At 67.6% G+C, this 115,343-nt stretch carries 94 protein-coding genes and 4 tRNA genes (1 of these 98 running past the window's edge); 69 read left to right on the forward strand and 29 right to left on the reverse strand.

What is annotated here, in order from left to right; genetic code table 11:
- Positions 1–346: 346 nt before the first annotated feature.
- Entirely contained in the window at positions 347–3,013 is a 2,667-nt protein-coding gene (locus AC1ECW_RS11840; protein WP_481201904.1) for a M16 family metallopeptidase, read from the forward strand.
- On the opposite strand, the gene AC1ECW_RS11845 is transcribed toward AC1ECW_RS11840, so the two are convergent.
- The gene (locus AC1ECW_RS11845) at positions 3,003–4,202 is read right to left on the reverse strand and encodes a GNAT family N-acetyltransferase (protein WP_409706176.1); all 1,200 of its coding nucleotides are present in this window, start codon (positions 4,200–4,202) and stop codon (positions 3,003–3,005) included. The genes AC1ECW_RS11840 and AC1ECW_RS11845 overlap by 11 nt on opposite strands.
- Between AC1ECW_RS11845 and AC1ECW_RS11850 the strand changes: the two genes are divergently transcribed.
- Positions 4,203–5,900 carry an NAD+ synthase gene (locus AC1ECW_RS11850; protein ID WP_481201905.1) on the forward strand — a complete coding sequence of 566 codons (1,698 nt, stop codon included), beginning with the start codon at positions 4,203–4,205 and terminating at the stop codon, positions 5,898–5,900.
- A gap of 36 nt (positions 5,901–5,936) precedes the next feature.
- The gene (gene glnK, locus AC1ECW_RS11855) at positions 5,937–6,275 is read left to right on the forward strand and encodes a P-II family nitrogen regulator (protein WP_409706170.1); all 339 of its coding nucleotides are present in this window, start codon (positions 5,937–5,939) and stop codon (positions 6,273–6,275) included.
- A 47-nt stretch (positions 6,276–6,322) separates the two neighbouring features.
- Here glnK and AC1ECW_RS11860 read toward each other — a convergent pair whose 3' ends face one another.
- The 6 genes from AC1ECW_RS11860 to AC1ECW_RS11885 are packed head-to-tail and all read right to left on the reverse strand — an operon-like array spanning position 6,323 to position 9,665.
- Positions 6,323–6,913 carry an LOG family protein gene (locus AC1ECW_RS11860; RefSeq protein WP_481201906.1) on the reverse strand — a complete coding sequence of 197 codons (591 nt, stop codon included), beginning with the start codon at positions 6,911–6,913 and terminating at the stop codon, positions 6,323–6,325.
- Positions 6,914–6,925: 12 nt separating this feature from the next.
- Entirely contained in the window at positions 6,926–7,312 is a 387-nt protein-coding gene (locus AC1ECW_RS11865) for a diacylglycerol kinase (protein ID WP_481201907.1), read from the reverse strand.
- A gap of 37 nt (positions 7,313–7,349) precedes the next feature.
- Positions 7,350–7,898 carry an RDD family protein gene (locus AC1ECW_RS11870; protein ID WP_481201908.1) on the reverse strand — a complete coding sequence of 183 codons (549 nt, stop codon included), beginning with the start codon at positions 7,896–7,898 and terminating at the stop codon, positions 7,350–7,352.
- Entirely contained in the window at positions 7,895–8,665 is a 771-nt protein-coding gene (locus AC1ECW_RS11875) for a DUF3106 domain-containing protein (protein ID WP_409706158.1), read from the reverse strand. The genes AC1ECW_RS11870 and AC1ECW_RS11875 overlap by 4 nt, the downstream gene beginning before the upstream one ends.
- A complete protein-coding gene (locus AC1ECW_RS11880; RefSeq protein ID WP_481201909.1) occupies positions 8,662–9,102 on the reverse strand; it encodes a DUF3619 family protein in 441 nt (146 codons plus the stop codon). Before AC1ECW_RS11880 ends, AC1ECW_RS11875 begins: the two co-directional genes overlap by 4 nt.
- Positions 9,099–9,665: an RNA polymerase sigma factor gene (locus AC1ECW_RS11885; protein ID WP_409706152.1), complete on the reverse strand. Its 567-nt coding sequence runs from the start codon at positions 9,663–9,665 to the stop codon at positions 9,099–9,101. The genes AC1ECW_RS11880 and AC1ECW_RS11885 overlap by 4 nt, the downstream gene beginning before the upstream one ends.
- Before the next feature lie 232 nt (positions 9,666–9,897).
- Between AC1ECW_RS11885 and AC1ECW_RS11890 the strand changes: the two genes are divergently transcribed.
- The 7 genes from AC1ECW_RS11890 (at position 9,898) to pbpG (ending at position 17,910) form a co-directional block, all read left to right on the forward strand.
- Positions 9,898–11,682, forward strand: coding sequence for an acetolactate synthase 3 catalytic subunit (locus AC1ECW_RS11890; RefSeq protein ID WP_409706149.1), 1,785 nt, complete (start codon positions 9,898–9,900; stop codon positions 11,680–11,682).
- A 156-nt stretch (positions 11,683–11,838) separates the two neighbouring features.
- The gene (gene ilvN / locus AC1ECW_RS11895; protein WP_019560315.1) at positions 11,839–12,330 is read left to right on the forward strand and encodes an acetolactate synthase small subunit; all 492 of its coding nucleotides are present in this window, start codon (positions 11,839–11,841) and stop codon (positions 12,328–12,330) included.
- Positions 12,331–12,368: 38 nt separating this feature from the next.
- Positions 12,369–13,385 carry a ketol-acid reductoisomerase gene (ilvC, locus tag AC1ECW_RS11900; RefSeq protein WP_409706146.1) on the forward strand — a complete coding sequence of 339 codons (1,017 nt, stop codon included), beginning with the start codon at positions 12,369–12,371 and terminating at the stop codon, positions 13,383–13,385.
- An 83-nt stretch (positions 13,386–13,468) separates the two neighbouring features.
- Entirely contained in the window at positions 13,469–14,110 is a 642-nt protein-coding gene (locus tag AC1ECW_RS11905) for a phosphatidylserine decarboxylase (protein ID WP_481201910.1), read from the forward strand.
- Complete coding sequence (pssA, locus tag AC1ECW_RS11910) at positions 14,110–14,934, forward strand: CDP-diacylglycerol--serine O-phosphatidyltransferase (RefSeq protein WP_409706140.1); 825 nt, start codon at positions 14,110–14,112, stop codon at positions 14,932–14,934. The genes AC1ECW_RS11905 and pssA overlap by 1 nt, the downstream gene beginning before the upstream one ends.
- A 175-nt stretch (positions 14,935–15,109) precedes the next feature.
- The gene (locus tag AC1ECW_RS11915) at positions 15,110–16,651 is read left to right on the forward strand and encodes a 2-isopropylmalate synthase (RefSeq protein WP_481201911.1); all 1,542 of its coding nucleotides are present in this window, start codon (positions 15,110–15,112) and stop codon (positions 16,649–16,651) included.
- 176 nt (positions 16,652–16,827) lie between these two features.
- Positions 16,828–17,910 (forward strand): D-alanyl-D-alanine endopeptidase, encoded by a 1,083-nt coding sequence (gene pbpG, locus AC1ECW_RS11920; RefSeq protein WP_481201957.1) that lies wholly within the window; start codon positions 16,828–16,830, stop codon positions 17,908–17,910.
- 34 nt (positions 17,911–17,944) lie between these two features.
- Here the strand turns inward: pbpG and AC1ECW_RS11925 are convergent, their stop codons facing one another.
- The 4 genes from AC1ECW_RS11925 to hpnC are packed head-to-tail and all read right to left on the reverse strand — an operon-like array spanning position 17,945 to position 21,711.
- Positions 17,945–18,712: an IclR family transcriptional regulator gene (locus tag AC1ECW_RS11925; RefSeq protein ID WP_409708917.1), complete on the reverse strand. Its 768-nt coding sequence runs from the start codon at positions 18,710–18,712 to the stop codon at positions 17,945–17,947.
- Positions 18,713–18,755: 43 nt separating this feature from the next.
- Positions 18,756–20,039 carry a hydroxysqualene dehydroxylase HpnE gene (gene hpnE, locus AC1ECW_RS11930; RefSeq protein WP_481201912.1) on the reverse strand — a complete coding sequence of 428 codons (1,284 nt, stop codon included), beginning with the start codon at positions 20,037–20,039 and terminating at the stop codon, positions 18,756–18,758.
- Between the two features lie 2 nt (positions 20,040–20,041).
- Positions 20,042–20,878: a presqualene diphosphate synthase HpnD gene (hpnD, locus tag AC1ECW_RS11935; protein ID WP_409708911.1), complete on the reverse strand. Its 837-nt coding sequence runs from the start codon at positions 20,876–20,878 to the stop codon at positions 20,042–20,044.
- Positions 20,875–21,711, reverse strand: a complete 837-nt coding sequence (hpnC, locus tag AC1ECW_RS11940; protein WP_481201913.1) for a squalene synthase HpnC — start codon at positions 21,709–21,711, stop codon at positions 20,875–20,877. Before hpnC ends, hpnD begins: the two co-directional genes overlap by 4 nt.
- A 185-nt stretch (positions 21,712–21,896) precedes the next feature.
- Here hpnC and AC1ECW_RS11945 point away from each other — a divergent pair, with 185 nt between their 5' ends.
- The 10 genes from AC1ECW_RS11945 to tssA all read left to right on the forward strand — a co-directional run bounded on the left by AC1ECW_RS11945 (position 21,897) and on the right by tssA (position 33,957).
- Positions 21,897–23,048 (forward strand): efflux RND transporter periplasmic adaptor subunit, encoded by a 1,152-nt coding sequence (locus AC1ECW_RS11945; protein WP_481201914.1) that lies wholly within the window; start codon positions 21,897–21,899, stop codon positions 23,046–23,048.
- A gap of 21 nt (positions 23,049–23,069) precedes the next feature.
- Positions 23,070–26,192 (forward strand): efflux RND transporter permease subunit, encoded by a 3,123-nt coding sequence (locus AC1ECW_RS11950; protein WP_481201915.1) that lies wholly within the window; start codon positions 23,070–23,072, stop codon positions 26,190–26,192.
- Between the two features lie 67 nt (positions 26,193–26,259).
- Positions 26,260–26,346 (forward strand) — tRNA-Leu (locus AC1ECW_RS11955).
- 22 nt (positions 26,347–26,368) lie between these two features.
- Complete coding sequence (gene tig, locus AC1ECW_RS11960) at positions 26,369–27,676, forward strand: trigger factor (protein WP_481201916.1); 1,308 nt, start codon at positions 26,369–26,371, stop codon at positions 27,674–27,676.
- A 153-nt stretch (positions 27,677–27,829) separates the two neighbouring features.
- Positions 27,830–28,444, forward strand: coding sequence for an ATP-dependent Clp endopeptidase proteolytic subunit ClpP (gene clpP, locus AC1ECW_RS11965; RefSeq protein ID WP_409662423.1), 615 nt, complete (start codon positions 27,830–27,832; stop codon positions 28,442–28,444).
- 128 nt (positions 28,445–28,572) lie between these two features.
- A complete protein-coding gene (gene clpX, locus AC1ECW_RS11970) occupies positions 28,573–29,850 on the forward strand; it encodes an ATP-dependent Clp protease ATP-binding subunit ClpX (protein ID WP_409702559.1) in 1,278 nt (425 codons plus the stop codon).
- Between the two features lie 88 nt (positions 29,851–29,938).
- Entirely contained in the window at positions 29,939–32,356 is a 2,418-nt protein-coding gene (gene lon / locus AC1ECW_RS11975; RefSeq protein ID WP_409702557.1) for an endopeptidase La, read from the forward strand.
- A gap of 129 nt (positions 32,357–32,485) precedes the next feature.
- A tRNA-Gly gene (locus tag AC1ECW_RS11980) sits at positions 32,486–32,561 on the forward strand.
- A gap of 113 nt (positions 32,562–32,674) precedes the next feature.
- Positions 32,675–32,748, forward strand: a tRNA-Cys gene (locus AC1ECW_RS11985).
- Positions 32,749–32,910: 162 nt separating this feature from the next.
- Positions 32,911–33,957, forward strand: a complete 1,047-nt coding sequence (tssA, locus tag AC1ECW_RS11990; protein ID WP_409702555.1) for a type VI secretion system protein TssA — start codon at positions 32,911–32,913, stop codon at positions 33,955–33,957.
- Here tssA and arsB read toward each other — a convergent pair.
- The 3 genes from arsB to AC1ECW_RS12005 are packed head-to-tail and all read right to left on the reverse strand — an operon-like array spanning position 33,946 to position 35,977.
- Positions 33,946–35,034, reverse strand: coding sequence for an ACR3 family arsenite efflux transporter (arsB, locus tag AC1ECW_RS11995; RefSeq protein WP_481201917.1), 1,089 nt, complete (start codon positions 35,032–35,034; stop codon positions 33,946–33,948). The two genes, tssA and arsB, sit on opposite strands and share 12 nt — an antisense overlap.
- Positions 35,035–35,054: 20 nt before the next feature.
- Positions 35,055–35,549, reverse strand: a complete 495-nt coding sequence (locus tag AC1ECW_RS12000; RefSeq protein ID WP_481201918.1) for an arsenate reductase ArsC — start codon at positions 35,547–35,549, stop codon at positions 35,055–35,057.
- Positions 35,546–35,977: an ArsR/SmtB family transcription factor gene (locus AC1ECW_RS12005; RefSeq protein WP_481201919.1), complete on the reverse strand. Its 432-nt coding sequence runs from the start codon at positions 35,975–35,977 to the stop codon at positions 35,546–35,548. Before AC1ECW_RS12005 ends, AC1ECW_RS12000 begins: the two co-directional genes overlap by 4 nt.
- 247 nt (positions 35,978–36,224) lie before the next feature.
- On the opposite strand from AC1ECW_RS12005, the gene AC1ECW_RS12010 reads away from it, so the two are divergent.
- The 8 genes from AC1ECW_RS12010 (at position 36,225) to phoR (ending at position 45,650) form a co-directional block, all read left to right on the forward strand.
- Complete coding sequence (locus AC1ECW_RS12010; protein ID WP_409702551.1) at positions 36,225–37,205, forward strand: PstS family phosphate ABC transporter substrate-binding protein; 981 nt, start codon at positions 36,225–36,227, stop codon at positions 37,203–37,205.
- Positions 37,206–37,295: 90 nt separating this feature from the next.
- The gene (locus AC1ECW_RS12015) at positions 37,296–37,898 is read left to right on the forward strand and encodes a hypothetical protein (RefSeq protein WP_409702549.1); all 603 of its coding nucleotides are present in this window, start codon (positions 37,296–37,298) and stop codon (positions 37,896–37,898) included.
- Between the two features lie 76 nt (positions 37,899–37,974).
- A complete protein-coding gene (locus AC1ECW_RS12020) occupies positions 37,975–40,236 on the forward strand; it encodes an ABC transporter permease subunit (protein ID WP_481201920.1) in 2,262 nt (753 codons plus the stop codon).
- Between the two features lie 18 nt (positions 40,237–40,254).
- Complete coding sequence (gene pstA, locus AC1ECW_RS12025; protein ID WP_409702545.1) at positions 40,255–41,910, forward strand: phosphate ABC transporter permease PstA; 1,656 nt, start codon at positions 40,255–40,257, stop codon at positions 41,908–41,910.
- A 42-nt stretch (positions 41,911–41,952) separates the two neighbouring features.
- Complete coding sequence (gene pstB / locus AC1ECW_RS12030; RefSeq protein ID WP_409702543.1) at positions 41,953–42,798, forward strand: phosphate ABC transporter ATP-binding protein PstB; 846 nt, start codon at positions 41,953–41,955, stop codon at positions 42,796–42,798.
- 26 nt (positions 42,799–42,824) lie between these two features.
- The gene (phoU, locus tag AC1ECW_RS12035; protein WP_409702567.1) at positions 42,825–43,532 is read left to right on the forward strand and encodes a phosphate signaling complex protein PhoU; all 708 of its coding nucleotides are present in this window, start codon (positions 42,825–42,827) and stop codon (positions 43,530–43,532) included.
- Positions 43,533–43,564: 32 nt separating this feature from the next.
- Positions 43,565–44,272 carry a phosphate regulon transcriptional regulator PhoB gene (phoB, locus tag AC1ECW_RS12040; RefSeq protein ID WP_409702541.1) on the forward strand — a complete coding sequence of 236 codons (708 nt, stop codon included), beginning with the start codon at positions 43,565–43,567 and terminating at the stop codon, positions 44,270–44,272.
- A 13-nt stretch (positions 44,273–44,285) separates the two neighbouring features.
- The gene (gene phoR / locus AC1ECW_RS12045) at positions 44,286–45,650 is read left to right on the forward strand and encodes a phosphate regulon sensor histidine kinase PhoR (RefSeq protein WP_481201921.1); all 1,365 of its coding nucleotides are present in this window, start codon (positions 44,286–44,288) and stop codon (positions 45,648–45,650) included.
- On the opposite strand, the gene AC1ECW_RS12050 is transcribed toward phoR, so the two are convergent.
- The 5 genes from AC1ECW_RS12050 to trxA all read right to left on the reverse strand — a co-directional run bounded on the left by AC1ECW_RS12050 (position 45,638) and on the right by trxA (position 51,181).
- On the reverse strand, positions 45,638–46,978 hold the full coding sequence (locus tag AC1ECW_RS12050) for an MATE family efflux transporter (protein ID WP_409702537.1): 1,341 nt from the start codon (positions 46,976–46,978) through the stop codon (positions 45,638–45,640). The two genes, phoR and AC1ECW_RS12050, sit on opposite strands and share 13 nt — an antisense overlap.
- 6 nt (positions 46,979–46,984) lie before the next feature.
- A complete protein-coding gene (locus tag AC1ECW_RS12055) occupies positions 46,985–48,628 on the reverse strand; it encodes a hypothetical protein (RefSeq protein ID WP_409702535.1) in 1,644 nt (547 codons plus the stop codon).
- 165 nt (positions 48,629–48,793) lie between these two features.
- Complete coding sequence (locus AC1ECW_RS12060; protein ID WP_409702533.1) at positions 48,794–49,054, reverse strand: type B 50S ribosomal protein L31; 261 nt, start codon at positions 49,052–49,054, stop codon at positions 48,794–48,796.
- Between the two features lie 276 nt (positions 49,055–49,330).
- On the reverse strand, positions 49,331–50,593 hold the full coding sequence (rho, locus tag AC1ECW_RS12065) for a transcription termination factor Rho (RefSeq protein WP_409702531.1): 1,263 nt from the start codon (positions 50,591–50,593) through the stop codon (positions 49,331–49,333).
- Positions 50,594–50,851: 258 nt separating this feature from the next.
- A complete protein-coding gene (trxA, locus tag AC1ECW_RS12070) occupies positions 50,852–51,181 on the reverse strand; it encodes a thioredoxin TrxA (RefSeq protein WP_409702529.1) in 330 nt (109 codons plus the stop codon).
- A 131-nt stretch (positions 51,182–51,312) separates the two neighbouring features.
- Here trxA and AC1ECW_RS12075 point away from each other — a divergent pair, with 131 nt between their 5' ends.
- The 10 genes from AC1ECW_RS12075 to AC1ECW_RS12120 all read left to right on the forward strand — a co-directional run bounded on the left by AC1ECW_RS12075 (position 51,313) and on the right by AC1ECW_RS12120 (position 67,765).
- Entirely contained in the window at positions 51,313–53,979 is a 2,667-nt protein-coding gene (locus AC1ECW_RS12075; RefSeq protein ID WP_481201922.1) for a PD-(D/E)XK nuclease family protein, read from the forward strand.
- A complete protein-coding gene (locus AC1ECW_RS12080) occupies positions 53,976–57,290 on the forward strand; it encodes a UvrD-helicase domain-containing protein (RefSeq protein WP_481201923.1) in 3,315 nt (1,104 codons plus the stop codon). The genes AC1ECW_RS12075 and AC1ECW_RS12080 overlap by 4 nt, the downstream gene beginning before the upstream one ends.
- A gap of 85 nt (positions 57,291–57,375) precedes the next feature.
- Positions 57,376–59,778: a protein kinase domain-containing protein gene (locus AC1ECW_RS12085; RefSeq protein ID WP_481201924.1), complete on the forward strand. Its 2,403-nt coding sequence runs from the start codon at positions 57,376–57,378 to the stop codon at positions 59,776–59,778.
- Between the two features lie 113 nt (positions 59,779–59,891).
- Entirely contained in the window at positions 59,892–62,213 is a 2,322-nt protein-coding gene (locus tag AC1ECW_RS12090; RefSeq protein WP_481201925.1) for a serine/threonine-protein kinase, read from the forward strand.
- 43 nt (positions 62,214–62,256) lie between these two features.
- A tRNA-Leu gene (locus tag AC1ECW_RS12095) sits at positions 62,257–62,348 on the forward strand.
- An 84-nt stretch (positions 62,349–62,432) separates the two neighbouring features.
- Complete coding sequence (locus tag AC1ECW_RS12100; RefSeq protein ID WP_481201926.1) at positions 62,433–63,734, forward strand: MFS transporter; 1,302 nt, start codon at positions 62,433–62,435, stop codon at positions 63,732–63,734.
- A 30-nt stretch (positions 63,735–63,764) separates the two neighbouring features.
- Positions 63,765–65,603 (forward strand): DNA polymerase III subunit gamma/tau, encoded by a 1,839-nt coding sequence (gene dnaX, locus AC1ECW_RS12105; RefSeq protein ID WP_481201927.1) that lies wholly within the window; start codon positions 63,765–63,767, stop codon positions 65,601–65,603.
- Positions 65,604–65,661: 58 nt separating this feature from the next.
- Complete coding sequence (locus AC1ECW_RS12110) at positions 65,662–65,988, forward strand: YbaB/EbfC family nucleoid-associated protein (protein ID WP_409707333.1); 327 nt, start codon at positions 65,662–65,664, stop codon at positions 65,986–65,988.
- Between the two features lie 18 nt (positions 65,989–66,006).
- Entirely contained in the window at positions 66,007–66,594 is a 588-nt protein-coding gene (recR, locus tag AC1ECW_RS12115; protein ID WP_409707330.1) for a recombination mediator RecR, read from the forward strand.
- 88 nt (positions 66,595–66,682) lie between these two features.
- Complete coding sequence (locus AC1ECW_RS12120) at positions 66,683–67,765, forward strand: ABC transporter substrate-binding protein (RefSeq protein ID WP_481201928.1); 1,083 nt, start codon at positions 66,683–66,685, stop codon at positions 67,763–67,765.
- Here AC1ECW_RS12120 and AC1ECW_RS12125 read toward each other — a convergent pair.
- Positions 67,746–69,374 carry a transglycosylase SLT domain-containing protein gene (locus AC1ECW_RS12125; protein ID WP_481201929.1) on the reverse strand — a complete coding sequence of 543 codons (1,629 nt, stop codon included), beginning with the start codon at positions 69,372–69,374 and terminating at the stop codon, positions 67,746–67,748. The genes AC1ECW_RS12120 and AC1ECW_RS12125 overlap by 20 nt on opposite strands.
- Positions 69,371–70,141 carry a hydroxyacylglutathione hydrolase gene (gloB, locus tag AC1ECW_RS12130; protein WP_409707321.1) on the reverse strand — a complete coding sequence of 257 codons (771 nt, stop codon included), beginning with the start codon at positions 70,139–70,141 and terminating at the stop codon, positions 69,371–69,373. Before gloB ends, AC1ECW_RS12125 begins: the two co-directional genes overlap by 4 nt.
- Between gloB and AC1ECW_RS12135 the strand changes: the two genes are divergently transcribed.
- From AC1ECW_RS12135 to AC1ECW_RS12150, 4 genes are all read left to right on the forward strand, one after another.
- A complete protein-coding gene (locus AC1ECW_RS12135; RefSeq protein ID WP_409707318.1) occupies positions 70,140–71,006 on the forward strand; it encodes a class I SAM-dependent methyltransferase in 867 nt (288 codons plus the stop codon). The genes gloB and AC1ECW_RS12135 overlap by 2 nt on opposite strands.
- Before the next feature lie 28 nt (positions 71,007–71,034).
- A complete protein-coding gene (rnhA, locus tag AC1ECW_RS12140) occupies positions 71,035–71,487 on the forward strand; it encodes a ribonuclease HI (RefSeq protein WP_409707315.1) in 453 nt (150 codons plus the stop codon).
- Positions 71,488–71,598: 111 nt separating this feature from the next.
- Positions 71,599–72,828 (forward strand): efflux RND transporter periplasmic adaptor subunit, encoded by a 1,230-nt coding sequence (locus AC1ECW_RS12145; protein WP_409707312.1) that lies wholly within the window; start codon positions 71,599–71,601, stop codon positions 72,826–72,828.
- A gap of 24 nt (positions 72,829–72,852) precedes the next feature.
- Positions 72,853–75,921: an efflux RND transporter permease subunit gene (locus AC1ECW_RS12150; RefSeq protein WP_481201930.1), complete on the forward strand. Its 3,069-nt coding sequence runs from the start codon at positions 72,853–72,855 to the stop codon at positions 75,919–75,921.
- Between the two features lie 21 nt (positions 75,922–75,942).
- Here the strand turns inward: AC1ECW_RS12150 and moeA are convergent, their stop codons facing one another.
- The 6 genes from moeA to AC1ECW_RS12180 form a co-directional block, all read right to left on the reverse strand.
- Positions 75,943–77,217, reverse strand: coding sequence for a molybdopterin molybdotransferase MoeA (gene moeA / locus AC1ECW_RS12155; RefSeq protein WP_481201931.1), 1,275 nt, complete (start codon positions 77,215–77,217; stop codon positions 75,943–75,945).
- A 13-nt stretch (positions 77,218–77,230) separates the two neighbouring features.
- Entirely contained in the window at positions 77,231–77,815 is a 585-nt protein-coding gene (locus AC1ECW_RS12160; protein WP_409710070.1) for a GNAT family N-acetyltransferase, read from the reverse strand.
- Entirely contained in the window at positions 77,766–78,356 is a 591-nt protein-coding gene (gene mobA, locus AC1ECW_RS12165; RefSeq protein WP_409710066.1) for a molybdenum cofactor guanylyltransferase MobA, read from the reverse strand. The genes AC1ECW_RS12160 and mobA overlap by 50 nt, the downstream gene beginning before the upstream one ends.
- Positions 78,343–78,639, reverse strand: coding sequence for a hypothetical protein (locus AC1ECW_RS12170; RefSeq protein ID WP_409710063.1), 297 nt, complete (start codon positions 78,637–78,639; stop codon positions 78,343–78,345). The genes mobA and AC1ECW_RS12170 overlap by 14 nt, the downstream gene beginning before the upstream one ends.
- Before the next feature lie 2 nt (positions 78,640–78,641).
- The gene (gene moaA / locus AC1ECW_RS12175; protein ID WP_409710060.1) at positions 78,642–79,757 is read right to left on the reverse strand and encodes a GTP 3',8-cyclase MoaA; all 1,116 of its coding nucleotides are present in this window, start codon (positions 79,755–79,757) and stop codon (positions 78,642–78,644) included.
- Between the two features lie 112 nt (positions 79,758–79,869).
- The gene (locus AC1ECW_RS12180) at positions 79,870–80,562 is read right to left on the reverse strand and encodes a C40 family peptidase (protein WP_481201932.1); all 693 of its coding nucleotides are present in this window, start codon (positions 80,560–80,562) and stop codon (positions 79,870–79,872) included.
- A 217-nt stretch (positions 80,563–80,779) separates the two neighbouring features.
- Between AC1ECW_RS12180 and AC1ECW_RS12185 the strand changes: the two genes are divergently transcribed.
- From AC1ECW_RS12185 to zapE, 7 genes are all read left to right on the forward strand, one after another.
- Positions 80,780–82,723: a propionate--CoA ligase gene (locus AC1ECW_RS12185; protein WP_481201933.1), complete on the forward strand. Its 1,944-nt coding sequence runs from the start codon at positions 80,780–80,782 to the stop codon at positions 82,721–82,723.
- A gap of 155 nt (positions 82,724–82,878) precedes the next feature.
- Positions 82,879–84,171 (forward strand): cyclic di-GMP phosphodiesterase, encoded by a 1,293-nt coding sequence (locus tag AC1ECW_RS12190; protein WP_409707166.1) that lies wholly within the window; start codon positions 82,879–82,881, stop codon positions 84,169–84,171.
- On the forward strand, positions 84,168–86,609 hold the full coding sequence (locus AC1ECW_RS12195; protein ID WP_409707169.1) for a sensor domain-containing protein: 2,442 nt from the start codon (positions 84,168–84,170) through the stop codon (positions 86,607–86,609). Before AC1ECW_RS12190 ends, AC1ECW_RS12195 begins: the two co-directional genes overlap by 4 nt.
- A 224-nt stretch (positions 86,610–86,833) precedes the next feature.
- Positions 86,834–89,692, forward strand: a complete 2,859-nt coding sequence (locus tag AC1ECW_RS12200) for a 2-oxoglutarate dehydrogenase E1 component (RefSeq protein ID WP_481201934.1) — start codon at positions 86,834–86,836, stop codon at positions 89,690–89,692.
- 110 nt (positions 89,693–89,802) lie between these two features.
- Positions 89,803–91,062, forward strand: a complete 1,260-nt coding sequence (gene odhB, locus AC1ECW_RS12205; protein ID WP_481201935.1) for a 2-oxoglutarate dehydrogenase complex dihydrolipoyllysine-residue succinyltransferase — start codon at positions 89,803–89,805, stop codon at positions 91,060–91,062.
- A gap of 12 nt (positions 91,063–91,074) precedes the next feature.
- Positions 91,075–92,502 (forward strand): dihydrolipoyl dehydrogenase, encoded by a 1,428-nt coding sequence (lpdA, locus tag AC1ECW_RS12210; protein WP_481201936.1) that lies wholly within the window; start codon positions 91,075–91,077, stop codon positions 92,500–92,502.
- 69 nt (positions 92,503–92,571) lie between these two features.
- Positions 92,572–93,672, forward strand: coding sequence for a cell division protein ZapE (zapE, locus tag AC1ECW_RS12215; protein ID WP_409708045.1), 1,101 nt, complete (start codon positions 92,572–92,574; stop codon positions 93,670–93,672).
- A gap of 43 nt (positions 93,673–93,715) precedes the next feature.
- Here zapE and AC1ECW_RS12220 read toward each other — a convergent pair whose 3' ends face one another.
- Positions 93,716–94,483, reverse strand: coding sequence for a PP2C family protein-serine/threonine phosphatase (locus AC1ECW_RS12220; protein ID WP_481201937.1), 768 nt, complete (start codon positions 94,481–94,483; stop codon positions 93,716–93,718).
- A gap of 78 nt (positions 94,484–94,561) precedes the next feature.
- Between AC1ECW_RS12220 and AC1ECW_RS12225 the strand changes: the two genes are divergently transcribed.
- Entirely contained in the window at positions 94,562–94,765 is a 204-nt protein-coding gene (locus AC1ECW_RS12225; RefSeq protein WP_409657569.1) for a DUF465 domain-containing protein, read from the forward strand.
- A gap of 42 nt (positions 94,766–94,807) precedes the next feature.
- Positions 94,808–96,808, forward strand: coding sequence for a DNA repair helicase YoaA (gene yoaA / locus AC1ECW_RS12230; RefSeq protein ID WP_481201938.1), 2,001 nt, complete (start codon positions 94,808–94,810; stop codon positions 96,806–96,808).
- A 27-nt stretch (positions 96,809–96,835) separates the two neighbouring features.
- On the opposite strand, the gene AC1ECW_RS12235 is transcribed toward yoaA, so the two are convergent.
- Positions 96,836–97,627, reverse strand: coding sequence for an outer membrane protein assembly factor BamD (locus tag AC1ECW_RS12235; RefSeq protein WP_409708054.1), 792 nt, complete (start codon positions 97,625–97,627; stop codon positions 96,836–96,838).
- Between the two features lie 68 nt (positions 97,628–97,695).
- Here AC1ECW_RS12235 and AC1ECW_RS12240 point away from each other — a divergent pair, with 68 nt between their 5' ends.
- The 18 genes from AC1ECW_RS12240 to AC1ECW_RS12325 form a co-directional block, all read left to right on the forward strand.
- Positions 97,696–98,739, forward strand: coding sequence for an RluA family pseudouridine synthase (locus tag AC1ECW_RS12240; protein ID WP_481201939.1), 1,044 nt, complete (start codon positions 97,696–97,698; stop codon positions 98,737–98,739).
- A gap of 203 nt (positions 98,740–98,942) precedes the next feature.
- Positions 98,943–99,803 (forward strand): SMC-Scp complex subunit ScpB, encoded by an 861-nt coding sequence (scpB, locus tag AC1ECW_RS12245; protein ID WP_409708060.1) that lies wholly within the window; start codon positions 98,943–98,945, stop codon positions 99,801–99,803.
- Positions 99,793–101,454 carry a 23S rRNA pseudouridine(2605) synthase RluB gene (gene rluB / locus AC1ECW_RS12250; RefSeq protein WP_481201940.1) on the forward strand — a complete coding sequence of 554 codons (1,662 nt, stop codon included), beginning with the start codon at positions 99,793–99,795 and terminating at the stop codon, positions 101,452–101,454. Before scpB ends, rluB begins: the two co-directional genes overlap by 11 nt.
- Positions 101,455–101,553: 99 nt before the next feature.
- A complete protein-coding gene (gene ndk, locus AC1ECW_RS12255; RefSeq protein WP_409703520.1) occupies positions 101,554–101,979 on the forward strand; it encodes a nucleoside-diphosphate kinase in 426 nt (141 codons plus the stop codon).
- Between the two features lie 41 nt (positions 101,980–102,020).
- Entirely contained in the window at positions 102,021–103,151 is a 1,131-nt protein-coding gene (gene rlmN / locus AC1ECW_RS12260) for a dual-specificity RNA methyltransferase RlmN (protein WP_409703517.1), read from the forward strand.
- 13 nt (positions 103,152–103,164) lie between these two features.
- A complete protein-coding gene (gene pilW / locus AC1ECW_RS12265) occupies positions 103,165–103,977 on the forward strand; it encodes a type IV pilus biogenesis/stability protein PilW (RefSeq protein WP_409703514.1) in 813 nt (270 codons plus the stop codon).
- Positions 103,970–104,800: a helix-turn-helix domain-containing protein gene (locus tag AC1ECW_RS12270; protein WP_409703511.1), complete on the forward strand. Its 831-nt coding sequence runs from the start codon at positions 103,970–103,972 to the stop codon at positions 104,798–104,800. The genes pilW and AC1ECW_RS12270 overlap by 8 nt, the downstream gene beginning before the upstream one ends.
- Positions 104,801–104,805: 5 nt before the next feature.
- Positions 104,806–106,113 carry a flavodoxin-dependent (E)-4-hydroxy-3-methylbut-2-enyl-diphosphate synthase gene (gene ispG / locus AC1ECW_RS12275; protein ID WP_409703508.1) on the forward strand — a complete coding sequence of 436 codons (1,308 nt, stop codon included), beginning with the start codon at positions 104,806–104,808 and terminating at the stop codon, positions 106,111–106,113.
- Between the two features lie 54 nt (positions 106,114–106,167).
- Complete coding sequence (hisS, locus tag AC1ECW_RS12280) at positions 106,168–107,454, forward strand: histidine--tRNA ligase (RefSeq protein WP_409703505.1); 1,287 nt, start codon at positions 106,168–106,170, stop codon at positions 107,452–107,454.
- 46 nt (positions 107,455–107,500) lie between these two features.
- Positions 107,501–108,166, forward strand: coding sequence for a YfgM family protein (locus AC1ECW_RS12285; RefSeq protein ID WP_409703502.1), 666 nt, complete (start codon positions 107,501–107,503; stop codon positions 108,164–108,166).
- Complete coding sequence (bamB, locus tag AC1ECW_RS12290; RefSeq protein ID WP_409703499.1) at positions 108,166–109,281, forward strand: outer membrane protein assembly factor BamB; 1,116 nt, start codon at positions 108,166–108,168, stop codon at positions 109,279–109,281. The genes AC1ECW_RS12285 and bamB overlap by 1 nt, the downstream gene beginning before the upstream one ends.
- A 23-nt stretch (positions 109,282–109,304) precedes the next feature.
- Positions 109,305–110,654: a ribosome biogenesis GTPase Der gene (gene der / locus AC1ECW_RS12295; RefSeq protein WP_409703529.1), complete on the forward strand. Its 1,350-nt coding sequence runs from the start codon at positions 109,305–109,307 to the stop codon at positions 110,652–110,654.
- A 69-nt stretch (positions 110,655–110,723) separates the two neighbouring features.
- Positions 110,724–110,966, forward strand: a complete 243-nt coding sequence (gene hfq / locus AC1ECW_RS12300; RefSeq protein WP_409657616.1) for an RNA chaperone Hfq — start codon at positions 110,724–110,726, stop codon at positions 110,964–110,966.
- A 63-nt stretch (positions 110,967–111,029) separates the two neighbouring features.
- On the forward strand, positions 111,030–112,241 hold the full coding sequence (gene hflX, locus AC1ECW_RS12305) for a GTPase HflX (protein WP_409703497.1): 1,212 nt from the start codon (positions 111,030–111,032) through the stop codon (positions 112,239–112,241).
- 2 nt (positions 112,242–112,243) lie between these two features.
- Positions 112,244–113,629: an FtsH protease activity modulator HflK gene (gene hflK, locus AC1ECW_RS12310; RefSeq protein ID WP_409703494.1), complete on the forward strand. Its 1,386-nt coding sequence runs from the start codon at positions 112,244–112,246 to the stop codon at positions 113,627–113,629.
- Positions 113,630–113,656: 27 nt separating this feature from the next.
- Complete coding sequence (hflC, locus tag AC1ECW_RS12315) at positions 113,657–114,550, forward strand: protease modulator HflC (protein ID WP_409703491.1); 894 nt, start codon at positions 113,657–113,659, stop codon at positions 114,548–114,550.
- Between the two features lie 4 nt (positions 114,551–114,554).
- Positions 114,555–114,740 (forward strand): DUF2065 domain-containing protein, encoded by a 186-nt coding sequence (locus AC1ECW_RS12320; RefSeq protein ID WP_409703488.1) that lies wholly within the window; start codon positions 114,555–114,557, stop codon positions 114,738–114,740.
- A 74-nt stretch (positions 114,741–114,814) separates the two neighbouring features.
- A protein-coding gene (locus AC1ECW_RS12325; protein WP_409703485.1) for an ATP phosphoribosyltransferase regulatory subunit crosses the window boundary here: on the forward strand, positions 114,815–115,343 show its start. It continues 635 nt past the right edge of the window; 529 of the gene's 1,164 nt are visible here — the first part of the coding sequence; it begins with the start codon at positions 114,815–114,817; its stop codon lies off the right edge, out of view.

The raw sequence follows: 115,343 nt of genomic DNA on the forward strand, positions 1-115,343 counted from the left end.
CAGGACAGTGAAACGCCTCAGCGCCGATGATAGTGCGGTCTCCCGTGTGAAAGTAGGTCATCGTCAGGCTACATCCCTCCAACCCCCACCACCTACCAAGGCGGTGGGGGTTTGTTTTTGATCAGCCGGAATTCGATCAATGCTTCGGCAAGCGCGAAAGGTGGTGTGCAATCGTGACCCTCTTGGCACCGCCTCGAGCGGAACCATCGGGCACGAGGCGGTTCACAGCCCCGATGTGCCTTGTCAAACCGCCTCGTGAAACCCCCAGATGATTTCCCGCACTGTGCTTGATGTCTTGCGCTTTGGGCTGGCAGCGGTCTTGACATGCCTGACAGCCTGGGCGCCGATGGCCTGGGCCGAACCGATCGCGGGGCCAGTCAAGAGAATCACCCAGATCGAAGGCATTGCCGAGTACCGGCTTGCCAATGGACTGCAGATCTTGCTGGCGCCCGATGGAGGCAAGCCCACCACCACCGTTAATCTGACCGTGCGGGTGGGCTCGCGTCACGAAAACTACGGGGAGACAGGCATGGCCCATCTCCTGGAGCATCTGTTGTTCAAAGGCAGCGAGCGTTATCCGGAGGCCTGGGCCGAGTTCAGCCGCCGGGGTCTGAGGGCCAACGGCTCGACGTGGTACGACCGCACCAATTACTTCGCCAGTTTCGCCAGCAACGAGGACAACCTGCGTTGGTACCTGGGATGGCTGGCCGACGCGATGGTGAATGCGACGTTGGCGCGCAGCGCGCTGGAAGCCGAGATGACGGTGGTGCGCAATGAGATGGAGATGGGGGAGAACGACGCCGGGCGGGTGCTGCTCGAGCGCGGCCTGTCGACGATGTACCTCTGGCACAACTATGGCAAGAGCACGATCGGTGCGAGGAGCGACATCGAAAACGTCGACATCGCAGCCTTGCGACGCTTCTATCGGACACACTACCGCCCGGACAATGCAACCTTGATCGTCTCAGGCTTGTTCGACCCGGCGCAGGTCTTGGCCTGGATCCAGGAGTCTTTCGGACCGATCCCGAAACCGGAGCATCCGCTGCCGGCGGCGCCGACGCTCGACCCGGTGCAGGACGGTGAGCGCGAGGTCGTGCTGCGTCGCCCGGGTGGCGTGCCCCTGGTCTATGCGCTCTACCATGTGCCGCCGGGCCCTCATCCGGATCATGCGGCGATGCGTGCGCTGGCACTCATCCTGGGTGACAGCCCAGGGGGACGGCTGCATCGTGCGCTGGTGGAGACGTCGCAGGCGGCGGCCGCGTTTGCCTTCACGCAGGGACTGGCGGATCCCGGGTATGCGCTGTTCGGCTTGCAGTTGCAGTCCGAGGAAGACCTGATCGAGGCCGAGCGCATGATGCTGAAGGAGATCGAGGGTCTGGTCGTCCATCCGATCACGGCTTCGGAGCTGGAGCGTGCCAAGGCGCGCTGGCTCAAGCAATGGGAGCTGTCGTTTGCCAATGCGGAGACGGTGGGGGTCGCGTTGTCGGAGTCGATTGCCCAGGGGGATTGGCGACTGTTCTTCCTGACCCGTGACCGCATGCGCGACCTGCAGCTTGAGCAGGTGCAACGGGTGGCCGAACAGTATCTGCGGCGCGACAACCGGACGGTGGCGCGGTATGTGCCGACGCAGGAGCTGCGACGTGCCCCCGAACCCCGGCGCGTCGACGTGGCCGGGATGCTCCAAGACTACCGCGGGGATTCGCGCCTGGCCGCGGTGCCGACCTTCGAGGCCTCGCCGGCAAACATCGACGCACGCACCCGGGTGGTGGCCGTCACCGACGGATTGCAGGCGGCCTTGCTGTCCAAGGCCACGCGGGGACAGCTCGTGCATGCCCGTCTGGATCTGCGTTTCGGTACGGTGCAGGACCTGCGGGGGCAGGCCGAGGTGGCCGCCTTGGTGGCGGCATTGCTCGACAAGGGGACGAGGCACCGGCCCCGCCAGGCCTTGGCCGATGAACTGGACCGGTTGCGTGCGGACGTCTCGGTGCATGAAGTCGTTGGGGGCGTCAGTGTGGCCTTGCGCACGGTGCGCGAACACTTGCCGGCTCTGGTGGGGATCGTGGCCGAGATGCTGCGCGAACCCGCCCTGGACGCCACGGCGCTCGACGAGGTGAAGCGGCAATGGCTCGCGAGCCTGGAGGAGGCCCATCGCTCGCCGGAGGAGCTGGCGGACAACGCGGTGCTGCGACGGCTTCATCCTTATCCCGAAGACGATGTGCGGCACGTGCCCACGCTGGCGACCCAGATGGACCGGGTGCGTGCCGTGGAAATCGAACAGGTTCGGGCGTTCCACCGCCGCTTCTACGGGGCGTCGTTTGCCCAGTTCTCGGCCGTGGGGGACTTCGACGAGCAGGCGGTGACGCAGGCCCTGCGCACGCATCTGGGAGGATGGAAGAGCCCTGGACCCTATCTGCGGGTGCCGCGTCCGATGGTGACGGTCGAGCCGGGCTTCGAGCGCCTTCGCACGCCAGACCAGCGCAATGCCTACCTGCGGGCCAGTTTGCCGCTGCCCTTGAACGATAGCGATCCAGACTATCCGGCCTTGATGCTGGCGAACTACCTGCTTGGCCAAGGAGGCAGTTCGCGGTTGTGGACCCGGGTCCGCGAGACCGAGGGCCTGTCTTACGGGATCCAGACCTATGTGGAATGGAGCGCCTGGGAACCGCATTCGGTCTGGTCACTGTCGGTGATCTTCGCGCCGGAGAATCTTGGCCGTGTGCGACGGGCGATCGATGAGGAGTTCGCACGTGTGCTCACCGGGGGGTTCACGCCCGATGAGCTCGAGGCGGGTCGCAAGGGGCTGCTGGCGCTGCGGCATTTGTCCCGTGCACAGGATGGTCATCTGACCGCGGCACTGGCCGAGAACCTGCGGCTGGGGCGGCGTTTCGCCGTTTCCCAGGCTGTGGACGAGCGCATTGCGCAGCTGAGCCTGCAGGAGGTGAACGCGGTGGTGCGCAAGTACCTGAGGCCGGAGCGCTTCGTCTGGGCGGCTGCCGGCGACTTCAGGGAGTGAGGCGGGTTCCCTGGTGGGGGATCGCGCGAAAAGGGTCGCGCTCGCGCAATTCGTCCATATAGGCGGCCAGGCCCAGAGCCTCCCGGTCCAGAAAGCGGGCGACCGCCTCAGCAAAGGCGGGCTGGCTCAACCAATGGGCCGACTGCGTGGTCACCGGCCGCAGCCCGCGGGCCATCTTGTGTTCGCCCTGGGCCCCACCCTCGAAGCGGCGGTAGCCTCGCGCGATGCACCAGGCGAGCGGCTGGTAGTAGCAGGCCTCGAAGTGCAGGCAGGCCAGAGGTTCCAGACTGCCCCAGTAGCGGCCATAGGCCAGGCCCTGTGATGGATTCAGGGCGAGCAGTGAGGTGGCAATGGGACGCCCATCGCGTCGTGCGATGAACATCAGCCAGTGCTCGGGCAGCGTCGCAGCCACCTCGGAGAAGAAGGCCCTCGTCAGATAGGGCGTGGAGTGGTGGGCGCGGTAGGTGGCCAGGTAGCAGCGGTAGAAGAAGTCCCAGTCGGCCTCGGCGATCTCGCGACCGGCCCGTACCTCGAACGCCACGCCGGCATCGGCGACACGGCGCCGCTCCTGGAGGATCTTCTTGCGTTTGTCGCGGTGCAGATCGGCCAGGAACTCTTCAAAACTTCCGTAAGGCTGCGCTTGACGGTTGTGCCAATGAAACTGCACGCTGCTGCGCAGCAGCCAGCCCTCGGACCGTGCCGCGACCACGTCGTCTTCCGATAGGAAGAGCACATGGACCGACGACAAGCCGAGCTGTTCGGCCTTCAGGCGCAGGGCGCGCAGCAGGATGCGCCGTGTGTCGGTGTTGCGTGCCAGCAGGCGCGGACCGGGCACCGGTGTGAAAGGCACGGCTGCGGTCAGCTTGGGGTAGTAGGGCAGCCCATGGCGTTCATGCGCCTCGGCCCAGGCCCAGTCGAAGACGTACTCTCCATAGGAATGCGACTTCAGATAGGCCGGGCAGGCCCCTTGCAACTCACCGTAGCGCCACAGGGTGAGGTATTGGGGCAGCCAGCCGGTGTGCGCCGTGGCGCTGCCGGATCGGTGCAAGGCGGCCAGGTAGGCGTGGCGCAGGAAGGGCGTGCCGCCTGGCAGGCCGTCGATGAGCGCATCCCAGGCCGGGCCGTCGATCTCCGAAGGGTCTTCGACGACCCGGATGACATAATCGGATGGACTGAATTCTTCCTGCATATGTCAACACACGCCGTCGTGAAGGTTGCGGTAGCGCAGTTCAATCCGTGGGTGGGAGATCTCCCCGGGAACGTGGCCCGCATCGAGGCCCTCGCTCGCCAGGCATACGCACAAGGGGTGCGCCTGCTGGTGACGCCGGAGCTGTCGCTGTGCGGCTATCCGCCGGAGGATCTGCTGCTGCGGCCGGCCTTTCTGCAGGCCTGCGAGGAGGCCTTGCAGCAGTGCGCGGTGCGCCTGGCCGATCTGGAGGGCTTGCATGTGGTCGTCGGGCATCCACGGGCCGGGTCTGGTTCAGGGGATCTTAGGACCAAGTCCGTGATCGTGCCGCAGCGCGTGAACGCGGCCTCGGTGTTGGCGGGGGGAAAGGTGCAGGCCACCTACGCCAAGCGGGAGCTGCCCAACTACCAGGTCTTCGACGAGCGGCGCTATTTCGTTTCGGGGCGCGAGCTGGGGTTGGGGCCCGTGGTGTTCGAGGTGCAGGGGGTGCGCTTTGGCCTGAACATCTGCGAGGACGCTTGGTTTGCCGAGCCGGCACGCAGTGCACAACAGGCCGGAGCCCAGGTGCTGCTGGTGCTCAATGCGTCTCCCTACCATCTGGGCAAGGTCCATGAGCGCGAGCAGCGCATGGCCGAGCGCTCGCGTGCCTGCGGCCTGCCACTCATCTATGCCCACCAAGTGGGCGGTCAGGACGAGGTGGTGTTCGATGGGGCCTCCTTCGCGATCGATGCCGATGGCACGGTGAAGGCCCGTGCCCCGATGTTCGAGGAACATCTGCTGGTGCTGGAGGTCACGTCTTCGGGGATTCGCGGCGAGGTGCACCCGCTGCCTCCGCTGGAGGCTCAGGTCTGGGCTGCCTTGGTCACGGGCGTGCGAGACTACGTGGGCAAGAACGGTTTTCCCGGTGCCATCATCGGTTTGAGCGGCGGCGTCGATTCGGCGCTGGTGCTGGCGGTGGCCGTCGATGCGCTTGGAGCTGACAAGGTGCGCGCGGTGATGATGCCCTCGCCCTACACGGCGCCGATGTCGTGGCTCGATGCACGCGACATGGCGCAGCGCCTGGGGGTGCGCTACGACGAATTCTCGATCACGCCGATGTTCGAGGCCTTCAAGTCCGCGCTGGCCACCGAGTTTGCAGGGCTGGCCGAGGATGCGACCGAGGAGAACATCCAGGCCCGCGTGCGCGGAACACTGCTGATGGCCTTGTCGAACAAGCACGGCAGCATCGTGCTGACCACGGGCAACAAGAGCGAGATGGCCACCGGCTATTGCACGCTGTATGGCGACATGGCTGGCGGTTTTGCGGTGATCAAGGATGTGGCCAAAACCCTGGTCTACCGCCTGGCGCGCTGGAAGAATGAGCAGCCCACGCCTCGGGCCGACGGCAGCATCGGACCGGTGATTCCCGAGCGCATCATCACGCGGCCGCCATCGGCTGAGCTGCGGCCCGACCAGACCGACCAGGACAGCCTGCCGCCCTACGAGGTGCTGGATGCGATCATGCAGCGCTACATGGAGGATGACCAGGGCATCGAGGAGATCGTGGCGGCCGGCTATGCGCGAGAGGATGTCGAGCGGGTCACACGGCTGCTGAAGATCAACGAGTACAAGCGCCGCCAGGCGCCGGTGGGCATCCGCATCACCCACCGTGCCTTCGGCAGGGACTGGCGCTATCCGATCACCTCGAAGTTCCGCGCGTAAACTACTCGCATCGAACCTAGGAACCACGGAGCACCCATGAAGCAGATCACCGCCATCATCAAACCCTTCAAGCTCGAGGAGGTGCGTGAGGCCCTGGCCGATGTGGGCGTGACGGGCCTGACGGTCACCGAAGTCAAGGGCTTCGGGCGTCAGAAGGGTCACACCGAGCTCTACCGCGGCGCTGAGTATGTGGTGGACTTCCTGCCGAAGGTGAAGGTCGAGGTGGTGATCAAGGACGACGATGTCGATCGCTGCATCGAGGCCATCGTGAAGGCGGCCAAGACGGGCAAGATCGGCGACGGGAAGATTTTCGTGACACCGGTGGAGCAGGTGGTTCGCATCCGCACGGGCGAGACCGACGACGCGGCCATCTGAATGTTCGCGACGCCCCAGTGGGCCACCCCGGGGCGGGCCGGGGGCTTTCAGATGCGTCGATAGTCGTCCGGTGCGGTGGCGTGGCAGGCCTGGTGCATCAGGCGCCGCAGCAGTTCAGCGGGATCGGTCCCCACCTCGAGGACACCAAGCTGTGCCAGACTCAGGAAGCCCTGCTCTACCGTGTGGGCGAGGAAGGACGCCAGCTTGTCGTAGTAGCCGCCCACGTTGAGCAGGCCGATGGGCTTGTCGTGGTAGCCCAGTTGTCGCCAGGTCCAGACCTCGAAGAGCTCCTCGAAGGTGCCGATACCTCCCGGTAGCGCCAGGAACGCGTCGGCCTGCTCGGCCATGAGTCGTTTGCGCTCGTGCATGGTCTGCACCACGTGCAGTTCGGTCAGGCCGCGATGGCCGACCTCCCGGTCCATCAAGGTCTGCGGGATGACGCCGATCACGGTGCCTCCTTCGGCCAGCGAGGCATCGGCCACGATGCCCATCAGACCGACTCGCCCTCCGCCATAGACCAGACGAGCGCCGGCGCGAGCCAAGTGGCGACCCAGTGCATGGGCGGCGTCGGCGAACGCGGGGTCCACGCCAGGGCGTGAGCCACAGTACACGCACAGGGAGAAGGTGGGTGGGCTCATGGAGGTGGTGTTTCAGAGGAGGTCGGCGAAGCGGGCATGGAGGGCGCTCGCCCAGATGGCGGCGCACAGCAGCAGCGACAGCAGCACGGCGGCGCTGGCGACATCTTTTGCCCGCTTGGACAGCTCGTGCATCTCGTAGGAGACACGGTCGATGGCCGCCTCGATGCCAGAGTTGAGCAGTTCGACGATCAGCACCAGCACCACCGAACCGGCCAGCACGGCAGTCTCGACCCAGTCGCGGCCCAACCAGAACGCCGCGGGCACCATCACGACGGCCAGCCAGAACTCCTGGCGGAAGGCGCTTTCGCCCTGGTAGGCCATTCGCAGGCCGTCCAGGGAGTGGCGCAGGGCATGCAGGATGCGATCCAAGCCGGTTCGGCCTTTGTGCGGGTTGGTCATGGATCCGATTGTGCCGCCCCGTCGTGGCCGACCGATGTCAGGAGCCGGCACGCCTAGGGGGTGGCACGAGGACCAGCCGGGTGCCGCACAAGGCGTCATGCCAGAACTGGCGGTCGGCACGCAGCCCGCTCAGAAACGCGTAGATGAGCACCCAGCCTGCCAGGGCCGCGAAGACGGTCCAGCCGCTGCCGGTCCAGCCCAGGAGATGGGCCAGGCCCAAGCCGGGCAGAACCCAGACCCAGGCGCAGACGAAGCGGCCCAGGGCCCGGGCCAGGCCCGGGGGGCGGCTGTCGGGGCCTTCCAGGCGGATGCGCCAGGTCTGCATCGGCAGGGTCTGCCCGCTGCGCGTCCAGCACCAGATGAAGTACAGCGCCAGCACGGTCGTTACGAACAAGCCCAACCCGAGGCGGCCGTCAAGGGCGTGGCGTTGCCCCGTTGCCACGCCATAGACGAGCCCGGTGATCATCACGACGCCGAACAGCAGCACAGTCTCGTAGGTCAGGCAGGCCAGGCGACGGCGCAGCGTTGGCGCGGCGGCGGGCGCAAGGGCGCGAGTTCGTGGAGGGGCGAAAAGATTCGTGCTCAAGGGACGTTCGGACGGGTGGTGGGGGCTGCGCTGCGGCTCGGTGGCACGACGACAGCGGCGCCTTGGGGGCCTGCCAAGGGCAGCAGGGTCTTCGGATGGACGAAGCCCGGGGAGGTGGCGATCTTCGGCAGCCCGGCCTGCTGATGCCACGGTGGCATCGGCTGCTGGGTGATCGGGATGGTCGTGGCGCCCGGGCGGACCTGGGCCGTGGTGGGGGTCACGGGCTGTGGTGCTACCCGGCTGGCCGCCGGAGGGGGCACCAGGCCGGTTCGCTCGCGCCCAAGGCTCCTGCGCTCGGAAGAGGGGCGCGTGGCGGGCCCGGACGTACGCGCCTGCGCGGCCAGGGCCCGACGCTCCTCGGGCGACAGCGCCTGATAGGTTTCCCAGCGATTCAGTCGTTCAGCGGGCGGCAGTTCATGGATGGACTGGAAATTGATGCGTGCCTGGGTGCGCTGCTGTGGCGACAGCTGCACCCACTCAAGCATGCGCTGGTGGACACGCCGCCGATCGTCCTCGCTCATGCGGGGGAAGCGTTCGGCGATCTCGAGCCACTTACGTTTGCGAGCGCCATCCAGGCGGTTCCATTCGCTGCGCAAGGGGGCGAGAGCCTCCTGCTGAGCCGGGCTCAGGCGGCTCCAGCGCGGGCCGTCAGAGGCGGTGGCCTGCGCCAGTGCCGGCATGGGCAGGCCGGCGACCCACCCGCCCGCCGCGGCACACAGCAGGGCGGTCAGCACACCAGCCAGGGAAGAGGCCGTCCGTCGCATCATTCCCGCGGGGTCTTCAGGAACTCCAGAAAGCCTGGGTCGGCATAGGCGGCCGGGGGCAGGTCGTCGGTCAGCAGGGTCGCGTCGATCTCGGCGGCCAGGCGGATCTGCCGCTCGGCGTGCCAATCTTCGATCAGGGCCAACCCGGCGAGCAGGGCCAGCAACGGGAGCAGGCTGCCCAGCGCAGCCGCCCACCAGGACGGGCCATCGCGGTTCGTCCGGCTGCCGTGTCCCAGGACGGCGGTGCCGCCGGCGCCCATGGGCAGGAGGGTCCCGGCCGCGGCGGTGCGGCGGCGCGCCAGCGCCTGCGTGCGCGCAAACCGCAGGCGCTCACTGACGTCGGCCGGCACATCGACCTCGGACAGTCGGGCCGCGATGCGCAGGCCCAGGCGTGCTTCCAGGACCTCGATCTCGGCCGGGTGAAGGGTGTTTGGGTTCATGGCACGATCCCCTTGGCCTTGAGGGCGCGGGCCAGGGCATGCACCGCGCGCGAACAATGTGTCTTGACGCTGCCTTCGGAGCAGCCCATCACCGAAGCCGTCTCGGCGACGTCGAACTCTTCCCAGTAACGCATCAAAAATGCCTCCCGTTGACGCGGTGGCAGCTTCTGCACCTCGGCATCGATGGCCTGGAGCACCTGGCTGCGCGACAGCGCGTCCGCAGCACTTTCCGTGCCCTGCGTGGCCTGCAGCGCCTCGAGCGTGTCGAGCAGGTCGACCGCATCATCGCCATCATGCCCTTCGAGGTCGGAAAAGGACTGCATCACTGTCGTGCGCACCTTCTGCCGGCGGAACCAGTCCGTGGTGGCGTTGGACAGAATGCGCTGAAAGAGCAGCGGCAGTTCGGCCGCCGGGCGGTCGCCGTACTTCTCGGCCAGCCGGATCATGGCGTCTTGCACGATGTCCAGCGCGGCATCGGTATCGCGCACCGCGTAGACGACACGCTTGAAGGCGCGCTTGTCGGCCCCCTTGAGGAAGTCGCTGAGTTCTTGTTCGGTCGCCAAGGGACAGTGCCGGATCAGGCGCGCTCGGAAAACAATCAGAAATTATCGCATCGCCCTGCGCCGGTGCGTCGCGGCAATGTCATAATGCTGCCCTGCACAACATTGGGTCTCGACTCGGACGCCCGACCCGGGCGCCTCGTTCATGACCGCGCAGGCTCCACACCCGCCTCACGAGGGCGTGGAAAGGGGCACCGATCGTTTTTCGTCAGAGAAATTCAGAAAGGTTCGACATATGGACATGTCTGCCGCGGAACACAAGCGCGCTGCCGCCTCCGATGGCGCGCCATCCCCGCAATCCTCCCGTCAGGAACTCAACGGCTCCGACATCCTGGTGCGCTGTCTCCAGGCCGAGGGCGTGAAGTACATCTGGGGCTACCCCGGAGGGGCCGTCCTCTACATTTACGACGCGCTGTACAAGCAGGAGACCATCCAGCACGTGCTGGTGCGCCATGAGCAGGCGGCCGTGCACGCCGCCGACGGCTATGCCCGCGCCACCGGCGAAGTGGGGGTCGCGCTGGTTACCTCGGGGCCGGGCGTCACCAATGCCATCACCGGCATCGCCACGGCCTACATGGATTCCATCCCCATGGTGATCATCACGGGGCAGGTGCCTACGCCGGCCATCGGCCTGGATGCCTTCCAGGAATGCGACACGGTGGGCATCACGCGCCCGATCGTCAAGCACAACTTCCTCGTCAAGGACGTCAAGGACCTGGCCGCGACGATGAAGAAGGCCTTCCACATCGCGCGCACCGGCCGCCCCGGCCCGGTGGTGGTGGACGTGCCCAAGGACGTGTCGCTCAAGACGGCCGAGTTCCACTACCCCGAGCGCGTGGAGATGCGCTCGTACAACCCGGTGCGCAAAGGCCACGGCGGACAGATCCGCAAGGCCGTGCAACTGCTGATGCAGGCCAAGCGGCCATACATCTACACCGGCGGCGGTGTGATCCTGGGCGATGCCTCGGCCGAGCTGCGCGAGCTCGTCGACCTGCTGGGCTATCCCTGCACCAACACGCTGATGGGCCTGGGCGCCTTCCCGGCCACCGATCCGCGCTTCCTGGGCATGCTGGGCATGCACGGCACCTACGAGGCCAACATGACCATGCAGAACTGCGATGTGCTGCTGGCCGTGGGCGCGCGTTTCGACGACCGCGTGATCGGCAATCCCAAGCACTTTGCCTCTGTGGAACGCAAGATCATCCACGTCGACATCGACCCCTCGTCCATCTCGAAGCGGGTGAAGGTCGACATCCCCATCGTGGGCGACGTGAAGGACGTGCTGCAGGAACTGATCGCTCAGATCCGCGAGGCCCAGACCCGGCCCGACGCCCAGGCGCTGGCGGCCTGGTGGGGCCAGATCAACGAATGGCGCAAGCGCGAGTGCCTGAAGTACAAGCACTCCGACGAAGTCATCAAGCCCCAGTTCGTGGTCGAGAAGCTCTGGGAAATGACCCGCGGCCGCGAGACTTACATCACCTCCGACGTGGGCCAGCACCAGATGTGGGCGGCCCAGTTCTACCGCTTCGACGAGCCGCGCCGCTGGATCAACTCCGGGGGCCTGGGCACCATGGGCGTGGGCCTGCCCTATGCGATGGGCATCAAGTTGGCCAAGCCGGATGCCGACGTGTTCTGCATCACCGGCGAGGGCTCCATCCAGATGTGCATCCAGGAGCTCTCCACCTGTCAGCAGTACCAGACGCCGGTCAAGATCATCTCGCTGAACAACCGCTACCTGGGCATGGTGCGCCAGTGGCAGCAGCTCGATTACGGCGGCCGCTACTCGCACAGCTACATGGACGCGCTGCCCGACTTCGTCAAGCTCGCCGAGGCCTATGGCCATGTGGGGATGAAGATCGAGAAGCCCTCGGAGGTGGAGCCGGCGCTGCGCGAGATGATGCGCCTGAAGGACCGCACGGTCTTCCTGGACGTGCGCACCGATCCGACCGAGAACGTCTGGCCCATGGTCCAGGCGGGCAAGGGCATCACGGAGATGCTGCTGGGCTCCGAAGACCTGTGACCCACGGCAAGGCCGGCAAGGGCGCCACGTTGCCGCGTGGCGTCAGGCGCCGGCCGGACGTGGCGAACGGCTCCGCAACGACAATCACCCCTTCGAAGGACGTGGCCAAGGGCCGCCGGTTACCGCCGTCGGCCTGAAGAGCGCGAACAACGACCCATGAAACACATCATTGCAGTGCTGCTGGAGAACGAGGCCGGCGCCCTCTCCCGCGTGGTGGGCCTCTTTTCGGCCCGCGGCTACAACATCGAAAGCCTCACCGTGGCGCCGACGGAAGACCCGTCGCTGTCGCGCATGACCATCGTCACCACGGGATCGGATGACGTGATCGAGCAGATCACCAAGCATCTGAACCGCCTGATCGAAGTGGTGAAGGTGGTGGACTTGACCGAAGGCAGCTACACCGAGCGCGAGCTCATGCTCATCAAGGTGCGCGCGGTGGGCAAGGAGCGCGAGGAGATGAAGCGCATGGCCGACATCTTCCGAGGACGCATCATCGACGTCACCGAGAAGACCTACACCATCGAACTGACCGGCGACGCCGCCAAGCTCGACGCCTTCATCGAGGCCATCGAGCGCACCGCCATCCTCGAGACCGTGCGCACCGGCACCAGCGGCATCGGCCGCGGTGAGCGGATTTTGCGCGTCTGATCCACCGAACCACCCCCCCGGACAACCTGGAGAACACCATGAAGGTCTACTACGACAAGGACGCCGACCTGAGCCTGATCAAGGGCAAGAACGTCACCATCATCGGCTATGGCTCGCAAGGCCATGCCCATGCTCAGAACCTCAACGACAGCGGCGTGAAGGTGACCGTCGGCCTGCGCCGCGGCGGCGCTTCCTGGGCCAAGGCCGAAAAGGCCGGCCTGAAAGTGGCCGAGATCGCCGAGGCGGTGAAGACCGCCGACGTGGTGATGATCCTGCTGCCCGACGAGCAGATCGCCAGCGTGTACAAGAACGATGTCGAGCCTCACCTCAAGCAGGGGGCCTCGCTGGCCTTCGCGCATGGTTTCAACGTGCATTACGGGCAGGTGGTCCCCCGCGAGGATCTGGACGTGTGGATGGTCGCGCCCAAGGCGCCGGGCCACACCGTGCGCTCCACCTACACCCAAGGCGGTGGCGTGCCTCATCTCATCGCTGTGCATGCCGACAAGAGCGGCAAGGCCCGCGACCTGGCGCTGAGCTACGCGGCGGCCAATGGCGGCGGCAAGGCGGGCATCATCGAGACCAGCTTCCGCGAAGAGACCGAGACCGATTTGTTTGGTGAACAGGCGGTGCTGTGCGGTGGCACGGTGGAGCTGATCAAAGCCGGCTTCGAAACGCTGGTGGAAGCCGGCTATGCCCCCGAAATGGCCTACTTCGAATGCCTGCACGAGCTCAAGCTCATCGTGGACCTGATCTACGAAGGCGGTATCGCCAACATGAACTACTCGATTTCGAACAATGCCGAGTACGGCGAATACGTCACCGGTCCGCGCGTGATCACCGAGCAGACCAAGCAGGCCATGCGCCAGTGCCTGAAGGACATCCAGACCGGCGAGTACGCCAAGAGCTTCATCCTGGAGAACAAGGCGGGCGCGCCAACGCTGCTGTCGCGCCGCCGTCTGACCGCCGAGCACCCGATCGAGGTGGTGGGCGAGCAGTTGCGCGCGATGATGCCCTGGATCCGCAAGAACCGCCTGGTCGACCAGTCCAAGAACTGAGCGGCGTTGCCTCTGGCCGGATCGAGCCGCGAGGGGTTTCCTCGCGGCTTTTTTTCTCGTCGGGCTGTTGTATCCTCGCGCCCATGAACTATCCCCATCCCTTTCTCGCGAAGGAAGGCTGGCCTTTCATCGCCATCGCCTTTTTCTTGGCGGTCTTTGCCTCCTTCTTCGTGCCGGGCTTCCCGGCTTTTCTGTGCTGGCTGGCGCTGGCCTTCGTGGTGCAGTTCTTCCGCGATCCGCCCCGGCCGGTTCCGGACGATCCGGGCGCGGTGCTGTCGCCGGCTGATGGTCGCATCGTCAAGGTTGAAAAGGTGCGTGATCCCTATGCCGACCGTGATGCGCTGCTCATCAGCGTGTTCATGAATGTCTTCAATGTGCACTCCAATCGCATCAGCGTGGATGGCCGCGTTGCGAAAGTGCAATATTTCCCGGGGCTGTTCATCAACGCTGACCTGGACAAGGCCTCGACGGAAAACGAGCGCAATGCCGTGGTGATCGAGTCGGGCGCGCACACCGTGACGCTGGTGCAGGTGGCCGGACTGATCGCCCGACGCATCCTGTGCTACGTGAAGCCTGGCGATGTGGTGGAGAAGGGGCAGCGCTACGGCTTCATCCGCTTCGGCTCCCGAGTGGACGTTTACCTGCCGGTCGATGCCACGCCGCGCGTGGCCCCTGGCGACAAGGTGGCGGCCACTTCCACCATCCTGGCCGTGCTCCCGCAGTGATGAACGAGACGACGGAAACCGCCGATCCCCTGCACGAGGACGCACCCCGTCCGCGTCGCAAGGGCATCTACATTCTGCCCAATCTGTTCACGCTGGCCGCGCTGTTCGGGGGCTTCTACGCCATCGTGATGGCGATGAACAATCGTTTCGACTTGGCGGCCGTCGGCATCTTCTGTGCGATGGTGCTGGACAGCCTGGATGGGCGCGTGGCGCGCATGACCAACACCCAGAGCACCTTCGGCGAGCAGATGGACAGCCTGTCGGACATGGTGTCCTTCGGCGCTGCGCCGGCGCTCATCATGTACGAGTGGGCGCTCAAGGGCCTGGGCAAGCTGGGCTGGATCGCGGCCTTCGTCTACTGCTCCGGTGCGGCCTTGCGCCTGGCACGCTTCAACACGAACATCTCGGTGGTCGACAAGCGCTTCTTCCAGGGGCTGCCCAGCCCGGCGGCGGCGGCGCTGGTGGTGGGGTTCATCTGGGTGATGGACGACCTGGGCTACCGCGGGGCCTCGCGCATCGACTGGCTGACCTGGGGGGCGTTCGCGCTCACGCTGTACGCCGGGTTGACCATGGTCACCAACGTGCCCTTCTACAGCTTCAAGGACGTGAGCTTCCGGCACAGCGTGCCCTTCGTGGTGGTGGTCGCCATCGCCTTGGGTTTTGCGCTGATCGCTTATCACCCGCCGGCCGTGCTGTTCGCGTTGTTCGTGGTCTACGGCTTTTCGGGCTACGGGGTCTATGCCTACCGCAAGGCCAAGGGCAAGCCCGTCAGCGTGATCGCTGTGTCCACCGACGAGCCCGACGAGCAGGGGCTGCACCGCTGAACGGTGCTATATTGCTCATCATGGTTCCGTTCCTGACGATCCTGTCGCTACCTCTAGGAGTGCCGCGGGCACGCTGATCGTCTTCGTCAACGGTTTCCAGCACGTACGGCCCGCCAGCGCTCTCAGCCCGCGGGCCGTTTCGTTTCCACTGCATCGCATCCTCACGGAGCCCATCATGGCCGACAAGCTGATCATCTTCGACACCACGCTGCGCGACGGCGAGCAGTCCCCTGGCGCCTCGATGACCAAGGACGAGAAGCTGCGCATCGCACGCCAGCTCGAGCGCTTGCGCGTGGACGTGATCGAGGCCGGATTCGCCGCGTCGTCCAACGGCGACTTCGAGGCGGTCAAGACGATCGCCGACCACATCAAGGGCTCCACCGTGTGCTCGCTGGCGCGTGCAAACGACCGCGACATCAGCCGCGCGGCCGAAGCCCTGAAGGGCGCCGCCTCGGCGCGCATCCACACCTTCATCGCCACCAGCCCGCTGCACATGGAGAAGAAGCTGCGCATGACGCCGGAGCAGGTGTACGAGCAGGCCCGGCTGGCCGTGCGCTTTGCGCGCAATCTGTGCGGTGACGTGGAGTTCTCGCCGGAGGACGGCTATCGCTCGGAGATCGACTTCCTGTGTCGTGTGCTGGAGGCCGTGATCGACGAGGGGGCCACCACCATCAACATTCCCGACACGGTGGGCTATGCGGTGCCCGAGCTGTACGGCAACTTCATCAAGACCCTGCGCGAGCGCATCCCGAACTCCGACAAGGCCGTCTGGTCGGTGCATTGCCACAACGACCTGGGGATGGCGGTGGCCAATTCGCTGGCCGGCGTGCAGATCGGCGGGGCGCGTCAGGTGGAGTGCACCATCAACGGCCTGGGCGAGCGCGCCGGCAACTGCTCGCTCGAGGAAGTCGTGATGGCCGTGCGCACGCGCCGCGATTACTTCGGGCTGGAGGTGGGGATCGACACCACGCAGATCGTGCCGGCTTCGCGGCTGGTGTCGCAGACCACGGGCTTTGTCGTTCAGCCCAACAAGGCCGTGGTGGGGGCCAATGCTTTTGCGCATGCCTCGGGCATCCACCAAGACGGTGTGCTCAAGGCCCGCGACACCTACGAGATCATGCGCGCGGAGGACGTGGGCTGGACGGCCAACAAGATCGTGTTGGGCAAGCTCTCGGGGCGCAATGCCTTCAAGCAGCGCCTCCAGGAGCTGGGTATCGAGCTGGAATCCGAGGCCGAGATCAATGCGGCGTTTGCCAAGTTCAAGGAGCTGGCCGATCGCAAGAGCGAGATCTTCGACGAGGACATCATCGCGCTGGTGGGCGACGAGAGCGTGACCAACGAGCAGGAACACTACCGCCTGCTGGCTCTGTCCCAGCACTCGGAGACAGGTGAGCGCCCCCATGCCAAGGTGGTCTTCGCCGCCGGGGATCGGGAATTCCATGGCGAAAGCGACGGTAATGGCCCAGTGGATGCCAGCCTGAAGGCCATCGAGGCCCACGTGCAAAGCGGGGCCGAGATGCTGCTGTATTCGGTCAATGCCATCACGTCGGGCAGCACGGAATCGCAAGGGGAGGTGACGATCCGCCTGCAGCATGGCGGACGGGTGGTCAACGGCGTGGGGGCCGATCCGGACATCGTGGTGGCCTCGGCCAAGGCCTATCTCGCCGCGCTGAACAAGCTGCACAGCAAGAACGAGCGTGTGGCGGCTCAGGGTTGACCCTTAGACCTGGTGCTCCTGGGCGTCACGTTTTCAGTGGAACTTGAGAAATAGTACGTAAGTTTTTGATCTTGCGCGTCTTTTTCTGATCGCCTACACTCGCCGTCCATGACTGCGGGAGTTGGGCAGTGACGCGAGCGGTTTGGGCAAGGGTGTGGCAGGGGCTGGTGGCCGGGATGGCCCTGGTGGTGGGTCTGTGCGCGCCCGGGCCGCTGCTGGCGGCCCAGGACGGTGGCAAGCGTCCGACGGCTTCGGCCAGCAAGCGCGCCGTGGCGGAATCGCCGGGCAAGAAGTCTGTGGCCCGGTCGGCGCAGCGCAGCAGCCGTTCCGTGGCGCGCTCGCGCCCGCCGGTGTCGGCCGGCCGGTCCTCGGTGGCGGCCAAGCGTCCCGTGGTGCAGCGTGTCACGGCGGCTTCCGCGACCTCGCGCGTTTCCTACGGGCAGGCGTTCGGGCTGCATGCTGTGGACGATCCCCTGGATCTGAAGTCCAGCGTTGCTCTGGTGCTCGACCAGGACACCGAAGAAGTGCTGTTCAGCAAGAACCCCCAGGCCGTGCTGCCGATCGCATCGCTCACCAAGCTGATGACGGCCCTGGTGGTGATCGAGGCCGGGCAGCCGCTGGACGAGATGCTGACCATCACGCGCGAGGACATCGATACCGAAAAGGGCAGCCGTTCCCGGCTGGCCGTGGGGACCCGCCTGAGCCGCGAAGAGATGCTGCATCTGGCGCTGATGTCCTCGGAGAACCGCGCGGCCCATGCGCTGGGGCGTCACTATCCGGGCGGCCTGGGCCCCTTCGTCGCTGCGATGAACCGCAAGGCCCGGGAACTGGGCATGCATGACACCCGTTTCGTCGAACCGACGGGCCTGTCCAGCCGAAACCAGTCCAGCGCCCGCGACCTGGCCGTCCTGGTGAAGGCCACCTATGACGTGCCCTTGATCCGGGAGTTGTCGACCTCGCCCGAGTACCAGGTGGTGGTGGGCAAGCGGCAACTGCACTACCGCAACACCAATGGCCTGGTCTTCAATCCGAGCTGGGAGATCGGCCTGCAGAAGACGGGCTACATCGCCGAGGCCGGCCGTTGCCTGGTGATGCAGGCCGAGCTGGCCGGACGCAAGCTCATCATGGTCTTTCTCGATTCGGCGGGGCGCTTCTCCCGGCTCGGCGATGCCGAACGGGTGCGCCGCTGGCTGCTGGAGCAGGGGGTGGGCGCTTCCGAGGGCTTGGGGGCCGAAGGCACCCCGCGTGTGACGTCCTGAGTGCCCACTGGATCGGGCAAGGCGTGGTCCGACCTCAGCCGCGATAGCCCAGGGCTGCCGAGATCTGGGCGGCCGTGGACTGCAGGCGTTCGAGCCAAGTGTCCTCGAGGCGATCGGCCGGGGCGGAGATCGACAGGCCCGCGACCAGCTTGCCCTGATCGTCCCGGATGCCGGCGGCCATGCAACGCACTCCCAACTCGAGTTCCTCGTTGTCGCGCGCGTAGCCGAACTGGCGCACCCTGGCCAGTTCACGTTCAAGCGTGCCCAGATCGGTGATGCTGTTGCGGGTGTGGCCCGCCAGTCCGGTGCGGGTGGCATAGGCCCGCACGCGCTGGGCGTCGTCCTGGGCCAGGAAGAGCTTGCCGACGGAGGTCAGGTGCAGGGGAGCGCGGCCCCCGACGGCACGCACCACCTGCATGCCCGAACGCTCGCTGTAAGTGCGTTCGATGTAGACGATTTCATCGCCCTGGCGGACCGAGAGATTGACCGGCTGGTGTGTGAGCTTGTGCAGTTCACGCATCGGCCCGAGGGCGGCATCACGCACGTCCAGGCGAGCCTTCACGAGATTGCCCAGTTCCAGCAGGCGCATGCCCAGCCGGTAGCTGCCGGCCTCGGGCCGGTCGACGAAGCGTCCGGTCGCCAGGTCGTTCAGGATGCGGTGGGCCGTGGAGGGGTGCAGCCCGGTCTGGGCGCTGATTTCCTTCAGCGAAACCGGGTCCTGGTGGGCAGCCAGCACGTCCAGCAAAGCGAACATGCGCTCCAGGACCTGGATGGTGGGGGTGTGGCCGTCGGACTTTCTCATGCCGTGATTGTCTCCTGAAACGACAAGTTTTTGCATGGCGAAATCAAGAGGGGGAGCCGGCGGCCGACCGAGCGGCGGCGACCCCCGCACGCACGGCGCCTTCCAGGGTGGCGGGGTAGGGGCCGTCCACGTGGTCGCCAGCCGCCCAGAGCCCGGGCGCGATGGCCGACGGCGGGCGCTGCAGGCCCGGTTCACACAGGAAGGTGGCGCGCTTCTCGACGAGGGTGCGCATCAGCCGCAGGGGAGGCCGAAGGTAGCGAGACAGCTCGCGACTGGCTTGGTCGTGGACGGCCTGGGCGGTGGCGTCCAGGCCCCGGGCCACCCAGGGGCCGGCACCGCTGATCACGAAGGCGAGCAGGCCGGTGGGGCCACCCAACCGGCCGCGGTCGAACACATACTGGGCCGGGGCGGTGTCGCTGCTGCGCAATGCGAGCATGGGCAGCGGCAGCCGGGCGCCCGCCGCATGGGCATAGACCGTCACGATGGGTTCGAAACGCAGGCTGTCCGCCCGGTCTGCCCACGTCGCGGCGTGGGGGCGTGCCAGTCGGGCCGCCTCGCCGGGCGGGCATGCCAGGATCACTGCGTCATAAGGGTCGCCATCGACCTGCCAGGACGTGGCCCCGCGGCGGTCCAGCGCGACCACTCGATGACCGCGTCGCACGCGCGCGCCGGCGGCTTCGAGCCAGCGGGCGGCCGGCTCGGGAAAGAGGGCGCTGAGGTCGGTGCGCGGCAACAGCAGGTCGCTGCCGCCGGGCCCCGAGCCCAGCGCATCGCGCAGCACGCGCAGGAAGACAGCGGCACTGGCGCGTCCCGCCGGCGTGTTCAGAGCGGCCACGCACAACGGGTCGATCAGTTCTTCGCGCACCCGCGAGGGCAGGCCGGCGCACAACTGCGCCACGGTGAGGGCCGCGTCGCAACGGAAGCGGCGCAAGGCCCACAGGCCGGCCCAGCGCAGCAGGGCCAGGCGTTCGCCCAGGGGCCATCCGGTGTGGTGCATGATGGCGTTCAGCAGCGCCGGCACGGGGCGGCCGGGGGATAGCCGCAGGCCGCTGCCGTCGGCATGAACCAACTGCAACGGGGTGCGCAGCAGGTCCAGCGTCGTGCGCACGCCCACCTGGCGCATCAGCCGCAGGCATTCCGTGTAGGCGCCGATCAGGATGTGCTGGCCATTGTCCAGCGCTGCGCCCTCGATGTCCACCCGGCGGGCGCGGCCTCCCAGGCGGGAGGCCATCTCGTAGAGGGTGACATCGAAGCCTTCGTCCACGGCCTGCACGGCTGCCGCGCAGCCGGCCCAGCCGGCACCGATCACTGCCAGGCGGCGGGTCATGCTCAGCGTCCCCGCCAATGGGTGCGCCAGGCGATCCACAGCTTGCGCACCGGCGTGAGCGCAATGCGCTGGTGCAGCACCTGGAAGCCAGTGGATTCCACCTCGCGCAACAGGGTGCGGTAGATGTTGGCCATCATCAGGCCGGGTTTCTGTGAGGCCCGGTCGGCCGATGGCAGCAGGGCCAGGGCCTCGTCATAGCAGCGGTGGGCCCGCTCGGCCTGGAAGCGCATCAGGGCCGTGAAGCGATCGCTGTAGACGCGGTTCAGGATCTCGTGGGCCTTCACGTCGAACTGCTGGAGTTCACTGACCGGCAGGTAGATGCGGCCACGGCGTGCGTCGTCGCCCACGTCGCGGATGATGTTGGTCAGTTGCAGCGCCAGGCCCAGCCGGTGCGCGTAGTCGATGGTGCCCGCTTCAGTGCGCCCGAAGATGCCGCTGGCCACCTCGCCGACCACGCCAGCCACGAGGTGGCAGTAGCGCTGCAGACCAGCGTAGTCGAGGTAGCGGGTCTGGTCGAGGTCCATCTGACAGCCCTCGATGACGGCCAGCAGGTGCTCGGCGCGGATCCCGTAGGCCGCGGCGTGTGGCATCAGGGCCTGCATCACCGGGTGGCTCGGGCGTCCCGCGAAGGACTCGGCAATCTCCTGGCGCCACCAGCCGAGCTTGGCCCGCGCGACACCGGGATCGCTCACTTCGTCGACCACGTCGTCGACCTCCCGGCAGAAGGCGTAGAAGGCGGTGATGGCGGCGCGGCGCGCGGGCGGCAAGAAGAGGAAAGCGTAGTAGAAGCTCGACCCGCTGGCCGCGGCCTTGTCCTGGACGTATTGCTGGGGGGTCATGGGGCTGGCAAGCGAGGCATCCGGGCAGCACGCCACAGCAGGATCGGGGCATCGAGGCGGTGCAACACGGGGCGGGTGTGAAGGGTGGCGTAGTCGAGGCGGCGGATTTTCTCAAGGATGCGCAGCCCGCCTTGCACGACCAGGCGCAGCTCCCAGCCGAAACGTCCGTGCACGCGGTGCACCAAGGGGGCGCCCTCGTGCATCAGGCCACGGGCCCACTCGGCCATGTCGCGCACCAGGGCCTGGGTGGCCGGCGTCTCATGCCGGGCCAGCAGCGAGGCCGGGGGGACCCGGTGGCGGGCACAGTCCTCCAGCGGGATGTACAGCCTGCCGCGTGCGGTGTCCTCGCCCAGATCCTGCCAGAAGTTGATGAGCTGCAAGGCCGTGCACAGGGCGTCGGACTGGCGCAGCGAGGCCTCGTCATCGATGTTCAGCAGATGCAGCAGCAGCCGCCCGATGGGGTTGGCCGAACGCCGGCAGTAGTCCAGCAGTTCCTGCCGGTCCACATAGCGGTGCTTGACGACGTCCTGCTCGAAGGCGCAGAGCAGGTCCTCGAGCAGGCTCACCGGCCAGCGGTGGCGAGCCAGGGCTTCTCCCAGGGGGCCGAAGACCTGGGGCCAGCGCTCGGATGCCGCCTGCCCGGCCACCGTGGCGGCCAGGTCGCGGCGATAGGCGGCCAGGTCGGCCAGGCGTTGTGCGGTGCTGCGGCGGCCCTCATCGGCCAGGTCGTCGGCCGTGCGGGCATACCAGTACAGGGCAGAGACGGCCGGGCGCAGTGCGGGGGGGCACAGCCAGGACGCCACGGGAAAGTTTTCATAGTGGTCCACGCTCACGGGGGCGATTGTCCACGCCTTTGGGGTGGGGCTGATGCGTGGCGGCGTCTTGACATCGCGCCAGCCTGAACCTAGAGTACTGACCGGTCAGTCAGTAAATTGCCGGTGTCCGTTCCCAGTCCTTGCCGCGCCTCGCAGAGCTGCGCGGGACGGCCGGCGATCTCTTTGTGCACAAGGCCCCCCTGATGTCCACGCCCTCGTCCCCCCTTGCCATCGTCCTCGCTGCAGCCTTGGGGTTGCTGGCGGGCTGCTCTCCTTCGCCGCCGCCGCAGGAGCCGGTGCGGGCCGTGCGCACTTTGACGCTGGCCCCGCAGTCGGCGACCGGCAGGCAGGAATACGCAGCCGAGGTGCGGGCCCGCACCGAGTCGCGGCTGGGCTTCCGGGTGGCCGGCAAGATGGTGCAACGCCACGTGAATCTGGGTGACACGGTACGTGCCGGCCAGGTGCTGGCCCTGCTGGACGCCCAGGATCTGCGTTTGGGCGAGCAGGCCGCGCGTGCCGCTGTGTCGGCGGCCCAGGCCAACCTCGAGCAGGCCGAGGCTGACTTCAGGCGCTTCACCGAGTTGCGGGCCCAGGGCTTCATCAGTTCGGCCGAACTGGAGCGCCGCGAGACGGCCCTCAAGGCGGCACGGGCCCAATGGGCTCAGGCCCAGGCGCAGGCGAACGTGCAGGGCAACCAGGCGGCCTACGCCAAGCTGGTGGCCGATGTGCCGGGTGTCGTCACCGGTATCGAAGCCGAACCCGGCATGGTGCTGGGTGCCGGGACCCCGGTGCTTCGGCTGGCACACGACGGCCCGCGAGATGCCGTGTTCGCCGTGCCCGAGGACCGGCTCGAAGCCTTGCGTGCGCTGGCTGCGGCCAGCACGCCGGTGCAGGTGCACCTGTGGGGACAGGAGGGGCGCAGCATCGAGGCGCGCATCCGCGAGGTGGCGGCGGCGGCCGATCCGGTCACGCGCACCTACACGGTCAAGGCGGATCTGGGCAAGGCATTGGTACCGCTGGGGCGCACCGCCACCGTGGTGATCGAGGGCCCGGCCCAGGCCGGTGTGGCCAAGCTGCCGCTGTCGGCCCTGCGCGAGCACCAGGGTCGTACCCAGGTGTGGGTGCTCGACCCCGACACCATGACGGTGAACCTGCATCCCGTGGAACTGGCCGGGGCGGACGGCAACGAAGTGGTCATCCGCAGCGGACTGGCGCCGGGCCAGATGGTCGTGACCGCGGGCGTGCATGTCCTCAACCCGGGGCAGCGCGTCAGGATCTACCACGAGGCGACCATGCCGGCGGCATCGACGGCCCCATCTGGCGCTGTGGCCGCCACATCGCCCAACACCCCCTGAGCCTTGACGTCGAGGTCTTCCGTGAGTTCACTGCACTTGCCGGCCTCGGGTGAGCGCCGCTTCAACATTTCCCGCTGGGCGCTCGAGCATTCGGCGCTCACACGCTACCTGCTCGTGGTGCTGATGGTGCTGGGCTTTGCGGCCTATTTCCAGCTCGGGCAGGACGAGGATCCGCCGTTCGCCTTCCGCGCCATGGTGGTGCGCGCCTACTGGCCGGGTGCCACCGCACAGCAGATCGCCGACCAGGTCACTGACAAGATCGAGCGCACACTGCAGGAAGTTCCCTATGCGGACATCATCCGCAGCTACTCCAAGCCGGGGGAGACGCTGATCATCTTCCAGGTGGCCGACTCCTCGCCGCCGGAGCAGCTGCAGCAGATCTGGTACCAGACGCGCAAGAAGGTGAACGACATGCGCGGCACCTTGCCGCAGGGCGTGATCGGGCCCTTCTTCAATGACGAGTTCGGCGATGTGTACGGGGCGATCTATGCCCTGTCCTCCGATGGCTTCAGCCCGCGCGAACTGAAGGAGCACGCCGACCGGGTCCGGCAACAACTCCTGCGTGTGCCGGATGTGGCCAAGGTCGAGATCTTCGGCGCGCAAGACGAGAAGATCTACATCGAGGTCTCGCAGGCGCGTTTGGCGCAACTGGGGCTGGACTTCAATCAGGTGATCGCGCAGCTCGGCCAGCAAAACGCCGTCGAATCGGCCGGCGTCGTCACCCTGCCCACCGATCAGGTGCAGTTGCGCGTGGGCGGCCCCTTCAACTCCGAGGAGGAGTTGCGTGCCTTTCCCATCCGTGCAGCGGGCAACACCCTGCGGCTCGGCGACATCGCCGAGGTGCGCCGCGGCTACGTCGATCCGCCGCAGGTCAAGGTGCGCCACCAGGGGCAGGAGGTGTTGGCCCTGGGGGTCTCAATGGCCAAGGGCGGCGACATCATCCGACTGGGCCGCGAACTGGAGGCCGCTGTGGGGCGGATCCGCGCCGAGCTGCCCGTGGGCATCGAGATGACGCAGTTCCAGGATCAGTCCACGGTGGTCTCGCGGTCGGTCAATGAGTTCATCAAGGTGCTGATCGAGGCCGTGGTGATCGTGCTGGCAGTGAGCTTCATCAGCCTGGGCCTGCACATGCGGCCGCTGCGGCTGGACTGGCGTCCGGGCATGGTGGTGGCCATCACCATCCCGCTGGTGCTGGCCATCACCTTTGTCACGATGTTCTACTGGGGCGTGGGACTGCACAAGATCTCGCTGGGCTCGCTGATCATTGCGCTGGGCCTGCTGGTGGACGACGCCATCATCGCCGTCGAAATGATGGTGCGCAAGCTGGAGGAGGGCTACGACAAGCTGCGCGCTGCCACCGCCGCCTATGAGATCACCGCCATGCCCATGCTCACTGGCACCCTGATCACCGCCGTGGGCTTCCTGCCCATCGGCATGGCCAAGTCGGCCGTGGGTGAATACACCTTCGCGATCTTTGCCGTCACGGCCGCCGCGCTCGTGATCTCCTGGCTCGTGTCGGTCTACTTCGTGCCCTACCTGGGCACGGTGCTGCTCAAGACACGCGCCCAGGCCGGTGAGCAGCCTCACGAACTCTTCGACACGCCGTTCTACAACCGTTTCCGTCGCGTGGTGGGCTGGTGCGTCCGGCACCGCTGGATCACGATCGGCCTGACCGTGCTGTCGCTCGTGCTGGGCGTGGTGGGCATGGGCCGTGTGCAGCAGCAGTTCTTCCCGGATTCCAACCGGCTGGAGGTGCTGGTGGACCTCTGGCTGCCCGAAGGGTCCTCCTATCAGGCCACCGAGGACGTGGCGCGTCGCGTCGAGGCCCGGCTGATGAAGGAGGAGGGTGTGGCCAGCGTGAGCACCTGGGTGGGCAGCGGTGTGCCGCGCTTCGCGCTCGTGCTCGACCAGATCTTCCCGCAGTCCAACGTCAGCCAGATGATCGTGATGCCCAAGGACCTGTCGGCCCGCGAGGACCTGCGGCGCCGATTGCCGGCCGTGCTGGCCGAGGAGTTCCCGGAGGTGCGCGGCCGTGTGAAGCTGCTGCCCAACGGTCCGCCGGTGCCCTATCCGGTGCAGTTCCGCGTGATCGGCTCCGATACGGCGCAGGTGCGGCGCATCGCCGACGAGGTCAAGGCCGTGATGCTGGCCAACCCCCACCTGCGTGGGGTGAACGACAACTGGAACGAGTCGGTGAAGGTGCTGCGCCTGGACATCGACCAGACGCGCGCCCGCGCCCTGGGCGTGACCAGCCAGGCCATCGCCCAGGCGCTGCGCACGGCGCAGACGGGCAACACCATCGGGCAATACCGTGAGGGCGACAAGCTGATCGACATCGTGCTGCGCACGCCCGCGCAAGAGCGCGCCGCATTGACCGACCTGTACAACGCTTATGTGCCCACGGCCAGCGGCCGCAGCATCCCGCTCACCCAGGTGGCCCGTGCCGAGTTCGTCTGGGAGCCCGGTGTGCTCTGGCGCGAGGGCCGCGACTATGCCGTGACCGTGCAGGGCGACGTCGTGGAAGGGCTGCAGCCGGCCACCGTGAGCTTCCAGATCGACCCTCAGCTCGACGCAATCCGCGCCAGGCTGCCGGTGGGCTACCGCATCGACATGGCTGGCACGGTGCAGGAAAGCAACAAGGGCACCGGTTCGATTGCCGCGGGCGTGCCGGCGATGCTCTTCATCACCTTCACGCTGCTGATGCTGCAGCTGCACAGCTTCAGTCGCGCGTTGCTGGTCTTCCTGACGGCGCCGTTGGGCATCGCCGGCGTGGCTGCCGCCCTGCTCATCCTGGACCGGCCTTTCGGCTTCGTGGCCCTGCTGGGGGTGATTGCGCTCATGGGCATGATCATGCGCAACTCGGTCATCCTGATCGACCAGATCGAGCAGGACCGCGCCCGAGGGGTTCCTGACTGGCAGGCCGTGGTCGAGGCGGCCGTGCGCCGGCTGCGACCCATCCTGCTGACGGCCGCGGCCGCCGTGCTTGCGATGATCCCGCTGTCGCGCAGCATCTTCTGGGGCCCGATGGCGGTGGCCATCATGGGCGGCCTCATCGTGGCCACGGTGCTCACCCTGCTGGCGCTGCCGGCCATGTATGCCGCCTGGTTCAGGGTGAAAGAGCCCCGCGACCCGGTGCCGGGTTAAAATTCGCAGTTTCCTGGAACACCCATAGGAACACCTGAAGGGGAGCAGGCCGCTCCCCTTTCGATTTGCGCGGGTGGCGAAATTGGTAGACGCACCAGGTTTAGGTCCTGACGCCAGCGATGGTGTGGGGGTTCGAGTCCCCCCCCGCGCACCACATTCAAACGAGAGAGATCACCATGGCCGTGACTGTTGAAACCCTCGACAAACTGGAACGCAAGATCACGCTGACGCTGTCGGCCGAGGTCATCAAAAATGAGGTCGAATCCCGCCTCAAGCGCCTGGCCCGCACCGTCAAGGCCGACGGGTTCCGTCCCGGCAAGGTGCCGCTGAGCATCGTGGCCCAGCGCTACGGCTTTTCCGTCCAGTACGAGGTGATGAACGACAAAGTGGGCGAAGCCTTCGCCAAGGCCGCCAACGAGGCCCAGCTCCGGGTGGCCGGCGTCCCGCGCATCACCGAGAAGGAGGGCGCGCCCGAGGGTGAGCTGGCCTTCGATGCCACCTTCGAGGTCTATCCGGACGTCAAGATCGGTGACTTGTCGAGCACCGAAGTCGAGCGCGTGTCCACCGAGGTCACCGATGCGGCCATCGACAAGACCCTGGACATCCTGCGCAAGCAGCGCCGCACTTTCCATCAGCGCCCGGCGGCCGAGGCCGCAGCCGATGGCGACCGGGTCACGATCGACTTCGAAGGCAAGATCGACGGCGTGCCTTTCGAGGGCGGCAAGGCCGAGGGCTTCCAGTTCCTGCTGGGCGAGGGCCGCATGCTCGAGGCTTTCGAGAAGGCCGTGCGCGGCATGAAGGCCGGCGAGTCCAAGACCTTCCCGTTGAAGTTCCCCGACGACTACCATGGCAAGGACGTGGCTGGCAAGGAAGCCGACTTCCTCGTCACGCTGAAAAAGATCGAGGCGCAGCAGTTGCCCGAAGTCAATGAAGCCTTTGCCCGGTCGCTGGGCATCGCTGACGGCTCGGTCGAGGCCCTGCGGGCCGACATCCGCAAGAACCTCGAACGCGAGGTGAAGTTCCGCGTGCTGGCCCGCAACAAGGGGGCCGTGATGGACGCACTGCTCAAGGTGGCCGAGCTCGACGTGCCCAAGGCCCTGGTGCAAGGCGAGATCGAGCGCATGACCGAGGCGGCCCGGGCCGACCTGAAGGCCCGCGGCGTCAAGGATGCCGACAAGGCCCCGATCCCGGCCGAGATGTTCCAGCCCCAGGCCGAGCGTCGCGTGCGCCTGGGCCTGGTGGTGGCCGAGCTGGTGAAGACCCATGACCTCAAGGCCCAGCCCGACCAGATCAAGGCCCACATCGAGGAGCTGGCCCAGAGCTACGAGAAGCCCGAAGAGGTGGTGCGCTGGTACTACAGCGACATGCAGCGTCTGGCCGAGGTCGAAGCCGTGGTGCTCGAGAACAATGTCACGGAGTTCGTCCTGGCCCGCGCCAAGGTCGTCGACAAGACGGTGCCGTTCGACGAACTCATGGGGGCCTGATCCCGCGTGAGGCCCACCACGGGGCGCTGCGCTGGGACCGGCGCAGCGCCCCGTTCGCTTTGCAACCCCTTGCGGCCGGCGAGGGCGCAGGCGAACCGCCATAATCGGCGCTGCTTCCATCTTCCTCTCGTCCGCATCGCAAGGATCGCCTTCATGAGCTCCCTGGACCTCCAGAACCTGGGCATGGTGCCCATCGTCATCGAACAATCCGGCCGCGGCGAGCGTGCCTATGACATCTACAGTCGTCTGCTGCGCGAGCGTGTGGTCTTCCTGGTGGGCCCGGTGAATGACCAGACCGCCAACTTGGTGGTGGCCCAACTGCTGTTCCTGGAAAGTGAGAACCCCGACAAGGACATCTCGCTGTACATCAATTCCCCGGGCGGCAGCGTAAGCGCCGGCATGTCGATCTACGACACCATGCAGTTCATCAAGCCCGACGTGTCCACGTTGTGCATGGGCATGGCCGCCAGCATGGGGGCCTTCTTGCTGGCTGCCGGTGCCAAGGGCAAGCGCTTTGCGCTGCCCAACTCGAAGATCATGATCCACCAGCCGCTCGGGGGGGCCCAGGGGCAGGCCTCGGACATCGAGATCCATGCCCGAGAGATCCTCAAGACGCGCGACCAGCTCAACCGCATCCTGGCCGAGCGCACCGGCCAGCCACTGGAGAAAATCCAGGCCGACACCGAGCGGGACTATTTCATGGGCGCCCCGGAAGCCCAGGCCTACGGCCTGATCGACCGCGTGCTCGAACGCCGCGAACAGGGTTGAGGCCCGCCGGCTGCCGACCACCGGGCAGCCGGAAAAACAGGACAGCAAACGGGGCCTTTCCTTCGACCCGGGCCCCGTTTTCTTTTGACTTATCATCCTCCGAAAAGCACCCAGCCGAGTCCCGAACCATGCCCGAGAAAAAAGGCTCTTCCAGCGAGAAAGTCTTGTATTGCTCCTTTTGCGGCAAGAGCCAGCACGAGGTGAAGAAACTCATTGCCGGGCCGTCGGTGTTCATCTGCGACGAGTGCATCGACCTGTGCAACGACATCATCCGTGACGAAGTGCCGGCCGAGGCCCCGGAAGGCCGCGCTGCCCGCTCCGACCTGCCCACGCCCTCGGAGATCAAGGCCAGCCTCGACCAGTACGTGATCGGGCAGGAGGCGGCCAAGCGCATCTTGTCGGTGGCCGTCTACAACCACTACAAGCGCCTCAAGCACATGGGGGCGCAGGCGGGCAAGAAGGATGAGGTCGAACTGGCCAAGAGCAACATCTTGCTGATCGGGCCCACCGGTTCGGGCAAGACCTTGCTCGCCCAGACGCTGGCGCGGCTGCTCAACGTACCCTTCGTGATTGCCGATGCCACCACGCTCACCGAGGCCGGCTACGTGGGCGAGGACGTCGAGAACATCATCCAGAAGCTGCTGCAGAACTGCAACTACGAGGTCGAGCGCGCGCAGCGCGGCATCGTCTACATCGACGAGATCGACAAGATCTCGCGCAAGGCCGACAACCCCTCCATCACGCGCGATGTCTCCGGCGAAGGGGTGCAGCAGGCTCTGCTCAAGCTGATCGAAGGCACCATGGCCTCGGTGCCGCCCCAGGGCGGCCGCAAGCATCCCAACCAGGATTTCCTGCAGATCGACACGACCAACATCCTGTTCATCTGTGGAGGGGCTTTCGACGGGCTGGAGAAGATCATCCAGAACCGTTCGGAGAAATCGGGCATCGGCTTTGCCGCCTCGGTGAAGAGCAAGTCCGAACGCAAGCTCTCGGACGTGTTCCGCGACGTCGAACCCGAGGATCTGATCAAGTTCGGCCTGATCCCCGAGCTGGTCGGCCGGCTGCCGGTGGTGGCCACCCTGGGCGAGCTCACCGAGGACGCCCTGGTGCAGATCCTCACCGAGCCCAAGAACGCCCTGGTCAAGCAATACCAGAAGCTTTTTTCGATGGACGGCGTGGAGCTGGAGATCCGGCCGTCGGCGCTGGTGTCCATCGCCCGCAAGGCGCTGGCGCGCAAGACCGGCGCCCGCGGTCTGCGTTCGATCATGGAACAGGCCCTGATCGACACCATGTTCGACCTGCCCGCCCTGGACGGCGTGGCCAAGGTGGTGGTGGATGAACACACCATCGAGGAAAACACCAAGCCCCTGCTGGTCTACCGCGAGCAGGCCAAGGCCAGCGCCTGAGGGACCGGGGCGCACCCGTCACAGGGAACGCCCGTCTTGCAATTGAACTCTCGAGCCCCACATCCGGCTTGAGAAAGAGAGGTCTGTGATGTCTGGACATCCCGTTTTGCCCGCCGATCCCATCGAGCTGCCGCTGCTGCCGCTGCGCGACGTCGTGGTCTTCCCCCACATGGTCATCCCGCTGTTCGTGGGCCGGCCCAAGTCGATCAAGGCGCTGGAATCGGCCATGGAGGCCGGTCGCCAGATCATGCTCGTGGCCCAGAAGGCCGCCGGTAAGGACGAGCCCCGCGCCGACGACATGTTCTCGGTGGGGTGCGTCTCCAGCATCCTGCAGATGCTCAAGCTGCCCGACGGCACCGTGAAGGTGCTGGTCGAGGGCTTGCAGCGCGCCACCACCGACCGCATCGACGACAGCGGCGAGCATTTCGTGGCCGTGGTGCGCCCGGTGCCGCCCGAGACCGAGAGCTCGCCGGAGATCGAGGCCCTGCGCCGTGCGGTCACCCAGCAGTTCGACCAGTACGTCAAGCTCAACAAGAAGATTCCGCCGGAGATCCTCACCTCCATCGCGGGAATTGACGATGCCGGCCGCCTGGCCGACACGATTGCCGCCCATCTGCCGCTCAAGCTCGAGAACAAGCAGTCGGTGCTCGACCTGTTTTCGGTCGCCAAGCGGCTGGAGCGGCTGCTCGAGCAGCTCGAGCACGAGGTCGACATCCTGCAGGTGGAAAAGCGCATCCGCGGCCGTGTCAAGCGCCAGATGGAGAAGAGCCAGCGCGAGTACTACCTGAATGAACAGGTCAAGGCCATCCAGAAGGAGCTCGGCGAGGGTGAGGAAGGCGCCGACCTCGAGGAGCTCGAGAAGAAGATCGCCGCGGCCCGCATGAGCAAGGAAGCGCGCAAGAAGGCCGAGAGCGAGCTCAAGAAGCTCAAGCTGATGTCGCCGATGTCGGCCGAGGCCACAGTGGTGCGCAATTACATCGACACCCTGGTCAACCTGCCGTGGAGCAAGAAGACCAAGATCAAGCACGATCTGGTGCACGCCGAGGAAGTGCTCAACGAGGACCACTACGGCCTGGAGAAGGTCAAGGAACGCATCCTCGAATACCTCGCGGTGCAGCAGCGCGTGGACAAGGTCAAGGCCCCCATTCTGTGCCTGGTGGGGCCCCCGGGCGTGGGCAAGACCTCGCTGGGCCAGTCGGTGGCGCGTGCCACGGGCCGCAAGTTCGTGCGCATGGCCTTGGGCGGTGTGCGTGACGAGGCCGAGATCCGTGGCCATCGCCGCACCTACATCGGCTCGATGCCGGGCAAGGTGCTGCAGAGCCTGACCAAGGTGGGGGTGCGCAACCCGCTGTTCCTGCTCGACGAGATTGACAAGCTGGGCATGGACTTCCGCGGCGACCCGTCGTCGGCGCTGCTGGAGGTGCTCGACCCCGAGCAGAACCACACCTTCAGTGACCATTACGTCGAGGTCGACTTCGACCTGTCCGATGTGATGTTCGTGGCGACGTCCAACTCGCTGAACATCCCGCCGGCCCTGCTCGACCGCATGGAGGTGATTCGCCTGTCGGGCTACACCGAGGACGAGAAGGTCAACATCGCCCAGCGCTACCTGCTGCCCAAGCAGTGCAAGAACAACGGCGTGAAGGACGAGGAACTCGAGGTGACCGAGTCGGCCATTCGCGGGATCATCCGCTACTACACCCGTGAGGCCGGCGTGCGCTCGCTCGAGCGCGAGATTTCCAAGATCTGCCGCAAGGTCGTCAAGGGCCAGGCGCTGAAGAAGTACGAAGGCAAGGTCGTCGTCACCGAGGACAACCTCAACGAGTTCCTCGGTGTGCGCAAGTTCCAGTACGGCCGCGCCGAGCAGGAGAACCAGGTCGGGCAGGTCGTGGGCCTGGCCTGGACCGAGGTCGGTGGCGACTTGTTGACCATCGAGGCGGTGGTGATGCCGGGCAAGGGCAACACCATCCGCACCGGACAGCTCGGCGACGTGATGAAGGAGTCCGTCGAAGCGGCCCGTTCGGTGGTGCGCTCGCGCGCTCGTCGCCTGGGTATCAAGGACGAGATGTTCGAAAAGCGCGACATCCACATCCATGTGCCCGATGGCGCCACGCCCAAGGACGGCCCGAGCGCGGGCATCGCGATGACCACGGCGATGGTGTCGGCGCTGACGGGCATCCCCGTGCGGGCCGATGTTGCGATGACCGGCGAGATCACGCTGCGCGGTGAGGTCACGGCCATCGGCGGCCTGAAGGAGAAGCTGCTGGCCGCCCACCGTGGCGGCATCAAGACGGTGCTGATCCCTGAGGAGAACGTCAAGGACCTGCAGGAGATCCCCGAGAACGTGAAGGACCAGCTCGAGATCCTTCCGGTGAAGTGGATCGACAAGGTGCTGGAGACCGCGCTGGTGTCCAAGCCCGAGCCGTTGCCCGAGGAAGAGGTGGTCAAGGTCGAAGCGGCCAAGGACGCCCCGGCGGCAGGCAGTGCGGAGGTGCTGACGCATTGAACACCTCGCTCTTGCTCGTGTGAGCGGAAAAGGGCTTGCACGAGGAAGAAAATCTCATCTATAATGCGAGCTTCTGCGAAACGCTGAAGACTTCAAAGACGAAGCCAGCAGCGAATCAAAGAAAACAGTGCGGGAGTAGCTCAGTTGGTAGAGCGCAACCTTGCCAAGGTTGAGGTCGCGAGTTCGAGACTCGTCTCCCGCTCCAGATGCTGAAAGGGAAGCTTCTTCAGATCTCCTTGATCCAAGCAGCTTCCCTTTTTCATTGGTAGCATTCGTTGCCGATGACCGGCTCCGGCCCTGCGCAGGAGCCGCCCCCAGGGCGGGGTAGCAAAGTGGTTATGCAGCGGCCTGCAAAGCCGTCCACGCCGGTTCGATTCCGGCCTCCGCCTCCATCTCCCCTTCCATTGTCCCCGTCCTGAGCGGCCTCGTACGGCCCGCAGGTATCGCTGCGCTGGGGGCCCCCGTGCTTGCGGGTTTCGTCGCAATTTGTAGCGATTGCAATGCGGGGGTTTCAGTATCCTGCGCGTCTTGTGGCTGGAACCTGAACCTTGTGCATGGACGCCCGTCTGATCGAACCCCTGTCAGCTGACCGACCCTGCGGCGAAGATCTCTCGTTCTCTGGCGAGTTCGACGCCATCCGCGAGATGCGGCGCGAAGATGACCCGAGCCTCGACCAAGGGGCCTGGGTCACGGCCCTGAAGGTGGCCGACTGGCCGGGCGTGGAGGCCTTGTGTGCCAAGCTGCTGGCCGAACGCAGCAAGGATTTGCGCCTGGCGATGTGGTGGACGGAGGCTGCAGCCATGCAACGCGGCTACGCCGGCCTGGCCGAAGGCCTGGGGCTGTGCGTCTCGCTGTGCGAGCGCCACTGGGACCACCTGCATCCTTTGCCCGAGGAGGGGGATGCCGCGCAACGCATCGGCAACCTGGCCTGGCTGCTCCATCGCATCGTCGGTCTGGCCCAGGAGCTGCCGATCACGTCGGCACGCCACACCTTGCGAGATCTGGCGTCGGCGCGACAGCTCCAGCAGCAGATGGAACGCCATCCCGACGAGGCCGCTCAGCTCGCCGAAGGGCGGCTGACGATGGAGCAGTTGCAGCGTGCCGTGCGCGAGACGCCGGCGCCGCAGTTGCTGGCCGTCGAGGCCGCGGCACGGGCATGCCTGGACCGCCTGGCGGCCTTGCAGGCGCTGTGCGACGCCCGGCTGGGCGAGGAGGGCCCGAGCTTTGCCGCCGCGCGCGAGGCCCTGGACGCTGCCGCCCATGAGATGGGCCGGCTGTGCAAGGGCGCTGGGCTGCTGGCCGATCGCGCGCCGGAGGTCTCGGTCGATCCGACGGCACGGGGGGGCGAGCCGTCCGAGCCGCTGCCGATGCCGCCGACAGCGGGGCTGCACAGCCGCGAGCAGGCCCTGCGGCAGCTGCGCGAGGTGGCAGCCTTTTTTCGTCGCACCGAACCCCACAGTCCGGTGGCCTACCTGGCCGAAAAGGCGGCGCGCTGGGGTGAGATGCCCCTGCATCAATGGCTACAGGTGGTGCTCAAGGATCCAGGCGCGCTCGCTCATGTCGAAGAGCTGTTGGGCGTGGACCAGCCTTCACGCCCCTGAAGAAGGGCACTGATCGGAGCCCCGGTTCGCTGCGAGGGATCGACCGGCTGCGGCGTGATGCTGCGCGAACCAGTGACGGGTGCGGTTTGCGAATGCCACCAGGGAGAGCATGACCGGCACCTCGACCAACACGCCCACGACGGTGGCCAGGGCTGCGCCCGAATGCAGACCGAACAAGGAGATGGCCACGGCCACCGCGAGCTCAAAGAAGTTGGATGTGCCGATCAAACACGCCGGAGCGGCGATCTCGTACGGTAATCGCATCCAGCGTGCTGCTGCGTAGGACAAGGCGAAAATGCCGTAAGTCTGCAGCAGCAGCGGAACGGCGATCAGTGCGATGACGGCCGGTTGCCGGACGATCGTTTCGGCTTGCAGCGCAAAGAGCAAAACGACGGTGGCGATCAACCCGGTCACGGAGGCCGGTTTGAGTGTGGCCACACGACGAGCGAGATGGTCGGCTCCGCCTGTGGTCAGCCAGGTGCGGCGGGTCAGAATCCCCGCCACCAAGGGCAGCACGACGTAGAGCAGCACCGACAGCAGCAAGGTTTCCCAGGGGACGACCACATCCGTGACGCCGAGCAAGAACGCAGCGATCGGCGCGAAGGCGAAGACCATGATCAGGTCGTTGACCGACACTTGAACCAGGGTGTAGTTCGGATCACCTCGCGTGAGCTGGCTCCACACGAACACCATGGCAGTGCAAGGCGCCACACCCAGCAAGATCATGCCGGCAATGTATTCGTTGGCGCTTTGTGGGTCGACCCACGGCGCAAACAGGTGTTGAAAGAAGAGCACACCCAAGGCGGCCATCGTGAAAGGCTTGATGAGCCAGTTCACCGTCAAGGTGAGTAAAAGCCCTTTGGGGCGTGCGCCCACATCCCGCACGGCGGCAAAGTCGATCTGGATCATCATGGGATAGATCATGATCCAGATCAGCACGGCCACGACGAGGTTGACGTGCGCCACCTCCAGGCGGGCGATCCACACAAATACGCCTGGAGCGGCCAGCCCGAGGGACACCCCCAGGGCGATCGCCAAGGCGACCCAGATGCTCAGGTAGCGTTCGAACACGCCCATCGATGTCTTCCCCCAAGAGTTCAGGACTGGGCCAGCCGGCGGGCGAGAGCCGCGATCGCGCCGCGATCGGTCTCGGGTGAAGTTTGCGCAATCAAGGCCTCGATGCGCTGGCGTAGGGCGAGCATCGTGCCTTGGAAGGCCTCAAGGCGGGTGGCTTCGTCGCCTGCGACCGCCGACGGATCGGGATAGCCCCAGTGGACCGTGACTGGATGACCAGGCCAATAGGGGCAGGCTTCGCTGGCCGCGTGGTCGCATACCGTGATCACCAAATCCATGGTTGGCGATTCTGCTGTGGCAAATTCGTCCCAGGATTTGCTGCGCAAGCCCTCGATCGGGATGCCAGCTTGCTCGAGAACACGAAGCGCCAAGGGGTTGGGTGCGGTCTTGGGCTGGCTGCCGGCGGAATGGGCACGAAAACGCCCCTGGCCCAAATGATTCAGCAAGGCCTCGGCCAGAATGCTGCGGGCGGAGTTGTGTGTGCACAAAAAGAGCACGTGCAGTGGTGTGGGGGTCATGATCGGGGTGTTGTCGGTGGGGGACAGCAGTTTGCATCCTCGCCCGTGCGGTCAGGCAGGGCGTGGTCCATCGAAGCCGATAACGAAGTCAGCTCACAAGGAGTCCCCGCGCAGCAGTGCACGGTGAGAAATTCGATCAGCTCGCGCATTTGCACGTAGCCGGCGCGGTAGACGATGTGACGACCCTGAGGCTGGGCTTGCACCAAACCGCAGTGCAGCAATTCCTTGAGATGGAAGGACAAAGTACTGGGACGGATCTCCAGCGCTAGGGCCAAGGCTCCCGGCGTGAGGCCTTCAGGGCCCGCCTGGATGAGGTGGCGGACGATCGCAAGCCGGCTCGGCTGGGCCAGTGCAGCCAGACGTACGGCCGCTCGTTGCAGCGCGGGAGCTTCGGCTTTGGGGTCTGAGATGGGCAGAGCGCCTTCCATTATTCTATCTTTCTACAAATATCGAATTATTGTCAATACGCAGGAGGCGGCGGGCCCGCTGACCCGCGGGCGCGGTGCTTCGTCACCGAACGCTCATGGTTTTGTCACATGGGCGGGCGAATCGAGCCGGCGCCGGCGGTGCCTCTCGATGAGGCGAAAGCACGCTGTCACGGACCTGTCACGATCGCCGCCTACCATGCGCCTGCGTTCTCAACCGCATCCCCCAACGATTGATTGGAGTTGACAGATGATTCTCAAGAAGCTCGCCGTCGCGATGGGTTTTGTCGCCGCGGGCCTGGCCGCGCAAGCGGCGCTCGCCCAGGCCGTGCAGGTCGATCCCGCTTTGCCTGTTTACCAGAAGGCGCCGGGTGTGTCCGGCAACTTCACCAGCGTGGGGTCGGACACCTTGAACAACCTCATGACGCTGTGGGCCGAGGAGTTCAAGCGCATCTATCCGAATGTCAACATCCAGATCCAAGGCGCGGGCTCCTCGACGGCGCCGCCGGCGCTGACCGAAGGGGCCTCGAACTTCGGCCCGATGAGCCGCCTGATGACGGCGCGCGAGGTCGAGGCGTTCGAGAAGAAGCACGGCTACAAACCCACGGCCGTAGGCGTGGCCATCGACGCGCTGGCGGTCTACGTGAACAAGGACAACCCGATCCCCGGCCTGAGCATCCAGGAAGTGGATGCCATCATGTCGGTGGGGCGTCGTTGCGGGGGCGCCAGCGACATTACCAAGTGGGGACAGGTGGGCATGACCGGCGAGTGGGCCAACCGCGACATCGCGCTGTATGGCCGCAATTCGGTGTCTGGCACCTACGGGTTCTTCAAAGACGTGGCGCTTTGCAAGGGGGACTTCAAGCGTAACGTGGCCGAGCAGCCGGGGTCGGCTTCGGTGGTGCAAAGTGTGTCGACCCAGTTGAACGCTCTGGGCTACTCGGGCATCGGCTATCGCACCTCGGGCGTGCGGGCTTTGCCGCTGTCGAAGAAAAAGGGTGAGCCGTTCGTCGAGCCGACCGCTCAGAATTCTGTCTCGGGCGCCTATCCGCTGGCCCGTGTGCTCTATATCTACGTGAACAAGAAGCCCAACCAGCCGCTGGCGCCGCTGGAGCGTGAGTTCTTCAAGATGGTGTTGTCCAAGCAGGGTCAGGAAGTGGTCGTCAAAGACGGCTTCGTGCCCATGCCTGCGGCCATGGCCAATCGCTTTCTTGCCGAGTTGACCAAGTAAGGCGGTCCAGTGGCGCTGCTTCGGGGGGCACAGGGCCACCCAAGCAGCGGTCTGAGAGTCACATTCAGGAGATACTCGATGAATCGAATGATGGGTCTGGGCGCGCTGGGGGCCGCGGTGATGCTCTTGGCTGGGTGTGCAGGGCAACCGGCTGCGCCGGCAGCTGCCGCGCCCGCGTCGCCGGCACCGGCTGCCGCGCCCGCCGCTCCTTCGTCCACGGCCTCGGCGACCTCGGCCAAAGAGTTTTATGTGGTGTTGCCCGAATCGGGGCGCATTTATGCGTTCGGTGATACCCGCAACTACATGGACTTTCTGTCGCATGGCGAGGTGCAGTTGACGCGCACGCGCATCGGTGAAGGCCCTCAGGGCCGCACGCTTGTGTTTGGAATCACATCCGACGATGTGAAGAACAACAAGCCCAGCCTGGGTGAGTTGGTGATGTCCGGTCAGTTGGAGGCTGCCCCCGATTTCTATGGTGAAGTGTTCAAGAACGGCCGCTTCTACCTGTTCGGCGAGCTCAAGGACATGAAGGACTTCATCGCCTACGGCGAGGTGCCCTACAGTTACACCGACATCGGCGCGGGGCCCAAGGGCGAAACCATCGTCTACGTGATGAACAGCCAGAGCTACAAGCAAGGCAAACCCGCCAACCGGACCGAGCGCTTCAAGGCTTTGCGCGCATCGAACGGATAATTGCCGCTTGCACAGCGCAAGAGGGTGGCGACGTGAGTCGTCCACCCTCGTTTCGTGTCAGCACAGACCCCACTTCATGAATACAGCAACCCCCTCTCAGACCGTTCTGAGCGTCAACAAGGCCATGAGCCGGCGCTTGCTGTCGGATCGCATCTTTCAGAAGGTGATGACGGCCGGCGGCATCAGTGTGATCGTGGCGGTGTCGGCCATTTTCTTCTACCTGGCCAGTGTGGTCGTCCCTTTGTTCATGCCGCCCGGTGTGGAAAACCGCAGCCAATATGCGCTGCCTGGCCCGAAAGACCAGGCGACGCTGGCGTTCACCGGTGAGGAGCAACGGGAAATTGGGGTGCGCGTCAGTGCTGAAGGGGTGTTCACGTTTTTTCGCTTCGACTCCGGTGAGCTGGTGTCCGAAGCGCGGGTGCCGGTGCCTGCGGGAGTGCGTGTGACCAGCGCCGATTTGGGCGAGCGTCGCAGCTATGGACAAGGCTTCGGTTTGTCCGATGGACGTGTGATCCTGGTCAAACAGCGCTTCGACGTGAGTTTCCCGAACGATCAGCGCACGATCACGCCGGGTTTGGAGTTTCCGGTGGGCGAAGCGCCGGTGGTCGTCGATGCGCAAGGGCGCGCGATCGTCAACTTGGGCGTGCAGATCACGGACGATGGATCGACCATCGTGGCGCAGACCGAAGACGGCCGGCTGCTGTTGTCGGCGGTGAGTGTCACCACGAACATGATGACGGGCGAAAAACAAAGTGAGGTGCAGCAGTCTGAGATTGGGTCGCCGCCAGCGGGCATTCGCAAGCTCATCATCGAGTCCAAGCAGCGTGAGCTGTACGTCCTGTTCGGCGATCGTGGGTTGGCGCGTTACGACTTGAGCAATAAGGAGCAGCCGCGTTTGCTGGAGACGGTCGACTTGGTGCCGGCCGGAGAGAAGGTCACCGCGATCACCATGCTCAGTGGCGGCTTTTCCATCATTCTTGGCACGGATCAAGGTCGGCTCGCGCAATGGTTCCTCGTGCGCACCGAGGGAGCCAACTTCGCGCTGCGCAAGATCCGCGAGTTCAAGCCCATGCCTGCGGAGGTTACGGCCATTGCACCGGAGTTCTTCCGCAAAGGCTTCATCGTCGGCGACGCCAAGGGCCATCTGGGCAGCTATTACGCCACGTCGCAGCGCTTGCTCTTCACGGAGAAACTCAGCGATCAGCCGTTGGTGGTTTTGGGGGTGCCGCCTCGCGGGAATGGCTACTTGGCCCTCGATGCCGCGGGACGGGTGTATTCGGCCGCGGTGGACAACCACTACCCGGAGGTGTCCTTCCACAGTTTGTGGGAGAAGGTGTGGTACGAAAGCTATGAGGAGCCCGACTACGTTTGGCAGTCCTCAGCGGCCAATTCGGACTTCGAACCCAAGTTCAGCTTGGCGCCCTTGACCTATGGCACGATCAAAGCCGCCACGTATGCGATGCTGATTTCGGTGCCTCTGGCCATCCTCGGCGCCATTTTCACCGCTTACTTCATGACGCCGCGCATGCGCACCCTCGTCAAACCCACCATTGAGGTGATGGAGGCCTTGCCGACCGTTGTGCTGGGCTTTTTGGCGGGATTGTGGCTGGCGCCCTTGGTGGAGAACAACCTGGCCGGTGTGCTGTTGTGCATCGTGTTGCTGCCCGTCTCGATGGTGGCGGCCGCTTATGTCTGGCATCTGTTGCCTGCTTCGGTGACCGGCCGTATTCCAGCCGGTTGGGAGGCGGCCTTGTTGATGCCGGTGCTCGTTGGCGTGGTGTGGCTCATCTTCCAGATCGGCCACCCCATCGAGGCCGCGTTTTTCGGGGGGGACATGCCGCATTGGCTGAGCACCGAGCTGGGCATCACGTATGAGCAGCGCAACTCGCTCGTGGTGGGGATTGCCATGGGGTTCGCGGTGACGCCCACGATCTTCTCGATCGCGGAAGACGCGATCTTCAGTGTGCCCAAGGCCTTGACGTCCGGCTCCTTGGCGCTGGGGGCGACGCCTTGGCAAACGCTCACAGGGGTGGTGCTGCTGACGGCCAGCCCCGGCATTTTCTCTGCGGTGATGATCGGCTTGGGACGGGCCGTTGGTGAGACGATGATCGTGCTGATGGCCACCGGCAACACGGCCGTGATGGATTTCAGCATGTTCACGGGCTTTCGCACGCTGTCGGCCAACATCGGGGTGGAAATGCCGGAGGCGGGCGTGGGTGAAACGCACTACCGCTTGTTGTTCCTGTCGGCGCTGGTGCTGTTTGCCTTCACGTTCTTCGTCAACACAGTGGCCGAGCTGGTGCGTCAACGCCTGCGTGAGAAGTACAGCAGCATTTGACGGGGGAGGGCACACATCATGAAAGACTGGTTCAAGAGCGGTTCTCCCTGGATCTGGCTGACGGCTGGGGCTGTGGCGGCTTGTGTGTTGGCGGTTGCTGGCGTGCTGGCGCTGACGGCTTTGCGCGGTCTGAATCACTTCTGGCCCAAGCCGGTGATGGAAACCACCTTCGTCGAGCGTGACGGCTCACGGGTCGGTCTCATTGGTGAGATCCGTGAGCGGGAGGAAGTGGCCACCCGTCGTTTGCGCGAAGCGGGTTTCAACATTCCGGGGGAGGCGAATTTCTCCGAGCGGGTGCTCGTGAAGATGGGCAACCGCGATGTCACCGGGGTGGATTTCCGCTGGTTTCCCGTGCCCTTGTTGGGCGAACTGACGTACCCGAAAGACATTGTCACGATCGAGCGTCGCGAATGGGGCAACTTCTATGGGCATCTCGTGGCCGTAAAAGAAGCCGGCCAAGTCGTCGCCAGTGGCGAGGCAGCCTGGCCTGAGCTACAGCGGCGTGTCCAACGCGCCAGCGAATTGTTCGATCGGATTCACCAGATCGAAAAATACGATATCGGGCGCGTGAACTACGAGCTGGAGCAGTTGCGCCTGAAGCAGCGCCGCTTGGAGTTGCGTCATCAGCTCACCGAGGTAGCAAAGGCCGATATCGAACGTCAGCGTGAAGTGCTCAATGGCCGCTTTGCCAAGCTCCAGGACGAATTGCGCGTGCTGCGCGAGCAGATCGGCCGCGATTCCTTGGTCGGTCGGGTGATGAGCGGGCAAGAGGTCGAGGTGAAGCTGGCCAATGTGGCCGATGCCTACCGGCCCAATGCCATGGGTCTGTTCGAGAAGATCGCACACTACGTCCGCAAGTTGCATGAATTCATCTGGGATGATCCCCGAGAGGCCAACACCGAAGGGGGTATCTTCCCGGCGATCTTCGGCACCGTGCTGATGGTCTTGCTGATGTCGGTGATGGTCACGCCGTTGGGCATCATGGCTGCCGTGTACATGCGCGAGTACGCCAAGCAGGGCCCCCTGATCCGCATCATCCGCATCTCGGTGAACAATTTGGCCGGCGTGCCGTCCATCGTCTACGGGGTGTTCGGTCTGGGCTTCTTCGTGTACTTCCTGGGGGGCAACATCGACCGGCTGTTTTTCCCGGAGGCCTTGCCAGCTCCGACCTTCGGCAGCCCCGGCCTGCTGTGGGCGTCGTTGACCTTGGCCATTTTGACGTTGCCGGTGGTCATTGTGGCCACCGAGGAGGGGCTGTCGCGCGTGCCACGCTCCGTTCGCGAAGGCAGCTTGGCACTAGGCGCGACGAAGGCCGAGACGCTGTGGCGCACGGTGCTGCCGATGGCCAGCCCGGCGATGATGACCGGCTTGATCCTGGCGGTGGCCCGTGCTGCGGGGGAGGTGGCGCCGCTGATGCTGGTGGGCGTGGTCAAGCTCGCGCCGTCCCTGCCACTGGATGGCTATTTCCCTTACCTGCACCTGGAGCGCAAGTTCATGCATTTGGGCTTTCACATTTACGACGTGGGTTTCCAAAGCCCCAACGTGGAGGCGGCCCGTCCCTTGGTGTACGCGACGGCTTTGCTGTTGGTGGTCGTGATCATGGGCTTGAATCTCGCGGCGATCCGGCTGCGCAACCGGCTGCGTGAGAAGTTCCGCGGTCTCGACTCGGTTTGATGTGACAGTGCTAGATTCTTTTGGATGTCTGGAGAAAACCCGATGAACGCCTTCACCGAAGCCGCTGCGCCGCGGGTCACGATCGAAACGGCCGTGCCTGCTGCGGCTGCCCCCACGCGTCCCGTCTCTGATCACGAGGCGGCGCTGTCCGTCAAGGGGTTGAATCTCTTTTATGGGGCCAAACAGGCGCTGTTTGACGTGTCGATGGATATCCCGCGGGGGCAGGTTGTGGCCTTCATCGGGCCCAGTGGTTGCGGCAAATCCACGCTGCTGCGTTGTTTTAACCGGATGAACGATCTCGTCGACAACTGCCGCGTGGAAGGCCAGATCCTGCTCGACGGCAAGAACATCTACGACCGCAGCGTCAACGTGGCCCAATTGCGCCGCCGTGTGGGCATGGTGTTTCAAAAGCCCAATCCCTTTCCGAAATCGATCTACGAGAACGTGGCCTATGGTCTGCGGCTTCTGGGCGTGAAAAACCGCGCTCAGCTCGACGAAGTCGTGGAGCGTTCTTTGCGCCAGGCTGCACTATGGGACGAAGTCAAGGATCGGCTCGATGCCAGCGGGCTGAGTCTGTCTGGTGGTCAGCAGCAGCGTTTGGTGATTGCACGGGCTGTTGCGTTGGAGCCTGAAGTGCTGCTGTTGGACGAGCCTTGCTCGGCGCTAGACCCGATTTCGACCGCAAAGGTCGAGGAGCTGTTGCATGAACTGAAGTCGAAGTACACGATCGTGATCGTGACTCACAACATGCAGCAAGCTGCTCGGGTCTCGGACTACACCGCCTACATGTACTTGGGCAAGTTGATCGAGTACGGTGCGACCACCGAGCTTTTCATGAAGCCGCAGCGCCGCGAGACCGAGGACTACATCACCGGTCGTTTCGGTTGACCGCTACAGATCGAGGAGAGGATCCCATGAGCGACAAACATATCTCCAGCCAGTTCGATGCCGATCTGTCCAGCATTTCGACGCGAGTGCTCGAAATGGGTGGGCTGGTGGAATCGCAGGTGGCCCAGGCCGTTTACGCCCTCACGAATTTCAGCGGCGAGACCGCTTCCCAGGTGCTCACGCTCGAAGAGCGGGTCAACGGCATGGAAGTGGACATCGACCATGACCTGTCCATCATCATCGCACGCCGACAGCCCACCGCACGCGATCTACGCCTGTTGATCGCCATTTCCAAGGCGATCGGCAACCTTGAGCGCGTGGGTGACGAAGCCGCACGTATCGCACGCACGGTGCAACGCCTCATCAATGGTGGCGTCTCCAGCCGGATGCGCTTGCCTTTGTCCGATATCTCGTTCGAAGCCGGCTTGGCGACCCAGCAGTTGCGCAGCGCGTTGGACGCTTTCGCGCGGCTCGATGCGGTGAAAGCTGCCGAGATCATCAAAGCCGATCCGCGTATCGACGAGGAGTTCGATGGTCTGATGCGCAAGCTCATCACTTACATGATGGAAGATCCTCGCACGATCTCGGCGAGCATCGATCTGGTCTTTGTGGCCAAGGCGATTGAACGGGTGGGCGATCACGCCAAAAACTTGGCCGAGCAAATCATCTATGTCGTCAAAGGCACCGATGTGCGCCACAACCCCGTCGAGTCGCTCGACCAGGTGGTGCGCTGAGCGGGTAGAGCTTCGCACGAAAGGCAAGAACGATGACCTTGGCGTCCGTGTTGGTGGTGGAAGATGAATCCGCCATCGCCGAACTCATCTCTTTGAATCTGCGTCATGCCGGCTATGAGGTGACGCTGGCCTCCAGCGCCGACCAGGCCGAACTGGCGATTTCCAAGGTGTTGCCCGATCTCGTGCTGCTGGACTGGATGTTGCCAGGGGAGTCCGGCTTGTCGTTGGCCAAACGGCTGCGCAGTCAAGAACGCACCAAGTCCTTGCCGATCATCATGCTGACCGCGCGTGGCGAGGAAGTAGACCGTGTGGCGGGGTTGGATGCGGGTGCTGACGATTACATCGCCAAGCCTTTTTCCACCAACGAACTCATGGCCCGCATCCGGGCGGTGTTGCGGCGCAAGGCGCCCGAAGCGCTGGATACGGTGGTGGAAGTGGGGGGCTTGCGACTGGACCCGTCCACGCGCCGTGTCTCCCGTGCAGGCCAAGAGGTCAAGGTCGGACCCACCGAGTTCAGACTGCTGCATTTCTTGATGACGCATCCGGAACGGGTGCATAGCCGGGCTCAGTTGCTCGATCGGGTTTGGGGCGACCATGTCTTCATCGAGGAGCGCACGGTGGATGTGCACGTCAAGCGTTTGCGCGAGGCGCTATCCACGGTGCAATGCTCGTCGATGATCGAAACGGTGCGTGGGGCCGGCTACCGTTTGACTCAGCACACCCAGACCACGACTTCTTGACGCCTCACCGATCATGAATTGGTGGATTCCTCGCGCCTGTGCCGTGGTGGGCGCGGCCGTTGGCGGTGGAGTGTTGGGGTATGTGTTGGGCGACAGCCTGTACTGGCATTGGCTGGGCTTGCTTCTGGGGATGACCTCAGCCGTGGCCGCGGTGGTGTTTTTCGATACCATGCGCGGCTATCGTGTGCTGGGTTGGTTGAGGGATGATCAAGGCCGGCCGGCCCCCGTAGAAGTGGGTCTTTGGGGCGAATTGGCGTATCGCATCGAGCGTGCCATTCGTGCCCGAGAGGCTACGCTGTCTCAGGAACGTTTGCGCTTGACGCAATTTCTGGCCGCGATCGAAGCCTCGCCCAATGGGGTCATGCTGCTCGACAAGGACGAGCACATCCAATGGTGTAATCGCGTCAGTGCCGAACACTTGGGCATCGATCCGGGACGCGACATCGGTCAGCGAGTCACTAATCTGGTACGCACGCCAATGTTCGTCGACTACCTGCAAGCGGGCGATTTCTCCCATCCGGTGGTCTTCGTCAGCCCGAGAGATCAGGTGACCTTGTCGGTGCTGATTCGTCCCTATGGCGAGGGCATGAAGCTGTTGCTGTCGCAGGACATCACCGAGCGCGAGCGCGCCGACATGATGCGCCGCGACTTCGTGGCCAACGTATCGCATGAAATTCGCACACCGCTGACGGTGCTGTCGGGCTTCATCGAAACGATGACGAATCTGCCCCTCACTGAGGTCGAGCGCAAGCGTGTATTGGGCTTGATGGCGCAGCAAACCCAGCGCATGCAAAGCCTGGTGACGGATTTGCTCACCTTGGCTCAACTGGAAGGCAGTCCAAGGCCACCGACGGATTTGTGGATTTCGGTCGCCAAATTGATGGACTGCCTGCATGCGGATGCGACGAGCTTGTCTCAAGGCAAGCACGAGTTGCGTTTTGTCTTGCAAGACGCTGCCGAGGTGGCGGGTGCCGAGACCGAACTGCTCAGCGCAATGGGCAACCTGGTCAGCAATGCCATCCGCTACACGGCCCCGGGCGGACGCATCGAGGTCCGTTGGGAGGTGCTACCCAGCGGAGAAGGACGGTTTGCCGTGCGTGACACCGGTATCGGAGTGTCCAAGGAGCATCTGCCGCGTCTGACCGAGCGGTTCTATCGCGTCGATGGCAGTCGATCCCGCGAGACGGGAGGCACCGGGTTGGGCTTGTCCATCGTCAAGCACGTGGTCCTCCGGCATGCCGGCGAGCTGGATATTGAGAGTGAACCCGGGGTGGGGTCGCTGTTCTCGATCACTTTTCCGGTGCAGCGGGTCCGGCGCTTGGGCGGAAAGCTCGAAGACGAGCGATCCGGCGCACTCGTCGACGATCACCGTTGTTGATCGCGCAAGTGCCGATACATGAGGGCCAGCACCGTGGTGACGGTGCCCAGAGCCACGAAGTTGGCGGCCCAGAATCCTTGGGCTCCCTGCAACGACTCGGGGATGTGGCCCGTGACGTTGAAGCCCAGGACCCATCCACCTCCCAATCCCAGGCCCCATAGCGACACGACATAAGCCAGCGCAGGAGCCAGGGCGATGCGAAAGGAGCGCAGCGCGAATGCGATCGTGACTTGTGCGGCGTCGAAGATCTGGTACAGGGCAATGTAGACAAAGAGCTGCAAGGCCATGGCCTGCACGGCCGGATCCAGGCTGTAGGTCGCAGCGATGGGAGCGCGCAGGACGAAGAGCACCACCCCCAGACTCATCGACAGGCCCACAGCCATGCCAATGCCCTGGCAGCCGGCAAGCCAGGCTGCCTGAGGCTGCCCGCTGCCTCGCAGTTGAGCCACCTTGGCCCCCGTGGCTACCGCAATCGACAGGGGCAGCATGTAGGCCACGGATGCGAGGTTGGCCACGATCTGATGGCCGGCCAGGGCCGTCGTGCCGAAGTGTGAGATGAACACGGCCATCAGCGTGAAGGCCGTCACTTCGACGAAGTAGCTTGCGCCGGCGGGCAGGCCCAGCCGCAGCAGTTCCTTTTGGTCCCGCCAACGGGGCCGGTCCCAGTCGCGCCACAGCCCGAACGGGGCATACAACGGGTGCCGCGAGAGCATCGTCCAGCCGACGGCCGTCTGCAGCACCAGGACGATCAGGGTGGCCAGCGCGCAGCCCGTCACACCCAGCGCCGGCACAGCGCCGCCGCCGAACACCAGCCAGGCATTGAGCGGCAGCTTGAGCGCCAGGCCGCCCAGTTGCAGCACCGTCACCAGCAGCGGCCGGGAGATGCCCTGGTTGAGTGCGCTGTAGCACCGCAGCAGCAGCGCCAGCGGCAGGCCCCAGCCCAGCCAGAACAGGTAGTCGCGCGTGCGCTGGGCCACCTCGGGCGCGACATCGGTGAGCGCCAGCAGCACTCCGGGAAAGAACATCAGCCCCATCCCGGGCACGGCCAGCGCCAGGGCCAGCCACACGCCCTGCTGGAAGGCGCGCCCCACCTGGCGCGGCTCGCCGCTGCCGTGATGCTGGCCCACCACCGGGATCAGGGCCTGGACCACGCCGGTCAGCCCGATGAAGACGCTGATGTACAGGGCCGCACCGATCGACAGCGCGGCCAGGTCCTCACTGGAGGCGCGGCCGGCCATCAGCGTGTCGGCCACACCGAAGCCGATGGTGGCGAGCTGGCCGATCAGGATGGAACCCGCATCGCGGGCGATGGACCGCCAAGCAGACATTCGGTGTCAGTCCCGGCGGTAGAGATAGGTCTGTTCGTGGCGATCCGTGGGGCGCCGCTCGGCGGTGACCAGGGTCCAGCCTGGTGGGGCCGGGGGCGGGCTGCGCCGCGGCCCGATCAGCAGGAGGTGACGGCAGACCTGCGGGTCGCCCTCCATGCCGGCCTGCACACGCAGGCCGCCCAGGGCTTCCAGGGCCGCGAGCTGGTGGCGCGGCAGCCCACTGGTGAGCACGCAGGCGTTGGCGGGCAGGTGGCGTTGCAGGCGCTCGACCAGCGGCCGGTCGCTGCGGGCGTAGTTCAGCAGCGGCAGCCACAGCGTGAGCATCAGCAGCCAGATCAGGGCGACGCCGCCGGCTGGCAGCACGAGGCTGCGCCACAGGGCTTCGCGATGCCGTCCCGTGCGCCAGCGCACCAGCCAGGCCCAGGCCAGCGTGGCGACGATGCCCAGCGACAGCGCCGTCACGGAAAAACTCGGTTCGAAGCCCGGGGCGAGCTTGGCGATGTTGGCGGCCGGCTTGGCAGGGATGCCCGTGTGCATGGCGATGTACATCACCCACACGAACAGCGCGCCGGCGGTGAAGAAACACACGGAGAACCAGTCGATCGCCGAGGCCACGGGCCGGCGCAGCGTGGGCAAGGCGAAGGCCGAAAGCACGGCCAGGGCCGGCAGGCCGAGCAGCAGCGCACGATCCGAGCCGTTCATCGCCACGCAGGCGGTCACGGCGAGGGCAGCCATCGACGCAGGCCAGGCGATGTGCCGATGCCGCAGGTGGTGGCGCCAGCGCCACAAGGTCCAGCCGGCGAGCAACCAGGCCGGCCAGGTGAACCACACGAGCAACCGCGATACCTGGGCCACGGACGGCCATTCCTGCACGCGCCAGCCCCAGGTTCCAAAGGCCGTGGCCAGCAACCCGGCCAGCAGGGCCGAGGCCAGCACCCAGGGGGCGAATGCCCGGGTGGCTTCGTAATGAGACCACCAGCATACGAGCCCGGCAGCGGCGGCCAGGGCCAGAGCCAAGCTGGGCGCCCCGCTGCCAGCCATCAGCGGCAGGGCGGCCAGCATCGCCAGACGCGGCTGCCAGCCGCGGTAGGTGCTGGCCGAGACGGCGTACAGGCACAGACCGGCGCCGGCGAGCTGCACCAGCTCAGGAGTGATCTCGTGTCCGAGCTGCAGCAGGCCCAGGCTGGCCAGGAGAGCCAGCACGGCCCCGTCGGCCACGGCCCGCGCATAGTCCACCGGATGGGCCTCCCCGCCGAAGGCAAAGGCCACCGGCTGGGCGGCTTCGGTGCGGGCCAGGTGGTAGCAGCTATACCAGGTGAGTGCCAGGGTGGTGGCCAGCAAGAGCGCAAAAGGCACGCGCGCGGCCAGCTCCGGGCCGATCCAGCCGCCCAGTGCCTGGATGAACAGCGCCCCCAGCCAGTACGGCAACAGGCCGCCGTCCGAGGGGAGCCCGGCGATTGTCGGGTGCCACCAGTCGCCTCCCTGTGCCAGGGCGTGCATGTAGCCATATGCGGTGACGTCCGCATTGCGCCAGGGATCGCGGCCGAAATGGCCCGGTAGCACATACGCAGCACACAGCAGCAGCAGCGCCAGACGGGGCAGGCGCCGGGCGGCGCGCTGCGTGACGATGGCAGGGGTGGGTTGGTTCAAGGGGGGATGGGAGGCATGCAGCACGGGCGCCATCATGCAGGAATTCGGCGGCGCCGGGGCAGGGGGCGCGCCGACCGGGCCGGAAACGAACAAGGCAGCCCGGAAACCGGGCTGCCTTGTCGGAGGGGTCGGTGCGTGCCGCAGGCAGACACCGGGAGCAAGACTTTACTTCTTGAGACCGACGCGCGCAAATTTGTTGCGGAACTTCTCGACGCGGCCACCCAGCGAGTCCACGCTCTTTTGCGTGCCGGTATAGAAGGGGTGCGTCTCGCTGGTGGTTTCCAGCTTGAACAGCGGCAGTTCGCGGCCGTCGTCCAGCTTGATGGTTTCCTTGGTGGGCGCGCACGAGCGCGTCACGAACTGGAAGCCGTTGGACAGGTCCACGAAGCACACTTCGCGGTAGTTGGGGTGAATGCCTTCTTTCATGCCGGGTCCTTTGGTCGCAGGTGCGCCGGGAGCCACGCCGAACCCCTCGGCGCACTTTCCGGAATGCGGGAAACCACACATTATACAACGCGGATCGCATTGACAGGGAGAAGCGATGCCAGCGCTCTCAACGGTCTGGCTGAAGCTCGACCGGTTCGTCGGGCGCGAAACAGTCCGCAGGGACTGTTTCTGGTCCCGACTCAATCCACGGTCTCGCAGAGCTCGACCGGTTCGTCGGGCGCGAAACAGTCCACAGGGACTGTTTCTGGTCCCGACTCACCCCCCTCGGCGCATCATGTCGAAGAAGTCGTGGTTGTTCTTGGTGGACTTCATTTTGTCGAGAATGAACTCCATCGCCTCGATCTCGTCCATCGGGTAGAGGAGTTTGCGCAGGATCCAGGTCTTCTGCAGGATCTCGGGCTTGAGCAGCAGCTCCTCGCGGCGGGTGCCCGACTTGTTCAGCAGGATGGAGGGGTAGACGCGCTTTTCGGCCATGCGTCGATCGAGGTGGATCTCGCAGTTGCCGGTGCCCTTGAACTCTTCGTAGATCACCTCGTCCATGCGGCTGCCGGTGTCGATCAGTGCCGTGCCGATGATGGTGAGTGAGCCGCCTTCCTCGATGTTGCGGGCGGCACCGAAGAAGCGCTTGGGCCGCTGCAGGGCGTTGGCGTCGACGCCGCCGGTAAGCACCTTGCCCGACGAGGGCAGCACGTTGTTGTAGGCGCGCGCCAAGCGGGTGATGGAGTCCAGCAGGATGACCACGTCCTTCTTCAGTTCGACCAGGCGCTTGGCCCGCTCGATGACCATCTCGGCCACCTGCACGTGGCGGGCAGCGGGTTCGTCGAAGGTGGAGCTGATGACCTCGCCGCGCACGGTGCGCTGCATCTCGGTCACTTCCTCCGGGCGCTCGTCCACGAGCAGCACGATGAGGTAGACGTCGGGGTGGTTGGCCGTGATGGCATGGGCCAGGTGCTGCATCATCACCGTCTTGCCGCTTTTGGGCGGCGCCACCAGCAGGGCACGCTGGCCTTTGCCGATGGGGGCGATGAGGTCGATGATGCGGCTGGTGATGTTTTCGTCCGACCGGATGTCGCGTTCGAGCTTGAACTGCTCTTTCGGGAAGAGCGGTGTCAAGTTCTCGAACATGATCTTGTGCTTGTTCTCCTCGGGCGTGAGGCCGTTGACACGATCCACCTTCACCAGGGCGAAATAGCGCTCACCGTCCTTGGGCGTGCGCACCTCGCCCTCGATCATGTCGCCGGTGTGCAAGTTGAAGCGACGGATCTGGCTGGGCGAGAGGTAGATGTCGTCCGTGCTGGCCAGGAAGCTGGTCTCGGGCGAGCGCAGGAAGCCGAAGCCGTCCGGCAGCACTTCCAGCACGCCATCGCCAAAGACCTGCTCGCCCTGCTTGGCGCGCTTCTTCATGATCGCGAACATCAGCTCCTGCTTGCGCATGCGGCTGGTGTTCTCGATCTCCAGCGACTCGGCCATCTTGATGAGCTCCGAGACGTGCAGGACTTTGAGTTCTGAAAGGTGCATGGGTGGGAACCCTGGTCGGTGTGGTGTCGAAACTGGAAGAGCCCAGGCCTCGGCGAGGCGGCAGCGATGCCCTTGCGGCATGCAGCCCTGTCAGCCTGGACCGGCCGTCACCCGCGACGTCCGCGGATGCTGTATCTGGGAAGGGTGGTGAGCCGAAACTGGGCGCCGTCGATCGGGCGCAGCGGCGTGTTCAGCGACCTGTTGCCCGTTGAGCTGCGCCGGGCTTTTGGCTCCGGCGTCAGCCAACTTTGGCGCTGATTATAGATGCCCGTCGACGAAGGCCGTCAACTGGGCCTTGGACAATGCGCCGACCTTGGTGCCGGCGAGCTGGCCGCCCTTGAAGAGCATCAGCGTGGGAATGCCGCGGATGCCGAACTTGGCGGGCACTTCTCGGTTCTCGTCGACGTTCATCTTGGCGATCTGCAGACGGCCGTTGTAGTCCTTGGCCACCTCGTCCAGGATGGGGGCGATCATCTTGCACGGGCCACACCATTCGGCCCAGTAGTCCACCAGCACAGGCTTGTCGGCCTGCAGCACGTCGGCGTCGAAAGACGCATCCGAGACGTGTTTGATCAGCTCGCTGCTCATTGTTCAATCCTCGTGTGCGTCGGGCCGCCAGCCCGACAAGGCACAATGATTTTGACACAAAGCCTGTCGGCCCTAGGTTTGGCAGGGAGTCCGCGCGGCAAGGGGCCGCGTGGGTCGAATCGTTTCGATGCATGTCTTCCTCGATCCCATCCTTGCTCGAACGACGCAGCCTGCCGTGCCCGCCCGACGTGTGGGGGGCGGTGGCCATGGTGTTGCAGGACTTCGTCCGGCGGCACGGCCTGGTGGCGCGTGATCTCTGGGTGATCGTGCCCTTTGCGCAACACCTGCCCCTGGCACGCGAGGCCTGGGCCCGGCACGCCGGTGCCGGCTGGATGCCACGATTCGAGACCACCGAGACGCTGGCGGCCGCGCTGGGCCCGCGAGAGGAGGCGGCGCAGGACGTGCCCACCGGCGATGCGGTGATCGACCGCCTGGCCGCCGCGCCATTGCTGGCACGCCAGGCTTGGGCCCGGCAGACGGCCCAGGAGGACCCGGCGATGTTCCGGCACTGGGTGCGGCTGCTCGTGGACACGACCCACCAACTGATGGAAGGGGCGGCCTGCCAGCCGCCCGACCGGCGAGAGGCCTGGTGGGCCCGCGTGCAGGAGCGGCTCGAGGGCCGGCTGGCGGCCCAGGTGGCCGCCGGCGAGGTGGAGGGGGCCTTGGCACGGGTGGCCTGGGCCTGGGCGCGCCAGCGGGACACCGTCCCCACCGACGGGCTGTTCCAGGCGCAGCCCGCGGCCTGGGCGGTGGTGCAGGCCGGCGGCGCCGATGCCCTCATGGCATCGGTGGTGGCGCAGTTTTGCGGGCCGGCGCTGTGGCTGGACCTCGACCCCCCGGGGGCCGCCGGGAGCGCGCCGACGGGGCAGGCGCCGTCTCTGACGGTGTGTCAGGACGCCGAGGAGGAGGCGCAGGGGGCCGCCGCCCGGGTCTTGCGCCATGTGGCCGACGGGGAGGTGCCGGTCGCCCTGGTGGCCCAGGACCGGGGGTTGGTGCGCCGCATCCGGGCGCTGCTGGAGCGCGAACGGGTGCGCATCCATGACGAGACGGGCTGGAAGCTCTCCACCACCCGGGCGGGTGCCTGCGTGATGGGGCTGCTGCGGCTGTGCGGATCGCGTGCGTCCACCGAGGAGCTGCTGGACTGGCTCAAGAGCGGATTCGTGGACTTGCCGGGACAAGGCCCGGCGGTTCCGCTGCTGGAGGCGGCGCTGCGCCGGCAGCAAGTGGCCTGGGTGGCAGGGGTGCGGATGGAGCACCTGCCCGCCGCGGCCCAGGCGCTGTGGCAGGCCTGGGCCGAGGCCTGCGGGCCGCTGAAGCGCCTGACGCGGGCGAGCCTGGCGCAATGGCAGCAGGCGCTTGCGCAGGGGCTGCAGCGGTGCGGGGCCTGGGAGCGCCTGCAGCTCGATCCGGCCGGGGCCCAGTTGTTGCGGGCTTTGCGCCTGCAGGAGGGGGTTGCCACGGCAGGCCCGTACGGCCGGCAGGCGCGGCAGCTCGAATGGGAGCGGGCCGATCACCTGGCCTGGGTGGACGAGGTGCTGGAGGCCGTGTCGTTCCGACCGGCGCCGGCCGAGCCGGCCGAGGTGGTGATCGCCCCGCTGTCGCGTTGCCTGCTGCGGCCCTTTGCCGCGGTGGTCCTGCCCGGTTGCGACCACACCCACCTGGGCGCCCCGGCGGCCGTCGGGGGCTGCCTGAGCGAAGCCGAGCGGCGTGACCTGGCGCTGCCCACCCGCGAGCAGGCCTGGCAGCGCGAGCGGCTGGCACTGCGCCATGTGCTCACGCACCCGCGGTTGAGCCTGTCGTGGCGGCGCAGCCACCAGGGCGAGCCGCTGCAGGTGTCGCCGCTGCTGGAGCCCCTGCGCCTGGCGCTGCGCCGTGCCGGAGGCGATTGGCCGGCGGCGCCGCAGGTGCTGGTCCCGCAGACCCTGCCCGCCTGCCCGGTGGGGCCTACGCAGCCCTCGGCGCCGGCCTTGTTGCCGTCGCAGGTGAGCGCCACGGCCTATGAGGCCCTGCGGGCCTGCCCCTATCGGTTCTTTGCCCTGCGCATGCTGGGCCTGGAGGAGGTGGTGGTGCTCGATGACGAGCCCGACCGGCGCGACCAAGGCAACTGGCTGCATGCGGTGCTGCACGCCTTTCACACCACGCGGGCGGTGCCAAGTGATGACCCGCAGGCCGATGTCGAGCGTCTGCTGGCGATTGGGCGGGCGCAGCGGCAGGCGCAGGGGCTGGACGAGGCGGCCTTCCTGGCCGAGTGGCTGCAGTTCGAGCGGTTGGCGCCGGCTTATGTGGAATGGCTGCATGCCCAGGAGGCCCAGGGCTGGCGCTTCGAGCGTGGGGAGTGGGCCGTCTCGGCGCCCGGGGGCGGGCCGGCGGACCTGCGCGGGGTGCTGGACCGGGTGGACCGACTGTCGCAGGGGGAGCGACCACCCCGGGCCCGGCTGATCGACTACAAGATCTCCTCGGCGGAAAGCCTTCGCACGCGCGTGCGTCAGCCGCTGGAAGACACACAACTGGCGTTCTATGCGGCCTTGTGGGAAGGTGCTGCCGAGACGGCCGCGGGGGCCGAGGGCCTGGAGGCCGGCTACCTGGCGCTGGAGGTGCCGGTGAGGTGGATCGAGCATCCGCAGGTGGCCGACAGCGCAGCCGCCTTGCGGGCGGGGCTGGCCGAAGACCTTGCCCGGCTGGCGGCCGGCGCGCCGCTGCCGCCCTTGGGGGAGGGGCCGGCGTGCACGCACTGCGCAGCGGCGGGCCTGTGCCGCAAAGAGCACTGGACCGCAGTGAGGCAGGAGGGGCTGGCATGAAGGCGGCATCGGGGCACGCCCGTGTGGCGGCGTACCGCATCGACGGGCACCTGGTCAGCCGCGAGGCGTTTTACGCCCAGGCCTGCGATCCGAGGCGTAGCGTGGTCGTGGAGGCCTGTGCCGGCGCGGGCAAGACCTGGATGCTGGTGTCGCGCATCCTGCGGGCCTTGCTCGACGGGGTGCCCGCGCGCGAGATCCTGGCCATCACCTTCACGAAGAAGGCCGCCGGGGAGATGCGCGCGCGCCTGATGGAGTGGCTGGCGGACCTGGCGCTGGCGAGCCAGGAGACGCGGGTGCAGGCCCTGGTGGAGCGGGGCCTGAGCGAGCCCGAGGCCCGCCGGCAGGCCCCGGTGCTGGCTGACCTGTACGAGCGCTTGCTGGATGCGGGCGAACAGGTGGAGGTGCGCACCTTCCATGCCTGGTTCGCCCAGCTCCTGCGGTCCGCGCCGCTGCAGGTGATCGACCGGCTGGGCCTGGTGCCGCAAGCCCAGTTGCTGGAGGACAGCGCCGAGTTGTCCGGGCCGACCTGGCGCGAATGGCTGGGCCGGGTGCATCGCGATCCGGGCTTGCGCGAGGACCTGGCCGCGTTGATGCGGGAGCATTCCCGCAGCCGCGTGCGCGAATGGCTGCTGGGCTTGATCGACAAGCGCGTGGAGTTTGAATTGGCCGATGCCGCCGGCACCCTGGCCGCCAGCGTGCCGGCGGCCGCGCAGTGGCGGGCTGCGTTTGCGGGGCTGGCGCATCCGGCCCAGCGTCTGCGCCATCCCGCGGTGCGTGGTGCGCTGCAGGCGGTGGCCCGGGCCCTGGGGGCGCAAAAAAACGCCACACCGCGCAAGGCGGCCCAGGCGCTGGAGGAGGCGCTGGCGCTGCCCGACGACGAGGCGGCGCTTTCGGCCGTCCGTGCGGCCCTGTTCACCCAGTCGGGTACGCTGCGCAAGCATCTCGAAGCCCCCGGTCTGGACGAGGCCGTGGCCTGGCTGGACGAGATCCAGCAAGGCGTGGCCCAGGAAACCGCCCACCGTGAGCACCAGCGCCTGGTGCGCCTGGGCAGGGTGCTGCTGCAGGCCTACGAATCGGTCAAGCGGCAACGGGGCCTGGCCGACATGGCCGACCTGGAGCGTTGCGCGCTGGCACTGCTGGGCGATGGGGCGCTGGCCGCCTGGATGCAGGAACGGCTGGATGCACGGGTGAGCCAGGTCCTGATCGATGAATTCCAGGACACCAACCCGCTGCAGTGGCAGGCCTTGTCGCAATGGCTGTCGTCCTATGCCGGGGCGGGCGGCGGGGCGAGCGGGCAGCGGCCTTTGGGGGTGTTCATCGTCGGCGATCCCAAGCAGAGCATCTACCGCTTCCGCCGGGCCGAGCCCAGGGTGTTCGAGGCGGCCAAGGCCCTGGTGGTGCAGGGCCTGGGCGGCTCGGTGCTGGAATGCGACCACACCCGACGCAACGCGCCGGCCGTGATCGACGCCCTGAACGCGGTGTTCGGCACGGCTCAGGCCGAGGGGGCCTACGAGGGCTTCCGGCCTCACACCACCGAGCATGGCGACGATGCTCCGGCGGCGCGGGTGTGCGCGCTGCCGCGCATCGAGCGGCCTGAACGTGAGGCCCGGGCCCAGGCCGCACCGGCGTGGCGTGACAGCCTGACGCAGCCGCGCCACGAGGGGCAGGAGCCCTGGCGGGCCCAGGAGGCCCGTGCCGTGGCCCAGGCCATCGAGCACTTGGTGCGGGTGGAGGGGGTGGCGCCGGGCGACATTCAGGTGCTGGCGCGCAGGCGTGCGCCGCTGGGCTGGGTCGCCCAGGCCCTGCGCGAGCGGCACATCGCCTGTGCCAGCCCCGAGGACCATGCCCTGATGGACGCACTGGAGGTGCGTGACCTCGTGGCCCTGCTGGATGCCCTGGTGTCACCTGGACATGCTCTGTCGCTGGCCCAGGCGTTGCGTTCCCCGCTGTTCGACGCCGGCGATGACGAGCTCGTGTGGTTGGCACAGCGCGCCCGGGAGGCCGGGGGCTGGTGGGCGGCGCTGACCGGTGCGGCCGCGTCGGGCGAACCTGCCGGCCAGGCTCTGCGCCGGGCTCGCGCGCTCCTGCCCGGATGGGCCGAGGCGGCCCGCCATCTGCCGCCGCACGACCTGCTCGACCGCATCTACGCCGAAGGCGACGTGCCGGCCCGTTACGCGCAGCGGGTGCCGCCGGAGCTGCGCGAGTCGGTGAAAGCGCACCTGGAGGCCCTGTTGTCGTGCTCGCTCGAACTCGACGGCGGCCGCTATGCGACACCGCACCAATTCGTGCAGGCGCTGCGCAGGCGTTCGCCCGGGCTGTCCCTGAGCAGCACGCCCGAGGCGGTGCAACTGCTCACCATCCACGGTGCCAAGGGACTGGAGGCCCGCGTGGTCTTCGTGATCGACACCGACCCGGAACGGCGCAGCAGCGCCGACCGCCACGACAGCGCCACCGTGCTGGTGGACTGGCCGGCCGGCGAGTCACGGCCGCGCTGCTTTGCCTTCGTTGCCGACGAGCGGCAGCCGGCACCCAGCCTGGAGGAGGCGATGGCCGTGGAGCGCGCCGCGCGTGCGCGCGAGGAGATGAATGGCCTGTACGTGGCGATGACGCGCGCACGCGAGCGGCTCGTGGTCAGTGCCAGTGCGCCCCATCTGGGACAGGAGGGGCCGAGCTGGTGGTCGCGGCTGGCGGCGGTCTGTGAGCCGTGGACGCCGACATCGCCGCAAACCGCTGTCTCGCAGCAGGCTGTCTCTGCCGAGGTCCGGGTCTGGCGATTGCCGAGCCTGCAACGCCAGGCCCCCCTTGCGACCGAGACCGCCCACGCGCCGCGGTCGGCCGGAGCGCGGCTGGGCGAGGTGGTGCACCGCTGCCTGGAATGGCTGGCTGGCCCGGAAGGGCCGTCACTGAGCCGAGTGGAGGGCCTCGCGTGGGCCGCAGCAGAAGAACTCGGAGCCGACGAAGCCACGGCGCAGGCGGCTGTGGACGTGGTGCGGCGCATGCTGAGCGATGCGCGCATCCACGCCCTGCTGGGTGGCGAGCCGCTGGCCTGGGCCGGCAACGAGGTGCCGGTCGTGGCCGACGGGCGCTCCGGCCGCATCGACCGGCTGGTGCTGCGCAGGGGTGCTGAAGGGGAGCAATGGTGGGTGTTGGACTACAAGACCGAGTCCCGCCCCGAGGCCGACCCGGAGCTGGTGGCGCAACTGGAACGCTACCGGCGTGCCGTCGAGGCGGGAGACCCGCAGCGGCCGGTGCGTGCGGCCTTCATCACCGGCGACGGCCGGCTCGTGGAAGTCATGCCCGCCGCGAAATAAGCCTGCCTTGACGGGGCTTGTTTCCGGTTTGCGGCAGGCCAGCCGGGTGTCCAATCGGGCATCGTCCGTCCATCTGCGCGCCGGCATGCCGTCTCCAGCCTCCGTCCGTCCGCCAGCCCGCACCCTGGGCCGCTATGAATTGCGCCAGATTCTCGGCCAGGGCGGGCAGAGCGCTGTCTGGCGGGCCTTCGACCCGCGGCTGGACCGCGACGTCGCCCTCAAGCTGCACCGGATGCAGGCCAGCGACGGCGAGACGCTGACCCAGTGGCTGCACGAGGCCCGCGCGGTGGCACGCCTGACACATCCCCACATCGTCCCGCTGTTCGAGGCCGATGTTCACGACCGGCACCCCTACCTCGTGTTCGAGTTGGTCGAAGGCCCCACGCTGTCGCAGCGCCTGCGCGAGCACGGCGCCGTGCCGGCGGCCGAGGCGGTGCGCCTGTTGCTGGGGGTGCTCGACGGTCTCGAGCATGCCCATCGTGCCGGCGTGATCCATCGCGACCTCAAGCCCTCGAACATCCTGCTGGACCGCGACGGCCGCGCGCGGGTGATGGACTTCGGCATCGCCGTGAACCAGCGTCACGGTGCCGTGCAGGAGGCTTTGGTGGGCACGCCCGGCTACATGGCCCCTGAACTGGCCCAGGGCCGTCCCGCAACGGCCCAGGCTGACGTGTTCGCTGCCGGCCTGGTGCTCTATGAGATGCTTGCAGGCCGCCCCGCGGTGCAGGAGCTCGATCCCTACCGGGCCTTGCACCGGCTCACGCATGAGGATGTGGCCTTGCCGCCCCATCTGCCGCACCCGGTGGACGACACCCTGCGGGCTATCGTGCACCGGGCCACGGCCCGTGATACCGCGGTGCGCTATGCCAGCGCAGGCGAGATGGCCGCGGCCTTGCAGGCCTGGCAGGTCCCCAAGAACGATGGTGGCGAGGTCGGCGGCCACGCCACGCTGGAGTTCCTGATGCGCCGCATGCGCCACAAGAGCGACTTTCCGGCGCTGACCGATGCGGTGGGGCGCATCCAGCGCATCGCGGCTTCGGAGCATGAGAGCCTCCACCACCTGGCCAACGAGATCCTCAAGGACGTGGCGTTGACGAACAAGCTGCTGCGCATCGTCAACTCGGCCCACTTCCGCACGGCCGGCGGTGGCACGATCAGCACGGTGTCGCGGGCTGCCGCATTGGTGGGCTTTGCGGGCATCCGCAACCTGGCACTGTCGCTCGTCGTGCTGGAGCACATGCAGGACAAGGCCCATGCGGCCTCGCTGAAGGAGGAGTTCCTGCGCTCGCTGATGGCCGGCAACGTGGCGCGCGAACTGGCGGTCAGCGTCCGCGAGGCCGAGGAGGCCTTCATCGCGGCGTTGTTCCAGAATCTCGGGCGCACCCTGGCCCAGTTCTACTTCCCGGAGGAGGCCGAGCAGGTCCGACGCCTCGTGCAGGCCGACCATGGAGCGGGCCCGGGAGAGGCTCAGGCGGCCGTGCAGGTGCTGGGCCTGAGCTTCGAGGAGCTGGGCATCGGCGTGGCGCGCCACTGGGGACTGCCCGAGACGCTGCAGCGCAGCATGCGCAAGCTGGCGGCCGATGCGCCGCTGAAGAAGCCCGACACGCCCGGCGAGCGGCTGCGCCTGCTGGCCTGCGCGGCCAACGATCTGGCCGATGCCGTGCTCCACACGGCCCGTGCGGACCATGTCGACGCGCTCAAGACCGTGGCGGCCCGTTATGTGGCTGCGCTGGGCCTGTCCGACCGTGAGGTGCTGGGGGCCGTGCAGCGCTCGCGGGAGCGCATGGCCGAGATGGTGCCCGCGATGGACATCCAGATCGCACCGGGCAGCCGCAGCGAGCGGTTGCTGAACACCCACGCCGGAGCGGCCGCACCCGGCCATGCCGACGGCCTGGGCGCCCACGACCTCGACACGGTGGTTTTGACGCATGCCGGAGAACCCCAGGCCGGACCCGAACCGCTCCCCGACCGGGCGGCCCAGGTGCTGGCGGCCGGCATCCAGGACGTCAGCAACGCCCTCGTCGAGAACTGCAGGCTCAACGAGGTGCTGCGCATGATTCTGGAGGCGATGTACCGCTCGCTGGGCTTCCAGCGTGTGCTTCTGTGTCTGCGCGATGCCCGCAGCGGCACGATGATCGGCCGCTTCGGCCTGGGTGGGGATGCCGCGCAGGTCGCGGCCCAGTTCCGCATCGATCTGGCGCCGTCATCCACCGACCTGTTCGCCCTGGTGTGCAAGAAGGGGGCCGACACGCTGATCTCCGATGCCACGGCGCCCAGCCTGGCCGAGCGGCTGCCTGACTGGTATCGCCGCCACATCGATGCGCCCACCTTCTTGCTGCTGCCGCTGATGCTGCGCCAGGCGCCGCTTGGGCTGATCTACGCCGACAAGGCCCACTGCGGGGCGATCTCGGTCGGCGAGCGTGAGCTCTCGCTGCTGCGCACCCTGCGCAACCAGGCGGTGATGGCCTTCAAGCAGGCTTCGCCCTGAGGACGGCGGGGCGGAAGATGCAGGCCAAACACCCGGCAGTTCCTCGGTCAGAGGAGGTGCCTGCCGTGGTGAAATCGGGCCATGTCGCGCGTCCTTAATTGCCCGGACCTGATGTGAGCACCGTCGATACCGAGGCCCAGACTGCATCGCTGGGGCGCTACCAGTTGGTCCGCCTGATGACCAGCGACGTCGACAGCGCCTGGTGGCAGGCGCGTGACGTCGCGGCCGAGCGCGACTGGCTGCTGCAGGTCTGGCAGCAGCCGCCCCTGCCGCGGCTGACGCCCGCCACCTGGCGCGAGGCCACCCAGGCGCAATGCGCGCTGAGCCATCCCAACATCGTGCAGGCGGTCGAAGCCCGCATCGAGGCCGACCGGGCCGTGCTGGTGTGTGCACCGCTGGCCGGCATGGTGTTGTCGCAATGGTTGGCCGACCATGAGACCATGCCGGTGCGTCAGGCCGTGCTGGTGGCCATCGGCGTGCTCGATGCACTGGCCCATGCCCATGACGCCGGGTTGGTGCACGGACAGGTGCGGCCCGCTGCCGTTTGGCTGGACATCACCGGCCGCGCCTTGCTCGGCGCGTTCGAGCCGGCCGGTCGGGTCGTCGATCCGGGCCGGTTGGGAACGGCGCGAGGTCTGTACCTGGCGCCCGAGGTGGCCGCCGGGTTGCGGGCCGACGCGCGCAGCGACGTGCATGGTGTGGGCCTGCTGCTGTATGAACTGCTGGTGGGCCGACCTGCGGTGGCCGATGCCCAGCCGCGTCGCGCCCTGGAACGTCTGCAGACGGAAGATCTGAGCTTGCCGCCATGGGCGCTGGATCAACCCGGCGAAGCGGGCCTGCGCGCCATCGTGCATGCCGCACTGGCGCGTGACCCCCTGCGGCGCCCGGACAGTGCCCAGGCGCTGCGCCAGGCCTTGCAGGACTGGCTCACGCCCGCCTTGTTGGACGGCAGCGGCGACACCCTTGCGCAGCGCACCTTGCAGCGGCTGCTGGCCAGCCTGGCCCAGCACAGCGACCTGCCGGTGCAGGCCGAGGCGGTGCGCCGCGTGCGCCGTCTGGCCGGCGCCGAACAAGTCAACCTCGACGAGATCGCGCGGGCCGTGCTCGACGATGTCGCTCTCGTGCACAAGCTGCTGCGCATGACCAATGCCGCCTACTTCAGCTCCGTGGGGGGCGGCAGCATCACCACCGTCTCGCGCAGCATTGCGCTGCTGGGTTTCGAGGCCTTGCGCGATCTGGCCGGCACCTTGCCCCAGCTTGAAGACCTGCGCGACAGCGCCCAGCGCGAGGCCCTGGCCGACGAGTACGCACGCTGCCGGGTGGCAGGGCGCACCGCCGCCCGCCTGTGCCCCACGCAGGCCGAGGAAGAGGAAAGCTACATCGCCGCGCTGATGCAGAACCTCGGTCGCGTGCTGGTGCAGCACCACCTGCCCGACGAGGCCGCCCAGGTGCGCCAGCTCGCGCGCAGCCAGGGCCAGAGCGAGGAGCAGGCCGCCTGCGCCGTGCTGGGCCTGTCCTTCGAGGACCTTGGTGTGGCCGTGGGGCGCACCTGGGGCTTGCCTGAGGAGCTGCTGCGCGTGATGCGTGCGCCATCGCCAGGCACGCCGGTGCGCGCGCCGCAGCGGCGCGGCGACTGGTTCCGCCTGCTGGGCGGCGTGGGCAATGTCGTCGCGGGCACGCGCACACGCGATGCGGCCCGCGAGATCCCCGCCCACACGGTGCACTGGCTCGACCAGTACGCAGCGGCGCTGGGCATTCAGACTCAGCAGGTCTGGGAGGCTGCCGGCACGGCCGTCCCGCCGGTGGCCTCGGCGCGGCGCAGCCCCGTCACGGGCGTCACGGGGTCGTCGGGCGTGCATGCCACCGCGCGGGGGCCGGCCCGCACGGGCCCGATCCCGGCCGCCGGCGCATCGCCGGTCCATCCGCTGTCGCAGGCCATCCTCGACCTGCGCACCGCGCTGCTTCGCCGCGAAGGGCGCGACACCTGTCTGGACATCGTTGGCCAGGCAGTGCTGCGTCACTTCGGCTGCCGCCGCGTGGTGCTGGTGGAACTCGAGCCCGCCAGCGGCTGGTTCCTGGCCCGCAGGGTCTGGGGGGAGGCCGATGCGTCGCTGAACGCTCATTTCCGTTTCGCGCGCGACGACGCGGCCGATGCCTTCAGCACCCTGTGTGCCAAGGGGGCCGACGCGCTCATCCGCGATGCCACCGTGCCGGGCCTTGCCACCAAGCTGCCAGCGTGGTTCCGTACCCACGTGGCCGCCCCGGCCTTCATGCTCCTGCCCATCAGCGACGGCCGGCACACGGCGGCCGCGCTCTATGCCGACCACGCACAGCCCGATGGCTTCAAACTGTCCGACCGCGACCTGTCGCTGATGCGCAGCCTGCGCGACGAACTGCGCAAGCTCTTCGCGCAGCCACAGCGCCCCCGGGCCTGAACGCAAGCCGGACGGCGCCGCTCCCGTACACTCGCCCCCCGGGGCCCCGGTGGCGAAACAGGTAGACGCAGCGGACTTAAAATCCGCCGCCGCCGAAAACGCGGCGTGCCGGTTCGACTCCGGCCCGGGGCACCATCGACACGGCCCGTGCGGTCCCTGCCACACGCGCGGGGGCCCCGGCTCTGGCATCATGCCCGCCACCGTGCACAAGGAGATCCCATGGCGGCCGTGTTTCCCCAGCAAGCCCTGAACGAGGGGGTGCGCAAGCGCGAGGTGTTCGGGTGGGCGATGTACGACTTTGCCAACTCGGGCTACACCACCGTCGTCCTGACGGCCGTGTTCAACGCCTACTTCGTGGGCGTGGTGGCCCAAGGAGCGCAATGGGCCACCCTGGCCTGGACGGCCTCGCTGTCAGCCTCGTGCCTGCTGGTGATGCTCACTGCGCCCACGATCGGGGCCTATGCCGACCTGCGTGCCGCCAAGAAGCGCCTGCTGGCCTTCACGACGGCCGGCTGCGTGCTGACCACCCTGGCGCTGGCGCTGGTGGGTCGCGGCGACGTGGCGCTGGCCGTGGTGGCCATCATCCTGTCCAACAGCTTTTATGCCTATGGCGAATCGCTGATCGCGTCGTTCCTGCCTGAGCTGGCCCGCCAGCATGCGCTGGGCCGCGTCTCGGGCTGGGGCTGGAGCTTCGGCTACTTCGGCGGCATGCTTTCGCTGGGCCTGAGCCTGGCCTATGTGCTGTGGGCCCAGGCCCAGGGGCTGCCCGCCACCCACTTCGTGCCGGTCACGATGGTGATCACCGCGGCGGTCTACGGCGTCGCCTCGCTGGTCACCTTCACTTTGCTGAAGGAGCGAGCCGTGCCCCAGCCGCAAGCCTTGCGGGAAGGGGGGCTGCGCGCCTCGATCGACCGACTGTGGCAAACGTGGCAGCGCGCGCGCCACTACCGCGACTTCATCTGGCTGCTGGCCTGCACCACCAGCTACCAGGCCGGCATCGCCGTGGTGATTGCGCTGGCGGCTGTCTATGCCGAGCAGGTGCTGGGCTTCCAGCAGCAGCAGACCATGGCCCTGGTTTTTCTCGTCAACATCGCTTCGGCTCTTGGCGCCTTCGGCTTCGGCTACCTGCAGGACCGCCTGGGACACAAGGGCTCGCTCGCCCTCACGCTGCTGGGCTGGATCGCGATGGTGGTACTGGCCTATCTGGCCACGTCGGCCACGCTGTTCTGGGCGGCAGCCGTCATCGCCGGCTTGTGCATGGGCTCCAGCCAGTCGGCCGGGCGTGCGCTGGCCGGCCTGTTTGCGCCGCAGAAACACTTGGCCGAGTTCTTCGGCTTGTGGACCTTTGCGGTGCGGCTGGCCGCCATCGTGGGGCCTATCACCTATGGTCTGGCGACCTGGTGGACGGCTGGCAACCACCGGCTGGCCATCGTCTCCACGGGGCTGTTCTTCGTGGCCGGGCTGCTGCTGCTGCGGCCGGTGGACATCGAGCGCGGCCGCGCGGCCGCCAGCCAAGGGTGAGGGGATGACCCGCCCCGTAGAATCCGCCCCATGAGTTACCTCGTCCTGGCCCGGAAATACCGCCCACGCACCTTCGAGCAGATGGTGGGTCAGGCCCATGTGGTGCAGGCTCTGTCGAATGCGCTGATGCAGCAGCGCCTGCACCATGCCTACCTCTTCACCGGCACGCGCGGCGTGGGCAAGACCACGGTCTCGCGCATCCTGGCCAAGTCGCTCAACTGCATGGGCCCGGACGGGCAGGGCGGCGTCACCGCCACGCCTTGCGGCGTGTGCCAGGCCTGCAAGGACATCGATGCCGGACGCTTCGTCGATTACGTCGAGCTCGATGCGGCCTCCAACCGGGGCGTGGACGAAATTTCCCAACTGCTCGATCAGGCCGTCTACAAGCCGGTGGTGGGGCGCTTCAAGGTCTACATGATCGACGAAGTGCACATGCTGTCCAACCACGCCTTCAACGCGATGCTGAAGACGCTGGAGGAGCCCCCGGAATACCTGAAGTTCGTGCTGGCCACGACGGACCCGCAGAAGGTGCCCCCCACGGTGCTGTCGCGCTGCCTGCAGTTCAATCTGCGCCCGATGGCCCCGCAGACCGTGCTGGAGCACCTGCAGCAGGTGCTCGCCGCCGAAGGCATCGACGCCGAGCCGGGCGCATTGCGGCTGCTGGCACGGGCTGCGCGCGGCTCGATGCGTGATGCGCTGTCGCTGACCGACCAGGCCATCGCCTACGGCTCGGGGGCCCTCGCCGAGGCCAGTGTGCGGCAGATGCTGGGCGCGGTCGATCGCGGCCACGTGTACCGCCTGATCGAGGCGCTGGCCGCCGGTGACGGGCCGGCGGTGCTGGCCGTCGTCGACGCGATGCGCCTGCACGGCCTGTCGCCCTCCGGTGCCCTGGAGGAGATGGCTGCGGTGCTGCAGGAGCTGGCGGTCCGCCAGGTGGTGCCGCAGGCGAGCACGACCGACGACCCGGACGACGCCACCTTGCAGGCCCTGGCTGCCGCCTTGCCGCCCGAGGACACGCAACTGCTCTACAGCATCGCGCTGCAGGGCCGCAATGAGCTGGGCTTGGCCGCCGACGAATACGGGGCCCTGACGATGGCCCTGCTGCGCATGCTGGCCTTCCGCCCCGCCACGCCGGGAGCGGCGCGGCCGGCGTCGGCGTCCTTGCAGCGCAGCGCGGCGGCCTTGGCACGCACGAGCGTGGCGCCGCGCGCGGCACCGGCACCGGTCGCACCGAAGCCGGCCGTCGCAGCCCGGCCCCCCCGCCCGTCGCTGCCGCAAGAGCCGGTCGCCTTCTCGCCGTCCCCGGCACCGGCCACCGCCTCGCTGCCGGGGGGCGCAGGCACGCCGCCATGGGAAGAGGATGCGCCCGCCGGTCTCCACCCTTCGCAGGAGCAGCCGCCGACCCGGCCCGCGCGCGACGAGGCGTTTGCGCCGGCGGCTGCACCCGTGGCGACCCCGGTGGCCCCCACGCCGCTCGCAGACCGCTGGCAGTCGCTGGTGTTGCAGATGATCGACCGGGGGCTGGTGACGGCCCTGGTGCGCGAGCTGGCCCTGCAGGCCCAGTGCCTCGCGGTGGACGAGGCGGCCCAACCCGCGCGCTGGCAGCTCCAGGTCGAACGCGAGACCCTCGCATCGGCCCAGGCGCGCTCCCGGTTGCAGGCGGCGCTGTCGGAGGTGCTGGGCCAGGCGGTGGCGCTGGATCTGTCGGTGGGCCCCACCGAGGACACCCCCGCCCGCCGGGAAGCCCAGGCGAAGGCCATGCGCCAGCAGGCAGCCGAGGCGGCGATACTCAACGACCCGTATGTGGTGTCGCTGATGCAGGAGTTCAGTACGGCGCGTGTCGTGCCCGGCTCGATCAGGCCGCTGTGACCCTTCGGCGGCCGGCCGGCGCCGGGCCGCCTCGTTTTCCCAGGAAAGGACCCAAACCATGCTCAAAGGACAACTCGCAGGCCTGATGAAGCAGGCCCAGGCGATGCAGGACAACCTGCGCAAGGCCCAGGAGGAACTGGCACACACCGAGGTGGAAGGCCAGTCCGGTGCCGGCCTGGTGAAGGTACAGATGACCTGCCGGCACGATGTGCGCCGCGTGAGCATCGACCCCAGCCTGCTGGCCGATGACAAGGACATGCTGGAGGACCTGGTGGCCGCCGCGTTCAACGACGCGGTGCGTCGGGCCGAAGAGGTGAGCCAGGAGAAGATGGGCAAGCTCACCGCCGGCATGCCGCTGCCGCCCGGCATGAAGCTCCCGTTCTGATCCGTTGTCGCGCCGGCCATGGCCACACGCGCACTGGACGAACTGGTCGAGGCTTTGCGCCGCCTGCCCGGCGTGGGGCCGAAATCGGCTGCGCGCATGGCCTACCACCTGCTGCAGCACGACCGCGACGGTGCACAACGGCTGTCACAGGCGCTGCAGGCTGCCATCGGCGCGGTGCGTCACTGCCGGCGGTGCAACACCTTCACGGAAGACGAGGTCTGCGACACCTGCCGGGACCCGCAGCGCGACGCCAGCCTGCTGTGCGTCGTCGAGACCCCTGCCGACCAGGCCGCCATCGAGCGCACGGGCAGCTACCGCGGGCTGTATTTCGTGCTGCAGGGCAAGCTCAGCCCACTCGATGGCGTGGGCCCACGCGACATCGGCCTGTCAAAGTTGTATCAGCGTGTCACCGACGGCCAGGTGCGCGAGGTCATCCTCGCCACCAATTTCACGGCCGAGGGCGAGGCCACGGCCCATGTGCTCGGCGAGGCCCTGAAGGCGCGGCATCTGATGGTGACGCGCCTGGCTCGTGGCGTGCCGGCCGGCAGCGAGCTGGAGTACGTCGACCTGGGCACGATCGCCCACGCCCTGGTCGATCGACGCTGAAGGGGCCCAGGGGGCCGCGTCCCACGGACTTTCCCTGACAGGACCCATCCGGATGGGAGGGCGCTTCCGCCTTGCCTAAGGTGCAGGCATGGCCCCATCCCACCGTGCTTCCTCACCGCCTCGTGGGCTGTCCCGTCGGCGTTGGCTGGTGCTGGCGGCGACCGGGGCCGCTTGGCTGGCGGGCCCGGCGGCCCTGGCCCAGCGGCCGCGCCAGCGGCGCCGGGTGACGATCGGGCTCCTGCGGGAGGACTCGCTTTTCCACCTCCCGCTCACCGTGGCCGGGCAGCTCGGCTACTTCACCGACGAGGGCTTGGACGTGCGCCTGGTCGGCCTGGGCACGATGACGGCCCTGGCCCAGGCGCTGCAACAGGCTCGCGTGGACGTGGTGTCGGCCTCGTATGTGCAACTCATTCTGCAACGGCTTCGCGAACGGCCCTGGCAGTCCTTCGTGCTGATGGGCCGGGCACCGATGGTGGCCATGGGCGTGTCGACTCGCCAGTTGCCGTATTTCGAGCATGTCTCGCAACTGCGCGGCCAGTGCATCGGTGTTGCCACCGAGGGGCCGTCGAGCCGTCTGCTGGCGCAGGCCTTGCTCGCCAAGGCCGGCCTCAGTCCGGCGGAGGTGCAATGGCTCGAACTGCCTGCCAGCGGGCCGGAACTGCTGGCCTGGCATCATGGCCGGGTCCAGGCGCTCAGTCACGCCGACCCGGTCATGACGCAGCTCGAACTGCATGGTGAGCTGCGCCTGCTGGCCGATGCGCGCACCCTGCGGGGGGCAGCGGACGTCTTCGATGGCCCGCTGCCCTCGACCTGCCTGTTTGCCCACAGCAGCTACGTGCAGTCGCGGCCGGACCTCGTGCAGGGCCTCACGCAGGCCGTGCTGCGGGCCCTGCGCTGGCTGCAGACGGCCGCGCCGGCGGACATCCTGGCCACCGTGCCACCCTCGCACGCCCTGGGCGACCGCGCGCTGTACCTGGCGGCCTTCTTTCGGGTGCGAGAGGGCTATTCGCCCGACGGGCTGTTGGAGGATGAAGCGGCGCGCAATGCCTGGCGGTTGGTGCAGGGCCTGGAGGGCGTGGGGCCTCAGCCGGGCCAGGCCGGGCTGATGGCCGCGGCCCACACCAACGCCTTCGTGCTGCGCGCGCGGCGCGTCACTGGCGTGCCACCTTGACCGGCTGCTTGGCGCGTGGGGAGGCCTTGGCCTGGGCGGTGGGCCGTTTGGCCGCCGGGGCTTTGGCCTGTGTGCGGGCCGCCGGCTTCTTGGCCACTGTGGACTGGACGGCGCGGGTGTAGACCACCACCCGCTGGCCGCGGGTGAAGCGGCTGGTGGGGCTCACGTTGTTCCAGGCTGCCACATCGGTGGCAGACACCCGGTAGCGGCGGGCAATGCTGGCCACGCTGTCCTTGCTGCCGGCGCGCACGACGATGCGTTTGCCTGGCGGGCGGTGGGGCGCCAGCGCCAGCGTGGCATTGTCGGCAATGTGGCCCGCCACATCATGCCGGTGCTTGCGTTCGTTGCGTGGCACGAGCAGCGTCGAGCCGGCCTTGACCACCATGCGCGGGGGGATCTTGTTCACCGCGCGCAACTGCGCTTCGCTCATGCCCACCTCGCGGGCGATCTCGGCCGGCGACTGCGTCCGTGGCACGACCCAGGCGGTCCAACTGGCCAGCGGGCCTTCGTGCCGGGCGAGGTTGCGGATGAACCGCTTGGCATTGTCGTAGGGCAGCAGGATCTGCGGCACCCCGGCGGCCAGGATCACGGGCTTGTTGAGCTGAGGGTTCAGGGCCATGAACTCGGCTCGCTCCAGGCCGGCGAGCGAGACGGCCAGGTCCACGTCGATGTCGCGCTGGATCTCCACCGTGAGGAAGTAGGGGTGGTTCTCGATGGGTGTGAGCGACAGGCCGAAGGCCTCGGGGCGCGCGACGATGTTCTTGATGGCCTGCAGCTTCGGGACGTAGTAGCGCGTCTCCGTTGGCATGCGCAGGCTCTCGTAGTCGGTCGGGCGGCCCTGCTGGCGGTTGCGCGCGATGGCGCGCTGCACGCTGCCCTCGCCCCAGTTGTAGGCCGCCAAGGCGAGATGCCAGTCACCGAACATGCCATGCAGGCGTGTCAGGTAGTCGAGCGCCGCGCGGGTGGAGGCCAGCACATCGCGCCGCTCGTCGCGGAAGATGTTCTGCTTGAGGTCGTAGTGGCGGCCCGTAGAGGGAATGAACTGCCACATGCCTGAGGCGCGGGCGCTCGACAGAGCCTGAGGGTTGAAGGCACTCTCGATGAAGGGCAGCAGCGCCAGCTCGGTGGGCAGGCCGCGGCGCTGCACTTCCTCGACGATGTGGAAGAGGTAGCGGCTGGCCCGTTCGGTCATGCGCTGCATGTAGTCCGGGCGGGCGGCATAGTAGCGCTCGCGGTCGCGCACCAGTTCGTTGTCGAGGTCGGGCATCGCGAAGCCTTCGCGGATGCGCTCCCACAGGTCGCGCGAGGCCACCTCGTCGGGGACGTCGCCCACGTCGGCCGCGCTGCTCGGGCCGTGGGCATCGGGCACGATCACGGCTGCTGCCGGCAGTGGGGCCGGGGCGGGCTCGGTTGGGACGGGCTGCAAGGGGGCTGCGGCCACCGACGCGGCTTCGGCCGGTGCCGCTGATGCAGGCGCTGCGGAGGAGAGCGCTTCCACCGGGGCCGGGGCGGGTGAGGGCAGGCTGGCGCAACCGGCCAGGCCCAGCAGGACCAGCGACACCAGCGTGCCGATGGGGCGGGGCAGGCGCAAAGGGAGTGCAGGGATCATCGGAATTCGTTCTTCCATTCGCGCAAGGCGGCAAGGACGGCCACGGCGTCGTCGGCCGCGGCGTGACGGCGCCGGGCTGCGGCCACGACCTCGGGCTCGCGGCAGCGCAGGAAGGGATTGATGGCGCGCTCGCGCGCGATGGTGCTTGGCAAGGTGGGGTGGCCGCGCCCGCGCAGGGCCTCGCAGTGACGCAGGTGCTCGGCCAGCGCGGCGTTGCCCGGTTCGACGGCCTGCGCAAAGCGCAGATTGCCCAGCGTGTACTCGTGGGCGCAGCACACCCTCGTCGTGCCCGGCAGCGCTGCCAGTCGCGCCAGCGAGGCGCTCATCTGTGCGGGCGTGCCTTCGAACAGACGACCGCAGCCGGCCGAGAACAGGGTGTCGCCACAGAAGAGCAGGGGGCTGTCGCCCACGCGCGGGCTCCAGTAGGCGATGTGCCCGGCCGTGTGTCCGGGCACATCGATCACCTCGAAATCCAGCCCGTTCCAATGCACCCGGTCGCCATCGGACAGCGGGGTGTAGGGGGGCGGGATGGCCTCGCGCGCAGGGCCGTAGACCGGGCCGTGCAGCACGCTGCGCAGGGCATCGATGCCGCCGACATGGTCGCCGTGGTGATGGGTCACTAGAATGCCGCTCAGCCTCAGGCCATGGGTCTGCAAGGCCTCGATCACCGGCGTTGCTTCGCCCGGATCGACCACCAGGGCTTCGCGGCCATCGTGGAGCATCCAGATGTAGTTGTCGGCGAAGGCGGGTAAGGCAAGCAGTTTCATGAGGCAAGACGGTCGAATTATAGGTTTGGATGAGTGGCTGCTCACCCCGGCGGGCCGGTACTTGTTGGCCTGGGAACGCGAGCAGGTCGATCGGACCGTGGTGGACCTCTTCGGGTTCCATGCCGTGCAACTGGGCTGGCCTTGTCTGGATGCGCTGCGGCACAACCGCATGCCGCACCGCTGGGTGATGCTCGATCGCCCGCCCGCCGGCGGCCACACCGGGCCGCAGACCCCGCCGCCTGCACCGCCGCCCGAAGGCGGCGGGCCTTCCTGTGCGCCGCCGCCCACGCCCCATGCGGTGGTGGCCGACTTCCACGCCCTGCCGTTCGAAACCCAGAGCCTGGACCTGGTGGTGCTGCCGCACAGCCTGGAGCTGGCCGGCGATCCGCATCAGACGCTGCGCGAGGTCGAGCGGGTGCTGGTGCCTGAGGGCAAGGTGCTCATCCTGGGCTTCAACCCGGCCAGCCTGTGGGGCTTGCAGCAGCGCTGCGCGCGCATAGGCATGCGGCTCGGCCTGGGGGCACCGCCGCTGCCCGAGACCGGCGAGTTCATCGGCTACTGGCGGCTGCGCGACTGGCTGCGGCTGCTCAACTTCGAGATCGAGGGCGGCCGCTTCGGCTGCTACCGCCCGCTGCTGCGTACCCAGTCGTGGCTGGACCGCTACCGCTGGATGGAGCCGGCCGGCGACCGCTGGTGGCCGGTGCTGGGCGCCGTTTACTTCCTGGTGGCGGCCAAGCGGGTGCGTGGCATGCGCCTGATCGGGCCGGCCTGGAAGCAGCGCCAGCGCGCCAAGTCGGCACCGGCCGTGGTGGCGCGCCGCGATCCTCACCCGCCCTCGAACGGATCCGGTCCGCGCTCGTCCTGACCCCCGATGCAAGGAAAGACACCCGTCCATGAACGCAGCGATTCCCCGACCCCAGGTGGTGATCTACACCGATGGTGCCTGCAAGGGTAACCCGGGCCCGGGAGGCTGGGGTGCCTGGCTGGTCTCAGGCTCCCACGAAAAGGAACTGTTCGGCGGCGAACGCTCGACCACCAACAACCGCATGGAACTCACCGCGGTGATCGAGGCCCTGGCCAGCCTCAAGCGCAGTTGCGACGTGACGATCTACACCGACAGCGAATACGTGCGCAAGGGCATCACCGAATGGTTGCCGGCCTGGAAGGCGCGCGGCTGGAAGACGGCCGACCGCAAACCGGTGAAGAACGTCGAGCTGTGGCAGCGGCTGGAGGCTTTGGCCGCCTTGCACCGCGTGCACTGGCGCTGGGTGAAGGGCCATGCCGGCGACCCCGGCAATGAGCGCGCCGACGCGCTGGCCAACCGGGGGGCAGCCAGCGTGGGCTGATGCCAGCCTGTGCGATGTGCGACCGGCCGGCCGCCGGGACTTGTGAAGAAGTGTGAACCGGAGATGCGGCTTGCGCGTACATTGTGGACGTTCCCGCACCATTGCACCCCCATGAAGAAGTTGCACGCCCTCGTCGCCGTGGTCGGCATCGCGCTGGCCAGTGCTGCGGCCTACTGGTACCAGCACGTCGGTCCCGGTTCGAAGCCTGGCCCCTCGGTGGCAGGCGGGGGGGCGGCGGCATCCGCCCCGGTGCGCGCGGGCCAACCGTCCGGACCCGTGGCCGTGGAGGTCGGCCTGGCACAGTCGGTGTCCGTGGCCGAGGAAGCCCAGGCCGTGGGCACCCTGAAGTCCCATCAGGGGGTGATGCTGCGCCCCGAGGTCTCCGGGCGGGTGGCTGCACTGGGGTTTCGAGACGGACAGCCGGTACGCCGCGGGCAGCTGCTGGTGCAGCTCGACGACAGCCTGGTGCGCGCCCAGGTGCAGCAGGCGCAGGCCCAGCTCAGCATCGCCCGGGCCAACGATGCCCGCAACCGAGAACTGCTGGCGCAGAACTTCATCAGCCAGGCGGCGGTGGAGCAGGGGGCGGCCAATCTGCAGGTGGCGCAGGCACAGCTTGCGCTGGCCCAGGCTCAGCTCGAGCGACTGCGCATCGTGGCGCCCTTCGACGGGATGGTGGGCATCCGCCTCGTCAACGTGGGCGACTACGTTCGTGAGGGCGCCGACCTGGTCAGCCTGGAAGACCTGCGTACGATCCATGTGGACTTCCGGTTGCCCGAGCGCTACCTGCCCCAGCTGCGTGTGGGCCAGGCCGCCCAGGTGAGCGTGGATGCTTTGCCGGGGCAGCGTTTCGAGGCCCGGGTGCAGGCACTCGAACCCCAGGTCGATGTCAACGGCCGTTCGGTGCTCGTGCGGGCGACCATCGACAACCCCCGGGGCCTGCTCAGACCGGGCATGTTCGCCCGTGTCGATGCGGTGCTGTCCACGCGCGTCGATGCGGTGATGGTGCCCGAGGAGGCGGTGGTGCCGCAAGGCGGCCGCCAGTACGTGATCCTCGTCGTCGAAGGCGGCGAGGGGATGCCCGCCGGCACCCGGGTGTCGCGTCGCGTCGAGGTGGTGCTCGGTCAGCGCCGCGAAGGCCGTGTGGAGGTCGTGCAGGGCGTGCCGGCGGGGGCCACGGTCGTCACGGCTGGCCATCAGCGCATCGCCCGCGACGGCACGCCGTTGCGGGTGGTCGACATCGGCGGTACACCGCGTCCTGCTGACGCGGCTTCGGCACCCGCAACCACCCGCACCCCTGGCGACGCGCGCCGCAGCGGCTTGCGCACCGTCGCGGCCGGGTGACCGCGGCCAGCCCGGAGTCCGACCATGAGAATCTCCGAAGTCTGCGTGCGCCGGCCGGTGTTGGCCACGGTGCTGTCCCTGCTGATCCTGCTGGTGGGGCTGGTGTCCTTCGACAGGCTGCAGGTGCGCGAGTACCCGCGCATCGACGAACCGGTGGTGACCGTGTCCACCCGTCTGGCCGGTGCCTCCTCCGAGGTGATCGAGTCGCAGGTGACCAAGCCGCTGGAAGATTCGATCGCTGGGATCGAGGGCGTGGACATCCTCACTTCGATCTCGCGCCAGGAGCAAAGCCAGATCTCGGTGCGCTTCAAGCTCGACAAGAACCCCGACGACGCGGCGGCCGAGGTGCGCGACCGCGTGGCCCGGGTGCGGGGTCGATTGCCCGACTCGGTGGACGAGCCGGTCATCTCGAAGGTGGAGGCCGATGCCTCTCCGACGATCTGGCTGGCCTTCACCACCACCACCTTGTCGCCGCTGGAGGTGACCGATCTCATCACCCGGGTGGTCAAGCCGCGGCTGCAGACCGTGACGGGCGTGGCCGACGTGCTGGTGCGCGGAGAGCGCGAGTACGCGATGCGCGTTTGGCTCGACCCCGACCGGCTCGCCGCCTATGGTGTGACCGTGCAGGACGTCGAGGATGCCTTGCGGCGCCAGAACCTCGAAGTGCCGGCCGGGCGCATCGAGGGCCGCCAGCGCGAGTTCAGCGTCACGGCCCAGACCGACCTCAACACACCCGAGCAGTTCGCTCAGGTGGCGCTGCGCCAGGTGTCGGGCTACACGGTGCGCTTGCGCGACGTGGCGCGCGTGGAGCAGGCGGCGGCCAACGAACGCTCCAGCGTGCGCCTGAACGGCCAGCGCTCGGTGTCTCTGGGGGTGATCCGGCAGGCCACGGCCAACCCATTGGAGGTGGCCGAAGGCGTGCGCACCGTCCTGCCGCGCCTGCAACAAGAGCTGCCCGAGGGGGTGACGGTGCAGGTGGCCAACGACAACTCGGTCTTCATTGAACGCTCGGTGCAGGCGGTCTACACCACGATCGCCGAGGCGGTGGTGCTGGTGGCGTTGGTGGTCTTCGTCTTCCTGCGCACGCTGCGGGCGTCGATCATCCCGCTCGTCACGATCCCCGTGTGCCTGATCGGGGCCTTTGCGCTGATGGCCGCGGTGGGCTTCACGATCAACACGCTGACACTGCTGGCGCTGGTGCTGGCCATCGGCCTGGTGGTGGACGACGCCATCGTGGTGCTGGAGAACATCTATCGCCACATCGAGGAGGGCATGGAGCCCTTCGCCGCGGCGATCAAGGGGGCCAGGGAGGTCGGCTTTGCCGTGGTGGCGATGACGCTCACGCTGGCGGCCGTCTATGCGCCGCTGGCCTTCACGCCGGGGCGCACCGGACGGCTGTTCATCGAGTTCGCGCTGACCCTGGCCGGTGCGGTGATCATCTCGGGTTTCGTGGCGCTCACGCTGTCGCCGATGATGTGCTCCAAGCTGCTGCGTCACAACCCCAAGCCCAGCCGCTTCGACCGTGGCATGGAGCGCATGCTGGTGGCCCTCACCGATGTCTATGAGCGGGCCTTGTCGTGGGTGCTTGGGCACCGCTGGATCGTGATGCTGACCATGCTGGCCAGCGCCGGGGCCAGCTGGTGGCTGTTTGCCGGCATGCGCAGCGAACTGGCTCCGATGGAGGATCGGGGCGTCGTGCTTGTCACGGTCAATGCCCCGGACGGCTCGACCCTGGCCTACACCGAGAAGTACATGCTCGAGATCGAGCGCATCGGCGCGAGCCTTCCCGAATTCGACCGTGTGTTTGTCGTGGCTGGCAACCCGACGGTGTCGCAGGGCATCTCGTTCATGCGCACCATCGACTGGGACGAGCGCAAGCGCAACACCCAGCAGCTCGCGCGCGAGCTCCAGCCCAAGCTGGCTGCGCTGCCCGGTGTGAGCGCCTTCCCGATCACCCCGCCGTCGCTGGGCCAAGGTTTCCGTGAGCGCTCGGTGAACTACGTCATCCTTACCTCCGACAGCTACGAGAACCTCCACGAGGTGGCCCAGCAGTTCGTCGAGGCGATGAACCGCCATGGCGGTTTCGTGCAACCCGACATCGATCTGCGCCTGAACAAGCCGGAGATCTACCTCGAGGTGGACCGCGAGCGCGCTGCCGATGCCGGTGTTCCGGTCGACCAGGTTGCACGCACGGTCGAGACCATGCTGGGCGGTCGCAACGTCACGCGCTTCAAGCGCGACGCCGAACAGTACGACGTGATCGTTCAGACCGAAGCCGCCGGGCGCTCGCGCCCGAACGACATCGAGCGGCTCTTCGTGCGTGGCCGCGACAACCGCATGATCCCGCTGTCGTCGCTGGTGACGGTGCGCGAGGCCGTCTCCCCGCGTGAGCTCAACCACTTCAACCAGCGCCGCTCAGTCAGCATCACGGCCAACCTGGCGCCGGGCTTTGCCCTGGGCGACGCTCTGAAGTTCATGGACGAGACCGCCGAGCGGCTGCTGCCCACGGGCTACGCCACCGAACTCAACGGCGTCTCGCGCGAGTTCCGCGCCTCCAGCGGCGCGCTGGGCCTGGTGTTCGTGCTCGCGCTGTTCTTCATCTTCCTGGTGCTGGCCGCCCAGTTCGAGAGCTTCATCGATCCCTTCGTGATCCTGCTGTCGGTGCCCCTGTCGATGGTGGGTGCCCTGGCGGCCTTGAATCTCACCGGCGGCACGCTCAACGTGTACTCGCAGATCGGCCTGATCACGCTGGTGGGCTTGATCACCAAACACGGCATTCTGATCGTCGAATTCGCCAACCAGCAGCGCCAGCAGGGCCTGGGCCTCATGGAGGCCACGCGCCGTGCCGCGGCCTTGCGCCTGCGGCCCATCCTGATGACCACCGGCGCCATGGTGCTGGGCGCAGTCCCCCTGGCGATCGCCACAGGCGCGGGCGCCGAGAGCCGCCAGCAGATCGGCTGGGTGATTGTGGGGGGCATGACGGTGGGCACCTTGTTGACCCTCTTCGTGGTGCCCACGATGTACACCCTGTTGGCGCGCCGCAGCACGCCCGGGCCGATCACGCGCTCGGTGGAGGAGGCGGTGGGCGCCTGAAGCGCCCGGCCCCGGGGACGCTCAGATCAGGCCCTCGAAGGGCAGCACGTCCACGAGCTCGCCCTCGGCGACATCGCCCTGATCATGGTGCAGCACCACCAGTCCGTTGGCTTCCGACATCGAACGCAGGATGCCCGAACCTTGCGAGCCGGTGATGCGCACCTGCCAGCGTCCGTCCACCTGGCGCACGATGCCACGCTGGTATTCGGTGCGCCCGGGCTTCTTGCGAAGGGGCTGCTGCGCATGTGCACGCAGCAGGGGCAGCGGTTGCGGCGTGGCCCCGCCCATGGCCAGCAGGGCCTCGCGCACAAAGGCGTAGAAGGTGATCATCACCGCCACGGGGTTGCCGGGCAGCCCGAACAGGATTGCCTGGCGGCCGCGGCTCTCGATGCGGCCGAAGGCCATGGGCCGGCCTGGGCGCATCGCGATGCGCCAGAACGCCACCTCGCCCAGCCGCGCCATCATCTGCTTGGTGAAGTCGGCCTCACCCACGCTCACGCCGCCCGAGGTGATGATGGCGTCAGCGCTCTCGGCGGCCTGCCGGAAGGCGGCTTCGAGGGCCTGGGGATCGTCGCGCACGACCCCGAGATCGAGCAATTCCACGCCCAGGCGCTGCAGCATGCCGTGGATCGTGTAGCGGTTGCTGTCGTAGACGCAGCCGGCCTCCAGCGGCTCGCCGATGGAGCGCAGTTCGTCGCCGGTGGAGAAGAAGGCCACCCGCAGGCGGCGCAGGACGGGCACTTCGGCCTGACCCAGCGAGGCCAGCAGGCCCAGGTCGGCCGGACGCAGGATCTTCCCGGCCGACAGCGCGGGCCGGCCCCGTGCGAGGTCCTCCCCTCGCAGCCGGCGATTGTCGCCAGCGCGCACGGCGCCGGCGGGCAGGATCACGACTTCGCCCTCGACCTGGCAGAACTCCTGCGGCACGACGGTGTCCAGCCCTTCGGGCATCACGGCGCCGGTCATGATGCGCACGCACTGGCCGGGCGCCACCCGCTGCTCGAGGGGTTGGCCGGCCAGCGCGGTGCCCGCGATGCGCAGCCGTGTCGGGCCGTCGGCGCTCAGGTCGGTGCCACGCAGCGCGTAGCCGTCCATGGCTGAGTTGTCGTGCGACGGCACATCGATCGGCGAGATCACGTCGGTGGCCAGCACGCGACCCAGCGCCGTACGCAGGGGCAGCTTCTCGACGGTGTCCACGCGAGGGACGAAGCGGCGGATGAACTCCTGCGCCTTCTCCACGGGCAGGGCGTCCGGGTCGTAGCCGCTCACACAGGAGGCGATCTGTTCGAGGGATGTCATCGGGGGGCGCCGTTCACAGCATCAACACCATGTGAGCCTTGTCGAAGTACTGCACCTTGCGGCCGGTCTCGACGCGGATGGCCCGTGGCAGCAGGCCGTACACCTTGAAGCCCGCCCGCTCATACAGGCGCAAGGCCCGTTCGTTGGACGCCGTCACCGTGAGTGTCAGCATCTCCAGGCCTTGGGCCTGGCGCGCCAGGTCCAGGCAAGCCGCGAGCAACTGGCGGCCGATGCCCAGGCGGGTGTGCGATTCGCGCACGTACATGCCGACGATGTTGGCGCGGTGGCGCAGCTTGCGCTTGAGTTCGCGCTCGCAGGCCACCGAGCCGGCCAGCTCGCCGTCCACCCAGGCCCCCATCAGGAAGGTGCCGCCCAGCGGTTCGCTCAGGCCCAGCCGTCCCAGATAGCTCTCGGGGCTGCGCAGCCGCTCGGTCTCGGCGTCTGACGTGAAGGATTCGGGGTGGCGCTGCAGGGCCTCGTCGCGCAGCAGCTTGTAGGCCGGCAGGTCCTCCGGGCCCAGACGGCGCACCTCGATCAGCGGGGCGCGTTCAACCGCCGCCGCGTTCGAGCGCCACCAGCTCGTCTTGGGTGTTGGCATTGGCAAAGGCCGACTCGTCATCGAATGGCACCTCCACGGTGTGGTGCTGGGCCGTCCAGCGGTCGATCTTGCGTCCGCCCGCATGCGTGTAGCGCACGAGGCTTTCCAGCAGCGAGGTCCGCATCAGTGTGAACACGGGCTGAACCTGGTCCCCGGTGCGCGCCATCGCGATCTCGGCGTCCTGGGCCTGCAGGGCCGTCCCCAGCCGATGAACCAGATCGGTCGGAAACAGCGGCGAGTCGCAGGGCACGGTGACGAGATAGGGCGTCTCGCAATGCTCCAGCCCGGCCAGGAACCCTGCCAGCGGCCCGGCGTAGTCGGGCAGGGCATCGGGCCAGACCGGCACGCCGAAGGACTCGTAGGCGCCGAGGTTGCGGTTGGCGTTGATCATCACGCGACCCACCTGCGGCGACAGCCGCAGCAGCGCATGCAGGGCCAGCGGCAGGCCGCGGTAGTTTTGCAGGCCCTTGTCGACCCCGCCCATGCGGCTGCCGCGGCCGCCGGCCAGGATCAGGCCGGTGATGAGCTCAGGATCCATCATTGCGCTCGTTGGGGAAGGGATCGCCCAGGTGGCGAGCGCCTTGCATCACGGCCACCACGACGCAGCCCACCGCCACCGTGACGACCATCGCGAGCAGGAAGACCATGCCGCCGGTGACGATGTAGTCGACGAGCTGCGCCGCGCGGTGCGCATCGTCGTGCAGCCCCTCCTGCAGGCCGGCCTTGATCCAAGAGCCGATGAGCCAGGGGATCATCACACTGGCCAGCACGGCGGCCAGCAGGCGCCGTTTGACGGCGGGGGCCAGCAGCGGGGCGCGCGCCATGCTCAGCCTCCGATGTAGTGCATCTCGACCTTGCGCAAGGCGGTGCCAGTGTCGGCTTGCAGGGCTGCGCGCAACTCGGAGTAGCGGTCTCCGCGGTCCTGCCAGATCAGCCCGATGGCTGCCGCGATCTGCTCGTCGGTGCAGCCTGCGCGCAGCAAGGCGCGCAGGTCATGCCCTTGCTGGGCGAACAGGCACAGGAACAGCTTGCCCTCGGTGGACAGGCGGGCGCGGTTGCAGTCGCGGCAGAAGGCCTGGGTGACGCTGGAGATCACGCCGATCTCGCCGCCACCGTCGCGGTAGCGCCAGCGCTCGGCGGTCTCGCCGGGGTAGTTCGGGTCGATGGGTTCGAGCGGAAAGTGGGCGCTCAAGCGTTCGATCACCTCGGCCGAGGGCAGCACCTCCTCCATGCGCCAGCCGTTGGTCGCTCCCACGTCCATGAACTCGATGAAGCGCAGCACGATGGAGGTGCCGCGGAAATGGCGGGCCATCGGGACGATCTCGTGGTCGTTGGTGCCGCGCTTGACCACCATGTTGACCTTCAGCGGCCCCAGGCCGACCTGCTGGGCGGCCTCCAGCCCTGCCAGCACGTCGGCCACCGGGAAATCGACATCGTTCATGCGGCGAAACAGCGCATCGTCCAGCGCATCCAGGCTGACGGTCACGCGCTGCAGGCCGGCCTCCTTCAGGGCCCGCGCCTTGCGCGCCAGGACCGAGCCGTTGGTCGTGAGCGTCAGGTCCAGGGGCTGGCCGTCGGGCGTGCGCAGGGCAGCGAGCATCTCGATCAGGCGTTCGAGGTCCTTGCGCAGCAGGGGCTCACCCCCCGTGAGCCGGATCTTGCGCACGCCGTGAGCGACGAACAGCCGGGCCAGCCGGGTGATCTCCTCGAAGCTCAGCAGGGCGCTGTGGGGCAGGAACTGATAGTGCTTGTCGAAGACTTCCTTGGGCATGCAGTAGCTGCACCGGAAGTTGCACCGGTCCGTCACCGAGATGCGCAGGTCGCGCAAGGGCCGGCCCAGGCGGTCGCTGAGCGGCCCGTCGGGCGAGCGCCACTGGTCCGGCACCCGCGGCACGGAGGCCCGGACACGGTGATCGGCCAGCGGGATCACTTTCTCTGCCATGGCCCCGATTGTGCATCGGCGCGGGCCGGATGGTCCATCGGCCCGTCCCGGGGCTTGCCGCGCATCAAGGCTTGCGGGCGAACGCCGCACCGGGCCGCCGCCGTAGGCGGGGTCAATGTGCGAGGGGGAACGCCGCCTCGGCGGCCTGCTGCGCCGGCAAGCCCCGGCCGCCGGTGGTGCGGGAGGGGGTGGCCACCAGCACCTGCGCGCGCCGGGCGCCGTTGTAGCGCTGGCTCCAGTAGCGCATGCGCATGTCCTCGATGCGCACCTGGGCGCCGCTGCGCGGGGCGTGGATGAACTTGCCCTCTCCCACGTAGATGCCCACATGCGAATAGGCGCGGCGCAGCGTGTTGAAAAAGACCAGGTCTCCCGGTCTGAGCTCGCTGCGCGGCACCGGCACCAGGCCGGCGGCCCGGGCCTGCTCCTCGGCGCGGCGCGGCAGGCCGATCCCGAGGGCCGTGTCGAACACATGGCGGGTGAAGCCGCTGCAGTCGAAGCCCTCGTCGATCGAATTGCCGCCACGGCGGTAGCTCACACCGAGAAAGCTCATCGCCGTCACCACGGCCTGGGCGGCGGCATCCTGCACTGCCGGCGGGGCGTTCGGTGCCTGGGGGTCGATCGCGGCCGGGGCGTCCTCGGGCTCCGGGGCGGCCGGCGGGGAGGGGGACCATCCACGCTCGGCCAGGAAGGCGGACATCGGGTCGCCTGCGGGGGCGGTGGCCGGAGGTGGTGCCACCGAGGCACACCCCGTCAGGCCTGCCATCAGGCAGACCACACCGACCAGGCGCGAGCAGGACATTTGCATCGCCGCAACCATAGGTCAACGTCACGGGTCTCGTCAAGAAATTTGCGATATGACAATCACTTAGCAGCAATATCTCGAAACAGTCCTCGATGGGTCCGTCCCGTCTGGACCCCGGGTCGGGTCGAACCTCTGGCGGGGCGCCCGGCAAGCGGGCACGATGGACGGGTGGCGCCGCGGTCGGCTGTCAGGGGGCCGTCAGCGTGCCTGCCTTCAATCGATGCTCCCAAAACGACGGGCCGTACCCCCTGCGAGGAGACACAGCATGAACTACGAAGCCTTCTACCGACGCTCGATCGAGGACCGGGACGGCTTCTGGGCCGAGCAGGCCCGGCTGATCGACTGGCTACAGCCGCCGCAGACCATCTGCGACCACAGCCGCCCTCCGTTCGTGCGCTGGTTCGTCGGCGGCACGACCAACCTGTGCCACAACGCGGTGGACCGCCATCTCGCACAGCGCTCCGACCAGGCCGCGCTGATCCATGTGTCCACCGAGACCGGCACCGAGCGCGTCTACAGCTTTCGCGAACTGCATGCCGAGGTGCAGCGCATGGCTGCGGTGCTGCAGTCCCTGGGGGTAGAGCAGGGCGACCGCGTGCTGATCTACATGCCGATGATCCCCGAGGCGGTGTTCGCGATGCTGGCCTGTGTGCGGCTGGGGGCCATCCACTCGGTGGTCTTCGGCGGGTTTGCCAGCGTCAGCTTGGCCAGCCGCATCGACGATGCGCAGCCGCGCGTGGTCGTCAGCGCCGATGCCGGCTCCCGCGCCGGCAAGGTGGTGCCCTACAAGCCGCTGCTGGACGAGGCCATCCGGCTGGCACAGCACAAGCCCGAGCGCGTGCTGCTGGTCGATCGTGCCCTGGCGCCGATGGAGCGCGTGGCCGGGCGCGATGTCGACTACGCCGCCTTGCGCGAGCAGCACCTGCACGCCCAGGTGCCCTGCGTGTGGGTGACGGCCGACCACCCGAGCTACACGCTTTACACCAGTGGCACGACCGGCCGGCCCAAGGGGGTGCAGCGCGACACGGGCGGCTATGCGGTGGCCCTGGCCGCGAGCATGAAGTACATCTTCTGCGGCCAGGCCGGCGAGACCTATTTTTCCACCAGCGACATCGGCTGGGTGGTGGGCCACAGCTACATCGTCTACGGCCCGCTGATCGCCGGCATGGCCACCATCCTCTACGAAGGCCTGCCGATCCGGCCCGATGCGGGCATCTGGTGGCAGCTCGTCGAGAAGTACAAGGTCACGGTGATGTTCAGCGCGCCCACTGCGGTGCGGGTGCTCAAGAAGCACGATGCGGCCTTCCTGAAGAAGCACGATCTGTCCAGCCTGCGTGCGCTTTTCCTGGCCGGTGAGCCGCTGGACGAGCCCACCGCGAAATGGATCGCCGACGCATTGGGCAAGCCCGTCATCGACAATTACTGGCAGACCGAGACCGGCTGGCCCATCCTGACGATTGCCAACGGCGTCGAAAACAAGCCCAGCAAGTTCGGCTCGCCCGGCGTGCCGATGTACGGCTATCGCGTCAAGCTGCTGCACGAGGCCACCGGCGAGGAGCTGATCGGAGCGCACCAGAAGGGCGTGCTGGCCATCGAGGGGCCGCTGCCGCCGGGTTGCATGCAAACCGTCTGGCGCGACGACGAGCGCTTCGTGAAGACCTACTGGAGCGCCGTGCCCAACCGGCAGGTCTACAGCACCTTCGACTGGGCCATTCGCGACGAGGACGGCTACTACTTCATCCTCGGCCGCACTGATGATGTCATCAACGTGGCCGGCCACCGCCTGGGCACGCGCGAGATCGAAGAGAGCATCGCCAGCCACCCCGCGGTGGCCGAGGTGGCCGTGGTGGGCGTGGCCGACAACCTCAAGGGCCAGGTGGCCATGGCCTTTGCGGTGCTGAAAGATCCAGCGCAGGCGGCCACTGAGGCGCAGGCCCTGGCCCTCGAAGGCGAGATCATGAAGGTGGTGGACCAGCAGCTCGGCGCCGTCGCACGGCCTGCTCGTGTGCGGTTTGTCACGGTCCTGCCCAAGACCCGCTCGGGCAAGCTGCTGCGCCGCGCCATCCAGGCCGTGTGCGAACACCGCGACCCCGGTGACCTGACCACCATCGAGGACCCCTCGGCCCTGCAGCAGATCCGCGCGATGGTGGCCCTGCCGGCCTGAGCGGCATACGAGGCACTGCGGCAGCAGTGCCCCACGACGGCGGCGGCGTCCGGCCTCCCCCTTGTGGGGGATGTGCCACAGTCGAGCTCAAGAACGGACTGAAACGGTCGAAGTCCCGAAAGCTGGATACATTTGCGGTCCAGCGCATGTTCAGGATGAAAGACCCTCAGGCTCCGCTTTTCGTCGACGTCCACCAACTCAAGGTCGGCATGTATGTGCATCTCGACGTGGGTTGGATGGCACACCCTTTTGCGATGAGCAGTTTCCGCATCGCCTCGGACGACCAGATCGCCACCATCCGTGGCCTGGGTCTGCAGCAGGTGCGATGGGATCCCTCCCGCAGCGATCCGGGGCTGCTGGCTCTGGTGGGCGGCCAGGCCGGGCCGCAGCCGGCGGCCGCCGATGCGCTGCCGGCCGATCCGCAAGTGGCGTTGCGGGCCCGCCGGCGCGCCTTGCTGGCTTCGCAGCGGGCGCATCTGGCGGCTTGCGAGCGTGAGTTCAACCAGGCCGCCAAGGAATTCCGGCAGATCACCGAGATCGCGCACAGCCAGCCCGAGGCGGCCCGCGAGCGTTCCGAGAGCATGGTCAGCGGCTTTCTGGACAAGATCGATGGGGCCCACGACACCTGCATCCGCCTGCTCCACGAGGGCGCGGGCGACCGCGCCTCGTCCCATAGCCTCAATGTCACGGTGGTGTCGATGCTGCTCGGTCGGGCCATGGGGCTGGGCGAACAGGAGCTGCGCGACGTGGGCTTGGGCGCCCTGCTGCACGATCTGGGCAAGACCGAACTGCCCGACCGCGTGCGCTGGAAGGACGAACTCTCCACCTCGGCCGAGCTGCAGTTCTATCAGGAGCATGTGGCCCATGGCGTGAGTCTGGCGCGCAAGATGAAGCTCAGCCCCCAGGCCACGCTGGTCGTGGCCCAGCACCACGAACAGGCCGACGGCCGGGGCTTTCCACAGCGGCTGCCGGGTGAGCGCATCAGCCCGCTGGCGCGCATCGTCGCCCTGGTCAACCGCTACGACAACCTGTGCAACCCGCTCAACCCGGCCAAGAGTTTGACGCCGCATGAGGCGCTGTCGCTGATCTTCGCGCAGATGAAGGCGCGCTTCGATGCGCTCACCCTCAGCGCCTTCATCAAGATGATGGGGGTGTATCCGCCGGGCTCGGTCGTCGAGCTCACCGACGGGCGCTTCGCACTGGTCGTCTCGGTCAATTCGGCGCGCCCGCTCAAACCGCGCGTGATCGTGCACGACCCCAAGGTGCCGGCCGAGGAGGCCTTGGTCGTCGATCTCGAGGCCCACCCTGACCTGGGGGTTCGGCGCAGCCTGAAACCCTTGCAACTGCCGCGCGTCGCACTGGACTATCTGTCCCCGCGCCAGCGCATCTGCTACTTCTTTGAACGGGCCGTGGACCCATCGGCACCCGAGCCCGAGGGGTCTGTATGAGTGCGCCCAGCCTGATGCCGGTGCTCCAGCACCTGATCGACGGCATGCTCGAGGCGGTCTGGATGGTCGATCCGGTGGACCTGCGCGTGGTCGCGGCCAACCAGGCTGCGCATGCCCTGCTGGGCGTGAGTGAGGGCAGCCTGGTCGGCAAGGCCGCCATCGAGCTGGCTGCCACGCCGGAGGACCTGGTCTTCTGGGAGGATGTCGCGGCCGGTCTGAGCGACCGCATCCTCTCCGACAGCCTCGTATGCCGCCCCGACGGCACCACGGTGCAGGTCGAGCGCCGCGTGAGCCTGCTGCGCCTGGCGCCGGGCCATTCGCTGTTCCTCGTCAGCCTGCGCGACCGCAGTGAGCAGCGGCGCGTGGAGGACGAACTCGAACGGCTGGTGTCGGAGCTGCGTGCCACCCTCGAATCCACGGCCGACGGCATCCTGGCCGTCGACCTGCACGGGGGCATCCGCGGCTACAACCAACGCCTGGCCGACCTCTGGGGTTTTCCGCAGGCCCTGATGCTGCGCCGTGACGACCAGGCCATCTTCGCCTGGCTGCGCGAGGCCGTGGCCGACGTGCAGGCCTACGACGAGAAGCTCGCCCTCATTGCCCGCTCGCCTCTGCTGGAGACCACCGACCTCATCGCGTTGCGATCGGGCCGCGTGATGGAGCGGGTCACGAGGCCCCAGTACAGCCGGGGCCGGCCCATCGGTCGCGTCTACTCTTTCCGCGACATCACGCAACAGCTGGCGCAGGAGTCCCAGCTCCAGCTCGCCGCCAAGGTGTTCGATGCCAGCCCCGACGCCGTGTTCATCACTGACGGGCAGCTCAAGGTGCTGGCGGCCAACCCCGCCTGTGCCCGCCTGTGTGGCAGCGCGTGCCAGACGCTGGTGGGGCAGCGCTGGAACGAGCTGGTCCACGATCCGGCCGATCCGGGGGCGATCGATCGCCTGCGCTCGGCCGTCGACGAGTGCGGCAGCATCGAGGCCGAGCTGCACTACGTGCGTGCCGACGGCAGCAGCGGCCCCTGCCAAGTCTCGATGGTGCGCCTGTCCGACGACGCCGGCGGCACGCTGCACTACATCGCCTTCGTCAAGGATCTCACCGACAAGCTGGCGGCCAAGCGGCGCATCGAGGAGTTGGCCTACACCGACGCACTGACCGCCTTGCCCAACCGCCTGGTGTTCACCGAGCGCGTGGAGTTCGCCATCGCGATGGCCCGCCGAGAACATGGCCGCTTCGCGGTGATGTTCGTCGACCTCGACCGCTTCAAGCAGATCAACGACTCGCTGGGACACCTCTACGGAGACCGCGTGCTGGTGGACGTGGCCGACCGGCTCAAGCGCTGCGTGCGCGAGGTCGATACCGTGGCCCGCTACGGCGGCGATGAGTTCGTCGTGCTGCTCCACCAGGCCGACGTGCGTGGCGCGGAGGCAACCGCCCGACGCATCCTCGAGGCCTTGACCGTCCCGGTGCAGCTCGATGAACTGAGCTTCACGGTCACCGGAAGCGTTGGCATCGCGATGTATCCGGATGACGGCGCCACCGCCAACGACCTCATCAAGAACGCCGACGCGGCCATGTACCGGGTGAAAGAGCGTGGCCGGTCGAGCTTTCGCTTCTATCAGCCGCAGATGAACGTGGACCTGCTGGCGCGCATGAAGATCGACCATGCCATGCGCCAGGCCCTGCCAGCCGGCCATTTCCGCCTGGCCTACCAGCCGCAGGTGGACATCAAGACCCGCGAGGTGCTGTCCGCCGAGGCCCTGCTGCGCTGGCGGGACCCGGACCTGGGCGACGTCTCGCCCGCCCAGTTCATCCCCGTGGCCGAGGAAAGCGGCTTTATCGTCGCCCTGGGCGACTGGGTGCTGACCGAGGCGGTGCAGCAGGCCGCGCGCTGGCAGGCCCGGGGGCGTGCGCTGCAAGTCTCGGTCAACGTGTCGGCCCTGCAGTTCCAGCAGGCCAACTTCGTCGAGCGCGTGGCCGGTGTGCTGTCGGCTGCCGGGTTGGCGCCCGGCTGGCTCGAGCTTGAGCTCACCGAATCCATCCTGATCCAAGACGCCGAGGAGGCGCTGAGCCGCCTGCAGCAGCTCGAACAGCTCGGTGTGCGCCTGGCGATCGACGACTTCGGCACCGGCTACTCCAGCCTGGGCTACCTCAAGCGTTTCCCCATCGGCAAGCTCAAGATCGACCGCTCCTTCATCGCCGGGCTGCCGGCTGACGAGAGCGATGCCGGCATCGTGCGCGCCATCGTCAGCATGGCGCGGGCTCTGCACATCAAGGTCATCGCCGAGGGTGTCGAGACCGATCTGCAGCGGCAGTTCCTGTGCGCCGCCGGCTGCGACCAGTTCCAAGGCTACCTGTTTGCCCCACCGGTCGATCCTCAGGAATTCGACAGGCTGCGCGACACCGCCGCACACGCGCCGGGCTGCCGTGCGGGAGGCTGAAGGCCCGGCGCCCGGCCGCCGATGTGGAGATTGCGGATTGGCCGCTGACCGCCAGGAGTGTTAGAGTCATGCCTTCAGACTTTCGGTCCTTCCCGTCCCCTTTGCTGGTTTCTGAGTGAATCCACAGTGAAGGCGGGTCGCAATCCGCCAACCGGTCAAGCCGTGTCGCGGAAGGTTGATCAACCAGCCAACAGCCCTGGAAACCGGGGCATGAGGTGAGCGAGATGATGCAGCAATACAGGTCCAACTCGTACCTGTTCGGGGGCAACGCCCCCTACGTCGAAGAGTTGTACGAGGCCTACCTCGACAACCCGGGCTCGGTGCCTGACAACTGGCGCGCCTATTTCGACGCCCTTCAGAACGTGCCTGCGGTCGACGGCAGCGATTCGCGCGATGTCGCGCACGCGCCCGTCATCGAATCCTTCGCTCAGCGCGCCAAGTCCAACGCCTTCGCGGTCAAGGCCAGCAGTACCGACCTGGCCGTGGCGCGCAAGCAGGTGCACGTCCAGTCCCTGATCGCTGCCTATCGCTTCCTCGGTTCCCGCTGGGCCGACCTCGATCCCCTCAAACGTCACGAGCGTCCTCGCATTCCCGAGCTCGAACCGGCCTTCTATGACCTCACTGAAAGTGACATGGACATCACTTTCAGCGCGACCAACACCTACTTCACCAAGGCCGAACAGATGACCCTGCGGGAGATCCTGCAGGCCCTGCGTGAGACCTACTGCGGCACCATCGGTGCCGAGTTCATGCACATCACCGAGCCGGCCGAGAAGCGGTGGTGGCAGGAACGCCTGGAGAGCTCGCGCTCCAAGCCGGTATTCACCGGCGAGAAGAAGAAGGCCATCCTCGAGCGCCTGACGGCGGCCGAGGGCCTGGAGCGCTTCCTGCACACCAAGTACGTGGGGCAGAAGCGCTTTTCGCTCGAAGGCGGCGAGAGCTTCATCGCCGCGATGGACGAGCTGATCAAGCGCGCCGGCGAGAAGGGCGTGCAGGAAATCGTGATCGGCATGGCCCACCGGGGCCGCCTCAACGTGCTGGTCAACACGCTGGGCAAGATGCCTAAGGACCTGTTCGCCGAGTTCGAGCACACCGCCAAGGAAGACCTGCCCGCCGGTGACGTGAAATACCACCAGGGCTTCTCCAGCGATGTCTCCACCCCTGGCGGCCCGGTGCACCTGAGCCTGGCCTTCAACCCCTCGCACCTGGAAATCGTCAACCCGGTGGTCGAGGGTTCGGTCAAGGCCCGCATGGATCGCCGTGGCGACAAGGAAGGCGATCAGGTGCTGCCCGTGCTGGTGCATGGTGACGCCGCCTTCGCCGGCCAGGGGGTCGTGATGGAGACGCTGGCGCTGGCGCAAACGCGCGGCTACTACACCGGCGGCACGGTCCATATCGTCATCAACAACCAGATCGGCTTCACGACCAGCGACCCGCGCGACACCCGCTCGACGCTGTACTGCACCGACGTCGTCAAGATGATCGAAGCGCCGGTGCTGCACGTCAACGGCGACGACCCCGAGGCCGTGGTGTTCTGCACCCAACTGGCGCTGGACTACCGCCAGGAGTTCAACAAGGACGTCGTCGTCGACATCGTGTGCTTCCGCAAGCTGGGCCACAACGAGCAGGACACCCCCTCGCTCACCCAGCCGCTGATGTACAAGAAGATCGCCAAGCACCCCGGCACCCGCAAGCTCTATGCCGACAAGCTGGTGACCCAGGGCGTGCTGCCCGAGGACGGGCCCGAGGAGATGGTCAAGGCTTACCGCGCCGCGATGGACGCGGGCAAGCACACCGTCGATCCCGTGCTCACCAACTTCAAGAGCAAGTACGCCGTCGACTGGACGCCCTTCCTCGGCAAGAAGTGGACGGACGCGGCTGACACTGCGCTGCCGCTGGCCGAGATCAAGCGCCTGGCCGAGCGCATCACCACCATTCCGGGCAATTTCAAGCTCCACCCGTTGGTCGAGAAGGTCATCGCCGACCGTGCCGCCATGGGCCGCGGCGAGATCAATGTTGACTGGGGCATGGGCGAGCACCTGGCTTTTGCCTCGCTGGTGGCCAGCGGCTATCCGGTGCGCCTGTCGGGCGAGGACTGCGGACGCGGCACCTTCACCCATCGCCATGCCGTGCTGCACGACCAGAACCGCGAGAAGTGGGACGAGGGCACCTACATCCCGCTGCAGAACGTGGCCGACAACCAGGCCCCCTTCGTCGTGATCGACTCCATCCTGTCGGAAGAGGCGGTGCTGGGCTTCGAGTACGGCTATGCCTCGGCCGACCCCAACACGCTGGTGATCTGGGAGGCCCAGTTCGGCGACTTCGCCAATGGGGCCCAGGTGGTGATCGACCAGTTCATCGCCTCCGGCGAGGTCAAGTGGGGGCGCGCCAATGGCCTGACGCTGATGTTGCCGCATGGCTATGAGGGCCAGGGGCCCGAGCACAGCTCGGCGCGCCTGGAGCGCTTCATGCAGCTCGCCGCCGACAACAACATGCAGATCTGCCAGCCCACCACGGCCAGCCAGATCTTCCATGTGCTGCGCCGACAGATGGTGCGCATGTTCCGCAAGCCGCTGGTGCTGATGACGCCCAAGTCGCTGCTGCGCAACAAGGACGCCACCTCGCCGCTGGCCGAATTCACCAAGGGCGAGTTCCGCACCGTGATCGGCGAGCTCAACGCCGAGATCGAGGCGGCCAAGGTCAAGCGCGTGATCGTCTGCTCCGGCAAGGTCTACTACGACCTCGTCAAGAAGCGCGAGGAGAAGAAGGCGCTCGACGTGGCGATCATCCGCGTCGAGCAGCTCTACCCCTTCCCGCACAAGGCCTTTGCCACCGAGCTCAAGAAGTACCCCAACGCCACCGACGTCGTGTGGTGCCAGGACGAGCCGCAGAACCAGGGTGCATGGTTCTTCGTGCAGCACTACATCCACGAGAACATGCTCGAAGGCCAGAAGCTCGGCTATGCCGGCCGTCCGGCCTCGGCCTCGCCGGCCGTGGGCTATGCCCACCTCCACCAGGAGCAGCAAAAGGCCTTGCTCGAGCAGGCCTTTGCCAAGCTCAAGGGGTTCGTGCTCACCAAGTAAGTCCCGGTCCCGGGTCGACGACGGCGCCGCGCCGCCTCGCCCGGATGCGTTGACGGGGGCTGCCCGCGGCGGCCCCTGTGCGCGGCGACACGCATAGCGAAAGAACGATCATGGCAATCATCGAAGTCAAGGTTCCCCAACTGTCCGAATCGGTGGCCGAAGCCACCTTGCTGTCCTGGAAAAAGCGTCTGGGCGAAGCCGTCAGCGCCGACGAGATCCTCATCGAGATCGAGACCGACAAGGTCGTCCTGGAAGTGCCCGCGCCGGCGGCCGGCGTGATCGTCCAGCTCGTCAAGAACGACGGCGACACCGTCGTCAGCGACGAGGTCATCGCCAAGATCGACACCGAGGGCCAGGCCCAGGTCAGCCCGCTGGAGGTCAAGGCTGCACCGGCTGCCGCCCCCGCGGTGACCCCTGCGCCGGCGCCTGCGGCGGCCGGTGGCGCCAAGTCGGATGTGGCGATGCCTGCCGCGGCCAAGCTGATGGCCGAGCACCAGCTCACGGCCGCCCAGGTCAGCGGCACCGGCAAGGACGGTCGCATCACCAAGGGTGACGTGCTCGGCGCCCTCGAAGCCGGGGCTCGGCCCGCCGCCCCGGCGCCGGCCAGCGCCGCCCCCGCCGTGGCCAAGCCGCTGCCGCAGGTCAGTGCCCCCGGCCTGAACCTGGGCGACCGCCCCGAGCAGCGCGTGCCGATGAGCCGGCTGCGCGCCCGCATCGCCGAGCGCCTGCTGCAGTCCCAAGCCACCAATGCCATCCTCACCACCTTCAACGAGGTCAACATGGCCCCGGTGATGGAGATGCGCAAGAAGTTCCAGGAAAAGTTCGAGAAGGAGCACGGTGTCAAGCTCGGCTTCATGAGCTTCTTCGTGAAGGCAGCGGTGCATGCGCTCAAGAAGTACCCCATCCTGAACGCCTCGGTCGACGGCAACGACATCGTCTACCACGGCTACTTCGACATCGGCATCGCCGTGGGCTCGCCGCGCGGCTTGGTGGTGCCCATCCTGCGCAACGCCGACCAGATGACCTTTGCCGAGATCGAGAAGAAGATCGCCGAGTTCGGCCAGAAGGCCAAAGATGGCAAGCTCGGCCTGGAGGAACTCACCGGCGGCACCTTCTCCATCTCCAACGGCGGCGTGTTCGGCTCGATGCTGTCCACGCCGATCATCAACCCGCCGCAGTCGGCCATCCTGGGCGTGCACGCCACCAAGGACCGTCCGGTGGTCGAGAACGGTCAGATCGTGATCCGCCCGATCAACTACCTGGCCATGAGCTATGACCACCGCATCATCGACGGTCGCGAGGCCGTGCTCGGCCTGGTGGCGATGAAGGAAGCACTGGAAGACCCGGCCCGCCTGTTGTTCGACATCTGAGGAAGCGCTGGAATGAGCCAACAATTCGACGTCATCGTCATCGGCGGTGGCCCCGGCGGCTACATCGCCGCCATCCGCGCGGCCCAACTGGGCTTCAAGGTGGCCTGCATCGACGAGTGGAAGAACGGCAAGGGCGGCCCGGCCCCGGGTGGCACTTGCACCAACGTCGGCTGCATCCCGTCCAAGGCCCTGCTGCAGTCGTCCGAGCACTACGAGCACGCGGCGCACCACTTCGCCGACCACGGCATTGGGCTGAGCAATCTCAGCATCGACGTGGCGAAGATGCTGGCCCGCAAGGACAGCGTCGTGAAGCAGAACAACGACGGCATCCTCTACCTGTTCAAGAAGAACAAGGTCAGCTTCTTCCATGGGCGCGGGGCGTTCTCCAAGGCAGTCGAGGGCGGCTACGAGATCCAGGTGTCCGGTGAGAAAGCCGAGACGCTCACCGGCAGGCACATCATCGTGGCCACCGGCTCCAGCGCCCGCGCGCTGCCCGGCGTGGCCTTCGACGAGGAGACCATCCTGTCCAACGACGGGGCGCTGCGCATCCCGGCGGTGCCCAAGACGCTGGGCGTCATCGGTGCCGGTGTGATCGGCCTGGAGATGGGCTCGGTGTGGCGTCGCCTGGGTGCCCAGGTGACCCTCCTCGAAGCCCTGCCCACCTTCCTGGGCGCAGCCGACGAGCAGATCGCCAAGGAGGCCCGCAAGGCCTTCGACAAACAGGGACTGAAGATCGAGCTGGGCGTGAAGATCGGCGAGGTCCAGGCCGGCAAGAAGGGCGTGAGCGTTGCCTACACCGATGCCAAGGGCCAGGCCCAGGTGCTACAGGTGGACAAGCTCATCGTCTCGATCGGCCGGGTGCCCAACACCACAGGCCTCAACCCCGAGGCCGTGGGCCTGAAGCTCGACGAACGCGGCGCCATCGTGGTGGATGACGACTGCCGGACCAACCTGCCCAACGTCTGGGCGGTGGGCGACGTGGTGCGCGGCCCCATGCTGGCCCACAAGGCCGAGGAAGAGGGTGTGGCCGTGGCCGAACGCATCGCCGGCCAGCACGGGCACGTCAACTTCAACACCATCCCCTGGGTCATCTACACCAGCCCCGAGATCGCCTGGGTGGGCCAGACCGAGCAGCAGCTCAAAGCGGCAGGCCGGGCCTACAAGGCCGGCACCTTCCCCTTCATGGCCAACGGCCGCGCGCGGGCCCTGGGCGACACCACCGGGATGGTCAAGTTCCTGGCCGATGCCAAGACGGACGAGATCCTGGGCGTGCACATCGTCGGGCCGTTTGCCTCCGAACTGATCGCCGAAGCCGTGGTGGCCATGGAGTTCAAGGCCAGTGCCGAGGACATCGCCCGCATCTGCCATGCGCATCCCTCGCTGTCCGAGGCTACGAAGGAGGCAGCGCTGGCCGTGGACAAGCGCACCCTGAACTTCTGAGATCGAAGCACAGGCATGGCCCCAGGGCGACTTCACCGTCGCCCTTTTTCTTGAACATGCAGGACCGCCATGACGAGCGTCGCCCGGTTGTACGAAGACACGCTGAAGGCGCGCGGCTACCGCAGCGACCCCGCACAACTGCGCGCCGTGGCTGCCCTGCAGCGCTGTCAGGATGAATGGGCCGACTACAAGGCCCGGCGCTCGAACGCGCTGACCAAGCTGCTGCGTCGTCCCCCCCTCCCGAGGGGCGTGTACATGTACGGCGGGGTGGGGCGGGGCAAGAGCTTCCTGATGGACTGCTTCTTCCAGGCCGTGCCGCTCACGCGCAAGACCCGCTTGCACTTCCACGAGTTCATGCGCGAGGTGCACCGGGAACTGCAAGACCTCAAGGGCACGGTCAACCCGCTGGACGAACTGGGTCGCCGTATCGCGCGACGCTACCGCCTGATCTGCTTCGACGAGTTCCACGTTGCCGACGTGACGGATGCAATGATTCTGCATCGCCTGCTCGAAGCGCTCTTCAAGCACCGCGTCAGCATCGTCACCACCTCGAACTTCCACCCCGACGGGCTCTACCCCAACGGGCTGCATCGCGACCGTATCTTGCCGGCCATCGAGCTGCTCAAGCAGCACCTCGAGGTCATCAACGTCGACAACGGCACTGACTACCGGCAGCGTACGCTGGAGCATGTCAAGCTCTACCACTGCCCGCTGGGAGAGCAGGCCGATGCGCAAATGGCCCAGGCCTTCGAGGAGCTGGCCGAGGCGCGTGACGAGAGCCCCATTCTGCATATCGAGCAGCGCGAGATTCGCGCGCGACGGCGTGCCGGCGGGGTGGTGTGGTTCGACTTCCAGGAGCTGTGCGGCGGGCCACGCTCACAGAACGACTACCTGGAGCTGGCCTCGCAGTTCCACACCGTGCTGCTGTCCAACGTGCCGCACATGCCGGTGCGCATGGCCTCGCAAGCCCGGCGCTTCACCTGGTTGGTGGACGTGCTCTACGACCGCCGGGTGAAGCTCATCATGTCGGCCGAAGTGCCGCCGGAACAGCTTTACACCGAAGGCCCGCTGGCCCACGAGTTTCCGCGCACGGTTTCGCGTCTGAACGAAATGCAGTCCCGGGAATTCCTGTCGCTGCAGCGGCGCGAAGTCGACACGCGCCTGACCTGAATCCGGCGGGTCACGCAGGGGGAGGGCGCGCCGACTCCTCTCCTCAGGTCAGCAGGTCCACGCGCACCAGCGCCAGCGAGAGGTTGTCGCCACCGCCCCGTGCGCGCTGGCGAGCCTTGCTCACCAGCATCTCGCTGGCCTCGCGCGGAGGCAGGGTGTTGACGATGGCCCCGAGCTCACGCGGGGTGAAGTAATGCCACAAGCCGTCGCTGCAGGCCAGCAGCGAATCGCCGATCTCGAGCCGGTCGATGTGGTGCAGCGTGATCGGCGGGTCCTGGAACGTGCCCAGGCAGCCCGTGAGCAGGTTCGACTGCGGGTGGGTGTTGGCCTCTTCCTCGGTGATCTGCCCCTCGTCGACCAGGCGCTGCACGTACGAATGGTCCTTGGTGCGGCTGACCATGTCCGACCCGCGGAAGTGATAGACACGCGAATCTCCGGCATGGATCACGTCACATTCGCGGTTCGGGCTCACGAGGAAGGCGGCCACCGTGCTGTGCGGCTCCTCTTCGGCGGTGATGGCCGTCAGCTTGATCATCAGGTGGGATTCCAGCACGAGCTGCTTGAGCACGTCGCGTGCATCCTCGGTGGTGGGCGAGTAGCGGTCGAACAGCTGTCGGGCAGTGAGGACGACCTGGTCGGAAGCCTTGCGACCGCCGCTTTTGCCGCCCATGCCGTCGGCCACCACCGCCAGCATGCAGCCGGGCACGCGTGCATGGACCAGGATGTCCACCTGATCCTGCTGGTACATGCGGTCGCCCCGGTGGATGCCGGTGGCCGCGCTCAGGCGGTAACCCTTAGAAGATGTGCTCATGGGAAAAGGGCGTGGATAGACCAAAACTATAATCCAGCCATCTCGCGCTGCGCCGGGAAATTTCAACGGTGATGGGCCATGGATGAAAACCTGCACTCGCCTCAGCGTCGGCTGATCGAGTTGCGCATGGAACATGCCGATCTCGACAGCCTCATCGACGGCGCCGAATTCCAGACACCCCGTGACGAGCTCGCGCTGCGACGCCTCAAGAAACGCCGGCTCCTGCTGCGCGACCAGATCGCCCGCCTCGAGGCCGAACTCGACCCGCGGGAACCGGCCTGAGCCGTGGCGGCCGCAACGTGGCATCCCCCGGAAGGGGTGGCGATGAACCCGTCGGGCGCGCCGTCCGAAGATGCGCTCGTTGCCGCCACCCGCGAGGCCTTCGGGCCCCAGGGGTCGCTGGCCCGGGCCGATGCCGGCTTCCGCGAGCGCGAGATCCAGACGCGCTTGGCTGCGGCCATCGCCGAGGCCGTCGCGCACCGTCGGGTTCTGGTGGCCGAGGCCGGCACCGGGGTGGGCAAGACCTACGCCTACCTGGTGCCTGCACTGCTGTGCGGCGGGCGGGTGCTGGTGAGCACGGCCACCAAGAGCCTGCAGGATCAGCTTTTCCTGCGCGACCTGCCGCATGTGCGCGACGCCCTCGGCCTGCCACTGCGCACGGCGCTGCTCAAAGGCCGGGGTAGCTACCTGTGCCTGCACCGGCTGCAGCAGGCCCGGCACACCGCCCAGTGGCCCGACCGCGGCGCGGTACGCGCCCTGGCGCGCATCGAGCAGTGGGCCCAGGGCACGTCCACCGGCGATCTGGCCGAACTGCCCGGGCTGGATGACCGCTCGCCGGTGATTCCCCTGGTCACCTCCACCCGCGACAACTGCCTGGGCAGCGACTGCCCGAGCTACCGGGGCTGTCATGTGATGAATGCACGTCGCGAGGCCATGGCTGCGGACGTGGTGGTCGTCAACCACCATTTGTTCTTCGCCGACCTGGCCTTGCGTGAGACGGGCATGGCCGAACTACTGCCGACGGTGGATGTCGTGGTTTTCGACGAGGCCCACCAGTTGGCCGAGGCCGGTGTGCAGTTCCTCGGCGTTACCCTGGGCACGGCAGCGCTCATCGAACTGGCCCGCGACCTGTTGGCCGCCGGCCTGCAGCATGCGCGCGGCCTGCGCGACTGGCACACCCTGGCGGGTGGAATCGAGCGCGCAGCGCGCGAGTTGCGGCTGGCCGCTGCCGGGCCGCTGCACGATCTGCGCGGCCCCGTCAAGCTGCGCTGGCAGGAGCGGGCCGGACGCGACGCCTTCAATGGGGCCCTGCATGGCGTGGCGCAGGCGGCCGGCGCCGGCCACGAGGCGGTGCTGGCGGTGGCCGGTGCGGCGCCGGACTTCACGCGGCTGGCCGAGCGGCTGGATCTCGTGGCCGAGCGTGCGCAGGCCTTTGCGCAGCCTGCACCGCCCGGGCGTGTGCGCTGGATCGACCTCGGCGCCCAGCAGGTGCGGCTGGTGGAGTCGCCGCTCGACATCCGCGAGACCCTGCGCGAGCAACTCGCATCCTCGCCCAAGGCCTGGGTCTTCACCTCGGCCACGCTGGGCGACGACGAGCGGCTGAGCTGGTTCACCGAACCGGCCGGCCTGGACGAAGCGACCGTCTTGCGCGTGGGCAGCCCCTTCGACTACCCGTCTCATGCCTGCGTCTACGTGCCGCGCCGCTTTCCCAGGCCCAATGAGCCGGGGCACCCGGCGGCCGTGGCCGCACTGGCCGGACGGCTCGCTGCGGCGCTGGGCGGGCGCAGCTTCGTGCTGACGACCACACTCAAAGCCCTGCAGCCGATCGCGCAGGCCCTGCGCGAGCAGTTCGAGGCCGAGGGCCGAGCCATCACCGTGCTGCGCCAGGGCGACGCCCCCAAGCGCCAGCTCATCCAGGACTTCCTGGCCCATCCGCAATCCGTGCTGGTGGGCTCCCAGAGCTTCTGGGAGGGCATCGACGTGCCCGGCGACGCCTTGCAGTGCGTGGTGATCGACAAGCTTCCGTTTCCGCCGCCGAACGACCCCCTCATCGAGGCCCGGGTGCGCCGCTTCGAGGCTGAAGGCCGCAGTGCCTTCAACGATCTGTTCGTGGCCGAGGCGGCCGTGGCGCTCAAGCAAGGGGCGGGTCGCCTCATCCGCACGGAAAGCGACCGCGGCCTGCTGGTCGTCTGTGATCCGCGCATGGCGACTATGGCCTACGGCCGCCGGCTGCGAGCGGCCCTGCCACCGATGCGCTGGCTCGACAGCGAGGACGACGCCCTGGCCTGGCTGATGGAGCTGGCCGCCTCGGCCCCAGCGTCCTGAGGAGCGCTCACACGCCTTTCAGGCGCTTCAGTTCAGGTGGCGGGTGCCGGCCTGGCCCAGGTAGATGCTTTGCGGAAAGTTTCTCTGCAGCACGCGCAGCGCATCGTCGCGCAGCTGGGGCAGGCCCAGCCGGTCGTAGCTTTGCGCCATCAGGTGCAAGGCCTCCTCGACTGCCGGCGACTGCTGGTAGTCGCGCACCGCGAGCTGGGCCCGGTTGGCGGCGGCCAGGTAGGCGCCGCGGCGGAAGTAGTACCGCGCGACATGCACTTCATACTGGGCGAGTGAGTTCACGATGAAGTTCATGCGCGCCTGGGCATCAGCGGCATAGACCGACTCGGGATAGAGATCGACCAGTTGGCGGAAGGCCTGGTAAGCCTCCTTCGAAGCCTGCTGGTCGCGCTCGGACAGGCTCTGCCGCGAGAAGCGGCCGAACAGGCCGAGGTTGTCGTTGAAGTTGATCAGGCCCTTGAGGTAGAGGGCGTAGTCCGAGGCCGGGCTGGCCGGGTAGAGTTTCATGTAGCGCTCGATCGTGGCCAGGGCCTGGGCACGTTCGCCGCTGCGGTAGTAGGTGTGGGCCAGCTCGAGCAAGGCCTGCTGGGCCAGCAGGGTGCCTGCCGCGCGCCCTTCGAGGCGTTCGTAGAAGCGGATCGCACGCTCGTAGTTGCCGGCAGCCGCGTCGGCGCGGGCCTCTGAGTACACTCGCTCGGCGCTCATGCCGGCCGTCTCGTCCTTCGGGGTCGAGCTGCAGGCCGCCAGCAGGGCCGCACCGGCGAGAGCCAGCGCGCAACGCCGGGCCAACAAGGCAAAGTGAGTGTGCATCCCGGTTCCATCCGGCGCAGGCCGCGGGCCTGCGCTCGTTCCATATTCAGACAAAGCACGGATTCTATATGGCGCATGCCACCCCCCCATCCGAGAGGGACGCCTGTGCCGAGCGCCCGCACGAGACGGGCTCGGCCGACTTCCCGGACGACTTGCACGACGACGAGCGGATCGAGACCCGCGAGACCCTGATCGACGCTGCCGGTCATGGCCAGCGGCTGGACCGACTGCTCGTGGCCCTGGCGCCGGAGTTCTCGCGCACCTGGCTGCAGCAGTTGGTGGAGCAGGGAGCGGTGCAGCTCGACGGGCAGCCTGTGCGCCAACCCAGTCGCAAACTCAAGGCCGGCCAGCGGCTGCGGCTCGAGCTGCGCCCCACGCCGCAGAGTCAGGCCTTCCGGCCCGAGGCCATCGCCCTGTCCGTGGTCTACGAGGACGAGCATCTGCTGGTGATCGACAAGCCCGCCGGCCTGGTCGTGCACCCGGCGGCAGGCCATTGGTCCGGCACGCTGCTCAATGCCTTGCTGGCCCACCACGGGGGGGCTTCGGCCCTTCCGCGCGCCGGCATCGTGCACCGCCTGGACAAGGACACCAGCGGCCTGATGGCGGTGGGCAAGACGCTGGAGGCCGTGACGGCGCTCACGCGGGCCATCGCCGCGCGCAGCGTCCATCGCGAGTACCTGGCGCTGGTGCACGGCGAGATCCGGCAGCCGCAGGCGCTGGCCACCATCGACGCCCCGATCGCGCGCGATCCGCGCTCGCGTGTGCGCATGGCGGTGGTCGCCGACGGGCGGCACGCACGCACCGATGTGGCCCTCGTGGCCGTGGGAGCGGGCTGTTCCGCGGTGCGCTGTACCCTGCACACTGGACGCACCCATCAGATCCGGGTGCACTTGGCCTTTCGCGGGTTTCCGCTGGTCGGCGACAGCCTGTACGGGGGGCATGAGGCCCTGGGCCTGCAGCGACAGGCCCTGCATGCGTGGCGACTGCGTCTGGACCACCCCGTTCAGGCGCGGCCGCTGGCCTTCGAGGCGCCGGCGCCGGACGATTTCGCCCGGGCCTGGCGGTGCGTGGCGGGCGGACCACGGACTTCGCCGTCCACCGGGCTACAATAGGTTCAGACGCACATACCGCTGCCCGCCGCCCCGGAGCCTCCTCCAGGGGGCTGTGCCGGGCGAGGAGGGCGGCCGCGCACCCGGCGTGGCGATCCCCGCGGCGATCACTGGCATGGCTGGGCCCGTAGCGTCGCGGCAAGACGGCGCGGGCGGTGTCCCCACATGCAGACCGCCCGGTCCCGGACGAGGACGACAAACGGCCAATGAACACACAGGATGCAAAGCGCGTCCTCGAGACCGCGCTGATCTGCGCGCACCAGCCGCTGCCGCTGCGCGACATGCGGGCGCTCTTCAACGACGAGCTCGGCCCCGATACCCTGCGCATGCTGCTCGACGAACTGGCGCGTGACTGGGAGGGCCGCGGCGTGGAACTGGTGGCGGTGTCCACGGGCTGGCGCTTCCAGAGCCGGCCCGAGATGCGTGAGTACCTCGACCGCCTCAATCCCGAGAAGCCGCCCAAGTATTCCCGGGCCACGATGGAGACGCTGGCGATCATCGCCTACCGCCAGCCGGTCACGCGCGGCGACATCGAGGACATCCGCGGCGTGACGGTCAGCAGCCAGATCCTCAAACAGCTCGAGGACCGCGGCTGGATCGACACCATCGGCTATCGCGATGCACCCGGCCGGCCGGCGCTGTACGCCACCACCAAACAGTTTCTCGACGATCTGGGGCTGTCCTCGCTGGACCAGTTGCCGGCGCTCGACGGTGCTTCCCCCGCCACTGCGCCGTCCGAGGATCTGCCTCAGCAGTCCTCCCTGCTCGACGCGATCGAGACCGCCGCACAAGGGGAGGATCCGACCGCAGAACCCGGCCTGGTCGAGCAGGTCGAGCCGCCGGCACCGGCCGAAGGGGTCGACGGCCCGCCGCCGCACCGCCCCGAGGCGGTCGATCCGGTCGTACATGCCGAGGCGGCGGCGGCCGAGGTCCTGATCCACGATCCCCCCCTTGAAGGGCTTGCACCGGACGCTGCCTGGGAGGCCCCAGGCGACGCCCCGGCCCGGGCCCCGGCTGAACCTGATTCCGAATCCGACGCTGAACCTCTGTCGCGCCATGAACCCTGAAGCCAACGAAACCCCATCGCCCGAGTCCGTCCCGACCGTGCCGGCCGATGCCCCGGCCGCGGCCGCGCAGACCGCCGGGAAGCCCAAGCGGCGCAGCCCCCGCAAGCCCAAGGCCGAGGTGTCCGTCACGACGGGCGAAGCGGCCGCCGAAGACGCTTCGCCCGCTGCGGCCGAGGCCCCGGCGCCCCGGCCGGCCCGTCGGCGCAAGACCGCCGCGGCGTCGACCGGCGGGCAGCCAGGCGTGCCCGACGAAGCCCGGTCCGCGGCGTCCGACGATGAAGCACCTGCCTCCGGATCGCCCTCCCATGACACCGAGCCGGTCGTGCAGGACGCGGCGCAGGCGCCGTCCGAGACCTCCGGCGAGGGCTCGGACAGCGGTGGCCGCCGCCGCCGCAACCGGCGCGGCCGCCGCGGGGGTGAGCGTGAAGGGGAGGGGGCGCCAGTCCCTTCGGCCGGTGCACGCAAGTCGGAACAACCCGCCAAGGGGCCTGGCCAGGCTGCTGACCGTGAAGTCGCCGAGCGGTTTGCCGACGTCGTCGAAGGCCGCTACGACGAAGCCCAGGACGATGAGGAGCCTGCTGAGCTCGAAGCCGTTGCCAAGCGCGTGCTGGCGCCGGAGCCCGATGCGCCCAAGCTGCACAAGGTGCTGGCCCAGGCCGGCATCGGCTCGCGCCGCGACATGGAGCAGCTCATCCTGGAAGGCCGCATCTCCGTCAATGGTGAGCCTGCTCACATCGGCCAGCGCATTTCCTACGGCGACCAGGTGCGCGTCAATGGCAAGCCCATCAAGGTGCAGATCGCACCGCCAGCCCCGCGCGTGCTCGCCTATCACAAGCCGGCCGGTGAGGTGGTCACCCACGACGACCCGCAGAACCGTCCCACCGTGTTCCGCCGCCTGCCCAAGCTCAAGCAGGGCAAGTGGCAGTCGGTCGGAAGGCTGGACCTCAACACCGAAGGCCTGCTGCTGTTCACCAGCTCGGGCGAACTGGCCAACCAGCTCATGCACCCGCGCTTTGGCGTCGAGCGCGAGTACGCCGTGCGCGTGCTGGGCACGCTCGAGCCCGAGGCGCGCCAGAAGCTGCTCGAGGGGGTGAAGATCGATGGCCAGCTCGCCAGTTTCAAGTCCATCGAGGACGGTGGCGGCGAGGGCGTCAACCGCTGGTACCGCGTCGTCATCACCGAAGGCCGCAACCGGGAAGTGCGCAAGCTGTTCGATGCCGTGGGGCTGACGGTCAGCCGCCTGATCCGCATCCGCTACGGGCACATCGTGCTGCCCCGCGGTCTCAAGCGCGGGGTGTGGGTGGAGCTCGGCGACCAGGACGTGCGCATGATACGGCGCCTGACCGGGGCCGACCAGCCGCGCCCGGCATCGGGTGGCGGGAAGAATGGCAAGCCCGGCAAGCGGCGCGGTGGCGGGAGGGCGGGCGGTCGCCCGACCGGGGTGCGCCCAGGCACGCCCGATCCGCTGGAGCAGACCTACGACAAGCGCTTTGCCCAGTCGACCAAGGCCCGCCAGGGCGCCCCGCGCCAGCCCGATCCCATGCAGACCAGCGTGGGCTACATCGGCGCCGATGCCTACCTTGGACGCGGCAAGGGCGGCCGTCACAAGGGCGGGGCTGGCGGTGGCCGGCGCGGCGGACGCGGGCGCTGAGGAGGCAAGGCCCCACGTCGGGCCCTGCCGGTGCCGGTGAACGCACTGCAAGGGTTACAATCCAAGGTTTTGCCAAGTCCTTGATTCAGGAGAAATTTCATGGCGATCGAACGCACCCTGTCGATCATCAAACCCGATGCCGTGGCCAAAAACGTGATCGGCCAGATCCTCAGCCGCTTCGAGGCGGCCGGTCTGAAGATCGTTGCCGCCAAGATGGTGCATCTGTCGCGCGGTGAGGCCGAGGCCTTCTATGCCGTGCACAAGGAGCGTCCCTTCTTCAAGGACCTGGTCGAGTTCATGATCTCGGGCCCGGTGATGGTCCAGGTTCTGGAGGGTGAGAACGCCATCGCGAAGAACCGTGAGCTGATGGGCGCCACCGACCCGAAGAAGGCCGAGAAAGGCACCATCCGCGCCGACTTCGCCGACAGCATCGATGCCAACGCGGTGCACGGCTCGGATGCCCCTGAAACCGCCGCCGTGGAAGTGGCCTTCTTCTTCCCCGGCATGAACGTCTACAGCCGCTGAACGCGGCCGCAGACCTTCGCATCCTTGCGCGGGGCATGCCCATGGCGGTCAACCTCCTCGACTTCGATCTCGACGGGCTGGCTGCCTACTGCGAAGGGCTGGGCGAGAAGCGCTTCCGCGCCGTCCAGCTCTTCCGCTGGATCCACCAGAAGGGCGTGTGCGATTTCGGCCAGATGAGCGATCTGGCCAAGTCCCTGCGCGACAAGCTCGTCGGCGTGGCGCAGGTGCGGCCCTTGCCGGTGCTGACCGAGCAGGCCTCGTCCGACGGCACCATCAAGTGGCTCTTCGACGTGGGCGACGGCAATGCCGTCGAAGCCGTCTTCATCCCCGAGGACGACCGCGGCACGCTGTGCGTGTCCTCGCAGGCGGGTTGTGCCGTGGGCTGCCGCTTCTGCTCCACCGGCCACCAGGGCTTCAGCCGCAATCTCGGCACTGGCGAGATCCTCGCCCAACTGTGGTTTGCCGAGCACCACCTGCGCCAGCGGCTGGGCCTGCCGGCCGGGGAACGCGCGATCACCAATGTGGTCATGATGGGCATGGGCGAGCCGCTACAGAACTACCATGCCCTGGTGCCGGCGCTGCGCACCATGCTCGATGACCATGGCTACGGCCTGTCGCGGCGGCGCGTTACGGTGTCCACCTCGGGCGTGGTGCCGATGATGGACCGCCTGCGCGAGGATTGCCCGGTGGCCCTGGCCGTCTCGCTGCATGCACCCAATGATGCGCTGCGCGACGAGCTGGTGCCCCTGAACCGCAAGTATCCTCTGGCCGAGCTGCTCGAGGCCTGCGGGCGTTATCTGGAGTCGGCCCCCCGGGACTTCATCACTTTCGAGTACTGCATGCTCGACGGTGTGAACGACACCGAGGCCCATGCACGTGAACTGGTCGCGCTCGTGCGCGATCGGGTGCGCTGCAAGTTCAACCTCATTCCCTTCAACCCGTTCCCGGCCTCGGGCCTGAAGCGCTCTGGGCGCGAGCGGGTGCAAGCCTTCGCCCGAGTCCTGACCGACGCGGGCCTGGTCACCACCGTGCGCAAGACACGGGGCGACGACATCGACGCGGCCTGCGGGCAGCTGGCCGGCGAGGTGCGCGACCGCACCAACGTCCAGCGCCGCCTGACCCGCCAGCCCATCCGCATCCAGGTCCGCCCGGCATCGGGCGGTGCCCCGTGAAGGAGACCCGTTCATGAGCGTGCGCGAACGCCCCATGCCCGTCTGGCTGGCTGCAGGGCTGGCCCTGGTGCTGATGCTGGGAGGCTGTGCCTCCGCGCCGCCGGCGGCCAGCGGCAGCAGCAGCCAGACCGGGCGCGTCGACGAAGGCGAGGTTCAGCGCCGTGCACGCATCCGCTTCGACCTGGCCGTGGCCTATTTCGGTCAGGGCCAGCATGGCACGGCCCTCAATGAAGTGCGCCAGGCGCTTGCCTTGCAGCCCAACATGGCCGATGCCCACAACCTGGCCGGGCTGATCCATGCCGCCCTGGGACAGGCGGGGCCGGCCGAGGAAAGTTTCCGCCGCGCCATGCAGCTCGATCCGCGCGATGCAGGGGCGGTACACAACTACGGCTGGTTCCTATGCCAGCAACGGCGCTATGCCGATGCGTTTGCGCAGTTCAACCGGGCCCTGGCGATGCCGGAGTACCGCGAGGTTGCGCGCACCCTGGTTGCCAAGGGCGTGTGTCAGGCCAATGCCGGCCAAGTGGCCGAGGCCGAGAAGACGCTGGCGCGGGCCTACGAACTCGATCCCGGCAACCCGGTGGCCGCGATGAACCTCGCGCTGGTGCTCTATCGCGAAGGCGAGTACGAACGCGCGCGCTTTTACGTGCGGCGGGTCAATGCCGTTCCCGAGCTGGTCAACGCCGAAAGCCTGTGGCTGGCTGCGCGCATCGAGCACCGCCTGGGCAACCGCGGCGGGGCCAACGAACTCGGTCGTGAACTGCGCCAGCGCTTCCCGCAATCGCGCGAGGCCGCCAACTTTGAGCGGGGGCGTTTCGATGACTGAGGGGCAGACTGCGCAGGGGCCCACCGAGCCCAGTGCCGGTGAGATGATCCGGGCGGCGCGTCTGGCCCAGGGCGTGCATATCGCCCAGCTTGCCGCGTCGATCAAGGTCTCGGTGCGCAAGCTCGAAGCGCTGGAAGCCGACCGTCTCGACGAGTTGCCCGACGCGACCTTCGCCCGGGCCCTGGCCCAGACCGTGTGCCGCTCGCTCAAGATCGATCCGGCGCCCGTCCTGGCCCTGCTGCCCTCGCCGGGCACGCTGTCACAGCTCGAGGAGGTGGCGCAGGGGCTGAACCAGCCCTTCCGGGATCCGGCACAGCCGCGCGAGGGCCTTCCCGGTCTGGGCCTGCTGCGGCGCCCGGCGGTCTGGGGGGCGGCGCTGCTGATGGCCGGCTCGATGGTGCTGTGGTGGATCCCCACGAGCACCTGGCAGACCTGGCTCGGCCGCGATGGCGCTGCGACGACGAGCGGCGTCACCGTGGAGGTGGTGCCGGTGGAGCCGGCGGCCAGCCTCGACGCCCCCGCATCCGACGCCGAAGCGGCCTCGGCGCCGGCGGCGGTCTCCCAGGCCTCGGTGCCGGCCCCCTCTGCGCCACCCGTGGTGGTGCGCACCCGTGCCGAGAGCTGGGTGGAGATCCAGGACGCCAACGGGCGGACTCTGCTGTCCAGGCTGCTCGCCCCTGGCGAGGAAGTGGCGCTGGAAGGCGCCTTCCCGATGCGCGTGCGTGTGGGCAATGCCGACGCGACCGAACTTCGTGTGCGCGGCGAGGTCTTCGACATGACCCCCTTCCGGCGCGAGAACGTCGCCCGTTTCGACATCCGGTGAGCACGATGAGTCCCGCAAGCTTGCAGACCCTCGACGACGAAACCCCGATCGCGGCCGCGCAAGCAGCGCCGCGGCGCTCGTTGCAGGCCCGTGTGGCCTGGGGATCGCGCGTGGTCACCGTGGGCGGGGATGCGCCGGTGCGCGTCCAGTCGATGACCAACACCGACACCGTCGATGTCATCGGCACGGCTATCCAGGTCAAGGAGCTGGCCCTGGCCGGCTCCGAGATGGTGCGCATCACGGTCAACACCCCCGAGGCGGCGCAGGCGGTGCCCGCCATCCGCGAACAGCTCGACCGCATGGGCATCGACGTGCCCCTCGTCGGCGACTTCCACTACAACGGCCACAAGCTGCTCACCGAGTTCCCCGGCTGCGCCGAAGCGCTGTCAAAGTACCGCATCAACCCGGGCAACGTGGGCAAAGGCGACAAGCGCGACCGCCAGTTCGCGCAGATGATCGAGGTGGCCCTGCGGCACGACCGTCCGGTGCGCATCGGCGTCAACTGGGGCAGCCTCGACCAGGAGCTGCTGGCCCAGTTGATGGACGAAAACGCCAAGCGCAAGCAGCCCTGGGATGCCCGGCAGGTGATGTACCAGGCGCTCGTGGCCTCGGCCCTGGGCTCGGCGCGTCGTGCGCAGGAGCTGGGCATGCGCCGCGAGCAGATCATCCTGTCCTGCAAGGTCAGCGGCGTCCAGGACCTGATCAGCGTCTACCGGGCACTGGCGGCCCGCTGTGACCATCCGCTGCACCTGGGGCTCACCGAGGCCGGCATGGGGACCAAGGGCACCGTCGCTTCGGCAGCAGCGCTGTCGGTGCTGCTGCAAGAAGGCATCGGCGACACGATCCGCGTCTCCCTCACGCCCCAGCCCGGCGAAGCGCGCACCCAGGAGGTGGTCGTGGCCCTGGAGATCCTGCAGGCCCTGGGTCTGCGCGCCTTCGTGCCCAGCGTGACAGCCTGCCCGGGCTGCGGGCGCACCACCAGCACCGTGTTCCAGGAGCTGGCCAAGCAGATCGACGACTACCTGCGCTCACAGATGCCGGTGTGGAGGGCCCGCTACCCGGGCGTGGAGGCGATGAAGGTGGCGGTGATGGGGTGCATCGTCAATGGGCCTGGCGAGAGCAAGCATGCCGATATCGGCATCAGCCTGCCCGGCACCGGCGAGGCGCCGGCTGCCCCGGTCTACATCGATGGCGAGAAAGCCGTCACGCTGCGCGGGGAGGGCATTGCGCAGGACTTCCAGCGCCTGGTCGAGGAGTACATCGAGCGGCGTTTCGGCCAGGCCTCGCAGGCCGCACCGGCCCCACGGACCTGAGACACTGCGCGCGCACGGGGGGTGGGGCCCGGCGGCATCACGAGAAGAGCACACATGGCAGAAGCATTGAAGGCCATCAAAGGCATGAACGACATCCTGCCGCCGGATTCGGCGCGCTGGGAATGGTTCGAGGACAAGGTGCGCGCACTGATGGCGCGCTATGGCTACGCCAACATTCGCACCCCCATCGTGGAGCCCACGGCGCTGTTCGTGCGCGGGCTCGGGGAGGTCACCGACATCGTCGAGAAGGAGATGTACTCCTTCGAGGACCGCATGAACGGCGACCAGCTCACGCTGCGCCCCGAGAACACCGCCGGTGTGGTGCGTGCCGTGGCCGAGCACTCGCTGCTGTACGACGGTGGCAAGCGCGTCTACTACATGGGCCCGATGTTCCGCCACGAGCGGCCTCAACGCGGCCGATACCGCCAGTTCCACCAGATCGGGGCCGAGGCCCTGGGCTTTGCCGGCCCGGACGTGGACGCCGAGCTGATCCTCATGTGCCGCAGCCTGTGGCGCGACATCGGTCTGACCGATGTGCGCCTGGAGCTCAACAGCCTCGGGCAGCCGCAGGAGCGCCGTGCCCATCGCGAGGCGCTGATCGCCTACTTCGAGCGCCACCGCGACCAGCTCGACGTCGATGCGCAGCGCCGGCTGCACAGCAACCCCCTGCGCATCCTGGACACCAAGAACCCTGCCATGCAATCGCTCGTCGAGGCGGCGCCGAAACTGATGGACTTTCTCGGTGAGGCTTCGCTCAAGCATCTCGACGCCGTCCGGGCGGCGCTCGATGCCAACGGTGTGGCCTACCGCATCAATCCGCGCCTGGTGCGCGGGATGGACTACTACAACCTCACCGTCTTCGAGTGGGTCACCGACCGCCTGGGATCGCAGGGCACGGTGTGCGGCGGGGGGCGCTATGACTACCTCATCGAGCAGATCGGCGGCAAGCCGGCGCCCGCGGTGGGCTGGGCCCTGGGGGTGGAGCGGGTGCTGGAACTGCTCAAGGAGCTGGGGGTGCAGCCTGGCGCACCGGCCCCTCACGCCTACGCCGTCATCCCGCAGGCCTCGGCGCTGCCGCGCGCCTTGCAGTTGATCGAGGGCCTGCGCGCCGCCGGTGTGTCGGTGCTGATGCATGCGGCCGGCAAGGACGGGCCGGGCAGCATGAAGAGCCAGTTCAAGAAAGCCGATGCCAGCGGTGCACGCTTTGCGCTGGTCTTCGGTGAGGACGAGCTGGCGCAGGGGCAGGTGGCCGTCAAGGCCCTGCGAGACGCCCAGCAACCCCAGGTGCTGCGCCCCCTGGACAGCCCGGCCGCCTGGGCGGCCGAACTGCTCGACGCATAATCTGCTGTTTGGCGGCCGTAAGGGCTGCCGTTGGACGAACCTTTCCATGGCCACCCATCTCGATCTCGAAGAACAAGAGCAAGTCGAACGACTCAAGCACTTCTGGCGCCAGTATGGCAACCTGATCACCTGGACCCTCATCCTGGTGCTCGGGGCCTTTGCCGCGTGGAACGGCTGGAACTACTGGCAGCGCGATCAGGGCGCCAAAGCCAGCGCGCTGTACGACGCCCTGGAGCAGGCAGCCCAGGCCGGCGAGATCGACAAGGTGCGGCAGGCGTTCGAGGATCTTCGCTCGCGCCACCCGCGCACCGCTTATGCGGGGCAGGCGGGGCTGGTGGCTGCCCGGGCCCTGGCCGATCGCGACCAGCTCCCTGCGGCCCGCGACACGCTGCGCTGGGTGGCCGACCAGGCCTCGGAGCCGGATCTGCGCATCATCGCCCGTCTGCGCTTGGCGGGCCTGTTGCTGGACGAGAAGGCGTACGACGAGGCCCTGGCCCTGGTCAGCAAGGACATCCCTGCGGCCTATGAAGGCCTGGCGGCCGACCGCCGCGGCGACATTCATCTGGCCCAGGGCCGACCCGATCAGGCCCGCCAGGAATATGAGAAGGCCCATCGCTCGCTCGATCCCGGTCTGGACTACCGGCGTGTGGTCGAGGCCAAGCTGACCGCACTGGGCGCCGCCCCGTCCGAGTCGGCCGGGGAGGTGCGCTGATGTGGCGCCTGGCAACCGTGGGGGCGGCGGCATTCCTGCTGGCAGCTTGCTCGAGCGCGCCCCAGCGGCCCGAACCGACACCGCTGGTGCAACCTGCCCCCGATATCGTGCGCGTGGCGGTGGCCTGGCGGCAATCGGTGGGCCCGGTGCGTATGCCGGTGCGTCTGCAGGCGGCAGGCGGCATGATCGCGGTGGCCTCAGACGATGGGTCGGTGGGCCTGCTCGATGCCGCGACGGGACAGTGGCGCTGGCGTGCCCAGCTCGACATGCCCTTGTCGGCCGGGGTGGGCAGCGATGGTCGGCACGTGGCGGTGCTCACGCGCGACAACGAAGTAGTCGTCTTGCGCGATGGTGAGGTCTTGTGGCGCCAGCGCCTCACGGCACGCTCACTGACCGCTCCCCTGGTGGCCGGAGAGCGCGTGTTCGTGTATGCCCAGGACCGCTCCGTCCACGCCTTCGATGCAGCCACCGGTGCGCGACTGTGGGTGTTACAGCGTCCCGGCGAACCGCTGACCCTGGCCCAACAGGGCGTGCTGCTCCCCGTGGGCGACACGCTGCTGGTGGGGCAGGGGCCCCGACTGGCGGGACTCGACCCACTGCGCGGCAGCGTGCGCTGGGAAGTGCCGGTGGCCACGCCGCGCGGCACCAACGAGGTCGAACGGCTGGCCGATCTCGTCGGGCCGGCGGCACGCTTGGGCGAGACCGTGTGCGTGCGCTCCTTCCAGGCTGCTGTGGGCTGCGTGGACGCGCGCCGCGCGGGATTGCTGTGGAGCAAGGCGTCCAACGGCTCGGTGGGGCTGGCCATGGACGCCGAGCAGGTCTACGGCGTGGACGGCACCGACCGCATCACCGCCTACCGGGTCCGTGACGGGGAGGTGGCCTGGACCGTGGAGGCGCTGCGCTTCCGGGGCCTGACCGCCCCGCTGGCCGCCGGTGACAGCGTGATCGTGGGGGACGGGCAGGGGTATGTGCACTTCCTGTCTCGCCGTGACGGGCAGCCGGTCGGCCGTGCCGCCACCGACGGCAGCGGCATCGCCGCCGCGCCCCTTCAGGTGGGCGACCGCCTGGTGGTGCTGACCCGTGCGGGCAGCCTCATCGCATGGCGTCCCGAATGAACCGCTGCACGGGGGACCTCGTCGTGAAACCCGTGATCGCCCTCGTCGGGCGGCCCAACGTGGGCAAGTCCACGCTGTTCAACCGCCTGACGAAGTCCCGCGATGCCATCGTCGCCGACTTCGCCGGCCTGACCCGCGATCGCCACTACGGCGATGGCAGGCTCGGCGGGCGGGACTACATCGTCATCGACACCGGCGGCTTCGAGCCCGACGCCGACAGCGGTATCGTGCGCGAGATGGCCAAGCAGACCCGCCAGGCCGTGGCCGAGGCCGATGCCATCGTCTTCGTCGTCGACGTGCGCGCCGGCCTGTCGGCCCAGGACCACGACATCGCCCGCTACCTGCGCGCCACCGGCAAGCCCGTGGTGCTGGCGGCGAACAAGGCTGAAGGCATGCAAGACGGCCCGCAGCTGGCCGAGTTCTTCGAGCTCGGACTGGGCGAGCCGCAGCCGGTCTCCGCCGCCCATGGCCAGGGCATCCGCAGCCTGGTCGATGCGGTGTTCGAGCATCTGCCGCCGCCGCCCGAGGACGACGAGGGGGAGCCGGCACAGGAGCCGCAGGACCGCGTCATCCGTCTGGCCGTCGCGGGCCGGCCCAATGTGGGCAAATCCACGCTGATCAACACCTGGCTGGGTGAGGAGCGCCTGGTGGCCTTCGATCTGCCCGGCACAACGCGCGATGCCATCCGCGTCCCGCTGGAGCGCGACGGCCGACGCTTCGAGATCATCGACACCGCCGGCCTGCGTCGCAAGGGGCGGGTGTTCGAAGCGATCGAGAAGTTCTCGGTGGTCAAGACCCTGCAGGCGATCTCCGAGGCCCACGTGGTGGTGCTCCTGCTCGACGCCACTCAGGGGGTGAGCGACCAGGATGCTCACATCGCCGGCTACGTCCTCGACAGCGGCCGGGCGGTGGTGATCGCGATCAACAAATGGGACGCGGTGGACGACTACCAGCGCCAGATGCTCGAGCGCTCGATCGAGCAGCGCTTGGCCTTCCTGCGCTTTGCCCCTCGGCTGCACATCTCCGCGCTGCGCCGGCAGGGGCTGGGGCCGCTGTGGAAGGCGATCGCCCAGGCCCATGAGTCGGCCTTCAAGAAGATGAGCACCCCGGTGCTGACCCGGCTGGTGCACGAGGCGGTGCAGCACCAGGCCCCCAAGCGTTCCGGGATGTTCCGTCCGAAGTTGCGCTATGCGCACCAAGGGGGCATGAACCCGCCGGTGGTCGTCGTGCACGGCAATTCGCTCGAGCACGTCACCGACGCCTACAAGCGCTACCTCGAAGGGCGCATCCGGGATCATTTCAAGCTGGTGGGCACACCTCTGAGGGTGGAAATGCGCTCGTCCCGCAACCCCTTCTCAGACAAGGATTCCTGACTAATCCCCGGAATGCGCACGGTGGTGTGTTAACGTGCGTCTTCCAAAATATCCAACACGGAGAATATCGTGAGCAACAAAGGGCAACTCCTCCAAGACCCGTTTTTGAACCTGCTTCGCAAAGAGCACGTGCCGGTCTCGATCTACCTGGTCAACGGCATCAAGCTGCAGGGCCATATTGAGTCTTTCGATCAGTATGTGGTGCTCTTGCGCAACACCGTCACCCAGATGGTTTACAAGCATGCCATCTCCACTGTCGTGCCCGGTCGTGCGGTGAATTTCCATCCTAACGAGCAGACTGAATCCCACTGATGCGCGAAAGCAGGCCCGGCCCGGCCGGGCGGCGTTCGCCACCCGCCTGAGGTGACACAGACCTTGAATGCCCCGGCAGCGGATGTGCCCCAGCCCACCATCCTGGTGGGGGTGGATCTTGGCCCTGGCTCCTCATTCGATCCGACCCTGGACGAGCTCGCCTTGCTGGCGCAGTCGGCCGGCGACACCCCCGTGGCGCGGCTGACGGCGCGCCGCAAGGCCCCGGACGCCGCCCTGTTCGTCGGGCAGGGCAAGGCCGAGGAGATCAAGGCCCTGGTCGGCCAGCACAACGCTGCCGGCGTGCTGTTCGACCAGGCGCTGTCCCCGGCCCAGCAGCGCAATCTCGAACGCTTTCTCGGTGTGCCTGTGGCCGACCGAACGATGCTCATCCTGGAAATCTTCGCGCAGCGCGCACGCAGCCACGAAGGCAAGCTGCAGGTCGAACTGGCCCGGCTGCAATACCTCTCGACCCGCCTGGTGCGCCGCTGGAGCCACCTGGAGCGCCAGCGCGGCGGGGTGGGGCATCGGGGGGGGCCGGGCGAGACGCAGATCGAACTCGACCGGCGCATGATCGGCCAGCGCATCAAGTCGCTCAAGGCCCAGCTCGACCGCGTCAAGCGCCAGCGCCAGACGCAGCGTCGCTCGCGCGAGCGTAACGGCACCTTCAAGGTCTCGCTGGTGGGCTACACCAACGCCGGCAAGTCCACGATGTTCAATGCCCTGGTCAAGGCACGCGCCTATGCGGCCGACCAGCTCTTTGCCACGCTGGACACCACCACGCGCCAGCTTTACCTCGCCGACGCCGGCTGCGCGGTCAGCCTGTCCGACACGGTGGGCTTCATCCGCGACCTGCCTCATGGCCTGGTCGAGGCCTTCCAGGCCACGCTGCAGGAGGCGGCCGACGCCGACCTTTTGCTGCACGTGGTCGATGCCGCCAGCCCCCTGTGGCGTGAGCAGGTCGAGGAGGTGCAGCGCGTGCTGGGCGAGATCGGGGCTGCGGAACTCCCTCAGATCCTGGTCTTCAACAAACTGGACCGGCTGGAGCTCAGCCAGCGTCCCCGGGAGATGGTCGATCGCTTCGAGCTGGCGCCGCACCGCTCGGTGCCGCGGGTGTTCGTCAGTGCAGCCACCGGGGAAGGGCTGGACAGCCTGCGCCGCGCCGTGGCCGAGGCAGCCCTCGGGGCACAGCTCCCCGTGCCGTCTGCGGTCGACACTTCCACCGAACCCGGAGCGGTCCTGCCGGATGCTCTCCGAAACACCGTCCTTGTCGCATGAGCATGAACATTCGCTCCCTCTCCGAATCCTCCGCCGCACAGGCCGGCTTTGTCCAGCGCCTGGCCGGCGTGGGGCTTGCGCTGTTCAGAGCCCTGCTGGTGACCATGCTGCGCCCGCTGCGCGGGCTGTTCAATCTGAACGATCCGCGCTGGGGACGCCGCCTCGACCCCCAGGGCAGTGAGCCCACGCGCAACCAGGGTTCGGGCGGCGGCGGGCGCAACGACGGCCCCCCCGATCTCGATGAGCTTTGGCGCGACTTCAACCGCAAGCTCAGCGGACTGTTCGGCGGCCGACCCGGCGGGCCGCAGCGTCCCAACGGCAACGGCTCGGGCGGAGGCTTTCAACCGCCGGACATGAAAGGGGCGGGCATCGGGGCGGGCTTGATCGTCGGTGTGGTGGCACTGATCTGGTTAGGCAGCGGCTTCTTCATCGTCCAGGAAGGTCAGCAAGCCGTGGTCATGACCTTCGGCCGCTACAGCCACACCACCGAGGCCGGCTTCAAATGGCGCTTGCCATATCCTTTCCAGTCCCACGAGACCGTTCCGGTCACCCAGTTGCGCTCGGTGGACGTGGGCAGCATGTCCGTCGTTCAGGCCACGGGCCTGCGCGACTCGTCCATGCTGACCCAGGACGAAAACATCGTGGACATCCGCTTCACGGTGCAATACCGCCTGAAGGACGTCAAGGACTACCTGTTCGAGAACCGCCGGCCCGACGATGCCGTGGTCCAGGCGGCCGAGTCGGCCGTGCGCGAGATCGTCGGCCGCAGTGCGATGGATGCCGTGCTGTACGAGCAGCGTGACGCGATCGCCGCCGAACTCGTCAAGTCCATCCAAACGCAACTGGATCGCCTGCGCGCGGGCATCGTGATTTCCAATGTGAACATCCAGAGCGTGCAGGCCCCCGAGCAGGTGCAGGCGGCCTTCGACGACGCCCTCAAGGCCAGCGCCGACCGCGAACGCCTGAAGAACGAGGGCCAAGCCTATGCCAACGATGTGATCCCTCGCGCCCAGGGCACGGCGGCGCGTCTGCGGGAGGAGGCCGAGGCCTACCGCGCCCGCGTCATCGCGCAGGCCGAGGGCGATGCCGACCGCTTCCGCAGCGTGCTGGCCGAATACCAGAAGGCGCCGGCCGTCACGCGCGACCGCCTCTACATCGAGACCATGCAGCAGATCTACAGCAACGTCAGCAAGATCATGATCGACACGCGCAACAACAGCCTGCTGTACCTGCCGCTGGACAAGCTGATGCAGGCCGGTGCGGTGCAAGGGCCGGCCCAGGCGGCTCCTTCCGCCGAGACCCAAACCCAGACCCAGCAGCCGCTGCCGCTGTCCAGTGACAACCGCCTGCGCGACCCGCAGCGCAGCCGAGAGCGCGATGTGCGTTGACCGCTGAGCGCAGACCACGAGGACCCCATGAATCGCATCGGAATGATCGTCTCGACCCTGCTGCTGGCCGTCGTCCTGGCCGGGTCGATGCTGTTCGTCGTCGACCAGCGCCAGTTCGCCGCGGTGTATGCCCTTGGCGAGATCAAGGAAGTCATCAGCGAGCCCGGCTTGAAGTTCAAGCTGCCGCCCCCTTTCCAGAACGTCGTCTTCCTGGACAAGCGCATCCAGTCCCTCGACAGCCCGGAGACCCGCCCGATCTTCACCGCCGAGAAGCAAAGCCTGGTGATCGATTGGCTGGTCAAATGGCGCATCACCGATCCGCGTCAATTCATCCGCAACAACAACGGTGCCGACGTGCGCAACGCCGAGGTGCGCCTGGCGCCCATCGTGCAGGCTGCGTTCAACGAGGAGGTCACGCGACGCACCGTACGGGCCGTGCTTTCGACCGAACGCGACCGCGTCATGCAGGCCGTGCAGGCTCGCCTGGCGGAAGATGCCAAGAGCTTCGGGATCGAGATCGTCGACGTGCGGATCAAGCGCGTGGATTTCTCCGCCAGCATCACCGATGCCGTGTACCGCCGCATGGAGTCCGAGCGCCGCCGCGTGGCCAACGAACGCCGCTCCACCGGAGCCGCCGAGGGCGAGAGCATCCGGGCCGATGCCGATCGCCAGCGGGAGATCATCGTCGCCGAGGCCTACCGGGAGGCTCAGAAGATCAAGGGCCAGGGCGACGCCCAGGCGTCGGCCATCTATGCCGCCGCCTTCGGGCGCGACCCGCAGTTCGCGCAGTTCTATCGCAGCCTCGAGGCCTACCGTCAGAGCTTCCGCAGCAAGTCCGATGTGATGGTCATCGACCCCAACGGCGATTTCTTCCGCGCCATGCAGGGCAGCGGCACCGGCACCGCCCCGGGCCGTCGCTGAGCGCATGGGGGAGGTGATCCTCGTTGCGCTGGCGTTGGTGCTGGTCTTTGAGGGCCTGCTGCCTTTCGTCAGTCCGGGCACCTGGCGCCGGGTGTTCGAGCAGGCCCTGCGGCTCACCGACGGCCAGTTGCGTTTCCTGGGTCTGCTGAGCCTCGGGGCCGGTCTGCTGCTGCTCGTCCTGGCAGCCTGAGTCCGGTGCCTCCCTAGCCGGCCTCGGTCGGCGACGCCGGTACAATCGCATTTTCAATCCCCTGGCGCTTTCCCATGTCTTCTGCTTGGCTGCTGCCCGAGCACATCGCCGACGTCTTGCCTTCCGAGGCGCGGCGCATCGAGGAGTTGCGGCGGGTCCTGCTCGATTGCGCGCGTTGCTGCGGCTACGAGCTGGTCATGCCGCCCATGCTCGAACACCTCGAATCCCTGCTCACCGGTGCAGGCGGCGAGCTGGATCTGCGTACCTTCAAGCTCGTGGACCAACTCAGCGGCCGCACGCTGGGCGTGCGGGCCGACGCCACACCGCAGGTCGCCCGCATCGATGCACACCTGCTCAACCGCGAGGGCGTGACGCGCCTGTGCTACTGCGCGCCGGTGCTGCACACCCGGCCGGCCGGCCTGCGTGCCACCCGCGAGCCGCTGCAGTTCGGCGCCGAGATCTACGGCCATGCGGGCCTGGAGGCCGACCTCGAGGTGCAGGAGCTGGCGCTGACCGCATTGCGACGCGTCGGCGTGCAGGGTCTGACACTGGACCTGGCCGATGCCCGCATCGTGCGCGCGCTGCTGGCCGGCGTGCCGGTGG

It is taken from the genome of Caldimonas hydrothermalis, from assembly GCF_056746695.1.

Excerpts from the sequence above, each read along its gene's own strand:
- AC1ECW_RS12125 (WP_481201929.1), bottom strand. The coding sequence starts at position 69,374 with ATGATCCCTGCACTCCCTTTGCGCCTGCCCCGCCCCATCGGCACGCTG.
- arsB (WP_481201917.1), bottom strand. The coding sequence starts at position 35,034 with ATGGGCGTGTTCGAACGCTACCTGAGCATCTGGGTCGCCTTGGCGATC.
- ilvC (WP_409706146.1), top strand. The coding sequence starts at position 12,369 with ATGAAGGTCTACTACGACAAGGACGCCGACCTGAGCCTGATCAAGGGC.
- AC1ECW_RS12235 (WP_409708054.1), bottom strand. The coding sequence starts at position 97,627 with ATGCACACTCACTTTGCCTTGTTGGCCCGGCGTTGCGCGCTGGCTCTC.
- AC1ECW_RS12010 (WP_409702551.1), top strand. The coding sequence starts at position 36,225 with ATGATTCTCAAGAAGCTCGCCGTCGCGATGGGTTTTGTCGCCGCGGGC.
- AC1ECW_RS12170 (WP_409710063.1), bottom strand. The coding sequence starts at position 78,639 with ATGGCGCGCGCCCCGCTGCTGGCCCCCGCCGTCAAACGGCGCCTGCTG.
- pstA (WP_409702545.1), top strand. The coding sequence starts at position 40,255 with ATGAAAGACTGGTTCAAGAGCGGTTCTCCCTGGATCTGGCTGACGGCT.
- AC1ECW_RS12110 (WP_409707333.1), top strand. The coding sequence starts at position 65,662 with ATGCTCAAAGGACAACTCGCAGGCCTGATGAAGCAGGCCCAGGCGATG.
- pstB (WP_409702543.1), top strand. The coding sequence starts at position 41,953 with ATGAACGCCTTCACCGAAGCCGCTGCGCCGCGGGTCACGATCGAAACG.
- tssA (WP_409702555.1), top strand. The coding sequence starts at position 32,911 with ATGGACGCCCGTCTGATCGAACCCCTGTCAGCTGACCGACCCTGCGGC.
- AC1ECW_RS11850 (WP_481201905.1), top strand. The coding sequence starts at position 4,203 with ATGTCAACACACGCCGTCGTGAAGGTTGCGGTAGCGCAGTTCAATCCG.
- lpdA (WP_481201936.1), top strand. The coding sequence starts at position 91,075 with ATGAGCCAACAATTCGACGTCATCGTCATCGGCGGTGGCCCCGGCGGC.
- AC1ECW_RS12020 (WP_481201920.1), top strand. The coding sequence starts at position 37,975 with ATGAATACAGCAACCCCCTCTCAGACCGTTCTGAGCGTCAACAAGGCC.
- dnaX (WP_481201927.1), top strand. The coding sequence starts at position 63,765 with ATGAGTTACCTCGTCCTGGCCCGGAAATACCGCCCACGCACCTTCGAG.
- moeA (WP_481201931.1), bottom strand. The coding sequence starts at position 77,217 with ATGACATCCCTCGAACAGATCGCCTCCTGTGTGAGCGGCTACGACCCG.
- AC1ECW_RS11925 (WP_409708917.1), bottom strand. The coding sequence starts at position 18,712 with ATGAGAAAGTCCGACGGCCACACCCCCACCATCCAGGTCCTGGAGCGC.
- tig (WP_481201916.1), top strand. The coding sequence starts at position 26,369 with ATGGCCGTGACTGTTGAAACCCTCGACAAACTGGAACGCAAGATCACG.
- rluB (WP_481201940.1), top strand. The coding sequence starts at position 99,793 with ATGAACCCTGAAGCCAACGAAACCCCATCGCCCGAGTCCGTCCCGACC.
- phoU (WP_409702567.1), top strand. The coding sequence starts at position 42,825 with ATGAGCGACAAACATATCTCCAGCCAGTTCGATGCCGATCTGTCCAGC.
- pbpG (WP_481201957.1), top strand. The coding sequence starts at position 16,828 with ATGGCCCTGGTGGTGGGTCTGTGCGCGCCCGGGCCGCTGCTGGCGGCC.
- AC1ECW_RS12200 (WP_481201934.1), top strand. The coding sequence starts at position 86,834 with ATGATGCAGCAATACAGGTCCAACTCGTACCTGTTCGGGGGCAACGCC.
- AC1ECW_RS12145 (WP_409707312.1), top strand. The coding sequence starts at position 71,599 with ATGAAGAAGTTGCACGCCCTCGTCGCCGTGGTCGGCATCGCGCTGGCC.
- AC1ECW_RS11890 (WP_409706149.1), top strand. The coding sequence starts at position 9,898 with ATGGACATGTCTGCCGCGGAACACAAGCGCGCTGCCGCCTCCGATGGC.
- AC1ECW_RS12320 (WP_409703488.1), top strand. The coding sequence starts at position 114,555 with ATGGGGGAGGTGATCCTCGTTGCGCTGGCGTTGGTGCTGGTCTTTGAG.
- AC1ECW_RS12120 (WP_481201928.1), top strand. The coding sequence starts at position 66,683 with ATGGCCCCATCCCACCGTGCTTCCTCACCGCCTCGTGGGCTGTCCCGT.
- AC1ECW_RS12100 (WP_481201926.1), top strand. The coding sequence starts at position 62,433 with ATGGCGGCCGTGTTTCCCCAGCAAGCCCTGAACGAGGGGGTGCGCAAG.
- AC1ECW_RS12185 (WP_481201933.1), top strand. The coding sequence starts at position 80,780 with ATGCTCCCAAAACGACGGGCCGTACCCCCTGCGAGGAGACACAGCATG.
- hflK (WP_409703494.1), top strand. The coding sequence starts at position 112,244 with ATGAACATTCGCTCCCTCTCCGAATCCTCCGCCGCACAGGCCGGCTTT.
- AC1ECW_RS11915 (WP_481201911.1), top strand. The coding sequence starts at position 15,110 with ATGGCCGACAAGCTGATCATCTTCGACACCACGCTGCGCGACGGCGAG.
- trxA (WP_409702529.1), bottom strand. The coding sequence starts at position 51,181 with ATGAGCAGCGAGCTGATCAAACACGTCTCGGATGCGTCTTTCGACGCC.
- AC1ECW_RS12015 (WP_409702549.1), top strand. The coding sequence starts at position 37,296 with ATGGGTCTGGGCGCGCTGGGGGCCGCGGTGATGCTCTTGGCTGGGTGT.
- AC1ECW_RS12000 (WP_481201918.1), bottom strand. The coding sequence starts at position 35,549 with ATGACCCCCACACCACTGCACGTGCTCTTTTTGTGCACACACAACTCC.
- AC1ECW_RS12270 (WP_409703511.1), top strand. The coding sequence starts at position 103,970 with ATGACTGAGGGGCAGACTGCGCAGGGGCCCACCGAGCCCAGTGCCGGT.
- AC1ECW_RS12135 (WP_409707318.1), top strand. The coding sequence starts at position 70,140 with ATGAGGCAAGACGGTCGAATTATAGGTTTGGATGAGTGGCTGCTCACC.
- AC1ECW_RS12285 (WP_409703502.1), top strand. The coding sequence starts at position 107,501 with ATGGCCACCCATCTCGATCTCGAAGAACAAGAGCAAGTCGAACGACTC.
- AC1ECW_RS11905 (WP_481201910.1), top strand. The coding sequence starts at position 13,469 with ATGAACTATCCCCATCCCTTTCTCGCGAAGGAAGGCTGGCCTTTCATC.
- moaA (WP_409710060.1), bottom strand. The coding sequence starts at position 79,757 with ATGGCAGAGAAAGTGATCCCGCTGGCCGATCACCGTGTCCGGGCCTCC.
- rlmN (WP_409703517.1), top strand. The coding sequence starts at position 102,021 with ATGGCGGTCAACCTCCTCGACTTCGATCTCGACGGGCTGGCTGCCTAC.
- ndk (WP_409703520.1), top strand. The coding sequence starts at position 101,554 with ATGGCGATCGAACGCACCCTGTCGATCATCAAACCCGATGCCGTGGCC.
- lon (WP_409702557.1), top strand. The coding sequence starts at position 29,939 with ATGTCTGGACATCCCGTTTTGCCCGCCGATCCCATCGAGCTGCCGCTG.
- AC1ECW_RS12005 (WP_481201919.1), bottom strand. The coding sequence starts at position 35,977 with ATGGAAGGCGCTCTGCCCATCTCAGACCCCAAAGCCGAAGCTCCCGCG.
- hpnD (WP_409708911.1), bottom strand. The coding sequence starts at position 20,878 with ATGACCCCCCAGCAATACGTCCAGGACAAGGCCGCGGCCAGCGGGTCG.
- AC1ECW_RS12220 (WP_481201937.1), bottom strand. The coding sequence starts at position 94,483 with ATGAGCACATCTTCTAAGGGTTACCGCCTGAGCGCGGCCACCGGCATC.
- clpX (WP_409702559.1), top strand. The coding sequence starts at position 28,573 with ATGCCCGAGAAAAAAGGCTCTTCCAGCGAGAAAGTCTTGTATTGCTCC.
- bamB (WP_409703499.1), top strand. The coding sequence starts at position 108,166 with ATGTGGCGCCTGGCAACCGTGGGGGCGGCGGCATTCCTGCTGGCAGCT.
- AC1ECW_RS11845 (WP_409706176.1), bottom strand. The coding sequence starts at position 4,202 with ATGCAGGAAGAATTCAGTCCATCCGATTATGTCATCCGGGTCGTCGAA.
- gloB (WP_409707321.1), bottom strand. The coding sequence starts at position 70,141 with ATGAAACTGCTTGCCTTACCCGCCTTCGCCGACAACTACATCTGGATG.
- hisS (WP_409703505.1), top strand. The coding sequence starts at position 106,168 with ATGGCAGAAGCATTGAAGGCCATCAAAGGCATGAACGACATCCTGCCG.
- AC1ECW_RS12190 (WP_409707166.1), top strand. The coding sequence starts at position 82,879 with ATGAAAGACCCTCAGGCTCCGCTTTTCGTCGACGTCCACCAACTCAAG.
- rnhA (WP_409707315.1), top strand. The coding sequence starts at position 71,035 with ATGAACGCAGCGATTCCCCGACCCCAGGTGGTGATCTACACCGATGGT.
- AC1ECW_RS12240 (WP_481201939.1), top strand. The coding sequence starts at position 97,696 with ATGGCGCATGCCACCCCCCCATCCGAGAGGGACGCCTGTGCCGAGCGC.
- glnK (WP_409706170.1), top strand. The coding sequence starts at position 5,937 with ATGAAGCAGATCACCGCCATCATCAAACCCTTCAAGCTCGAGGAGGTG.
- clpP (WP_409662423.1), top strand. The coding sequence starts at position 27,830 with ATGAGCTCCCTGGACCTCCAGAACCTGGGCATGGTGCCCATCGTCATC.
- AC1ECW_RS12225 (WP_409657569.1), top strand. The coding sequence starts at position 94,562 with ATGGATGAAAACCTGCACTCGCCTCAGCGTCGGCTGATCGAGTTGCGC.
- AC1ECW_RS12060 (WP_409702533.1), bottom strand. The coding sequence starts at position 49,054 with ATGAAAGAAGGCATTCACCCCAACTACCGCGAAGTGTGCTTCGTGGAC.
- AC1ECW_RS11945 (WP_481201914.1), top strand. The coding sequence starts at position 21,897 with ATGTCCACGCCCTCGTCCCCCCTTGCCATCGTCCTCGCTGCAGCCTTG.
- AC1ECW_RS11840 (WP_481201904.1), top strand. The coding sequence starts at position 347 with ATGGCCTGGGCCGAACCGATCGCGGGGCCAGTCAAGAGAATCACCCAG.
- mobA (WP_409710066.1), bottom strand. The coding sequence starts at position 78,356 with ATGATGGATCCTGAGCTCATCACCGGCCTGATCCTGGCCGGCGGCCGC.
- AC1ECW_RS12075 (WP_481201922.1), top strand. The coding sequence starts at position 51,313 with ATGTCTTCCTCGATCCCATCCTTGCTCGAACGACGCAGCCTGCCGTGC.
- AC1ECW_RS12085 (WP_481201924.1), top strand. The coding sequence starts at position 57,376 with ATGCCGTCTCCAGCCTCCGTCCGTCCGCCAGCCCGCACCCTGGGCCGC.
- recR (WP_409707330.1), top strand. The coding sequence starts at position 66,007 with ATGGCCACACGCGCACTGGACGAACTGGTCGAGGCTTTGCGCCGCCTG.
- AC1ECW_RS12160 (WP_409710070.1), bottom strand. The coding sequence starts at position 77,815 with ATGCCAACACCCAAGACGAGCTGGTGGCGCTCGAACGCGGCGGCGGTT.
- yoaA (WP_481201938.1), top strand. The coding sequence starts at position 94,808 with ATGAACCCGTCGGGCGCGCCGTCCGAAGATGCGCTCGTTGCCGCCACC.
- phoR (WP_481201921.1), top strand. The coding sequence starts at position 44,286 with ATGAATTGGTGGATTCCTCGCGCCTGTGCCGTGGTGGGCGCGGCCGTT.
- odhB (WP_481201935.1), top strand. The coding sequence starts at position 89,803 with ATGGCAATCATCGAAGTCAAGGTTCCCCAACTGTCCGAATCGGTGGCC.
- ilvN (WP_019560315.1), top strand. The coding sequence starts at position 11,839 with ATGAAACACATCATTGCAGTGCTGCTGGAGAACGAGGCCGGCGCCCTC.
- AC1ECW_RS11860 (WP_481201906.1), bottom strand. The coding sequence starts at position 6,913 with ATGAGCCCACCCACCTTCTCCCTGTGCGTGTACTGTGGCTCACGCCCT.
- scpB (WP_409708060.1), top strand. The coding sequence starts at position 98,943 with ATGAACACACAGGATGCAAAGCGCGTCCTCGAGACCGCGCTGATCTGC.
- phoB (WP_409702541.1), top strand. The coding sequence starts at position 43,565 with ATGACCTTGGCGTCCGTGTTGGTGGTGGAAGATGAATCCGCCATCGCC.
- AC1ECW_RS11880 (WP_481201909.1), bottom strand. The coding sequence starts at position 9,102 with ATGAACCCAAACACCCTTCACCCGGCCGAGATCGAGGTCCTGGAAGCA.
- AC1ECW_RS12080 (WP_481201923.1), top strand. The coding sequence starts at position 53,976 with ATGAAGGCGGCATCGGGGCACGCCCGTGTGGCGGCGTACCGCATCGAC.
- AC1ECW_RS11875 (WP_409706158.1), bottom strand. The coding sequence starts at position 8,665 with ATGATGCGACGGACGGCCTCTTCCCTGGCTGGTGTGCTGACCGCCCTG.
- pilW (WP_409703514.1), top strand. The coding sequence starts at position 103,165 with ATGAGCGTGCGCGAACGCCCCATGCCCGTCTGGCTGGCTGCAGGGCTG.
- hflC (WP_409703491.1), top strand. The coding sequence starts at position 113,657 with ATGAATCGCATCGGAATGATCGTCTCGACCCTGCTGCTGGCCGTCGTC.
- pssA (WP_409706140.1), top strand. The coding sequence starts at position 14,110 with ATGAACGAGACGACGGAAACCGCCGATCCCCTGCACGAGGACGCACCC.
- AC1ECW_RS12180 (WP_481201932.1), bottom strand. The coding sequence starts at position 80,562 with ATGCAAATGTCCTGCTCGCGCCTGGTCGGTGTGGTCTGCCTGATGGCA.
- AC1ECW_RS11865 (WP_481201907.1), bottom strand. The coding sequence starts at position 7,312 with ATGACCAACCCGCACAAAGGCCGAACCGGCTTGGATCGCATCCTGCAT.
- hpnE (WP_481201912.1), bottom strand. The coding sequence starts at position 20,039 with ATGACCCGCCGCCTGGCAGTGATCGGTGCCGGCTGGGCCGGCTGCGCG.
- zapE (WP_409708045.1), top strand. The coding sequence starts at position 92,572 with ATGACGAGCGTCGCCCGGTTGTACGAAGACACGCTGAAGGCGCGCGGC.
- AC1ECW_RS12150 (WP_481201930.1), top strand. The coding sequence starts at position 72,853 with ATGAGAATCTCCGAAGTCTGCGTGCGCCGGCCGGTGTTGGCCACGGTG.
- rho (WP_409702531.1), bottom strand. The coding sequence starts at position 50,593 with ATGCACCTTTCAGAACTCAAAGTCCTGCACGTCTCGGAGCTCATCAAG.
- ispG (WP_409703508.1), top strand. The coding sequence starts at position 104,806 with ATGAGTCCCGCAAGCTTGCAGACCCTCGACGACGAAACCCCGATCGCG.
- AC1ECW_RS12050 (WP_409702537.1), bottom strand. The coding sequence starts at position 46,978 with ATGTCTGCTTGGCGGTCCATCGCCCGCGATGCGGGTTCCATCCTGATC.
- AC1ECW_RS12195 (WP_409707169.1), top strand. The coding sequence starts at position 84,168 with ATGAGTGCGCCCAGCCTGATGCCGGTGCTCCAGCACCTGATCGACGGC.